This is a genomic window from Pseudomonas sp. B12(2026) (assembly GCF_057767015.1).
In genome coordinates this window covers 949,047-1,061,484 of record NZ_CM173430.1, presented here as the reverse complement: position 1 = coordinate 1,061,484, position 112,438 = coordinate 949,047, and the positions used below count along the sequence as shown (strand labels likewise).

General features: G+C 66.6%; 99 protein-coding genes and 4 tRNA genes (2 of these 103 only partly in view). 55 read left to right on the top strand and 48 right to left on the bottom strand.

The genetic code is table 11. From position 1 onward, the window contains the following. Positions 1-369 carry the beginning of an ATP-binding protein gene (locus tag AC3B6A_RS05010; RefSeq protein ID WP_488401199.1) on the bottom strand. 888 nt of this gene lie to the left of the window's left edge, so 369 of the gene's 1,257 nt are visible here — the first part of the coding sequence; the start codon lies at positions 367-369; its stop codon lies beyond the left edge, outside the window. Positions 370-589: 220 nt separating this feature from the next. On the opposite strand from AC3B6A_RS05010, the gene AC3B6A_RS05005 reads away from it, so the two are divergent. From AC3B6A_RS05005 to AC3B6A_RS04995, 3 genes are all read left to right on the top strand, one after another. Further along, a complete protein-coding gene (locus AC3B6A_RS05005) occupies positions 590-1,306 on the top strand; it encodes an SIMPL domain-containing protein (protein ID WP_488401198.1) in 717 nt (238 codons plus the stop codon). Positions 1,307-1,527: 221 nt separating this feature from the next. Beyond that, on the top strand, positions 1,528-3,132 hold the full coding sequence (locus AC3B6A_RS05000) for an ABC transporter substrate-binding protein (protein WP_488401197.1): 1,605 nt from the start codon (positions 1,528-1,530) through the stop codon (positions 3,130-3,132). A 48-nt stretch (positions 3,133-3,180) separates the two neighbouring features. After that, the gene (locus AC3B6A_RS04995) at positions 3,181-4,773 is read left to right on the top strand and encodes an ABC transporter substrate-binding protein (RefSeq protein WP_488401196.1); all 1,593 of its coding nucleotides are present in this window, start codon (positions 3,181-3,183) and stop codon (positions 4,771-4,773) included. Between the two features lie 72 nt (positions 4,774-4,845). On the opposite strand, the gene AC3B6A_RS04990 is transcribed toward AC3B6A_RS04995, so the two are convergent. Further along, entirely contained in the window at positions 4,846-6,084 is a 1,239-nt protein-coding gene (locus tag AC3B6A_RS04990) for a M24 family metallopeptidase (protein WP_488401195.1), read from the bottom strand. A 174-nt stretch (positions 6,085-6,258) separates the two neighbouring features. On the opposite strand from AC3B6A_RS04990, the gene AC3B6A_RS04985 reads away from it, so the two are divergent. The 9 genes from AC3B6A_RS04985 (at position 6,259) to AC3B6A_RS04945 (ending at position 14,018) form a co-directional block, all read left to right on the top strand. Next, positions 6,259-6,822 carry a helix-turn-helix domain-containing protein gene (locus tag AC3B6A_RS04985; RefSeq protein WP_488401194.1) on the top strand — a complete coding sequence of 188 codons (564 nt, stop codon included), beginning with the start codon at positions 6,259-6,261 and terminating at the stop codon, positions 6,820-6,822. 196 nt (positions 6,823-7,018) lie between these two features. Next, positions 7,019-8,626: an ABC transporter substrate-binding protein gene (locus AC3B6A_RS04980; RefSeq protein WP_488401193.1), complete on the top strand. Its 1,608-nt coding sequence runs from the start codon at positions 7,019-7,021 to the stop codon at positions 8,624-8,626. A gap of 91 nt (positions 8,627-8,717) precedes the next feature. After that, a complete protein-coding gene (locus AC3B6A_RS04975; RefSeq protein WP_488401192.1) occupies positions 8,718-9,044 on the top strand; it encodes a hypothetical protein in 327 nt (108 codons plus the stop codon). Positions 9,045-9,103: 59 nt separating this feature from the next. Further along, the gene (locus tag AC3B6A_RS04970; RefSeq protein WP_488401191.1) at positions 9,104-10,114 is read left to right on the top strand and encodes an ABC transporter permease subunit; all 1,011 of its coding nucleotides are present in this window, start codon (positions 9,104-9,106) and stop codon (positions 10,112-10,114) included. Positions 10,115-10,267: 153 nt separating this feature from the next. Beyond that, positions 10,268-11,179: an ABC transporter permease subunit gene (locus AC3B6A_RS04965; RefSeq protein WP_488401190.1), complete on the top strand. Its 912-nt coding sequence runs from the start codon at positions 10,268-10,270 to the stop codon at positions 11,177-11,179. A gap of 11 nt (positions 11,180-11,190) precedes the next feature. Next, complete coding sequence (locus AC3B6A_RS04960; protein ID WP_488401189.1) at positions 11,191-11,313, top strand: hypothetical protein; 123 nt, start codon at positions 11,191-11,193, stop codon at positions 11,311-11,313. Beyond that, entirely contained in the window at positions 11,310-12,287 is a 978-nt protein-coding gene (locus AC3B6A_RS04955) for an ABC transporter ATP-binding protein (RefSeq protein WP_488401188.1), read from the top strand. Before AC3B6A_RS04960 ends, AC3B6A_RS04955 begins: the two co-directional genes overlap by 4 nt. Further along, positions 12,284-13,255, top strand: coding sequence for a peptide ABC transporter ATP-binding protein (locus tag AC3B6A_RS04950; RefSeq protein ID WP_488401187.1), 972 nt, complete (start codon positions 12,284-12,286; stop codon positions 13,253-13,255). Before AC3B6A_RS04955 ends, AC3B6A_RS04950 begins: the two co-directional genes overlap by 4 nt. A gap of 112 nt (positions 13,256-13,367) precedes the next feature. Further along, positions 13,368-14,018, top strand: coding sequence for a hypothetical protein (locus AC3B6A_RS04945; protein ID WP_488401186.1), 651 nt, complete (start codon positions 13,368-13,370; stop codon positions 14,016-14,018). A gap of 178 nt (positions 14,019-14,196) precedes the next feature. On the opposite strand, the gene AC3B6A_RS04940 is transcribed toward AC3B6A_RS04945, so the two are convergent. After that, positions 14,197-14,823 (bottom strand): LysE family translocator, encoded by a 627-nt coding sequence (locus AC3B6A_RS04940; RefSeq protein ID WP_488401185.1) that lies wholly within the window; start codon positions 14,821-14,823, stop codon positions 14,197-14,199. 135 nt (positions 14,824-14,958) lie between these two features. Between AC3B6A_RS04940 and AC3B6A_RS04935 the strand changes: the two genes are divergently transcribed. After that, positions 14,959-15,441: an Lrp/AsnC family transcriptional regulator gene (locus AC3B6A_RS04935; RefSeq protein ID WP_488401184.1), complete on the top strand. Its 483-nt coding sequence runs from the start codon at positions 14,959-14,961 to the stop codon at positions 15,439-15,441. Here the strand turns inward: AC3B6A_RS04935 and AC3B6A_RS04930 are convergent. The 3 genes from AC3B6A_RS04930 to AC3B6A_RS04920 are packed head-to-tail and all read right to left on the bottom strand — an operon-like array spanning position 15,434 to position 17,777. After that, entirely contained in the window at positions 15,434-16,351 is a 918-nt protein-coding gene (locus AC3B6A_RS04930; RefSeq protein ID WP_488401183.1) for a 5-oxoprolinase subunit C family protein, read from the bottom strand. The two genes, AC3B6A_RS04935 and AC3B6A_RS04930, sit on opposite strands and share 8 nt — an antisense overlap. Beyond that, positions 16,348-17,025 (bottom strand): 5-oxoprolinase subunit PxpB, encoded by a 678-nt coding sequence (pxpB, locus tag AC3B6A_RS04925; RefSeq protein ID WP_488401182.1) that lies wholly within the window; start codon positions 17,023-17,025, stop codon positions 16,348-16,350. Before pxpB ends, AC3B6A_RS04930 begins: the two co-directional genes overlap by 4 nt. Beyond that, a complete protein-coding gene (locus AC3B6A_RS04920; RefSeq protein ID WP_488401181.1) occupies positions 17,022-17,777 on the bottom strand; it encodes a 5-oxoprolinase subunit PxpA in 756 nt (251 codons plus the stop codon). Before AC3B6A_RS04920 ends, pxpB begins: the two co-directional genes overlap by 4 nt. A gap of 125 nt (positions 17,778-17,902) precedes the next feature. Here AC3B6A_RS04920 and lpxO point away from each other — a divergent pair, with 125 nt between their 5' ends. Continuing rightward, on the top strand, positions 17,903-18,802 hold the full coding sequence (gene lpxO / locus AC3B6A_RS04915) for a lipid A hydroxylase LpxO (RefSeq protein WP_488403517.1): 900 nt from the start codon (positions 17,903-17,905) through the stop codon (positions 18,800-18,802). A 159-nt stretch (positions 18,803-18,961) separates the two neighbouring features. Here lpxO and AC3B6A_RS04910 read toward each other — a convergent pair whose 3' ends face one another. Together AC3B6A_RS04910 and AC3B6A_RS04905 are read right to left on the bottom strand one after the other, a co-directional pair. Further along, the gene (locus AC3B6A_RS04910; RefSeq protein ID WP_488403515.1) at positions 18,962-21,505 is read right to left on the bottom strand and encodes a PepSY domain-containing protein; all 2,544 of its coding nucleotides are present in this window, start codon (positions 21,503-21,505) and stop codon (positions 18,962-18,964) included. Between the two features lie 168 nt (positions 21,506-21,673). Further along, positions 21,674-23,920, bottom strand: coding sequence for a TonB-dependent receptor (locus AC3B6A_RS04905; protein WP_488401180.1), 2,247 nt, complete (start codon positions 23,918-23,920; stop codon positions 21,674-21,676). Positions 23,921-24,120: 200 nt separating this feature from the next. Between AC3B6A_RS04905 and AC3B6A_RS04900 the strand changes: the two genes are divergently transcribed. The 4 genes from AC3B6A_RS04900 (at position 24,121) to AC3B6A_RS04885 (ending at position 29,162) form a co-directional block, all read left to right on the top strand. Then, entirely contained in the window at positions 24,121-24,801 is a 681-nt protein-coding gene (locus AC3B6A_RS04900) for a Fe2+-dependent dioxygenase (protein WP_488401179.1), read from the top strand. A gap of 6 nt (positions 24,802-24,807) precedes the next feature. Continuing rightward, positions 24,808-25,602: a tetratricopeptide repeat protein gene (locus AC3B6A_RS04895; RefSeq protein WP_488401178.1), complete on the top strand. Its 795-nt coding sequence runs from the start codon at positions 24,808-24,810 to the stop codon at positions 25,600-25,602. Between the two features lie 88 nt (positions 25,603-25,690). Continuing rightward, positions 25,691-27,475 (top strand): phosphoethanolamine transferase CptA, encoded by a 1,785-nt coding sequence (locus AC3B6A_RS04890; RefSeq protein WP_488401177.1) that lies wholly within the window; start codon positions 25,691-25,693, stop codon positions 27,473-27,475. 358 nt (positions 27,476-27,833) lie between these two features. Further along, positions 27,834-29,162 carry an IS4 family transposase gene (locus tag AC3B6A_RS04885; RefSeq protein ID WP_488398960.1) on the top strand — a complete coding sequence of 443 codons (1,329 nt, stop codon included), beginning with the start codon at positions 27,834-27,836 and terminating at the stop codon, positions 29,160-29,162. 41 nt (positions 29,163-29,203) lie between these two features. On the opposite strand, the gene AC3B6A_RS04880 is transcribed toward AC3B6A_RS04885, so the two are convergent. Then, on the bottom strand, positions 29,204-30,367 hold the full coding sequence (locus tag AC3B6A_RS04880; RefSeq protein ID WP_488401176.1) for a type III PLP-dependent enzyme: 1,164 nt from the start codon (positions 30,365-30,367) through the stop codon (positions 29,204-29,206). A 588-nt stretch (positions 30,368-30,955) separates the two neighbouring features. Between AC3B6A_RS04880 and AC3B6A_RS04875 the strand changes: the two genes are divergently transcribed. Continuing rightward, complete coding sequence (locus AC3B6A_RS04875) at positions 30,956-32,539, top strand: peptide chain release factor 3 (RefSeq protein WP_488401175.1); 1,584 nt, start codon at positions 30,956-30,958, stop codon at positions 32,537-32,539. 141 nt (positions 32,540-32,680) lie between these two features. On the opposite strand, the gene AC3B6A_RS04870 is transcribed toward AC3B6A_RS04875, so the two are convergent. Further along, entirely contained in the window at positions 32,681-33,694 is a 1,014-nt protein-coding gene (locus tag AC3B6A_RS04870; RefSeq protein ID WP_488401174.1) for a M14 family metallopeptidase, read from the bottom strand. A 92-nt stretch (positions 33,695-33,786) separates the two neighbouring features. Between AC3B6A_RS04870 and AC3B6A_RS04865 the strand changes: the two genes are divergently transcribed. Next, entirely contained in the window at positions 33,787-34,410 is a 624-nt protein-coding gene (locus AC3B6A_RS04865) for a TetR/AcrR family transcriptional regulator (RefSeq protein WP_488401173.1), read from the top strand. A 138-nt stretch (positions 34,411-34,548) separates the two neighbouring features. Here the strand turns inward: AC3B6A_RS04865 and AC3B6A_RS04860 are convergent, their stop codons facing one another. The 4 genes from AC3B6A_RS04860 to AC3B6A_RS04845 all read right to left on the bottom strand — a co-directional run bounded on the left by AC3B6A_RS04860 (position 34,549) and on the right by AC3B6A_RS04845 (position 38,992). Continuing rightward, complete coding sequence (locus AC3B6A_RS04860; RefSeq protein ID WP_488401172.1) at positions 34,549-35,298, bottom strand: ABC transporter permease; 750 nt, start codon at positions 35,296-35,298, stop codon at positions 34,549-34,551. A gap of 13 nt (positions 35,299-35,311) precedes the next feature. Then, complete coding sequence (locus tag AC3B6A_RS04855; RefSeq protein WP_488401171.1) at positions 35,312-36,022, bottom strand: ABC transporter permease; 711 nt, start codon at positions 36,020-36,022, stop codon at positions 35,312-35,314. A gap of 57 nt (positions 36,023-36,079) precedes the next feature. Continuing rightward, entirely contained in the window at positions 36,080-36,865 is a 786-nt protein-coding gene (locus AC3B6A_RS04850) for a transporter substrate-binding domain-containing protein (protein WP_488401170.1), read from the bottom strand. Between the two features lie 69 nt (positions 36,866-36,934). After that, a complete protein-coding gene (locus AC3B6A_RS04845; protein WP_488401169.1) occupies positions 36,935-38,992 on the bottom strand; it encodes an aminotransferase class I/II-fold pyridoxal phosphate-dependent enzyme in 2,058 nt (685 codons plus the stop codon). 297 nt (positions 38,993-39,289) lie between these two features. Here AC3B6A_RS04845 and arnB point away from each other — a divergent pair, with 297 nt between their 5' ends. Genes arnB through AC3B6A_RS04805 form a run of 8 tightly spaced genes read left to right on the top strand, consistent with a single transcriptional unit; the run spans position 39,290 to position 48,195 of the window. Next, complete coding sequence (gene arnB, locus AC3B6A_RS04840) at positions 39,290-40,429, top strand: UDP-4-amino-4-deoxy-L-arabinose aminotransferase (RefSeq protein WP_488401168.1); 1,140 nt, start codon at positions 39,290-39,292, stop codon at positions 40,427-40,429. A 7-nt stretch (positions 40,430-40,436) separates the two neighbouring features. Next, positions 40,437-41,444 carry an undecaprenyl-phosphate 4-deoxy-4-formamido-L-arabinose transferase gene (gene arnC / locus AC3B6A_RS04835; RefSeq protein WP_488401167.1) on the top strand — a complete coding sequence of 336 codons (1,008 nt, stop codon included), beginning with the start codon at positions 40,437-40,439 and terminating at the stop codon, positions 41,442-41,444. Next, complete coding sequence (gene arnA / locus AC3B6A_RS04830; protein WP_488401166.1) at positions 41,441-43,465, top strand: bifunctional UDP-4-amino-4-deoxy-L-arabinose formyltransferase/UDP-glucuronic acid oxidase ArnA; 2,025 nt, start codon at positions 41,441-41,443, stop codon at positions 43,463-43,465. The genes arnC and arnA overlap by 4 nt, the downstream gene beginning before the upstream one ends. Further along, a complete protein-coding gene (gene arnD / locus AC3B6A_RS04825) occupies positions 43,462-44,349 on the top strand; it encodes a 4-deoxy-4-formamido-L-arabinose-phosphoundecaprenol deformylase (protein WP_488403514.1) in 888 nt (295 codons plus the stop codon). The genes arnA and arnD overlap by 4 nt, the downstream gene beginning before the upstream one ends. Further along, positions 44,346-45,992 (top strand): lipid IV(A) 4-amino-4-deoxy-L-arabinosyltransferase, encoded by a 1,647-nt coding sequence (gene arnT / locus AC3B6A_RS04820; protein WP_488401165.1) that lies wholly within the window; start codon positions 44,346-44,348, stop codon positions 45,990-45,992. Before arnD ends, arnT begins: the two co-directional genes overlap by 4 nt. After that, entirely contained in the window at positions 45,989-46,333 is a 345-nt protein-coding gene (arnE, locus tag AC3B6A_RS04815; RefSeq protein WP_488401164.1) for a 4-amino-4-deoxy-L-arabinose-phosphoundecaprenol flippase subunit ArnE, read from the top strand. The genes arnT and arnE overlap by 4 nt, the downstream gene beginning before the upstream one ends. Further along, on the top strand, positions 46,330-46,773 hold the full coding sequence (arnF, locus tag AC3B6A_RS04810) for a 4-amino-4-deoxy-L-arabinose-phosphoundecaprenol flippase subunit ArnF (RefSeq protein WP_488401163.1): 444 nt from the start codon (positions 46,330-46,332) through the stop codon (positions 46,771-46,773). The genes arnE and arnF overlap by 4 nt, the downstream gene beginning before the upstream one ends. Before the next feature lie 39 nt (positions 46,774-46,812). After that, complete coding sequence (locus tag AC3B6A_RS04805) at positions 46,813-48,195, top strand: UDP-glucose dehydrogenase family protein (protein ID WP_488401162.1); 1,383 nt, start codon at positions 46,813-46,815, stop codon at positions 48,193-48,195. A 351-nt stretch (positions 48,196-48,546) separates the two neighbouring features. Here AC3B6A_RS04805 and AC3B6A_RS04800 read toward each other — a convergent pair whose 3' ends face one another. The 3 genes from AC3B6A_RS04800 to ptsP are packed head-to-tail and all read right to left on the bottom strand — an operon-like array spanning position 48,547 to position 54,148. Next, entirely contained in the window at positions 48,547-50,292 is a 1,746-nt protein-coding gene (locus AC3B6A_RS04800; RefSeq protein WP_488401161.1) for a PTS fructose-like transporter subunit IIB, read from the bottom strand. Positions 50,293-50,327: 35 nt separating this feature from the next. Then, positions 50,328-51,263, bottom strand: a complete 936-nt coding sequence (gene pfkB, locus AC3B6A_RS04795) for a 1-phosphofructokinase (protein ID WP_488401160.1) — start codon at positions 51,261-51,263, stop codon at positions 50,328-50,330. Further along, positions 51,263-54,148 (bottom strand): phosphoenolpyruvate--protein phosphotransferase, encoded by a 2,886-nt coding sequence (ptsP, locus tag AC3B6A_RS04790; RefSeq protein ID WP_488401159.1) that lies wholly within the window; start codon positions 54,146-54,148, stop codon positions 51,263-51,265. Before ptsP ends, pfkB begins: the two co-directional genes overlap by 1 nt. A gap of 214 nt (positions 54,149-54,362) precedes the next feature. On the opposite strand from ptsP, the gene cra reads away from it, so the two are divergent. Together cra and AC3B6A_RS04780 are read left to right on the top strand one after the other, a co-directional pair. After that, on the top strand, positions 54,363-55,361 hold the full coding sequence (gene cra / locus AC3B6A_RS04785) for a catabolite repressor/activator (protein WP_488401158.1): 999 nt from the start codon (positions 54,363-54,365) through the stop codon (positions 55,359-55,361). 4 nt (positions 55,362-55,365) lie between these two features. After that, entirely contained in the window at positions 55,366-56,145 is a 780-nt protein-coding gene (locus AC3B6A_RS04780) for a TatD family hydrolase (protein ID WP_488401157.1), read from the top strand. 111 nt (positions 56,146-56,256) lie between these two features. On the opposite strand, the gene AC3B6A_RS04775 is transcribed toward AC3B6A_RS04780, so the two are convergent. From AC3B6A_RS04775 to AC3B6A_RS04760, 4 genes are all read right to left on the bottom strand, one after another. Then, a complete protein-coding gene (locus AC3B6A_RS04775; protein ID WP_488403512.1) occupies positions 56,257-56,961 on the bottom strand; it encodes a methyl-accepting chemotaxis protein in 705 nt (234 codons plus the stop codon). A 1,550-nt stretch (positions 56,962-58,511) separates the two neighbouring features. Continuing rightward, entirely contained in the window at positions 58,512-59,348 is an 837-nt protein-coding gene (gene ampE / locus AC3B6A_RS04770; RefSeq protein ID WP_488401156.1) for a regulatory signaling modulator protein AmpE, read from the bottom strand. Further along, positions 59,345-59,908 carry a 1,6-anhydro-N-acetylmuramyl-L-alanine amidase AmpD gene (gene ampD / locus AC3B6A_RS04765; RefSeq protein WP_488401155.1) on the bottom strand — a complete coding sequence of 188 codons (564 nt, stop codon included), beginning with the start codon at positions 59,906-59,908 and terminating at the stop codon, positions 59,345-59,347. The genes ampE and ampD overlap by 4 nt, the downstream gene beginning before the upstream one ends. Before the next feature lie 88 nt (positions 59,909-59,996). Continuing rightward, positions 59,997-62,288 (bottom strand): DUF1631 domain-containing protein, encoded by a 2,292-nt coding sequence (locus tag AC3B6A_RS04760; RefSeq protein ID WP_488401154.1) that lies wholly within the window; start codon positions 62,286-62,288, stop codon positions 59,997-59,999. A gap of 282 nt (positions 62,289-62,570) precedes the next feature. Between AC3B6A_RS04760 and nadC the strand changes: the two genes are divergently transcribed. Continuing rightward, the gene (gene nadC / locus AC3B6A_RS04755; RefSeq protein WP_488401153.1) at positions 62,571-63,419 is read left to right on the top strand and encodes a carboxylating nicotinate-nucleotide diphosphorylase; all 849 of its coding nucleotides are present in this window, start codon (positions 62,571-62,573) and stop codon (positions 63,417-63,419) included. A gap of 112 nt (positions 63,420-63,531) precedes the next feature. Further along, positions 63,532-64,554 carry a UDP-glucose 4-epimerase GalE gene (galE, locus tag AC3B6A_RS04750; protein ID WP_488401152.1) on the top strand — a complete coding sequence of 341 codons (1,023 nt, stop codon included), beginning with the start codon at positions 63,532-63,534 and terminating at the stop codon, positions 64,552-64,554. A 51-nt stretch (positions 64,555-64,605) separates the two neighbouring features. Here galE and AC3B6A_RS04745 read toward each other — a convergent pair. From AC3B6A_RS04745 to AC3B6A_RS04735, 3 genes are all read right to left on the bottom strand, one after another. Next, positions 64,606-64,681 (bottom strand) — tRNA-Thr (locus AC3B6A_RS04745). A gap of 93 nt (positions 64,682-64,774) precedes the next feature. Continuing rightward, positions 64,775-66,334: a PglL family O-oligosaccharyltransferase gene (locus AC3B6A_RS04740; RefSeq protein WP_488401151.1), complete on the bottom strand. Its 1,560-nt coding sequence runs from the start codon at positions 66,332-66,334 to the stop codon at positions 64,775-64,777. A gap of 311 nt (positions 66,335-66,645) precedes the next feature. After that, on the bottom strand, positions 66,646-67,068 hold the full coding sequence (locus AC3B6A_RS04735) for a pilin (protein ID WP_488401150.1): 423 nt from the start codon (positions 67,066-67,068) through the stop codon (positions 66,646-66,648). A 225-nt stretch (positions 67,069-67,293) separates the two neighbouring features. On the opposite strand from AC3B6A_RS04735, the gene pilB reads away from it, so the two are divergent. From pilB to yacG, 5 genes are all read left to right on the top strand, one after another. Continuing rightward, positions 67,294-68,997, top strand: coding sequence for a type IV-A pilus assembly ATPase PilB (pilB, locus tag AC3B6A_RS04730; RefSeq protein ID WP_488401149.1), 1,704 nt, complete (start codon positions 67,294-67,296; stop codon positions 68,995-68,997). A gap of 3 nt (positions 68,998-69,000) precedes the next feature. Further along, positions 69,001-70,218 carry a type II secretion system F family protein gene (locus AC3B6A_RS04725; protein WP_488401148.1) on the top strand — a complete coding sequence of 406 codons (1,218 nt, stop codon included), beginning with the start codon at positions 69,001-69,003 and terminating at the stop codon, positions 70,216-70,218. Between the two features lie 3 nt (positions 70,219-70,221). Further along, positions 70,222-71,094: a prepilin peptidase gene (locus tag AC3B6A_RS04720; RefSeq protein WP_488401147.1), complete on the top strand. Its 873-nt coding sequence runs from the start codon at positions 70,222-70,224 to the stop codon at positions 71,092-71,094. A gap of 65 nt (positions 71,095-71,159) precedes the next feature. Continuing rightward, a complete protein-coding gene (coaE, locus tag AC3B6A_RS04715) occupies positions 71,160-71,768 on the top strand; it encodes a dephospho-CoA kinase (RefSeq protein WP_488401146.1) in 609 nt (202 codons plus the stop codon). Beyond that, positions 71,765-71,971, top strand: coding sequence for a DNA gyrase inhibitor YacG (gene yacG / locus AC3B6A_RS04710; RefSeq protein WP_488401145.1), 207 nt, complete (start codon positions 71,765-71,767; stop codon positions 71,969-71,971). Before coaE ends, yacG begins: the two co-directional genes overlap by 4 nt. 39 nt (positions 71,972-72,010) lie before the next feature. Here the strand turns inward: yacG and AC3B6A_RS04705 are convergent, their stop codons facing one another. From AC3B6A_RS04705 to AC3B6A_RS04690, 4 genes are all read right to left on the bottom strand, one after another. After that, on the bottom strand, positions 72,011-72,226 hold the full coding sequence (locus tag AC3B6A_RS04705) for a hypothetical protein (protein WP_488401144.1): 216 nt from the start codon (positions 72,224-72,226) through the stop codon (positions 72,011-72,013). Positions 72,227-72,333: 107 nt separating this feature from the next. Then, the gene (locus AC3B6A_RS04700) at positions 72,334-73,023 is read right to left on the bottom strand and encodes an energy-coupling factor ABC transporter permease (protein WP_488401143.1); all 690 of its coding nucleotides are present in this window, start codon (positions 73,021-73,023) and stop codon (positions 72,334-72,336) included. Next, on the bottom strand, positions 73,020-73,487 hold the full coding sequence (locus AC3B6A_RS04695; RefSeq protein WP_488401142.1) for an FAD/FMN-containing dehydrogenase: 468 nt from the start codon (positions 73,485-73,487) through the stop codon (positions 73,020-73,022). Before AC3B6A_RS04695 ends, AC3B6A_RS04700 begins: the two co-directional genes overlap by 4 nt. A gap of 2 nt (positions 73,488-73,489) precedes the next feature. Then, positions 73,490-73,906, bottom strand: coding sequence for a GNAT family N-acetyltransferase (locus tag AC3B6A_RS04690; RefSeq protein ID WP_488401141.1), 417 nt, complete (start codon positions 73,904-73,906; stop codon positions 73,490-73,492). A 97-nt stretch (positions 73,907-74,003) separates the two neighbouring features. Between AC3B6A_RS04690 and AC3B6A_RS04685 the strand changes: the two genes are divergently transcribed. The 3 genes from AC3B6A_RS04685 (at position 74,004) to AC3B6A_RS04675 (ending at position 76,227) form a co-directional block, all read left to right on the top strand. After that, positions 74,004-74,633, top strand: a complete 630-nt coding sequence (locus AC3B6A_RS04685) for a DUF1780 domain-containing protein (protein ID WP_488401140.1) — start codon at positions 74,004-74,006, stop codon at positions 74,631-74,633. A 71-nt stretch (positions 74,634-74,704) separates the two neighbouring features. Beyond that, complete coding sequence (locus tag AC3B6A_RS04680) at positions 74,705-74,875, top strand: DUF3094 family protein (RefSeq protein ID WP_488401139.1); 171 nt, start codon at positions 74,705-74,707, stop codon at positions 74,873-74,875. 53 nt (positions 74,876-74,928) lie between these two features. Next, positions 74,929-76,227: an NAD(P)/FAD-dependent oxidoreductase gene (locus AC3B6A_RS04675; protein ID WP_488401138.1), complete on the top strand. Its 1,299-nt coding sequence runs from the start codon at positions 74,929-74,931 to the stop codon at positions 76,225-76,227. A gap of 259 nt (positions 76,228-76,486) precedes the next feature. Here AC3B6A_RS04675 and cyoE read toward each other — a convergent pair whose 3' ends face one another. Genes cyoE through cyoA form a run of 5 tightly spaced genes read right to left on the bottom strand, consistent with a single transcriptional unit; the run spans position 76,487 to position 81,332 of the window. Further along, positions 76,487-77,374 carry a heme o synthase gene (cyoE, locus tag AC3B6A_RS04670; protein WP_488401137.1) on the bottom strand — a complete coding sequence of 296 codons (888 nt, stop codon included), beginning with the start codon at positions 77,372-77,374 and terminating at the stop codon, positions 76,487-76,489. An 11-nt stretch (positions 77,375-77,385) separates the two neighbouring features. Further along, complete coding sequence (gene cyoD / locus AC3B6A_RS04665; RefSeq protein WP_488401136.1) at positions 77,386-77,748, bottom strand: cytochrome o ubiquinol oxidase subunit IV; 363 nt, start codon at positions 77,746-77,748, stop codon at positions 77,386-77,388. Further along, on the bottom strand, positions 77,748-78,377 hold the full coding sequence (gene cyoC, locus AC3B6A_RS04660) for a cytochrome o ubiquinol oxidase subunit III (protein ID WP_488401135.1): 630 nt from the start codon (positions 78,375-78,377) through the stop codon (positions 77,748-77,750). Before cyoC ends, cyoD begins: the two co-directional genes overlap by 1 nt. Positions 78,378-78,380: 3 nt before the next feature. Continuing rightward, positions 78,381-80,360 carry a cytochrome o ubiquinol oxidase subunit I gene (cyoB, locus tag AC3B6A_RS04655; protein ID WP_488401134.1) on the bottom strand — a complete coding sequence of 660 codons (1,980 nt, stop codon included), beginning with the start codon at positions 80,358-80,360 and terminating at the stop codon, positions 78,381-78,383. 6 nt (positions 80,361-80,366) lie between these two features. Next, a complete protein-coding gene (gene cyoA / locus AC3B6A_RS04650) occupies positions 80,367-81,332 on the bottom strand; it encodes a ubiquinol oxidase subunit II (protein WP_488401133.1) in 966 nt (321 codons plus the stop codon). A gap of 308 nt (positions 81,333-81,640) precedes the next feature. Between cyoA and AC3B6A_RS04645 the strand changes: the two genes are divergently transcribed. Continuing rightward, positions 81,641-82,114 (top strand): hypothetical protein, encoded by a 474-nt coding sequence (locus AC3B6A_RS04645; RefSeq protein WP_488401132.1) that lies wholly within the window; start codon positions 81,641-81,643, stop codon positions 82,112-82,114. Positions 82,115-82,628: 514 nt separating this feature from the next. Here the strand turns inward: AC3B6A_RS04645 and AC3B6A_RS04640 are convergent. The 3 genes from AC3B6A_RS04640 to AC3B6A_RS04630 form a co-directional block, all read right to left on the bottom strand. Next, positions 82,629-82,704: transfer RNA gene (locus tag AC3B6A_RS04640), tRNA-Lys, on the bottom strand. 5 nt (positions 82,705-82,709) lie between these two features. Then, positions 82,710-82,786, bottom strand: a tRNA-Pro gene (locus AC3B6A_RS04635). A 9-nt stretch (positions 82,787-82,795) separates the two neighbouring features. Then, positions 82,796-82,871 (bottom strand) — tRNA-Asn (locus AC3B6A_RS04630). A gap of 211 nt (positions 82,872-83,082) precedes the next feature. Here AC3B6A_RS04630 and AC3B6A_RS04625 point away from each other — a divergent pair. Then, positions 83,083-85,380 carry a DUF1631 domain-containing protein gene (locus tag AC3B6A_RS04625; RefSeq protein WP_488401131.1) on the top strand — a complete coding sequence of 766 codons (2,298 nt, stop codon included), beginning with the start codon at positions 83,083-83,085 and terminating at the stop codon, positions 85,378-85,380. 10 nt (positions 85,381-85,390) lie between these two features. Beyond that, positions 85,391-85,744 carry a PilZ domain-containing protein gene (locus AC3B6A_RS04620; protein WP_488401130.1) on the top strand — a complete coding sequence of 118 codons (354 nt, stop codon included), beginning with the start codon at positions 85,391-85,393 and terminating at the stop codon, positions 85,742-85,744. Positions 85,745-85,915: 171 nt separating this feature from the next. Here the strand turns inward: AC3B6A_RS04620 and clpB are convergent, their stop codons facing one another. The 3 genes from clpB to rluD form a co-directional block, all read right to left on the bottom strand. After that, complete coding sequence (gene clpB / locus AC3B6A_RS04615; protein ID WP_488401129.1) at positions 85,916-88,480, bottom strand: ATP-dependent chaperone ClpB; 2,565 nt, start codon at positions 88,478-88,480, stop codon at positions 85,916-85,918. A 221-nt stretch (positions 88,481-88,701) separates the two neighbouring features. Continuing rightward, a complete protein-coding gene (gene pgeF / locus AC3B6A_RS04610) occupies positions 88,702-89,427 on the bottom strand; it encodes a peptidoglycan editing factor PgeF (RefSeq protein WP_488401128.1) in 726 nt (241 codons plus the stop codon). Further along, complete coding sequence (gene rluD / locus AC3B6A_RS04605) at positions 89,424-90,383, bottom strand: 23S rRNA pseudouridine(1911/1915/1917) synthase RluD (protein ID WP_488401127.1); 960 nt, start codon at positions 90,381-90,383, stop codon at positions 89,424-89,426. Before rluD ends, pgeF begins: the two co-directional genes overlap by 4 nt. 148 nt (positions 90,384-90,531) lie before the next feature. Here rluD and AC3B6A_RS04600 point away from each other — a divergent pair, with 148 nt between their 5' ends. From AC3B6A_RS04600 to AC3B6A_RS04585, 4 genes are all read left to right on the top strand, one after another. Then, complete coding sequence (locus AC3B6A_RS04600; RefSeq protein ID WP_488401126.1) at positions 90,532-91,548, top strand: outer membrane protein assembly factor BamD; 1,017 nt, start codon at positions 90,532-90,534, stop codon at positions 91,546-91,548. Positions 91,549-91,692: 144 nt separating this feature from the next. Next, entirely contained in the window at positions 91,693-91,929 is a 237-nt protein-coding gene (locus AC3B6A_RS04595; RefSeq protein ID WP_488401125.1) for a PP0621 family protein, read from the top strand. Beyond that, positions 91,919-93,508, top strand: coding sequence for a sensor histidine kinase (locus tag AC3B6A_RS04590; RefSeq protein WP_488401124.1), 1,590 nt, complete (start codon positions 91,919-91,921; stop codon positions 93,506-93,508). Before AC3B6A_RS04595 ends, AC3B6A_RS04590 begins: the two co-directional genes overlap by 11 nt. Before the next feature lie 15 nt (positions 93,509-93,523). Continuing rightward, positions 93,524-94,864: a sigma-54-dependent transcriptional regulator gene (locus AC3B6A_RS04585; RefSeq protein WP_488401123.1), complete on the top strand. Its 1,341-nt coding sequence runs from the start codon at positions 93,524-93,526 to the stop codon at positions 94,862-94,864. A 12-nt stretch (positions 94,865-94,876) separates the two neighbouring features. On the opposite strand, the gene thiO is transcribed toward AC3B6A_RS04585, so the two are convergent. Continuing rightward, positions 94,877-95,986, bottom strand: a complete 1,110-nt coding sequence (gene thiO / locus AC3B6A_RS04580) for a glycine oxidase ThiO (RefSeq protein ID WP_488401122.1) — start codon at positions 95,984-95,986, stop codon at positions 94,877-94,879. Positions 95,987-96,187: 201 nt separating this feature from the next. On the opposite strand from thiO, the gene AC3B6A_RS04575 reads away from it, so the two are divergent. The 7 genes from AC3B6A_RS04575 (at position 96,188) to AC3B6A_RS04545 (ending at position 103,564) form a co-directional block, all read left to right on the top strand. Beyond that, entirely contained in the window at positions 96,188-96,700 is a 513-nt protein-coding gene (locus tag AC3B6A_RS04575) for a GspH/FimT family pseudopilin (protein ID WP_488401121.1), read from the top strand. A 150-nt stretch (positions 96,701-96,850) separates the two neighbouring features. Then, positions 96,851-97,336, top strand: coding sequence for a GspH/FimT family pseudopilin (locus AC3B6A_RS04570; RefSeq protein ID WP_488401120.1), 486 nt, complete (start codon positions 96,851-96,853; stop codon positions 97,334-97,336). A gap of 8 nt (positions 97,337-97,344) precedes the next feature. Beyond that, the gene (gene pilV / locus AC3B6A_RS04565) at positions 97,345-97,905 is read left to right on the top strand and encodes a type IV pilus modification protein PilV (protein WP_488401119.1); all 561 of its coding nucleotides are present in this window, start codon (positions 97,345-97,347) and stop codon (positions 97,903-97,905) included. After that, positions 97,902-98,750 carry a PilW family protein gene (locus AC3B6A_RS04560; RefSeq protein ID WP_488401118.1) on the top strand — a complete coding sequence of 283 codons (849 nt, stop codon included), beginning with the start codon at positions 97,902-97,904 and terminating at the stop codon, positions 98,748-98,750. Before pilV ends, AC3B6A_RS04560 begins: the two co-directional genes overlap by 4 nt. Beyond that, positions 98,747-99,373 carry a pilus assembly PilX family protein gene (locus AC3B6A_RS04555; protein ID WP_488401117.1) on the top strand — a complete coding sequence of 209 codons (627 nt, stop codon included), beginning with the start codon at positions 98,747-98,749 and terminating at the stop codon, positions 99,371-99,373. Before AC3B6A_RS04560 ends, AC3B6A_RS04555 begins: the two co-directional genes overlap by 4 nt. Positions 99,374-99,386: 13 nt before the next feature. Beyond that, entirely contained in the window at positions 99,387-103,115 is a 3,729-nt protein-coding gene (locus AC3B6A_RS04550; RefSeq protein ID WP_488401116.1) for a pilus assembly protein, read from the top strand. A 29-nt stretch (positions 103,116-103,144) separates the two neighbouring features. After that, on the top strand, positions 103,145-103,564 hold the full coding sequence (locus AC3B6A_RS04545; protein WP_488403511.1) for a type IV pilin protein: 420 nt from the start codon (positions 103,145-103,147) through the stop codon (positions 103,562-103,564). Between the two features lie 40 nt (positions 103,565-103,604). Here AC3B6A_RS04545 and ispH read toward each other — a convergent pair whose 3' ends face one another. The 6 genes from ispH to murJ all read right to left on the bottom strand — a co-directional run bounded on the left by ispH (position 103,605) and on the right by murJ (position 111,098). After that, entirely contained in the window at positions 103,605-104,549 is a 945-nt protein-coding gene (ispH, locus tag AC3B6A_RS04540) for a 4-hydroxy-3-methylbut-2-enyl diphosphate reductase (protein ID WP_488401115.1), read from the bottom strand. Positions 104,550-104,720: 171 nt separating this feature from the next. Continuing rightward, positions 104,721-105,173, bottom strand: a complete 453-nt coding sequence (gene fkpB, locus AC3B6A_RS04535) for an FKBP-type peptidyl-prolyl cis-trans isomerase (protein ID WP_488401114.1) — start codon at positions 105,171-105,173, stop codon at positions 104,721-104,723. After that, positions 105,166-105,669, bottom strand: a complete 504-nt coding sequence (lspA, locus tag AC3B6A_RS04530) for a signal peptidase II (RefSeq protein WP_488401113.1) — start codon at positions 105,667-105,669, stop codon at positions 105,166-105,168. The genes fkpB and lspA overlap by 8 nt, the downstream gene beginning before the upstream one ends. Further along, positions 105,662-108,496: an isoleucine--tRNA ligase gene (ileS, locus tag AC3B6A_RS04525; RefSeq protein ID WP_488401112.1), complete on the bottom strand. Its 2,835-nt coding sequence runs from the start codon at positions 108,494-108,496 to the stop codon at positions 105,662-105,664. Before ileS ends, lspA begins: the two co-directional genes overlap by 8 nt. A gap of 21 nt (positions 108,497-108,517) precedes the next feature. Then, positions 108,518-109,456, bottom strand: a complete 939-nt coding sequence (gene ribF / locus AC3B6A_RS04520) for a bifunctional riboflavin kinase/FAD synthetase (protein ID WP_488401111.1) — start codon at positions 109,454-109,456, stop codon at positions 108,518-108,520. Between the two features lie 103 nt (positions 109,457-109,559). After that, a complete protein-coding gene (gene murJ, locus AC3B6A_RS04515; protein WP_488401110.1) occupies positions 109,560-111,098 on the bottom strand; it encodes a murein biosynthesis integral membrane protein MurJ in 1,539 nt (512 codons plus the stop codon). A gap of 253 nt (positions 111,099-111,351) precedes the next feature. Between murJ and rpsT the strand changes: the two genes are divergently transcribed. After that, on the top strand, positions 111,352-111,621 hold the full coding sequence (rpsT, locus tag AC3B6A_RS04510) for a 30S ribosomal protein S20 (RefSeq protein WP_009617555.1): 270 nt from the start codon (positions 111,352-111,354) through the stop codon (positions 111,619-111,621). 139 nt (positions 111,622-111,760) lie between these two features. Here the strand turns inward: rpsT and AC3B6A_RS04505 are convergent, their stop codons facing one another. Further along, positions 111,761-112,216, bottom strand: coding sequence for a CreA family protein (locus AC3B6A_RS04505; RefSeq protein WP_488401109.1), 456 nt, complete (start codon positions 112,214-112,216; stop codon positions 111,761-111,763). A gap of 10 nt (positions 112,217-112,226) precedes the next feature. Then, positions 112,227-112,438 carry the end of a glutamate 5-kinase gene (proB, locus tag AC3B6A_RS04500; RefSeq protein ID WP_488401108.1) on the bottom strand. Its footprint extends 907 nt past the window's final position, so the window shows 212 of its 1,119 coding nt (coding positions 908-1,119); its start codon lies off the right edge, out of view; the stop codon is at positions 112,227-112,229.

The following is a 112,438-nucleotide window of genomic DNA, read 5'->3' as shown; positions in this document are numbered from 1 at the left end:
GGTGTGGAGCCAGGGCAGGGTCGCCGCGGCAATGGTCAGCGGCACCAGGTAATAGGAAACGAAGGGGTTGCTGGAGCCGCCGGAGAAATACAGCAGCACGCTATGGATGATCAGGTCGCAGCCCAGCTGGACGGCGTATTCCAGTTCGGTCACCGGCCACGGGCCGCGCAGGCGCAGGGCGGTGCCCAGGCAGAGCACGAGGGAGACGCCGAGGGTCACGCCCAGGGCCAGCCAGGGCAGCTGCAGCAGTTGGGCCTTGTAGGCAAGCCCGACCGCACCGGCCTGGGCTGCGAGAACGAGAACACGGATGAGCGTCAGATGCAGGAGGTTCTGACGACTGGCGGAAAGCTGGAAAACCGGTGTGCGCATGGTGAATTCCGGAATTTGCGCGAGTATAGCCAAGAGCCCCCTCCAACTTATGCGGCATAGCGCCACAGCATACCGCAGCGCAGGTGCAGGCGGCGGAAACAATTGGTGACACCCGCCGTTGACCCGTTCCGGAACGAATCCGCGTCAGAGGGTCTGACAGTCCTCGCCACTGCCTCCGCTACGCTGTGGCCGGGACATTTTCTGGAGCAAGGAGTCATCCATGTCCGTACTGAAGAAGCCTTTCACCGCCCTCGCCGCCACCCTCGCCCTGTGCGCCACCAGCCTCGGCGCGCTGGCTGACGAGCCGCGCTACAACCAGGTTTCGCTGCGCGCCGAGGTCAGCCAGGAAGTCGCCCACGACCTGATGCACGTCACCCTGTTCAGCGAAGGCCAGGCCGGCGACCCGGCCAAACTGGCCGCCGAGACCACCACCACGCTGAACGCCGCCCTGGAGCGGGCGCGCAAGGTCAAGGGCGTGACCGTCAGCCTGGGCAGCCGCAACAGCTACCCGGTCTACGACGACAAGGGCCAGAAGATCACCGCCTGGCGCGAACGCGCGGAAGTCCGCCTGGAGAGCACCGACTTCGCCGCCCTCTCCCAGCTCACCGCCGACCTGCTGGGCAAGCTGAAGATGGGCAGCATGAACTTCAGCATCGCCGACGCCACCCGGGTGAAGAACGAGGACGCCCTGATGAAAGGCGCGGTGGATGCCTTCAAGGCCCGCGCCCAGGTGCTCACCGACGCCCTCGGCGGCAAGGGCTACAGGCTGGTCAGCCTGAACCTGAACACCTCCGGCGCGCCGCGCCCGATGCCGGTGATGCGCATGGCCACCGCCAAGTTCAGTTCGATGGACGCCGCCCCGGCCCCGGAAATCGAGGCCGGGACCAGCCAGGTGGTGGTCAGCGCCGACGGCACCATCGAGGTGCAGATGCCGTAACACCCACCGCCTCTTCCAGCGCGGCGCCTGCCGGAACCGGGGCGCCGCCGCTCGACCGCACGGTTCCCATTGTCGAAATTGCGACATTCCCTTGCGCCTGTGTCACAACTTCTACACTCATCCGCGCTAGCAGCTTGCGCGCGGCATGTGCCGTGCATAGCTTCACGCAACGCAGTTTTTCAGACTGCCCCTCTACAGAATCAGAATAATCAGAGGTTCGTATGCGTAAGAACGCCGTCATCCGTTCCATGATCGCTGCTGGAATCATCGCCAGCGCACCGCTGTTCGCCCAGGCCGCCAACAACCTGGTCTACTGCTCCGAAGGCAGCCCGGCGGGCTTCGACCCCGGCCAGTACACCACCGGCACCGACTTCGATGCCTCGGCGGAAACCGTCTTCAACCGCCTGACCCAGTTCGAGCGCGGCGGCACCCAGGTCATCCCCGGCCTTGCGGAAAAGTGGGAAGTCTCCGATGACGGCAAGACCTACACCTTCCACCTGCGACCCGGCGTGAAGTTCCACACCACCGACTACTTCAAGCCGACCCGTGAGTTCAACGCCGACGACGTGCTGTTCACCTTCAACCGCATGCTCGACAAGAACCATCCGTTCCGGAAGGCGTACCAGACCGAATTCCCCTACTTCACCGACATGGGCATGGACGCGAACATCGCCAAGGTGGAGAAGGTCGACGACAAGACCGTCAGGTTCAGCCTCAACGAAGTCGACGCCGCGTTCATCCAGAACCTGGCGATGAGCTTCGCCTCGATCCAGTCCGCCGAATACGCCGACCAGTTGCTCAAGCAGGGCAAGGCCAGCGACATCAACCAGAAGCCGATCGGCACCGGCCCGTTCGTGTTCAATCGCTACCAGAAGGACGCGATGATCCGCTTCAAGGCCAACCCGGACTACTGGAACAAGGGCGAGGTGAAGATCGACAACCTGATCTTCGCCATCAACACCGACGCCTCGGTGCGCATGCAGAAGCTCAAGGCCAACGAGTGCCAGATCACCCTCTTCCCGCGCCCGGCCGACCTGGAAGCGCTGAAGAAGGACGCCAACCTGAACATGCCGTCGCAGCCGGGCTTCAACCTCGGCTACATCGCCTACAACGTCCTGCACAAGCCGTTCGACAAGCTGGAAGTGCGCGAGGCGCTGGACATGGCGGTGAACAAGAAGGCGATCATCGACGCCGTCTACCAGGGCGCCGGCCAGCTCGCCGTGAACGGCATGCCGCCGACCCAGTGGTCCTACGACGACACCATCAAGGACGCCGGCTACAACCCGGAAAAGGCCAAGGAGCTGCTGAAGAAGGCCGGCGTGCCCGAAGGCACCGAGATCACCCTGTGGGCCATGCCGGTGCAGCGCCCGTACAACCCCAACGCCAAGCTGATGGCCGAGATGCTCCAGGCCGACTGGGCCAAGGTCGGCATCAAGGCCAATATCGTCACCTACGAGTGGGGCGAGTACATCAAGCGTGCCAAGGGCGGCGAGCATGACGCCATGCTGATCGGCTGGAGCGGCGACAACGGTGACCCGGACAACTGGCTCGGCACCCTGTACGGCTGCGACGCGGTGGACGGCAACAACTTCTCCAAGTGGTGCGACGCGTCCTACGACAAGCTGATCAAGGAAGCCAAGCGCACCACCGACCAGGCCAAGCGCACCGAGCTGTACAAGCAGGCGCAGCACATCCTCAAGGACCAGGTGCCGATCACCCCGATCGCCCACTCCACCGTGTACCAGCCGATGCGCAAGACCGTTCAGGACTTCAAGATCAGTCCGTTCGCGCTGAACTCCTTCTACGGCGTCAGCGTCGGCAAGTAAGGCCAGTGGCCGCCGGATCCTCCGGCGGCCATTGCTCCGGCAGCCATCTTGCGCACCCCACTCGCCCGCATCCTCCTGCTCGGCCTGCTCGGCTGCGCGCCGGCGTTCGGCCAGTCCCTGGTGGTCTGCACCGAGGCCAGCCCGGAAGGTTTCGACATCACCCAGTACACCGCCGCCACCACCGCCGACGCCTCGGCCGAGACGGTGTTCGAGCGCCTGGTGCAGTTCGCCCCCGGCAGCAGCCGCGTGGTGCCGGGCCTGGCGCAAAGCTGGGACATCAGCCCCGACGGCCTGCAATACACCTTCACCCTGCGCCCGGGCGTGAAATTCCACAGCACCGACTATTTCAAGCCGACCCGCGAGTTCAACGCCGACGACGTGCTCTGGAGCTTCCAGCGCCAGCTCGACCCGCGGCATCCGTGGCACACGCTGGCCCCGCGCGGCTTCCCCTACGCCGAGTCGATGGGCCTGCCCGGGCTGATCGCCGCGGTGGAAAAGCTCGACGATCACCGGGTGCGCTTCACCTTGCGGCACCCCGAGGCGCCCTTCCTCGCCGACCTGGCGATGGGCTTCGCCTCCATCTATTCCGCCGAGTACGGCGACCTGCTGCTCGCCGCGCAGAAGACCGAGCAGTTGAACAACCTGCCCATCGGCACCGGCCCCTTCGTCTTCCAGCGCTACCAGAAGGACGCCCAGGTGCGCTTCAACGCCAACCCGGACTACTGGGGCGGCAAGCCGAAGATCGAGCGCCTGCTGCTGGCGATCACCCCGGACCCGAACGTGCGCATCCAGAAGGTCAAGGCCGGCGACTGCCAGATCGCCCTCTACCCCAAGCCCACGGACATTCCCGCGCTACGCCAGGAGCCAGGGCTGAAGGTGGAGGAACTGGATTCCCTGCTGGTCGCCTACGTCGGCATCAACACCCGGCACACGCCGCTGGACGACGTGCGCGTGCGCCAGGCGATCAACCTCGCCTTCGACCGCGACGCCTACCTGCGCGCGCAATTCGGCGAAGGCGCCGCCAGCCCGGCGGTCGCCCCCTATCCGCCGACGCTGTGGGGCTCCGACCCGCAGCTCAAGGGCTGGCCGCACGACCCGGCGCGGGCCAGGCAACTGCTCACCGAAGCCGGCATCCAGCCCGGCCTGAAACTGTCGATCTGGACCCGCCCCGGCGGCGGCCCGACCAACCCCAACCCCGGTATCGGCGCGCAGATGCTGCAGGACGACCTGGGCAAGATCGGCATCCAGGCCGACATCCGCGTGTACGAATGGGGCGAGCTGATCAAGCGCGCCAAGCAGGGCGAGCATGACCTGATCTTCATGGGCTGGGTCGGCGACAACGGCGACCCGGACAACTTCCTCACGCCGAACCTGTCCTGCGCCGCGGCGAAAAGCGGCGAGAACCAGGCCGGCTGGTGCAACGCCGGGTTCGACGAACTGCTGCGCCAGGCCCGCGCCAGCACCGACCAGGAAGTCCGCGCCGGCCTGTACCGCCAGGCGCTGGCGATCTACCAGCGCGAAGCGCCGTGGATCGCCCTGGCCTACCCGAAACAGTTCGCCGTGGTGCGCTCCGGCGTGACGGGCTTCACCCTCAGCCCGCTGGGCTCGAACAACTTTTCGCGGGTCGAGCTCACCCGCTGACGGCTCTTTGCGGGAGCGAGCTTGCTCGCGAACAAACCCCGCTGCGAGCGCTATTCGCGAGCAAGCCCGCTCCTACCCCAAAGCGGCTCGGGCCTGGACCTCCAGGCCGAAGGGATCGTCTACCGAATGGCTCGGCTGGGTAAACCAGCGCGGCCCCTCCGCCGTCATGTAGAAATGGTCTTCCAGACGGATGCCGAACTCACCCGGCACGCAGATCATCGGCTCGTTGCTGAAGCACATGCCAACCTCCAGCGGCGTGCTGTCGCCACGCACCAGATACGGGCCTTCGTGGATATCCAGGCCGATGCCGTGACCGGTGCGGTGCGGCAGGCCGGGCAGTGCGTAATCCGGGCCAAGGCCGCCGGCCTCCAGACAGCGCCGCGCGGCGGCATCCACCCGCTCGCAGGGCGAACCGAGCACCGCAGCCTCGAAGGCCGCCTGCTGCGCGGCCTTCTCCAGCGCCCACAGCGCGCGCTGGCGCGCGCTGGGCGTGCCGAACACAAAGCTGCGGGTGATATCCGAGTTGTAGCCGTACAGCTGGCAACCGGTGTCGATCAGCACCATGTCGCCCTCGCGCAACGGGCGCGGCTGGCGTACACCGTGGGGGAAAGCGCTGTCCTCGCCGAACAGCACGATGCAGAAGGTCGAGCCCGGCGCGCCGACCCGACGGTGCGCCGCCTCGATGAAGCGCACCACCTCGGTGGTGGTGATGCCTTCGCGCAGGATGCTGGCGGCGGCCTTGTGCACCTCCAGCGTCATGTCCTTGGCCCGCTGCATCAGTGCCAGCTCGGCCGGCGACTTGCAGCGCCGGCACTGCTCGATCAGCGCTCCCGCGTCGACCAGTTGCACTGTTCCGGCGACCTGGCGCAGCCGCTCGTACATGCCGAATGGCAGGCTGTGGGAAAGACCGACCCGCGCATCGGCACCGACGTCGATCTCCGCCAGCATCGCCTTCAGCAGCGCGAAGGGGCTTTCGTGTTCGGCCCAGACACCGATGCTGCCGGGCAGCACCTGCAGGTCGCGTACCGTGCCTTCCTCGAAGGCGGGAGCGATGTAACGCACGTCGCCACGCGCCGGCACCAGTGCGCCGACCAAGCGCTCACTGGGACTCCATTTCAATCCAGTGAAATAGAACAGCGAACTGCCGGCATCGACGAAGACCGCCGCCATCCCCTGGGCCTGCATTGACTGCTGCAGGCGCTCGATGCGCAGGCGATAGTCCTCCAGCGCAATCGGCTCGGCGCCAGCCGTCATCACCTGCAACTTCGCCAGCGCCTGCTCGGGGCTGCTGCCCCCTACACCCAGTGTCATGCGACTCTCCCTGAGGGAATGGAAAAGGCAGAAATTTAAGCAACACTTAAATTCAAGGTCAAAGACTTTTCGGTCACGACGCCTTTTCCGCCGATTTCCCGCCCCTTCGTGGCGTAGTGCTTCCAGCGAGCGGCGACGCTGATATGCTGCTGGCGTCCCACAAGAGCCTTGCCAATGTCCGCAGATCGAATCGGAGAACGCCTGCGCCGTTATCGGCGCGCGGCGAAGAAGACCCTGAACGAGGTAGCCGCCGAGTCGGGCCTTACCGCCAGCTTCCTGTCCCAGGCCGAGCGCAATCTCACCGGCGTCTCGCTGTCGTCCCTGGCGAACATCGCCAAGGCCCTGGACGTGCCGCTCAATGCGCTGTTCGACTCGCCGCCGCAGATACCGCCGGACTCGCACCAGGGCGAGCGCGTGCGCTACACCATCGAAGGCCAGCCGCTGAGCTACGAGCGGCTGTCCAGCAGCTTTCCCGGCAATCAGCTGAATGCGGTGAAAGTGACGGTTCCGGTGGGTTACGAATCGGAACTGATCACCCACGACGGCTCGGAATTCGCCTACGTCCTCAGCGGACGCCTCGCCTATGTGATCGACGGCCACACCTATCCGCTGGGTCCCGGCGACTCCGTGCATTTCGACTCCGGCAAGCGTCACTGCCTGCGCAACACCGGTGACAGCATCGCCGAAATGCTCTCGGTCACCACCCTGCCGCTGTTCGGCGAACATCCCGCAACCTGATTCACGGACTGGAAAACTTTCAGCCTCACCGAATTTTAAGTTGAACTTAATTTCAGCCTGACTTAACTTCTGCGCCTGCGTGGCCGGCACAGACCTGCCACGCCTGGACAGCGTCCACCCGGCCCTGTCCGAGCAAGCCGGCTCCGGACCCCATCGGTTCGCCGGCCCCTCAGAAGAACAACAATGAGGTCAGGCAATGCGCAAGATGCGACGTAATCCCCTGCACGCGATCACCCTGGGTGGGCTGTTGCTCGCCGGCTCCGCGGCCCATGCCGCTTCCAGCCTGGTGTATTGCTCCGAAGGCAGCCCGGCGGGCTTCGACCCCGGCCAATACACCACCGGCACCGATTACGACGCCACTTCCGAAACCCTGTTCAACCGCCTCGTGCAGTTCCAGCGCGGCAGCACCGAAGCCCAGCCGGCCCTGGCGCAAAGCTGGGAAACCTCCGCCGACGGCAAGACCTGGACCTTCCACCTGCGCCCGGGGGTGAAGTTCCACACTACCGACTACTTCAAGCCGACCCGCGAATTCAACGCCGACGACGTGCTGTTCACCTTCAACCGCATGCTCGACAAGGACCAGCCGTTCCGCAAGGCCTACCCCACCGAGTTCCCCTACTTCACCGACATGGGCCTGGACCGCAACATCGCCAAGGTGAGCAAGGTCGACGAGCACACCGTGACCTTCACCCTCAACGAAGTCGACGCGGCGTTCGTGCAGAACCTGGCGATGAACTTCGCCGCCATCCAGTCCGCCGAGTACGCCGACCAACTGCTCGGGCAGGGCAAGCCCGGCGAGATCAACCAGAAGCCCATCGGCACCGGCCCCTTCGTGTTCAGCCGCTACCAGAAGGACGCGATGATCCGCTTCAAGGGCAACAAGGACTACTGGAAGCCCGAGGACGTGAAGGTCGACAACCTGATCTTCGCCATCAACACCGACGCTTCGGTGCGCGTGCAGAAGCTCAAGGCCGGCGAGTGCCAGATCACCCTGAACCCGCGCCCGGCAGACCTGGAAGCGCTGAAGCAGGACGCCAACCTGAACATGCCGTCGCAGCCGGGCTTCAACCTCGGCTACCTGGCCTACAACGTCACCCACGCCCCGCTGGACAAGACCGACGTGCGCCGCGCACTGGACATGGCGCTGAACAAGCAGGCGATCATCGATGCGATCTACCAGGGCGCCGGCCAGCTGGCGGTGAACGCCATGCCGCCGACCCAGTGGTCCTACGACACCTCCATCAAGGGCCAGGCCTACGATCCGGAACAGGCCAAGGCGCTGCTGAAGAAAGCCGGCGTCGCCGAAGGCACCGAGATCACCCTGTGGGCCATGCCGGTGCAGCGCCCCTACAACCCCAACGCCAAGCTGATGGCCGAGATGATCCAGGCCGACTGGGCCAAGGTCGGCATCAAGGCGAAGATCGTCACCTACGAATGGGGCGAGTACATCAAGCGCGCCCACGCGGGTGAGCACGACGCCATGCTGTTCGGCTGGACCGGCGACAACGGCGACCCGGACAACTGGTTGGGCACGCTCTACGGCTGCGATTCGGTCAGCGGCAACAACGTCTCCAAATGGTGCGACGCGGACTACGACAAGCTGGTGCGCCAGGCCAAGGCCACCACCGACCACGACCAGCGTGTCGCCCTCTACCAGAAGGCCCAGCAGCTCCTCGCGCAGCAGCTGCCCATCAGCCCGATCGCCCACTCCACCGTCTACCAGCCCATGCGCAAGTCGGTGCAGGGCTTCCTGATCAGCCCGTTCGGGCGCAATTCCTTCTACGGCGTGGCCAACCAGCCCTGACCGCCGATCCGCCGCTGGCGGCCGTTACCGCCTGAATGCCAGCCCGGCGCAGACCGGGCGGCACAACCAGACTCGTCACTGCCCAAATTCCATGAGCGTCCGCAAGGCTGGCGACAACGGTGCCCCGGACAACCTCCTTTCGTCGAACCGTCCCTGTACGGCGGCGAAATCAGGGGAAAACCACGCGTTCTGGTGCGATCAGGCGTTCGAAACGCTGATTCAGGAAGCCCGTCAGGCGAATGACACGGAAAAACGAGCGAAACCTTATAGAAACGCGACATCCATCTTCCACGAACAATCGCCATGGATTCCCCTCGCGCATCCTAAGCTGTTCAATGTGCGACGCAGCAAGATCGAGGGCCGCACCATCAGCCCGCTAACCACCAACAACTTTGCCGATATCCAGGTGAAGCAATAAGAAACCGGCGCCATCAGCATCCCGATGAATAGCCGCTCGATGAGGAGTCCTCAACCACCATGCTGAGTTTCATCGCACGCCGCTTCGGCCTGCTGATCCCGACCTTCTTTGGCGTCACCCTCCTCACCTTCGCGCTGATCCGCCTGATCCCGGGCGACCCGGTGGAAGTGATGATGGGCGAACGCCGCGTCGATCCGCAGATGCACGCCGAGGCCATGCACCGCCTGGGCCTCGACAAGCCCCTCTACCAGCAGTACCTCGACTACATCGGCAACCTCGCGCAGGGCAACCTGGGCGAATCGCTGACCACCCGCGACAGCGTCTGGCACGAGTTCCTCACCCTCTTCCCCGCCACCCTCGAACTGTCGCTGGCGGCCCTGCTGTTCGCCGGCACCTTCGGCCTGCTCGCCGGGGTGATCGCCGCGCTCAAGCGTGGCTCGCTGTTCGACCACGGGGTGATGACGGTCTCCCTGGCCGGCTACTCGATGCCGATCTTCTGGTGGGGCCTGATCCTCATCATGCTGTTCTCCGTGAGCCTGAGCTGGACCCCGGTATCCGGGCGCCTGGACCTGCTCTACGACATCGAGCCGAAAACCGGCTTCATGCTCATCGACACCCTGCTCTCCGACGAGGAAGGCGCGTTCGTCGACGCAGTGCGCCACCTGATCCTGCCGGCCATCGTGCTGGGCACCATCCCGCTGGCGGTGATCGCCCGCATGACCCGCTCGGCGATGCTCGAAGTGCTGCGCGAGGACTACGTGCGCACCGCCCGCGCCAAGGGCCTGTCGCCGGCCCGCGTGGTGTTCATCCACGCCCTGCGCAACGCCATGATCCCGGTGCTCACCGTGTTCGGCCTGCAGGTCGGCACGCTGCTCGCCGGCGCCGTGCTCACCGAGACCATCTTCTCCTGGCCCGGCATCGGCAAATGGCTGATCGACGCCATCAGCCGCCGCGACTACCCGGTGGTGCAGAACGGCATCCTGCTGGTGGCGACCCTGGTGATCCTCGTCAACTTCATCGTGGACATCCTCTATGGCCTCGCCAACCCACGTATTCGCCACCAACGCTGAGAAACTGCCCATGGCCTGCTGCGCGTCGGCGATACAGCGTCAGACTCCGCCGATAAATGCTCATTTGCTTGATGCAAACTGCGCTTTCTCGGCGGACTCTTCCTCGTCTCGCTCTAGCTCGCCAGGCCCTGAGCAGCTTCTACGGAGCCCATCATGAATACCGCAAGCAACGCTCCCACCAGCGACCCGAGCCTGGTCTACCCGTCCCCGCTGAAAGAGTTCTGGCAAGCCTTCGCGCGCAACAAGGGCGCGGTCGGCGGCCTGCTGTTCATGCTGGTCATCGTGTTCTGCGCGCTGTTCGCGCCCTGGGTCGCGCCCCATGACCCCAGCGCGCAGTTCCGCGAATTCCTGCTCACCCCGCCGGTGTGGCTGGAAGGTGGCCAGGCGCGCTTCCTGCTCGGCACCGACGAACTGGGCCGCGACCTGCTTTCGCGCCTGATGCACGGCGCGCGGCTGTCGCTGAAGATCGGCCTGGCCTCGGTGGTGATCTCGATGATCCCCGGGATCATCCTCGGCCTGCTCGCCGGCTTCTCGCCCAACCGCCTGGGCCCGGTGATCATGCGCCTGATGGACATCATGCTGGCCCTGCCCTCGCTGCTGCTGGCGGTGGCCATCGTCGCCATCCTCGGCCCGGGCCTGATCAACACCGTGATCGCCATCGCCATCGTCTCGCTGCCGGCCTACGTGCGCCTGACCCGCGCCGCGGTGATGGGCGAGGTGAACCGCGACTACGTCACCGCCTCGCGCCTGGCCGGCGCCGGCACCCTGCGCCTGATGTTCGTCACCGTGCTGCCCAACTGCATGGCGCCGCTGATCGTGCAGGCCACCCTGAGCTTCTCCTCGGCCATCCTCGACGCCGCCGCCCTGGGCTTCCTCGGCCTCGGCGTGCAGCCGCCGACCCCCGAGTGGGGCACCATGCTGGCCTCGGCGCGCGACTACATCGAGCGCGCCTGGTGGGTGGTCTCGCTGCCCGGCCTGACCATCCTGCTCAGCGTGCTGGCGATCAACCTGATGGGCGACGGCCTGCGCGACGCGCTGGACCCGAAGCTGAAGAACGCGGCGTGAGGAGCATCCCGATGAAGACCTCCCTGCTCTTCGTAGGAGCGAGCTTGCTCGCGAACCTGCAATCCCCCGCGCTCCCCGTTCGCGAGCACGCTCGCTCCTACAACAAGAAACGCCTGATGGAGACCGCCGTATGAGCCTCCTCGACATCCGCAATCTCTCGGTGCGCTTCGGCGACCGCAATGCCGTCCCGGTGGTGGACGGCCTCGACCTCTCGGTGGACAAGGGCGAAGTCCTGGCCATCGTCGGCGAATCCGGCTCCGGCAAATCCGTGACCATGATGGCCCTGATGGGCCTGATCGACGCCCCCGGCATCATCACCGCCGACACCATGCGGTTCGACGGCACCGACATGCTGCGCCTGAAGGGCCGCGAGCGGCGGCGCATCGTCGGCAAGGACATCGCCATGGTCTTCCAGGACCCGATGACCGCACTCAACCCCAGCTTCACCGTCGGCTACCAGATCGAGGAAGTGCTCAAGCTGCACCTCGGCCTGCGCGGCAAGGCGCTGCACCAGCGCGCCCTGGAACTGCTCGAACGGGTGGAAATCCCCGGCGCCGCCCAGCGCCTGGACGCCTACCCGCACCAGCTTTCCGGCGGCATGAGCCAGCGCGTGGCGATCGCCATGGCGATTGCCGGCGAGCCCAAGCTGCTGATCGCCGACGAACCCACCACCGCGCTGGACGTGACCATCCAGGCGCAGATCATGGAACTGCTGCTGAACCTGCAGCGCGACCAGGGCATGGCGCTGATCCTGATCACCCACGACCTCGCCGTGGTCGCCGAGACCGCCCAGCGCGTCTGCGTGATGTACGCAGGGCAAGCGGTGGAGATCGGCCAGGTGCCGCAGTTGTTCGACGCCCCCACCCACCCCTACACCGAGGCGCTGCTCAAGGCGATTCCCGAGCACTGCGCCGGCGCCGAGCGCCTGGCAACCCTGCCCGGCATCGTCCCCGGCCGCTACGACCGGCCGCAGGGCTGCCTGCTGTCGCCGCGCTGCCCCTACGCGCAGGACAACTGCCGCGCCGTGCGCCCGGCCCTGGAACCCCACGGGCGCGGCGCGGTGCGCTGCTTCTACCCGCTCAACCTGGATACCGAGGTGGCCCGATGAACGCCGTCCTGACCGCCCGCGACCTCACCCGTCACTACGAAATCTCCCAGGGCCTGTTCAAGCCGCACGCGCTGGTGCGCGCGTTGAACGGGGTGTCCTTCGAACTGCAGGCCGGCAAGACCCTCGCCGTGGTCGGCGAATCCGGCTGCGGCAAGTCCACCCTCGCCCGCGCTCTGACCCTGATCGAGGAGCCCACCGCAGGCTCCCTGCAGATCGCCGGCCACGAGGTGAAAGGCGCCAGCCACGAGACGCGCAAGCAACTGCGCCGCGACGTGCAGATGGTCTTCCAGAACCCCTACGCCTCGCTCAACCCGCGGCAGAAGATCGGCGACCAGCTGGCCGAACCGCTGGTGATCAACACCAGCCTCTCCCGCGCCGAACGCCGCGAGCGCGTGCAGGCGATGATGAGGCAGGTCGGCCTGCGCCCCGAGCACTACCAGCGCTACCCGCACATGTTCTCCGGCGGCCAGCGCCAGCGCATCGCCCTGGCCCGCGCGATGATGCTGCGGCCCAAGGTGCTGGTGGCGGACGAACCGACCTCGGCGCTGGACGTATCGATCCAGGCCCAGGTGCTCAACCTGTTCATGGACCTGCAGCAGGAATACGGCACCGCCTACGTGTTCATCTCGCACAACCTCGCCGTGGTCCGCCACGTGGCCGACGACGTGCTGGTGATGTACCTCGGCCGCCCGGCGGAAATGGGCCCGGCGGACAAGCTCTACGAACGCCCGCTGCACCCCTACACCCAGGCCCTGCTGTCGGCGACCCCGGCCATCCACCCCGATCCGGACAAGCCCAAGATCAAGATCCAGGGCGAACTCCCCAACCCGCTCAACCCGCCCAGCGGCTGCGCCTTCCACAAGCGCTGCCCCTATGCGACCGAGCGCTGCCGGAGCGAAGTGCCGGAGCTGCGCCTGCTCGACGCGCGCCAGGTGGCCTGCCACCACGCGGAGCAATTCCTGAACTGAAACGCGGTGGGCCGGTCTTAAGCCGGCCCACCCTTTCCGGAAAGTCCCGCCAGGGTGGCGTCCCGCCACTGCCCGCAACGCCGTGGCCGTTATCCACAGGGCCACGATCCTCATGCTGCTGTTGTTCCTCCTGCTCATCCTCGTCACCGCCATCGTCGCCAACGTCCAGCTGCACAAGTGGAAGCGCCAGCAGCGGATGGACGTCCGCGCAGCGGTGAAATCCCGGAAGAAGCCGGCGCCGAGGAAGAAGGCCGAGGACGAAATCGATCTCGACCAGATCGACTGGGACGGCCTCGCCCAGGAAGAACCGGACCTCGCCCCGCCCCCACCGGCGCCCGTAGCGCCGCCACAGCCCGCTCCCGCCCAGGTGCCCGCGCAGCCCCCCACGCCCCAGCCGAACGCCGAGCCGGACGCCGGGTTTTCTCCCCTGGAGCGCGCACTGCCGCCGGGGCAACTGACGGCGGCGCAGCGCGACGACGCCATGGCGCAACTGCTCAAGGCCAGCCTGCACCTGCCCGCCCCGGAACCCGGCGAAAAACACCTGGTGCTGGACATGGACGACGGCAGCTTCGTCCCCGCCGCCACCCACCCGGCGGCGGCCGCCATCGCCCTCGGGCATCTCGCCGAGAACCTGCGGCAGCGCACAGGCGCGCAACTGCTGCGCGAACTGCGCGGCAAGGAACTGGGCTTGCTGGTCGTCGCCCGCAATCCGCAGAAACCGACGGTTGCGCGCCTGTGGAAAATCCGTCCGGAAGACCTCTGACACGGCACCCCAACCGCACGGAATCGACACGTTGGATGGCGTGGAGCGAAGCGATACCCATCGATGAACAGACCGGCCCCGCCGATGGGTATCGCAAGCTCCACCCATCCTACGAAAGGCCGTCACCCGCTCAGCCCCCGCAGCAGGGATCGTTCGCGAGCAAGCTCGCTCCTACAGGTCAAAGGTCACGGATCAGCGCCAGGCGCACGCCAAAGCCCAGCAGCACCCCGCCGAAGCCCCATTGCTGCAGCCGCTGCGCCAGCCGGTGCCGCGCCAGCCAGCGGCCCATGCGCTCGCCGCTGACCGCGTAGAAGCTGTCGAACGCCAGCCCGACCACCACCAGCACCGCGCCGAGCAGCGCGAACTGCGCCGCCAGCGGGCCGTTCTGCGGCTGGATGAACTGCGGCAGCAGCACCGAGCAGAACAGCAGCGCCTTGGGGTTCAGCAGATTGGTCAGCACCCCGCGGCGAAAGGCCCGCCGGTAGCCCGCCGGGTCCTGTGCGCCTTCGCCGCTGCCCGGGGCGAAACCGGCCGGCGCGCGCAGCAGTTGCAGGCCGATCCAGGCCAGGTACAAACCGCCGACGATGCGCACCGCATCGAAGGTCCAGGGCGCGCTGCGGAACAGCAGCGCCAGCCCGGTCGCCGCCAGCGCCACATGGCAGCCACGCGCCAGCGCCAGCCCAGCGGCGGTGGCCAGCGCCGCGCGCCGGCCTTCGCGGGCGCCGGTGTGCAGCAGGAGGATCATGTCCGGCCCCGGCAGCAGGTAGACCATCGCCAGGGCCAGCAGGAACACGCCGATATTCATGGGAAACGCTCCGCGGAAGTGATTGCGGATAAGGATTCTATGCCCGAAGGCCGAGGCAGGTGCTTGCGTATTCATCCATGATCGGCAGACTGATTGGCATATCCTGCCAATCGACATGCACAAGAGAGCCCACTCGTGCCAAATCCGAAACTGGACGCCTACGACCACCGCATCCTCGCCGCCCTGCAGCGCGACGGCCGCCTGACCAACGTGCAGCTGGCCGAGGAAATCGGCCTGTCGCCCTCCCCCTGCCTGCGCCGCGTGCGCCTGCTGGAAGAGGCCGGGATGATCCGCGGCTACCACGCCGAACTGGGCCGCGACGAAGTCGGGCTGGGCCTGACGGTGTTCGTCGGGGTGAAGGTCGAGCGCCACAGCGACGCCAGCGCCGCCGCCTTCCGCCAGGCGGTGATCGACCTGCCGGAAGTCATCTCGGTGCACCTGGTCAGCGGCGAGTCGGACTTCCTCCTGCAAGTCGTGCTGCCCGACCTGCGCGCCTACGAGCTGTTCCTCACCGGCACCCTGCTCAAGCTGCCGGGCATCAGTGACATCCGCAGCAATTTCGCGATCCAGACGGTGAAGGAGTCGGCGCCGCTGCCGCTGCGGCACCTGCCTAGGTAGCGAAGAACCGCAGGAACGCGCGCAGCTCCGCCTGCGCCTGCTCCACCGTCGTCTCGGCGAAGCGCACCTCGCTGTGCGCCGGGCATTGCGCCAGGCGGCCGAGGTCCAGCGGGTGCAGCACGCCGAGGATGGGGTAGCCGCCCATGGTCTGCCGGTCGGCCAGCAGGATGATCGGCTGGCCATCCGGCGGCACCTGGATGGCGCCGTCCACCACGCCCAGCGACCACTGCCGGCGCGGCGCGTCCAGCGCCTCGCCGCGCAGGCGCACGCCCATGCGGTCGGATTGCGGGCTGACCTGCCAGGGCTGGGCGAAGAAGGCTCCACGTTGTTCGTCGCTGAAGGCATCGGGGCCGGGCAGCACGCGCAGGAGCGGCGGCTCGCGGTAATCCGGCTGATACGGCCAGGGCACGCTGGCGGCACGGCGGAAACGCCCGGCGTCGACGGCGCAATCCAGCAGATCGCCGACTGCGAGCGGCTGGCCATTGCCGGCAAGGCCGCCGAGTCGCTCCCGTGTCTGGGTGGAGACACTGCCCAGCACCGGCGCGGCACGGAAACCGCCCGCCGCCGCGAGATAGGCCCGCTGCCCGGCGCGGGCGAAACCCAGCTTCAGGCACTGCCCGCCCCGCACGCGGAAGCGCGACCAGGCGGGCAGCGGCTCGCCGTCGAGTGTCGCCGGCAGCTCCGCGCCGGTCAGCGCCAGCCAGGTGTCGGCCTGCGCCTGCAGCTCCACGCCGCCCAGGGCGATTTCCAGCAACGGCGCGCCGCCGGGGTTGCCGAGCAGCCGATTGGCCCAGGCCGCCGCGTGTTTATCCACAGGGCCGCCGGGCGAGACGCCCAGCCCCTGCCAGCCGTGGCGTCCGCCGTCCTGCAGCAGGCACAGCGGGCCGCAGGCGATCACCTTCAGGCTCATGGCTCGCCACCGGCGGCGCGGTAGGTCGCTTCGTCGACGGGCACGAAGCGCACCCGGTCGCCCACCGCCAGCGGGCAGGGCGGCTGCCGTTGCGCATCGAACAGGCGCTGCGCGGTGCGGCCGAGCAGATGCCAGCCGCCGGGCGAGGCCTGTGGATAAACCGCCGTCTGCCGCTCGGCGATGGCCAGGCTGCCGGCCGGCACCCGGGTGCGCGGGGTGGCCCGGCGCGGCAGGGCGAGGCGTTCGTCGAGCTCGCCGAGGTAGGCGAAGCCGGGCGCGAAGCCGATGGCGCCGACGCGGTAGTCGCGGCCGGCGTGCAGGTCGATCACCTGCGCGGGTGTGAAGCCGCACCGGCGGGCGACTTCGGCGAGGTCTTCGCCGGCGTACCACACGGCGATTTCATGCAGGCGGCCCGCTTCGCTGGCGCCGGGCTCACCCGGCCAGTCGGCCAGCGCGGCCTGGACACGGCGCTGCAACTGCGGCAGGTCGATGCGCAGCAGGTCGTAGTGCAGCAGCAGAGTGGTCCAGCCGGGCACGCAGTCGCTCAGCGCCGCGCCCAGCTCGCCGCGCAGGCGCTCGGCCAGGCGGGCGATACGCAAGGGCAAGGCGTCGTCGGGCTGCTCGGCCAGGGTGATCAGCAGCGCCTGGGCGCCGAAGGGCTCGACGCGGATCATGCCTGGTCCAGCAGGCCACGCAGGCGCCGCAGCACCGCCAGGGATTCGGGGTTGTCGCCGTGCACGCAGAGGCTGTCGGCGCGCAGGCGCAGCGGGTTGCCGTCGATGTCCGGGAAGGGTTCGCCGCGGGCGATGGCCAGGGCCTGGTCGAGGATGCGCTGCGGCTCGTGGTGCACGGCGTCGGGCAGGCGGCGCGGGGCGAGCTGGCCGTCGGCCAGGTAGGCACGGTCGGCGAAGGCTTCGAACATCAGCGGCACGTCGGCGGCGTCGGCCAGCTGCAGTTCGCGGCGGTTGTCGGCCAGGGCCAGGACCATCAGCGGCAGGCCCTTGCGGTAGGCGGCGCAGGCGTCGAGCACGGCGCAGAGCAGCGCGTCGTCGCGCACCAGGTCGTTGTACAGCGCGCCGTGGGGCTTCACGTAGTCGACGCGGGTGCCGGCGGCGCGGCAGAAGGCGTCCAGCGCGCCGAGCTGGTAGAGCACCAGCGCCTGCACTTCCTCGGGCGAGCAGCTCAGGTGGCGGCGGCCGAAGCCGGCGAGGTCCGGGTAGGCCGGGTGCGCGCCGATGCTGACGCCATGCTGCACCGCCAGGCGCACGCTGCGCTGCATGGTCAGCGGGTCGCCGGCATGGTAGCCGCAGGCGAGGTTGGCCTGGTCGATCAGCGGCATGGCATGGGCATCGTTGCCCATGCGCCAGGCACCGAAGCTTTCGCCCATGTCGCAGTTGAGCAGGATTCGCGCGCTGCGCTCGCTCATCGGTCTCTCCATTCCTCGAAATTTCCTACAGGTTAAAAACCTTTGTCCTTCAGTGAATACTCCGCCATGAACGGGAGGAGTACCATCCGTGATGTCGATTCACAGATACATCGTCCCCCCGAATGATCAAAGCCGCCATCCTGGCCGCCTTCGGCCTGAGCATCGTCCATGTCCATCTGCGCGGTCGGGTACGCCACAAATTCTCGCGCCAACTGACCGACCACTCCAGCTTCCTGGCGCCGATCAACTGCCTCATGTATCTGTGCTCGCGGGTGCCGGGCCGGCCATACCTGAACGCCGACACCTTCCCCGAGCTGCGCCTGCTGAGCGAGAACTGGCAGGTCATCCGCAGCGAAGCGCTGCGCCTGCGCGACGCCGGCAGCATCAAGCGCTCCGAGCAGCTCGACGATGCGGGCTTCAATTCCTTCTTCAAGACCGGCTGGAAGCGCTTCTACCTGAAGTGGTACGACGACAGCCATCCCTCCGCCGAGGCGCTGTGCCCGCAGACCACCGAGCTGCTGCGGCGGATTCCCTCGGTCAAGGCGGCGATGTTCGCCGAGCTGCCGCCGGGCTCGCGCCTGGTGCGCCACCGCGATCCCTACGCCGGCTCGCTGCGCTACCACCTGGGGCTGATGACGCCGAACGATCCGGGCTGCTTCATCGAGGTGGACGGCGAGCGCTACCACTGGCGCGACGGCGAGGCGGTGGTGTTCGACGAGACCTACATCCACTACGCCGAGAACAGCACCGGGCATGACCGGGTGATCCTCTTCTGCGACATCGAGCGGCCGCTGAACTACCGCTGGGCCACGGCGCTCAACCGCTGGTTCAGCCGCCATGTGATGGCCGCGGCCGCCTCGCCCAACGACGCGGGCGACAGGACCGGCGGCATCAACCGCGCCTTCGCCTCGCTGTACAGGATCCGCCTGCACGGCAAGGCGCTGAAGAAGCGCAACCGCACGTTGTATTACCTGCAGAAGTGGGGATTCGTCGCGGCGCTGCTGGCGCTGTTTCTCTGGATCTGAGCGGCGCCCCGAGGCCTCCGCATTCGTGGGGGCCTTTGGGTTTAGGGCGTTCTGAAAGACTTCGCGGACAAGGTCCGCTCCTACGAAAAGCGCCCCGGCGTATGCGGCTGCTCTTGTAGGAGCGGACCTTGTCCGCGATGGGCGGCGAAAGCCGCCGCGTCAGTACACGTCGCGCCGGTAGCGCCCGCTCTCCAGCAGCGCTTCGACCTCGCCGTCGCCGAGCAGCTCGCGCAACGTGCGGTCGACGCCCTCGGCCATGCCCTGCAGGCTGCCGCAGACGTGGATCACCGCGCCGTCGTCCAGCCATTGGGCCAGCGTTTCGCCAGCCGCGCGCAGGCGGTCCTGCACGTAGACCTTCTCCGCCTGGTCGCGGGAGAAGGCGAGGTCCAGGCGCTGCAGCTCGCCGCGCGCCAGCATGCCTTCCAGCTCCTCGCGGCAGTAGAAGTCGTGGGCGCGGTGGCGCTCGCCGAACAGCAGCCAGTTGCGCCGGCGGCCCTCGGCGATGCTGGCGCGCAGCAGGCCGCGCAGGCCGGCGAGGCCGGTGCCGTTGCCGATCAGGATCAGCGGGCGGTCGTCTTCGCTGAGGTGGAAGCTGCGGTTGCGGCGCAGGCGCAGCAGCAGGCTGCCGTCCTCGGGCAAGTACTCGGTCAGCCAGCCGGAGCAGATGCCCAGCGAGCCGTCGGCGTGCTGTTCCTGGCGCACGATCAGTTCCAGCGCGCCGTCGCTGCGCAGCGAGGCGATGGAGTACTGGCGCACCGACAGCTTGATCAGCGCGTCGTGCACCGCCTGGCCGTGCAGGCCGACCAGGTGTTCGAGATTGGCCGGCAGCAGGCAGCCGGCCAGGGCGTCCCGCAGCGGCGTGGCGAGGCCGTCGACCTGGATGCGGGAGTCGCCGTCCAGCCCCAGCCGGCCGAGCCAGGCGCTGACCAGGAATTGCGGCTGGCGCGGCACGATTTCCACCAGGTCGCCGGCGCGCCAGTCGATCCGCGAATCCCCCGGCGCGGCCAGGCGCAGCAGCCAGGTGGATTCGCCCTGGCTGCCCGGGTTGAGGCATTCGCGGCCGGCCAGCGTCCAGACCTCGAAGGCCGCCGCGCTGAACGCGGCCGGCGAGGCGGCGCCGGAGACTTCGGCCAGGCGCCGCTGCCAGTCGTGCAGCGCGGCGGCGTCGCCGTTGTCCACCTCGACGCCGTCGAACAGCGTGCGCGCGCCCTGCCCTTGCAGCCAGCCCTGCAGGCGCCGGGCGAAGCCGCAGAAGTGTTGGTACTGGCGATCGCCCAGGGCGAGCACGGCGAAGCGCAGGCCGTCCAGCCCGAGGCTCTGGCCCAGCAGCTGGCGCTCGAAGCCGCGGGCGCTGTCCGGGGCCTCGCCGTCGCCGAAGGTGCTGACCACGAACAGCGCGTTGCGGGTTCGCTCCAGTTGCGCGCGGTCCAGCTTCGCCAGCGGCTCGACCCGCACCGGCAGGCCGGCGGCCTGCAACTGCCCGGCGCTCTGCCAGGCCAGTCGCTCGGCGAAGCCGCTCTGGCTGGCGTAGCCGACCAGCCAGGCATCGGCGCCGGTGGCGCTGTTGTCCAGCTCGCCACGGGCGGCCCGGGCCGCGCGCCGCTTGCGCCGGCGGTCGAGGTAGAGCAGCCAGCCGGTGATGAAGAACAGCGGCATCGACAGGCTCGCCAGCATCATCAGGATGCGCCCCGGCAGGCCGAAATAGCTGCCCACGTGCAGGGCGTAGACGCTGGTCAGCAGTTGCCGGCCGAACGCGCTGTCGTTGTAGCGCCTGTCGGCCAGCAGCCTGCCGCTGGCCGGGTCGATGGTCATCTCGTTGAGGGCGCGCTCGTGGGCGGCGTCATCGAGCAGGTAGAAGACGGTCGCCGGCTGGCCCTTCACCGGCGGCAGGCGCAGGTTGTAGGCGGTCATCGCGGCGCCGCCGGTCTGCTGCACGGTATTCCAGATGGCGCTGGCATCGACCACCGGCGGCGGGCCTTGCGGCGCCGGGCCGCGCTTGCCGCCGTGCAGCCCCTTGGACTGGCCGGCCGGGGTGTCGTCGAGCAGCCGGGTCAGGCCGCCGCGGAACCAGTCGTAGGACCAGTAGAGGCCGGTCAGCGTCAACAGCAGGTAGAACGCCAGGCACCAGGTACCGGCGACGGCGTGCAGGTTCCAGTTGAACGCGCGGCCCTTCCGGGCCCGGTCGAAGGTCAGCCAGGCGCGCCAGTCCAGGGCCTTGCGCGGCCAGCGCAGGTACAGGCCGGAGAGGCACAGGTAGAGCAGGATCAGGGTGCAGGCGCCGGTGACCTGTTTGCCCGCCTCGCCCGCGGCGAGGAAGCGGTGCAGCTGCATGACGAAGTTGAAGAAGCCTTCGCCCCGGGGCGCCGGCAGGAAGTCTCCGGTGTAGGGGTCGACGTAGCGCGACTCGCCACGGCGCTGGCCCGGCTTGGGTGTGTAGAAGAGGCGGCCGGCCTTGTCACCGTCGATGGTCACCCAGACGAAGGCGACCTTCTTGCCCGGCTCGGCGCTCTCCACCCGGCGGATCAGTTCGTCCATCGGCAGGGTGCCGCCGGCGCGTTTTTCCACGGTGAGGCTGGCGGGGTTCACGGCGCGCAGGATTTCGTCCTGGAACGACAGCATCGCCCCGGTCACGCCCATCAGCACCAGCACGAGCCCCGCGCTGATGCCGAACAGCCAGTGCAACTGGAACCAGACTTTCTTCAACACCGTGGCCTCACGTCATGCCGCCCTTCGCGCGGGGCGGGATTTTATTGAGAATTTATCGCAAATGCAGCTGATTTTTACGAAGCCGCCTTTGCGCAGGCAATGCGCAGGTAGACAAAAACCCCGGCCGAGGAGCGGCGGCCGGGGTGATTCGCCCGGAGGCGGACCTCAGAAGTGGAGGTTGACGCCCAGCAGCGCGGTGCGGCCCGGGGCGACGTGGGCCATGTGGGTGCTGTAGACCTGGTCGAAGTAGCGCTTGTCGGTCAGGTTCTGCACGTTCAGCTGCAGGTCAACGTTCTTGCTGATCACGTACTTGGCCATGGCGTCGTAGCGCCAGTAGGACGGGATCATCGTGGTGTTGGCGGTGTTGCCGTACTGCTCGTCGACATAGGTGGCGCCGCCGCCGACGGTGAAGCCGTGCAGGACGTCGTAGGTGCTCCACAGGGTGAAGTTGTTCTGCGCGGTCTGCGGCATGCGGTTGCCTTCGTCGCCGGCCACGCTGGACTTGCGGATTTCGCTGTCGAGGTAGGTGTAGCCGCCGAAGACTTTCCACTTGGGCGTCAGCGCGCCGTTGAAGCCCAGTTCCACGCCCTGCACGCGCTGCTCGCCGTCGAGCACCTGCACCGTGGAGTCATCCGGCGAGGCCACGCGGGCGTTGGTCTTGTCGGTGCGGAACACTGCCGCGTTGAGCGACAGCGCCTCGTCGAAGAAGGCCCACTTGGTGCCCAGTTCGAGGTTGCGGTTGCGTTCCGGATCGAGGTTGGTATTGGCCGCGGTGATCTCCTGGCCGCCCTCGCCGGCGGTCTCGCCGCTGGGGTTGCTGGAGGTGGACCAGGCCAGGTAGACGCTGCCGTTGCGCGCCGGCTTGAAGACCAGGCCGGTCTGGTAGTTCCAGAAGTGGGTGTCGTTCTCGCGCTTGAAGTTGCCGGCCGGGGCGCGGGTGGCGTAGCCGCTCTGCTCGACGCTGTAGTCGTCGTAGCGCAGGCCCAGGTTCAGGTCCCACTGGTCGTTCAGGGCCAGGGTGTCGAACACGTAGGCGGCGCTGGTCCTGGTGTCGGTATCGGTGAAGGCCTTGCCGTCGGCGATGCTGCCGGCCCAGTGGTCCTTCGGCGTCGGGTCGTTCAGGCTGGTGCAGTCGCCGCTGGCCAGCAGGGCCGCGTTGCAGGTGCTGCCGGACGCGCCCTGGGTGAAGGCGTAGGGGCGGTTGTGCACGTCCTCGTAGCTGAACTCCAGGCCCGTGACCAGGCTGTGCTTGATGAAGCCGGTGTGGAAGTCGGCCTTCAGGTCGGTCTGGTTGACCCAGCCCTTGGAGGTGGAGTTGCGGCTCTTCGGCGCGCGGTAGACGAAGCCGTTGGCGACGTTGCCCTTGCTGTCGTCCGGCGTGGTCACCACGTAGTCGAGGGTGGTGCGGACCATGCGGAAGCTGTTGGACAGCGTCAGGTCGTCGTTGATGTCGTGCTCGAGGCGGAAGGTGCCGCTGTCGGTGGTGCTCTTGCGGTAGTCGCGGTGGGTCAGGCCGTAGAAGTTGTCACGATCGACCGACACCGGCTTGCTCGGGTTCTGCTTGCTGCGCCCGGCGAGGGTCAGCGGCAGGCCGTAGTCGGGAATGTCGTCGGTATCCAGGTGGTAGTAGGAGAAGGTCGCGCGGGTCGGCGTGTCGAAGCCGAAGGTCACGGTCGGCGCCACGCCCCAGCGGCTGACGCTGACGCCGTCGCGGCCGGCGACGTTGGCCTCGTGCTTGAGCAGGTTGAGGCGGAAGGCCGCGTTGTCGCCCAGTGTGTGGTTGACGTCGAGGGTGGTGCGGCGGGTCTGGTCGGAGCCGTAGACGAAGCTGGCGTCGTTGAAGTCCTGCTGCTTGGCGGTCTTGCTGATCAGGTTCAGGCTGCCACCGGTGGAGCCGGCGCCGGTGTAGGCCGAGCCCGGGCCCTTGCTGACTTCGACCTGCTCGATGTTGAAGATTTCGCGGGTCTGCGAGGCGACGTCGCGCATGCCGTCGAGGAAGGTGTCGCTCTCGGCGTTAAAGCCGCGGATGAACGGCCGGTCGCCCGCCGGGTTGCCGCCCTCGCCCGCGCCGAAGGTGATGCCGGGCGTGGTGCGCAGGGCGTCCTGCAGGGTCAGCGCGCCGGTGTCCTTGATCACCTGCTGCGGAATCACAGTGACGGTCTTGGGCGTATCCAGCAGCGGCGCGGTGTACTTCTTCGAGGCGGAGGTCTCGACGTTATAGGTCGCCGGGTCCTGCTGGGTGCCGACGACGGTGTCGGCGTCCAGGGACAGCACGTCCTGTTCCGGCTTCTTTTCCGAGGATTCGGCGGCATGGGCCAGGTGGCCGCCGGACATCGCGGTGATGGCTACACCGACGGCGGAAGCCAGCAGACGCGGCGTGTTGCCGGCGAGATCGGACGATTGGCGCGACATTGCATATCCCTCCCCAGGGGTTCATGAAGGCCGCGAAATCTATTTCAATTGAGAATTTATATCAATTACTAGATATTCTCATACGAGGATGATTTACAAGATTTACATTTTCAGTCCGGTCCATCCGGGGGATGGCGGTTGTAGCTCGCCATTGCAAATCATTATCATCAGCGAATTCTCGGAAACCGACGGAGCCCTCCATGCTGCTGCACATCCCCGGCATCTTCACCCGTGCTGAAGTGGCGCGCATCCGCGCGGCCCTGGAACAGGCCGAATGGGGCGACGGCAAGGTCACCGCCGGTTACCAGTCGGCCCGCGCCAAGCACAACCTGCAACTGCCGCAGGAGCATCCGCTGGCCCGCGAGATCGGCGAGGCCATGCTGCAGCGCCTGTGGAGCAACCCGCTGTTCCAGTCCGCCGCGCTGCCGCACAAGGTGTTCCCGCCGCTGTTCAACTGCTACACCGCCGGCGGCGCCTTCGACTTCCACATCGACAACGCCGTGCGCGACGTCCAGGGCGGCCGCGAGCGGGTGCGCACCGACGTCTCCTCGACGCTGTTCTTCAGCGACCCCGAGGATTACGACGGTGGCGAACTGGTGATCCAGGACACCTACGGCACCCAGCAGGTGAAGCTGCCGGCCGGCGACCTGGTGCTCTACCCCGCCACCAGCCTGCACAAGGTCAACCCGGTGACCCGTGGCGCGCGCATCGCCTCGTTCTTCTGGACCCAGAGCCTGGTGCGCGAGGACAGCCAGCGCGCCCTGCTGTTCCAGATGGACCAGTCGATCCAGGCGCTGACCCGCGACGTGCCCGAGCATCCCGCGCTGGTCGAGCTCACCGGCACCTACCACAACCTGCTGCGCCGCTGGGTGGATGTCTGACCGCCCATGAGCTTCGTCCTGCGCCGCACCGAAGAAGTCACCGTTGACGACCTCGCCGACAACCCGCTCAAGGCCGCCCGGCTGATCCTCGCCGCCGCCCGCGACGGCGAGCTGGAAGCCCAGGCGCTGCTCGGCCAGATCCTCCTCGACGGCCACGGCATCGAGCGCGATCCGGTGCTGGCCATGACCTGGTTCGGCATCGCCGCCGGGCGCGGCCATGCCATGGCGCGCAACATGCTCGGCCGCTGCCTGGAGCACGGCTGGGGCTGCGCCGCCGATCCCGCCGCGGCCGCCGGCCACTACGCGCTCGCCGCCGGGGCGGACCTGGACTGGGCGATGTACAACCTGGCCAACCTGCTGGCCACCGGGCGCGGCGTGGCGCGTGACGAGGCGCACGCCCTGGCGCTGTACCGCCGGGCGGCGGAACGGGGGCACGCCAAGTCGATGAACCTGGTCGGCCGCTTCTTCGAGGAGGGCCTGGTGGTCCCCCGCGACGTCGAGGCCGCCCGCCGCTGGTATCGGCGCTCCGCCGAGGCCGGCGACTTCCGCGGCCAGTTCAGCCACGCCACGATGCTGGCCGAGGCCGGCGACCTGGCGGGCGCCCTGCCCTGGCTGCAGCGCGCGCTGCAGGGCGGCAACCTGAACTTCCTGCGGGTCGCCCGCGAGCAGCTGGCCCGCTCCCAGCAGCAAGCCCTGCGGCGGCTGGCCCACGCCTATGGCCAGCGCGCCGCCGAGCTGGGCGATGCGTCCGACCGGGAATACCTGGAAACACTCGCATCCCAGGGGAATGCTGCAACTTGACGTATTTTTCACGTCATTCCTGATAGCCTTCCCGCCTTTTTGTGGCTGCGGGAACTGCAGCCGTTTGTCCCGATCCGACGAGGCGTGCGTGTCTACCACTACTTCCCCCTCCGCCCGCAAGGGTGTCGACTGGGCCGGCCTGGGCTGGCTGCTGCTGTTCTTCTGGTATTTCTCCGGCGTCACCCAACTGCTGATCCTGCTCAGCGGCACCACCGGCTTCGCCGGCTTCCGCGACGCCTTCTTCCTCAGCAGCCTGTGGCTCGCCCCGGTGCTGCTGCTGCCGCGCTTCACCCGCGGGATCTCCGCCATCATCGGCCTGGTGCTGTGGGGCGCCTCGCTGGTCGGCCTGAGCTATTTCGGCATCTACCACCAGGAGTTCTCGCAGAGCGTCATCTTCGTCATGTTCGAGTCGAACACGGCCGAGGCCGGCGAGTATTTCAGCCAGTACTTCAGCCTCTGGCTGTGCCTGGCGCTGGTGCTCTACACCGCGGTCGCGGTGCTGCTGTGGCGGCGCATCCGCCCGGTCAGCCTGCCGCTGTACTCCCGCGTGCCGCTGGCGGTGCTGCTGGTGGGGCTGAACCTGGTCTACCCGTTCTACAAGCAGATGATCACCCAGCAGCGCAGCTTCGACGAGGCGCTGGAGAAGGTGCAGCAGCGCATGGAGCCCGCGGTGCCCTGGCAACTGGTGGTGGGCTACCGCCAGTACCGCCAGCAGCTGGACAACATGCAGAAGCTGCTGGAACGGAACGCCGCCCTGCCGCCGCTGCAGAACCTCAAGGACAGCAGCGGCGAAGCGCCGCGCACCCTGGTGCTGGTGCTGGGCGAGTCCACCACCCGCGAGCACATGCACCTGTACGGCTACCCGCGCGAGACCACCCCGAACCTCGACGCGCTGGCCGCCGAGGGCGGCAACCTGACGGTGTTCAAGGACGTGGTCTCGCCGCGCCCCTACACCATCGAGGTGATGCAGCAGATCCTCACCTTCGGTGACGAGCAGAACCCCGACAAGTTCCTCACCGATCCGTCGCTGATCAACCTGATGAAACAGGCGGGCTACAAGACCTTCTGGATCACCAACCAGCAGACGATGACCAAGCGCAACACCATGCTCACCACCTTCTCGCAGCAGACGGATGCGCAGTTCTACCTGAACAACCAGCGCAACCAGAACGCCAGCCAGTACGACGGCGTGGTGCTCGAACCGTTCGAGAAGGCCCTCCAGGACCCGGCGCAGAAGAAGTTCATCGTCGTCCACCTGCTGGGCACGCACATGGACTACCGCTACCGCTATCCGGACGACTACGCGCGCTTCAAGGATCGCCAGGGTGCGCCCTCGGCGCTGTCGGACGACCAGGTGGAGACCTACAACTTCTACGACAACGCCGTGCTGTACAACGACTTCGTAATCTCCAGCCTGATCAGGCGCTACGCCGCGACCGATCCGAACGGCTTCCTGCTGTACCTTTCCGACCACGGCGAAGACGTCTACAGCTCGGGCAACCATGACCGCCTGGGCCGCAACGAAGGCGCCCCGACCCGGCCGATGTACACCATCCCGTTCATGGTCTGGACCTCGCCCAGCTGGCAGGCCGCGCACCCGCGCGACCTGCAGGCGGCCGCCAGCCGCCCGTACAGCAGCTCGCACCTGATCCACACCCTGTCGGACCTCGCCGGCCTGAGCTACGACCACTTCGAGCCGGTCAAGAGCCTGGTCAGCCCGCAGTTCGCCGTGGCGCCGCGCTGGATCGGCGATCCCTACAAGAAGGACGGCCTGCGCGAGTTCGACAAGCTGCCGCCGGAGCAGGAGATCGCCAAGGACGCCAGGTCGCCGGCCACCGCCCAGGCGCCGGTTGCGCAGCCCCACGAGGGCTGAGTCGATCCCGCTCACGAAAACGCCCCGCACCGCGGGGCGTTTTCATTTCCAGGTGTGCTGCCCTTTTTCGTAGGAGCGGACTCCGTCCGCGATCCGGCCCCGCAGCGGGCTCATTCGCGGACAAGGTCCGCTCCTACAGGAGCCCTCATGCGCGCGCTTGTGTAGGAGCGGATCCTATCCGCGATCCGGCCGCCAGGCCGGCCCCGGGCCATCGCGGACGGAGTCCGCTCCTACGAAAGCCTCCCCGTTCCAAAAACGAAAAAGCCCCGCATCGCGGTAATGCTGTTCACTTAAGCATTTGAGCTGTTGCCCGGGCTCCCCGAGAATCCGATGCCAGGTCTCTGGCATCGGATTTTTTATGTCTTTCCAACAGCAATTGCTCGATCTGGGCGAGTTGTTCAACTTCTCGGATCTCAGCACCTTCACCCAGAACATCCCGATCGAGTGGGTGGCGTCGGCACTGGGTCTTTCCGCGCAGGCCACCATCCGACGGCGGCGCCTGCCCAGCGATCAGGTGCTCTGGCTGGTGCTCGGCATGGCCTTGTTCCGCGACGAGCCGGTCCATGAGGTGGCGCGGCGCCTGAACATCTGCGCCCAGGGACTGGCCTCTCACGACCTGCTGGCCCGCAGCGGGGTCACCGAGGCCCGCAAACGGCTAGGGGCCGATCCGGTGGAGTGGCTGTTTCGCCAGACCGGTCACCACTGGGGGCGCGAGCGCTATGACGGTGATACCTGGCAGGGCCTGCAGGTCTTGGCCGTGGACGGTGCGCTCCTGCGCACCCCGGATACCCCCGAGCTACGGGAGCATTTCGGCTCCGGTAATACCGCCACCGACCGCCAGACGCCGTTTCCCATGCTGCGCCTCGTAGCCCTGATGAACGTGCGCTCGCACCTGATTCTGGATGCCCAACTGAGCCCCTACCGGCGCAGTGAAATGCGCCTGGCTGATGCGTTTGTGCAGCAGATTCCCAGCCATTCGGTGACGCTGTTCGACAAGGGATTCTGGAGTGCCAACCTGTTGCTGGGCCTGGCCAGCGGCGACAACCGTCACTGGTTGATTCCGGCCCGCAAGGCGTTGGTCAGCGAGGAGATCGATCGCTACGGCAAAGGGGACCGCCTGCTGCGGATGCGGGTGTCAGCCCAGGCGAGGAAGCGCAATCCGAATCTGCCCTGCTACTGGGAGGTGCGGGAAGTCAGCTACGAGAGACAGGGCAAGGTCAAAACCGTACTGACCTCGCTGCCAGCCGATATCTACAGCGCCAAGGCCATTGCCAATCTGTATCAGGAACGCTGGGAGATCGAACTGGGCTTCCGCGATATCAAGAGCTCCCTGCAACAGAACGCAGTGACCCTGCGCAGTAAGAAAATCGAACTGATCTACCAGGAAGTCTGGGGACTGTTGCTGGCCTACAACATCATTCGCCGCGAGGCGAGCCAGGCCGCAGTGGCCTTTGGCCGTGCTCCCGGCGACATCCGCTTCAAGCCGGTGGCTCACTACATCGCCGTGCAACTGATCGTGATGGCGGCGGCCAACCCGGTTTCCGCGACAGGACGACGCTTATCGGAGTTGCGGGCGGGAATCGGCGGGTTGTTCCTGGATCACCGCCCAAGGCCTTCACGACCCCGGACGGTGAAGATGTCCAAGACCCGCTACCCGGTAGACCGCAAGGCCGCTCCGCTTAAGTGAACAGCATTACCGCATCGCGGGGCTCTTTCAGGGGGCACGCCTTACAGGTAGAAGGACTTCAGCGGCGGGAAGCCGTTGAACTCCACCGCGCTGTAGCTGGTGGTGTAGGCGCCGGTGGACAGCCAGTACAGGCGGTCGCCGGCGGCCAGGTTCAGCGGCAGGCCGTACTTGTAGTTCTCGTACATGATGTCGGCGCTGTCGCAGGTCGGGCCGGCGATCACCACTTCCTCCAGCTCGCCCTTCTTCTCCACCCAGATCGGGAACTTGATGGACTCGTCCATGGTTTCGATCAGGCCGGAGAACTTGCCCACGTCGGTGTAGACCCAGCGCTCCACGGCGGTACGCGACTTGCGCGCCACCAGCACCACTTCGCTGACCAGGATGCCGGCGTTGGCGATCAGCGAACGGCCCGGCTCGAGGATGATTTCCGGCAGCTCGTCGCCGAAGTCTTCCTTGAGGAAGCGGATGATTTCCTCGGCGTAGGTTTCCAGGCTGTTGGTCTTGGCGATGTAGTTGGCCGGGAAGCCGCCGCCCATGTTGATCATCTGGAGGACGATGCCGTCTTCTTCCTTCAGGCGCTCGAAGATCACCTTCACCTTGGCGATGGCGGCGTCCCAGACGTCGATGTCGCGCTGCTGGCTGCCCACGTGGAAGGACACGCCGTAGGGCACCAGGCCCAGTTGCTTGGCGAGGATCAGCAGGTCCAGGGCCATGTCCGGGTTGCAGCCGAACTTGCGCGACAGCGGCCAGTCGGCGGAGGCGGAGCCTTCGGTGAGGATGCGCACGTAGACCTTCGAGCCCGGCGCGGCCTTGGCGATGTTGCGCAGGTCGGCTTCGGAGTCGGTGGCGAACAGGCGCACGCCCTTCTCGTAGAAGTAGCGGATGTCACGGGCTTTCTTGATGGTGTTGCCGTAGCTGATGCGCTCCGCGCCCACACCGGTCTTCATCACCTTGTCCAGCTCGTAGATCGAGGCGATGTCGAAGTTCGAACCCTTGTCGCGCAGCAGCTCGGTGATCTCGGTCGCCGGGTTGGCCTTGACCGCGTAGTAGACCTTGGCGAAGGGGAAGCAGTCGGTCAGCTGGTCGTAAGCGTTGGCGATGGTCTGCTTGTCGATGACGACGAAGGGGGTTTCCTGCTTGTCGGCGAAGGCCTTCATGCGCTGGAAGGTTTCCGGGGCGAAGTAATCCTCGACCTTGATGGACATGGTTGGGACTCCAAATGGCAAAACACGCAATTGAAAAGAGGGACGGCTCTTGTCTTTCGAGCCACGAACGCCTGATCAGTTTCCCCACTTTGGTTCGCCTACTTCCCAAGGCATGTCGCCGAGTATTACCGGTTCCGAGTTCTCCAGGGCTCCCTGCCCCTGTCGGGGCGGCGGAGTCGCCGGGCCGGCAACCTCTCGTCGTCAGTACTTGAGCCGGATGGATCGTTTCCAGCATGAGCGTTCGGGCGCGAACTTTAGGACCAGCGGCAGCACAGATCAATCGAAAACTGCCGCTTTTTCATAACCCTTTGTCGCGATCCGGGCTTTTGTTTCAAATCCTCAACAAAACGCCATGGAATGCTGCACAGACGCGGGTTTCAGAGGAATGACAAGGGTAGTCCGGCGGGTCCGTTCGCGCCCCGGGATCGACCGCCGGAGCCCCCGCCCCGGGGAGGTCACTCCCGCCACCGGAAACCGGCATCGGCCATCGGGTGCCCGGTGGCGCTGATCGGCCGGTCATTTCCCGTTATAATCCCGCGCTTTTGGGCCGATCCGGGCCCATCATCGATTCCAGCCAGGCACGCATCCATGACCCTCCAGGCCGCCGAAGTCGCCAAACGCCGCACGTTCGCGATCATCTCCCACCCCGACGCCGGTAAGACCACCATTACCGAAAAGCTCCTGCTGATGGGCAAGGCGATCGCCGTCGCCGGTACCGTGAAGTCGCGCAAGTCCGACCGCCACGCCACCTCCGACTGGATGGAGATGGAAAAGCAGCGCGGCATCTCCATCACCACCTCGGTGATGCAGTTCCCCTACCGCGAGCACATGATCAACCTGCTCGACACCCCCGGCCACGAAGACTTCTCCGAAGACACCTACCGCACCCTGACCGCGGTGGACTCGGCGCTGATGGTCCTCGACGGCGGTAAAGGCGTGGAACCGCGCACCATCGCCCTGATGGAAGTCTGCCGCCTGCGCGACACGCCCATCGTCAGCTTCATCAACAAGCTCGACCGCGACATCCGCGACCCCATCGAACTGCTCGACGAGATCGAGGCGGTGCTGAAGATCAAGGCCGCGCCGATCACCTGGCCGATCGGCTGCTACAGGGACTTCAAGGGCGTCTACCACCTCGCCGAGGACAAGATCGTCGTCTACGTGCCGGGCCACGGCCACGAGCGCATCGAGACCAAAGTCATCGACAAGCTCGACTCGGACGAAGCCCGCGCGCACCTGGGCGACCTCTACGAGAACTTCCTCGAAGAACTGGAACTGGTGCAGGGCGCCTGCCACGAGTTCGACAAGGAAGCCTTCCTCAAGGGCGAGATGACCCCGGTGTTCTTCGGTACCGCGCTGGGCAACTTCGGCGTCGACCAGGTGCTGGACTGCATCGTCGACTGGGCCCCGCAACCGCTGGAACGCGGCGCCCACGAGCGCGTCGTGGCGCCGACCGAGGAGAAGTTCTCCGGCTTCGTGTTCAAGATCCAGGCGAACATGGACCCCAAGCACCGCGACCGCATCGCCTTCATGCGCATCTGCTCGGGCAAGTACGAGAAAGGCATGAAGATGCGCCACGTGCGCCTGGGCAAGGACGTGAAGATCGCCGACGCCCTGACCTTCTTCTCCAGCGAGCGTGAGCAGCTGGAAGAGGCCTTTGCCGGCGACATCATCGGCCTGCACAACCACGGCACCATCCAGATCGGCGACACCTTCACCGAAGGCGAGGCGCTGGGCTTCACCGGCATCCCGCACTTCGCCCCGGAACTGTTCCGCCGCGTGCGCCTGAAGGACCCGCTGAAGTCCAAGCAGCTGCGCCAGGGCCTGCAGGAACTGGCCGAGGAAGGCGCGACGCAGGTGTTCTTCCCCGAGCGCAACAACGACATCATCCTCGGCGCCGTCGGCGTGCTGCAGTTCGACGTGGTCGCCAGCCGCCTGAAGGAGGAATACAAGGTCGAGTGCGCCTACGAGGCGATCAACGTCTGGTCGGCGCGCTGGATCGAGTGCAAGGACGAGAAGAAGCTCAAGGAGTTCAAGGACAAGGCCATGGAGAACCTCTCCGTGGACGGCGGCGGCCACCTCACCTACCTGGCCCCGACCCGCGTCAACCTGAGCCTGATGGAAGAGCGCTGGCCGGACATCACCTTCCGCGCCACCCGCGAACACCACTGAGTTCGCCCTCGATGAAACGCCCGCCTCGCGCGGGCGTTTTCGTTTGCGCCGGATGGCTTTTCGTAGGAGCGGACCTTGTCCACGATGGACCCGCGCGGAAATTGTTCGCGGACAAGGTCCGCCCCTACGAAGAGCAGCACCTCACGGATCGAGCGCGCCGGAGCTCCAGGTGCTGGACGGTGCGCTGCCGGTGAGCTTGGCGGCGATGGCGCCGCGGGGGATCAGGCGGTCGCGGTAGCGGGTGGCGAGGATGCCGTCTTGCGGGGCGCGCAGGATGTGTTCGCTGCTGGCGTCGCCGGGGCGGGCGATGATCCGGGCGAAGCGTTCGCCGGCGGCGATGTGCTCGCCCAGCTCGCGCTCGAACACCAGCACGCCGGCGGCCGGGGCGAACAGGGTTTCCATGAAGCCCATCGGCGTGGCGATGCCCTCCCATTCCGGCAGCGGCCCGGCATCGCTCACCACGCCGCGCGCGCCGAGGAAGCGGTAGAGGCCGTCGGCATCCTGCCGCGCCAATGCATCGCTGACATCGCCCTGCCCGCGCAGCTCGACGGTCGCGACGAGTCGCCCGTCGAAGCGCTGCCCGGCCAGCCAGGGCGCGATCACCGCCTCCTCGAAAGCCCCATCGCTGTCGCCCTCCCAGATGATCGCCAGTTCCGCACGCAGCGCCGCCGCGAGGTCGCGGCCGGCGGGCCAGAAGCATTCGTGCAGGTAGATGTACGGCAGCGCCTCGTCGTCGGTGTGCAGATCGAGCACGATGTCCGCCGGCGCCGCCAGTTCGACCAGGCGTTTCTGCCACAGCGTGAGGTTGTCCAGGGTGCCGCTGGCCGCCGCCGAAGCGGGGAAGCCCCGGTTGAAATTGCGCGCCGTCGCATCGTGGTGACGACCGAGGATGCGCCCCTGGCGGAACTGCCCGATGCCGAGCGGATTGGCCTGCGGCACCACGGTCACGCTGCCGTTCAGCGTCCCGCGCTCGGCGGCCTCGCGCAGGCGCGGCAGCAGTGCGTGGAGCACCAGCATCCCGGCGATCTCATCGGCATGCACGCCGGCCTGCAGGTGCACCTTCGGCCCCGGCCTGCCGCCGTCGACGCGCCAGGCGTGCACGCGTAGCTCGCTGCCGGAATCCCCGGGTACGCCGAAGGAAACGTCCTCGATCATCTGCCATCTCCTCTATCCGAATAGCTCATGGAAATCTTCGCCAGCGCCTCCTAGTATCGGAGCCATTCGCCTGCCCAGAAGGACGCCGCCCCTTGGATATCCCCCGCCGAAAAGCCCAGCGCGCCACCTCGGAGGAGCGCCGCGACCACCTGGTGCGCGCCTGCCTCAGGTGCCTGGTCGCCGATGGCCACGCGGGCATCTCGGTGCGCCGCATCGCCCGGGAAGCCGGCGTCGCCGTGGGCCTGGTGAACCACCACTTCGGCAGCATCGACGCGCTGGTCGCCCAGGCCTACGAAACCCTCGCCGGCGAGGTCACCGAGGCGCTCTACCAGCAGGTCGACGCCGCCGGCGGCGACCCCGCCGCGCGCATGGAAGCCTTCCTCACCGGCTCCTTCTCGCCCCAGGTGCTGGACCCGGACCTGCTCAGCCCCTGGGTGGTGTTCTGGAGCCTGATCCGCCACTCGCCGCCGGTGAACAAGGCGCACGAGCGCGGCTATCACAGTTACCTCGCCATCCTGCAAACGCTCATCAGCGACCTCGCCAGCGCCGAGGGCTTCAGCGTGGCGCGCCCGCGGCTGGCCGCCATCGGCCTCTCCGCCATGCTCGACGGGCTGTGGCTGGAATGGTGCCTGAACCCCTCGACCTTCAGCGCCGACGACGGCCTGGAGCTCAGCCGCCGCTGGGTGGAAGGGCTGCGTCGCGGCGCCTACGCCTGACGTTCGGCAACGATCTGCTGCGCGTCGGCTGGAGGGCGTTGGACGCTGCTCTCAGATGCTTATTTACCCTCCGCTCTTCGAGCAGCGTCCGCCTACTCCAGCTCTAGCTCGCAAGATCGTAATGCGAGCCATGAAGTCTCAAACTGCCGTTCTCGCACGACGCTTGCCCAGCCAGGAGCGCTGCGCCGGTTTCTGCGCCTCGCGGCGAACCGGCGTGGTGCGTTCCAGCACGGCGAACAGCGCCTCGATGATGAAGGTCAGGCAGATGTAGATCGCCGCCACCAGCAGCAGCGGCTCGTACACCTGGAAGGTCTGCGCGCGCACCACGTTGGCGGCGCCGAGCAGGTCGACCACGGCGATGGTTGAAGCCAGCGCGGTGGACTTGAGCAGCATCACGCTCTCCCCCGCCAGGGTCGGCAGCAGCAGGCGGATCGCCCGCGGCAGCCACACGCGGTAGAGCACCAGCTGGCGGTTCATGCCGAACGCCGAAGCCGCCTCCAGCTCGCCACGCGGCACCGCCTTGAGGCCGCCGCGCACCACCTCGCCGACATAGGCGCCGACCGAGAGGATCAGCGCGATGACGATGTACCAGAAGCCATCGCGCAGGTACGGCCAGAGGAAGCTGCCGCGGATCAGCGGGAACTGCGCGAACAGGCTGCCCAGGCCGTAGTAGAAGATGTAGATCTGCACCAGCAGCGGCGTGCCGCGGATCACGCTGGTGTACGCCAGCGCCAGGCGCGAGACCAGGAAGTTGCGCGACATCCGCGCCAGCGCCACGCCCAGCGCCAGCACGAAGCCGAGCGTGGCGGAGATCAGCAGCATCACCAGGGTGGTGCCCAGGCCCTTCAGCAGCAGGGCACCGTAGACGAATAGCCAGTGTTCGTTCATCGCCGCGCCTCGCTCAGACCGCCGGAATCCAGCGGCGGAAGCGCCGCTCCAGGTAACCCGCGAACAGGTTGGAAAGCACGGTGAGCACGTAGTACAGCGCCGCCGCGGTGAGGTAGAAGGTCAGGTAGTGACGGGTCGAGCCGGCGGCCTGCTTGGCGGTGTAGAGCAGCTCGTTGGTGCCCACCACGCTGATCAGCGCGCTGTCCTTGATCAGGTTGACCCACAGGTTGGCCATGCCGGCCAGCGCGTTGGGCGCCATGATCGGCAGGGTCACCCGGCGGAACAGGCCGAAGCCGTGCATGCCGTAGGCCCGCGCCGCCTCGATCTGCCCGTAGGGGATCGCCTGGATCGCCCCGCGGAAGATTTCCGAGGCATAGGCGCCCTGCACCAGGCCGAGCACGACGATGGCCACCATCATGCCGTTGAGCTTCACCTCGGCGTAGCCGAGCCAGGCGAAGAACTGGTTCAGGCCCATGGAGCCGACGTAGAACAGCAGCAGGATCAGCAGCAGCTCCGGCACCGCCCGGCACAGCGTGGTGTAGCCGCGCGCGAGCAGCGCCAGCGGCCGGGGTCCGCCGATCTTGGCGCTGGCCGCGGCCAGGCCGATCAGCAGGCCGACCAGGAAGGCGCCGACGGAAATCTGCAGGGTGACCAGCAGCCCCTTGAGCAACGCCGGGCCCCAGCCCGTGGCGCCGAAGCCGATCAGGTCGAAGATGCTTTGCATGGCACTGAACCTCGCTCTCAGGCCCGCGCCCCGAGCGGGCGCGGGCGTGCACCGGAGTTACTGCTTGGGCGCGACGCTCATGCCGAAGTACTTGTCCGACAGCGCCTTGTAGTCGTCGCTGGCCAGCAGCTTGCCGATGGCCTCGTCCATCTTCGCCTTCAGCGCGGCGTCGTCCTTGCGCATGCCGGCGCCGACGCCACGGCCGAAGACCGGGTCGTACTTCACCTCGCCCTTGTTGACGATGCCGGCGGCCTGGGCGTCCGGCGACTTGATGAAGGAGGCCACGGCGATGCCGTCGGCCATCATCAGGTCGATGCGCCCGGCCACCAGGTCGGCGTTCACCGAGTCCTGGGTGTCGTAGTAGCGCACGTCGGCGACCTTCTCGTAGTACTTCTTCAGGTAGTTGGAGCTGACGGTGGAGAGCTGCACGCCGATGGTCTTGCCCTTCAGGCCCTCCGGGCTGATCTGCAGGTCCACGGCCTGGGGCGCGGCCACCGCCACCGGGGTGTCGTAGTAGGGGCGGCTGAAGGCGATCTGCTTCTCGCGCTCATCGGTGATCGACATGGAGTTGAAGATCACGTCGATCTTCTTCGCCAGCAGCGCCGGGATGATGCCGTCCCAGGCCACCTCGTCGATCTCGCACTGCGCCTTCATTTCCGCGCAGAGCTTGTGGATCAGGTCCGGTTCGAAGCCGGTCCAGCTGCCGTCGGGCTGCTTCTGCGAGAACGGTGGATAGGGTTCGGCGGCCAGGGCGAAGCGGATCGTCTCGGCCTGCGCGCTCACCGCGCCGGCCATCAGCATCGCCGCACCCACCACCCAGTTGCACAGACCTTTCTTGTTCATCGTGATCCCCTGCGTTGTTTTCGATTGTTATGGGTCACGCTCATCGATGCGCCGACTGCGCGGCATCGGTCAGCGATTCTGGTGCGCATTGACGAACTGCCGGCAGCGCTCGCTGCGCGGCCGCGAAAAGACCTCTTCGGCGGTGCCTTCCTCCTCGATCAGCCCCTTGTGGAGGAACGCCACGTGGCTGGACACATCGCGGGCGAAGGCCATCTCGTGGGTGACCAGGATCATGGTCCGCCCCTCCTCCGCCAGCGAGCGGATCACCCGCAGCACTTCGCCCACCAGCTCCGGGTCCAGCGCCGAGGTCGGCTCGTCGAACAGCATCACCTTCGGCCGCACGGCGAGCGCGCGGGCGATGGCCACGCGCTGCTGCTGGCCGCCGGAGAGGAAGGCCGGGTATTCGTGGCGCTTCTCCGCCAGCCCGACCCGCTCCAGCAGCGCCTCGGCGCGTTCGCGAGCCTCGGCCTTGCCCTCGTGGAGGACGAAGGTCGGCGCCTCGATCAGGTTTTCCAGCACGGTGCGGTGCGGCCACAGGTTGAAGCTCTGGAACACCATGCCCAGCTGCGAGCGGATGCGGGTCAGCTGCTTCTGGTCGGCCACCATCGGCTCGCCGTGGCGGTTCCGGGTCAGGCCGATGGTCTCGCCGCTGACGGTCACCGAGCCCTGGTTGGGAATCTCCAGCATGTTGATGCAGCGCAGCAGGGTGCTCTTGCCCGAGCCGCTGGCGCCGATCAGCGAGATCACCTCGCCCTCGCGGGCCGACAGCGAAACGCCCTTGAGCACCTCGAACTCGCCGAAGCGCTTGTGGATATCGCGCACTTCGATCACCGGCCTGGTTTGCGGCTGCGGCTGCGGCCGCTCTTGTAGGAGCGAGCTTGCTCGCGAACGCTCTTGATGGCTCCGGTGCGGGGGAGGGTTCGCGAGCAAGCTCGCTCCTACGGGTTTGGCATTCGCCGGCAGGGATTCGACGAAGCGGATGATCCGCGCGCAGGCCTCGGCCATGCTCTCGTCGCTCAGCCCGAAGGACAGCCGCACGAAACCGTCCGCCTGCGGGCCGAAGGCCGCCGCGTCGAGCACCGAGACGCCGGTGGCGTGGAACAGCTGCCAGGAAAAATCCAGGGAGCTCAGCCCGGTGTCGCGCACGTCGACCAGCACGAACATGCCGGCCTCGGGCTTCAGTACGTTCACCCGGGGGCAATCGCTCAACGCGGCGACCACCAGGTCGCGGCGGCGGCGATACACCTCGCGCATCGACGACACCACCTCGTCGTGCCGCTCCACCGCCACCCGCGCGGCTTCCTGGACGAAGCCCGGCAGGCCGTAGAGCATGTTCAGCGCGAGGTTCTCCAGGTGCCCGACCAGCGTCGGGTTGGCGATGATCCAGCCGGCGCGCCAGCCGGTCATCGCGTGGGATTTCGACAGGCTGCCGATGCTCAGGGTGCGCTCGGCCATGCCCGGCAGCGCGGCGAAGCCCTGGTGCTCGCGCTCGAAGGTCAGCCCCTCGTAGACCTCGTCGACCACCACCCACAGGTCATGGGCGCGGGCCAGCTCGGCGATGGCCAGCAGCTCCTCGCGGTTGAGCACGACGCCCGTGGGGTTGTTCGGGTTGGCGAAGAAGATCGCCCGGGTGCGCGGGGTGATGGCGGCGGCCAGGTCGCCGGCCTCGGGGCGGAAGCCGTTGCCTGCGCGGGTCGGCACCGGCACCAGGGTCGCGCCGGTGGCCTTCAGGGTGGCTTCGTAGGTGACGTAGACCGGATCGAAGACGATCACCTCGTCGCCCGGCTCCAGCAGGCACATGGCGGCGGCGAACAGGCCGTTCTGCGCCCCGGCGACGACGATCACGTTCTCCGCCGCCACCGGCTGTCCGCAGCGCCGTTCGTGCAGCGCGGCGATCGCCTGGCGCAGCTCCGGGCGCCCGGCCACGTCGCTGTAATGGGTATCGCCGGCGCGCAGCGAGGCGACGGCGGCTTCGGTGATGAAATCCGGGGTGGCGAAGTCCGGATCGCCGACGCTCAGGACGATCACGTCGCGGCCTTCGCGCTGGGCGGCGATGGCCGCGTAGTGAATGTCCCAGGCGGCAACACCGGGTCCGACCATCCTGTCCACAAGCGACGAATAACGCATGCAAGAAGGGCCTCATCCGAATGACGGAATGCCCGGCGGGTATTGGAATTCTTGTCCGCCGGAACCTGGAGCCACCATAGCCAAGGATGAACGAGTGTTCAACAGCGATTGCCGACACCCGTGCGTCGTTTTCAGAACACCCCGACGTCCGGTCCCTCCCTCCCCGACCTGCGAAACAGACCCGTCATAAACCGGCTATAACAGTTTCAACACAGCCACTTAACGGGTTCTTAACGAATGTTCCGATAGCTTCCTCACACTCAAAACAGCGTGGCCGACGCCCTCAGGACTCATCACATGGACACGAACTTCCTCCCCTTCTCCCGCCCCAGCATCGGCGACGAGGAGGTCCGGGCAGTCAACGAGGTGCTGCGCTCCGGCTGGATCACCACCGGCCCGAGGAACCAGGAACTGGAACAGCGCTTCGCCCAGGCCATCGGCTGCAGGCACGCCGTGGCGCTGGCCTCGGCCACCGGCGGCATGCACCTGGCGCTGCTGGCGCTGGGCATCGGCCCGGGCGACGAGGTGATCACCCCGTCGCAGACCTGGGTCTCCACCGCCAACATGATCTGCCTGCTCGGCGCCATCCCGGTGTTCGTCGACGTCGACCGCGACACCCTGATGACCGACGCCGCGCGCATCGAGGCGGCGATCACCCCGCGCACCCGCGCCATCATCCCGGTGCACTACGCCGGCGCCGCCGCCGACATGGACCCGATCAACGCGCTGGCGCAGCGCCACGGCATCGCCGTGATCGAGGACGCCGCCCACGCCGCCGGCACCCGCTACCGCGGCCGCCCCGTCGGCCAGACCGGCACGGCGATCTTCTCCTTCCACGCGATCAAGAACATGACCTGCGCCGAAGGCGGCATGTTCGTCACCGACGACGACGCCCTCGCCGATCGCGTGCGCATGCTCAAGTTCCACGGCCTGGGCGTGGACGCCTACGACCGCCTGACCCACGGCCGCAAGCCGCAGGCCCAGGTGATCGAGCCCGGCTTCAAGTACAACCTCACCGACATCAACGCGGCCATCGCCCTGGTCCAGCTCGACCGCCTGGAAGCGATCAACGCGCGCCGCGCCGAACTGGCGGCGGCCTACCGCGAGCGCCTGGCCGGCCTGCCGGTGCAGCCGCTGGCGCTGCCGGACTACCCGCAGCACCACGCCTGGCACCTGTTCATCCTGCGCATCGACGCCGAGCGCTGCGGCATCGACCGCGACGGCTTCATGCAGGCCCTGCAGCAGCGCGGCATCGGCAGCGGCATCCACTTCATCGGCAGCCACCTGCACAGCTACTACCGCCAGCGCTTCCCCGACGTCAGCCTGCCCGACACCGAGTGGAACTCGGCGCGCCTGTGCTCCATCCCGCTGTTCCCCGACATGACCACCGGCGACCTCGACCGCGTGGTGGAAGCCATCGAAACCATCACCCGGTGACGCCATCGTGAAACCCTATCCGATCAACCGCGTGTCCATCGTCATCCCGGTGTACAACGAAGAGGCCAGCCTGCCCGAGCTGCTGCGCCGCACCACCGCCGCCTGCGACAGCCTGGGCCGCGAGTACGAGATCATCCTGATCGACGACGGCAGCCGCGACGGCTCCGCCGACCTGCTCCTGGAAGCCGCCGAAGCCCCCGGCAGCCACGTCGTCGCGGTGATCCTCAACCGCAACTACGGCCAGCACGCGGCGATCATGGCCGGCTTCGAGGAATGCCGGGGCGACCTGGTGATCACCCTCGACGCCGACCTGCAGAACCCGCCGGAGGAAATCCCGCGCCTGGTCGCCGAGGCCGCGCAGGGCTACGACGTGGTCGGCAGCGTGCGCCAGCAGCGCCAGGACTCGGCCCTGCGCCGCTGGCCGTCGAAGCTGATCAACCTCGCCGTGCAGCGCTCCACCGGCGTCGCCATGAGCGACTACGGCTGCATGCTGCGCGCCTACCGCGCGAGCATCGTCAAGGCGATGCTGGCCTGCCGCGAGCGCAGCACCTTCATCCCGATCCTGGCCAACAGCTTCGCCCGCCACACCAGCGAAATCCTCGTGGCCCACGCCGAGCGGGAACACGGCGAGTCGAAGTACGACTTCATGCGCCTGATCAACCTGATGTTCGACCTGGTCACCTGCATGACCACCACCCCGCTGCGCCTGCTCTCGCTGGTCGGCGGCGCGATGGCGGTGGCCGGCTTCTGCTTCGCCCTGCTGCTGCTCGCCCTGCGCGTGATCTTCGGCGCCGCCTGGGCCGGCCACGGCGTCTTCGTGCTGTTCGCCGTGCTGTTCACCTTCACCGGCGTGCAACTGGTCGGCATGGGCCTGCTCGGCGAGTACCTGGGGCGCATGTACAACGACGTGCGCGCCCGCCCGCGCTTCTTCATCGAACGCATCGTCCGCCCACGGGTCGCGCTCGAAAACCGCACAACCACCCCGTCTTCCTCTCTCGAGTCTCTCCAGCCATGACCCAGCAGACCATCGTCTTCGCCTACCACGACATCGGCTGCGCCGGCATCGAAGCCCTGCTCGCCGCCGGCTACCGGATCGACGCCGTGTTCACCCACGCCGACGATCCGCAGGAAAACCGCTTCTATGGCTCCGTCGCCCAGCTCTGCGCGCGCCACGGCATCCCGGTGCACGCCCCGGAAGACGTCAATCACCCGCTGTGGGTCGCGCGCATCCGCGAACTGCAGCCGCGCTTCATCTTCTCCTTCTATTACCGCCACCTGCTCGGCGAGGAGCTGCTGGCCTGCGCCGCCGACGGCGCCTTCAACCTCCACGGCTCGCTGCTGCCGCGCTACCGTGGCCGCGCCCCGGCCAACTGGGTGCTGGTCAACGGCGAGAGCGAGACCGGCGTCACCCTGCACCGCATGGTCAAGCGCCCCGACGCCGGCGCCATCCTCGCCCAGCAACGCGTGGCAATTGCCGAGGACGACACCGCGCTGATCCTCCACGGCAAGCTGCGCGAAGCCTCCCGCGAGCTGCTCCGCGACGCGCTGCCGAAGCTGGCCCGCGGCGAGCTGGTCGAAACCGCGCAGGACGAATCCCGCGCCAGCTACTTCGGCCGCCGCACCCCCGCCGACGGCGCCATCGACTGGCAGCGCCCGGCGCGCGAGCTGCACAACCTGGTCCGCGCGGTGACCCAGCCCTACCCCGGCGCCTTCGCGCCCGTGGGCGACCGCAAGCTGATCGTCTGGAGCGCCCGCGTGGTCAACGGCAACGACGGCCAGGCGCCCGGCTCGGTGCTCGCCGTCGACCCGCTGCGCATCGCCTGCGGCGAAGACTCCCTGGAAATCCTCTCCGGCCAGCAGGGCGACGCCGGCCTGTTCCTCGCCGGCCCGCAGCTGGCCCGCGAGATGGGCCTGGTCGAAGGCTCGCGCCTGCACGGCGCGGCGCGCAAGGCCAGGCGCAAGACCCGCGTGCTGATCCTCGGGGTCAACGGCTTCATCGGCAACCACCTCTCCGAACGCCTGCTGCAGGGCGGCAACTACGAGGTCTACGGCCTGGACATCGGCTCCGACGCCATCGAGCGCCTGCGCAGCAACCCGGACTTCCACTTCGTCGAAGGCGACATCAGCATCCACACCGAGTGGATCGAGTACCACATCAAGAAGTGCGACGTGGTGCTGCCGCTGGTGGCCATCGCCACGCCCATCGAATACACCCGCAACCCGCTGCGCGTGTTCGAGCTGGACTTCGAGGAAAACCTCAAGCTGGTGCGCTACTGCGTGAAGTACGACAAGCGGGTGATCTTCCCCTCCACCTCCGAGGTGTACGGCATGTGCACCGACGAGCGCTTCGACGAGGACCGCTCCAACCTGATCGTCGGCCCGATCAACAAGCAGCGCTGGATCTACTCGGTGTCCAAGCAGCTGCTCGACCGGGTCATCTGGGCCTACGGCCAGAAGGGCCTGAAGTTCACCCTGTTCCGTCCGTTCAACTGGATGGGCCCGCGCCTGGACCGCCTGGACTCCGCGCGCATCGGCAGCTCGCGCGCCATCACCCAGCTGATCCTGCACCTGGTCGAAGGCACGCCGATCCGCCTGGTGGACGGCGGCGCGCAGAAGCGCTGCTTCACCGACGTCGCCGACGGCATCGAGGCGCTGGCGCGGATCATCGACAACGAGGGCGGCCGCTGCGACGGACAGATCGTCAACATCGGCAACCCGGACAACGAGGCCAGCATCCGCCAGCTCGGCGAGGAGCTGCTGCGGCAGTTCGAGGCCCATCCGCTGCGCGACCAGTTCCCGCCCTTCGCCGGCTTCCGCGAAGTCGAAAGCCGCAGCTTCTACGGCGACGGCTACCAGGACGTGTCGCACCGCAAGCCGAGCATCGAGAACGCCCGCCGCCTGCTGGACTGGCAGCCCAGCGTGGAACTGGCCGAGACCATCGGCAAGACGCTGGACTTCTTCCTGCGCGAAGCGATCGCCGAACGCGCGGGCGGCGCGGCGCACGCCGTACCGCTGAAAAGCAAAAGCATCGCCTGATGCGCGCAGGACTGCGTATCGACGTCGACACCTACCGCGGCACCCGTGACGGGGTGCCGCGGCTGCTGGACCTGCTCGACGAAGCCGGCATCAAGGCGACCTTCTTCTTCAGCGTCGGCCCGGACAACATGGGCCGTCACCTGTGGCGCCTGGTGCGCCCGCAGTTCCTCTGGAAGATGCTGCGCTCCAACGCCGCCGGACTGTACGGCTGGGACATCCTCCTGGCCGGCACCGCCTGGCCGGGCAAGCCCATCGGCCGCGACCTCGGCCACCTGATGCGGCGCGCCAGCGACGCCGGCCACGAGATCGGCCTGCACGCCTGGGACCACCACGGCTGGCAGGCCAACGCCGGGCGCTGGAGTCCGCAGCAGCTGGCGGAGCAGGTTCGCCAGGGCGTCGACAGCCTCGCCGACATCCTCGGCCGGCCGGTGGAGTGTTCCGCCGCCGCCGGCTGGCGGGCCGACGAGCGCGTGGTCGAGGCCAAGGAGCGCTTCGGCCTGCGCTACAACAGCGACTGCCGCGGCACGACGCTGTTCCGCCCGCGCCTCGCCGACGGCCGCGCCGGCACCCCGCAGATTCCGGTGGACCTGCCGACCTTCGACGAAGTGGTCGGTCCGCAGGTGTCCGCCAGCGACTTCAACGACTTCATCCTCCGGCGCTTCCGCAACGACGGGCTGAACGTCTACACCATCCATGCCGAAGTGGAAGGCATTCTCATGGCAGAGACTTTCCGTCAGTTGCTCGCTCGCGCCCGGCTGGCCGGCATCCAGTTCCAGCCCCTGGGCCGGCTACTGCCGGACGACCCCGCCAGCCTCCCCGTCGCCCGCCTGGTGCGCGGCGAGCTGGCCGGCCGCGAAGGCTGGCTGGGGGTTCAACAGGCATGAAGCGCCTCGCCTATCCGACGCTGCTGGCCGCGTTCGCCCTCTGCCTCCTGCTGCCGCTGGGCTTCCACGGCCTGTGGATTCCCGATGAAACCCGCAACGCGCAGATCGCCCAGGCCATGCTGCACAGCGGCGACTGGCTGTCGCCGCACCTCTTGGGCCTGCGCTATTTCGAGAAGCCCTCCGCCGGCTACTGGCTGATCGCCGCGAGCCAGGCGGTGTTCGGCGAGAACCTGTTCGGCGTGCGCTTCGCCTCGGCGCTGGTCACCGCCTTGAGCACCCTGCTGGTGCTGCTGGTGGCCCACCAGCTGTGGAAGGACCCGCGCCGCACCTGGGCCGCGGGCCTGCTGTTCGCCAGCTTCGGGCTGATCGCCGGACAGGCCGGCTACGCCAACCTCGACCCGCAGTTCAGCCTCTGGGTGAACCTCAGCCTCGCCGCCCTCTGGTTCGCCTTCGACGCCGACACCCCGCGGGCGCGCTTCGCCGCCTGGAGCCTGGTCGGCGCGGCCTGCGCCATGGGCTTCATGACCAAGGGCTTCCTCGCCTTCCTGCTGCCGGTGCTCGTCGGCGTGCCCTATGCGCTGCTGCACCGGCGCTTCGCCGAACTGCTGCGCTACGGCCCGCTGGCGGTGCTGGTGGCGGCCCTGGTGAGCCTGCCCTGGGCGCTGCTGATGCATGCCCGCGAGCCGGACTTCTGGAACTTCTTCTTCTGGCACGAGCACATCCGCCGCTTCGCCGGCGGCGACGCCCAGCACAGCCGGCCGTTCTGGTTCTTCGTGCCGCTGCTGTTCGCCGGCGCCCTGCCCTGGGCCGTGCTGGTGGTCCCCGCGCTGCGCAAGGGCTTCAGCCGCCTGCGCGACCCGCGGCTGGGCTACCTGCTGCTGTGGCTGGTCATGCCGTTCCTGTTCTTCAGCCTGGCCAAGGGCAAGCTGCCCACCTACATCATGCCGTGCTTCGCGCCGCTGGCCCTGCTGATGGCCGACAGCCTGGCGCACGCCCTGCAACAGGATCGCCTGCGCGCGCTGCGCCTCAACGGCGCGCTCAACCTGCTGCTCGGCGTGGTCGTGCTGATCGCGCTGCTGGTCCTGCAGCTGCGCCATCCGCTGTTCAAGGACGAAACGCCCAGCGTCGTGATGGTGGCCATCGTCTGCATCGCCTGGGCGCTCTGCGGCGCGCTGCAGCTGATGCGCCCGGCGCAGCTCTGGGCCGCGCCGGCGTTCGCCCTGTGGATACTGGTGGCGCTGACGCCCACGGCCATCCCCAACAGCCTGGTCAACAGCAAGATGCCCGACCAGTTCGTCCTCGAACACCTGGACGAACTGCGCGGCGCCGACACCCTGCTGAGCAACGACCTGGGCGCCGCCACCGCGCTGGCCTGGCGCACCGGGCGCACCGACGTCAGCCTGCTCAACACCGTCGGCGAGCTGAAGTACGGCCTCGGCTACCCCGAGGGCGCCGGACGCGGCGTCACCCTGGAGGAAGCCCCGGCGTGGATCGCCCGGGCCCGCGCCGCCGGCTCCGTCGGCGTGGTCCTGCGGGTCAACGGCGCCAGCGACGAGCACGACCTCGCGCTGATGCCCAAGGACGCCGTCAGCTACCGGCAGAACCACCTCGTGGTGCTGCTGATCCCGATGGCCGCGCCATGATCGCCCTGCTACTGGCCGGCGTGTGCCTGCTGACCTGCCTGGGGCAGATCGCGCAGAAGCTCGCGGTGGAGAGCTGGCGCGGCCGCGAGCTCGACTGGCCGGCCCGGCTGTTCACGCCCTGGCTGCTGCTGGCCGTCGCCAGCCTGGGCGGCGGCCTGCTGCTCTGGCTGCTGCTGCTGCAACGCCTGGACGTGGGGCTGGCCTACCCGATGCTCAGCCTGAACTTCGTGCTGGTGACCCTCGCCGCGCGCGCGCTGTTCCGCGAGCACATCGACGCGCGCCACTGGTGCGGCGTCGCACTGATCGTCGCCGGCGTGGCCCTGCTGGGGCTGCAGTCATGAGCGCCTGGCGCGGCGTCGGCCTCGCCCTGGGCAGCGTGCTGCTGGTCAGCGGCGCGCAACTGGGCATGCGCTGGAGCATGACCCGCCTGCCGCCGCCGGCGCAGTGGCTCGACGCCCTCGCCAGCCTCGACCCGGCCGCCCTGGCGGTGCTCGCCGGCGCGGTGCTGGCCTACGCGCTGTCGATGCTCTGCTGGCTGATCGCCCTCAACCACCTGCCGCTGAGCCGCGCCTATTCGCTGCTCAGCCTCAGCTACGCCCTGGTCTACCTCGGCGCCGCCTGGCTGCCGGGCCTGGGCGAGCCGCTGAGCCTGTCGCGCACGCTGGGCGTCGGCCTGGTGATCGCCGGCGTCATCGCGATCAACGCGCCGCGCCGCCGCAACGGCACAACCGTCATGAAATCCGGCGACCCTCGCCGCCACAAAATCACACAGTTCGAATGACCCCATACTGGTCATGAGCCCTCAGCGGGAGAGCACAGCATGAAAATCAGCGTATTCGGTATCGGTTATGTGGGGCTCGTGCAGGCCGCCGTGATGGCGGAAGTCGGTCATGACGTCCTGTGCATGGACATCGACGAGGACAAGATCGCCAAGCTCAAGCGCGGGCACATCAGCATCTTCGAGCCGGGCCTGGCCGAGCTGGTGAAGGACAACCTGGAAGCCGGCCGCCTGCACTTCACCAGCGACGTCGCCGAAGCCGCCGCCCACGGCCGGGTGCAGTTCATCGCCGTGGGCACGCCGCCGCTGCCCGATGGCTCGGCCGACCTGCGCGCCGTGCTGGCCGTGGCCGAGGGCATCGCCCGCCACCGCACCCAGCCGGTGATCATCGTGGAGAAATCCACCGTGCCGGTGGGCACCGGCGACCGCGTCAGGGCGCAGGTGCAGCAGGTGCTCGCCGAGGCCGGCCGGACGCTGGAATTCGAGATCGTCTCCAACCCGGAATTCCTCAAGGAAGGCTCCGCCCTGGCCGACTGCCGCAAGCCCGACCGCATCGTCATCGGCTGCGAAAGCCCCGAGGTGATGGACGTGATGCGCGAGATCTACGAGCCGTTCAACCGCAACCACGACCGCATCATCAGCATGAACCTGCGCAGCGCCGAACTGACCAAGTACGCCGCCAACTGCATGCTGGCGACCAAGATCAGCTTCATCAACCAGATCGCCGAACTGGCCGAACACCTGGGCGCCGACATCGAAGCGGTGCGCCAGGGCATGGGCGCCGACCCGCGCATCGGCTACCACTTCATCTACCCCGGCTGCGGCTACGGCGGCTCCTGCTTCCCCAAGGACGTCCAGGCCCTGATCCAGAGCGCCGAGCAAGCGCACTGCTCCAGCGACCTGCTGCGCGCGGTGGAGTCGGTGAACCAGCGGCAGAAGAACAAGCTGTTCGAGCGCATCAGCGGCTACTACGGCGGCAATCTCAAGGGCCGCACCTTCGCCCTCTGGGGCCTGTCGTTCAAGCCCAACACCGACGACATGCGCGACGCCCCCAGCCGCACCCTGATGGAAGCGCTGTGGGCCGCCGGCGCCAAGGTGCGCGCCTTCGACCCCGAGGCCATGCCCGAAGCCCAGCGCCTGTACGGCCACGACGAACGCCTGACCCTGATGGGCACCCCCGAAGCCACCCTCGGCGGCGCCGACGCCCTGGTGATCTGCACCGAATGGCGGCAGTTCAAGGCGCCGGACTTCGAGCTGCTGGCCGGCCGTCTGAAGGCCCCGGTGATCTTCGACGGACGCAACCTGTTCGACCCCGAGCGCATGGCCCGCCATGGCTTCGAATACTTCGCCATGGGCCGCGGCGACTCGCACCGCCTGCCGGTGCCCGCACCGGCGCTGGAGCCGGCGCAGCAGCGCCACGCCTGAGGCGCGGCCAGCCGGTGCCTACGGGTTGGGCCCCGCGCAAGGTCTCAACCCGCCCGCCGGAGCCGCTCCTACAGGTTGGGCCCTGCGCAAGGCCTCGACCCTCCCGCCAGAGCCGCTTTTCGTAGGAGCGAGCTTGCTCGCGAACCGCCCAACACAGGTGCGACCGGGGGCTCTGTTCGCGAGCAAGCTCGCTCCTACAGGTTGGGCTCTGCGCAAGGTCTCAACCCTCCCGCCAGAGCCGCTTTTCGTAGGAGCGAGCTTGCTCGCGAACCGCCCGACACAGGTGCGACCGGGGGCTCTGTTCGCGAGCAAGCTCGCTCCTACAGGTCGGCCGCGCGCAATGCCTCGGCCCTACCCGCGCCCCTGCGCCGGCTCGTCCAGCACCATCACCGGCGCCGCCTCGGCGCGCCTGAGCACGGCGTAGATCACCCCGGTCGCCACGCTGCCCACGGCAATCGCCAGCAGGTACAGCAGCGCGTGGTTCATCGCGTTGGGAATCAGCAGCACGAACAACCCGCCGTGGGGCGCCAGCAGCCTGCAGCCGAACAGCATCGACAAGGCACCGGCCAGCGCACCGCCGACGATGCTCGCCGGGATCACCCGCAGCGGGTCCTTGGCCGCAAAGGGAATCGCGCCCTCGGAAATGAAGCACAGCCCCAGCACCAGCGCCGCCTTGCCGGCCTCGCGCTCGCCCTGGGCGAACTTGCGCCGCGCCAGCAGGGTGGCGATGCCCATGCCGATCGGCGGGACCATGCCGCCGGCCATCACCGCCGCCATCGGCGCGTAGCTCTGCGACGCCAGCAGGCCGACGGAGAAGGCATAGGCGGCCTTGTTGATCGGCCCGCCGAGGTCCACGCACATCATCCCGCCCAGCAGCAGCCCGAGCAGGATGGCGTTGGTGGTGCCCATGCCGGCGAGGAAATCGGTCAGCGAATGCATCATCGCCGCCACCGGCGAACCCACCACGTAGATCATCACCAGCCCGGTGAACAGGCTGGCCAGCAGCGGAATGATCAGGATCGGCTTGAGCGCCGCGACCGCGTCCGGCAGCGCGAGCCACTGCGCGATGGCCCGCGCCGAGTAGCCGGCCAGCAGCCCGGCGACGATGCCGCCGAGGAAGCCCGCGCCCAGCGTGCTCGCCAGCAGGCCGCCGATCATCCCTGGCGCCAGGCCCGGACGGTCGGCGATGGACCAGGCGATGTAGCCGGCGAGCATCGGCACCATCAGCTTGAACGCCGCGTCGCCGCCGATCTGCATCAGCGCGGCGGCCAGCGTGCCCGGCTGCTTGAAGGCCTCGATGCCGAAGACGAAGGACAGCGCGATCAGCAGGCCGCCGGCCACCACCATCGGCAGCATGAAGGACACGCCGGTGAGCAGGTGCTTGTAGACGCCGCGCGCTTCATTTCCGGCCGGCGCCGCACCGCCGCCGGCGGACGCGGCGGACTCCGCCTTCGCCTCCCGCAGCGCGCGTTCGAGGATCGCCCGCGGCTGCTTCAGCGCCACGCCGGTGCCGCAGCGGAAGATGCGTTTGCTGGCGAAGCGCTCGGCGTTCACCTCGATGTCCGTCGCCAGCAGCACCACGTCGGCGGCGGCGATGTCCTCGGCGGCGAGCGGATTGCGCGCGCCGACCGAGCCCTGGGTTTCCACCTTCAGCTCGACGCCCATCTGCCGGGCCGCCTGCTGCAATGCCTCGGCGGCCATGAAGGTGTGCGCCACGCCGGTCGGGCAGGCGGTGACCGCCACCAGCCGCGCGGCACGATCGGTGGCGGCGGGCTGCTCGTCGCCCGCCCAGACTTCCGCCTCCTGCGCGGCGCGCTGGAGGAAAGCGGCGGGATCGGCCAGCGCCTCGGCCGGGCGCGCCTGCAGCAGGCGCTTGCCGACGAAGCGCGAGAGGTCCAGCGGCTGCGCGCTGACCACCAGCACCCAGTCGGCCGCCGCGATCTGCGCCGCGGACAGCTGGCGTTCGGGATGTTGCGGGTCGCGCTGCTCGACGCACACTGACCAGCCCAGGCGCTCGGCCGCCACGCGCAGCAGGCGCGCGCTGAGCACACTGGTGATCTGGCCGTTCGGGCAGGCCGTGATGAGGGCAAGGTTCATCGTCATACCTCTTGTTGTTCTGGGAACGGCGCGCGTCAGGCCAGGGCCTGGACCTGCACACCGTCTTCTATCCGGGCCAGCCGCCGCGCATCGCCGATGCCGAAGTCGAACTGGGTGACCGCCAGCGCCGCCACCGCCGTGGCGTGGCGCAGCACGCGCTCGGCGGGCCAGCCGGCGAGCAGGCCGTGGAGCATGCCGGCGAGCAGCGAATCCCCCGCCCCCACCGTGCTCGCCACCTCGACCGTTGGCGGGGTCGCCCGCCAGTTGCCCTGCGGGCCGAACCAGAGCACGCCGTCCGCCCCCCGCGACAGCACCACCTGCTCGATGCCCCGCGCGCGCAGCGCGCCGGCCTGCGCGCTCAGCGCCGCCGGCGTGTCGAGCGCTTGTCCACAGGCTTCGGCCAGCTCGGCCTCGTTGGGCTTGACCAGCCAGGGCGCCGCTTCGAGCCCGGCGCGCAGGGCCGCGCCGCTGCTGTCGAAGGCCACCTTCAGGCCGCGCCGCGCGAGCCGCCGCAGCAACTCGCGCAACCAGCCGGGCTCGACGCCGCGCGGCAGGCTGCCGGCGACCACGATCAGCTCATGCTCGCCGGCGATGCGGTCGAGGCGGTCGAGCAGGGCGTCCTGCTCGCGGGCGCCCACCTCCGGGCCGGGGCCGTTGATGTCGGTGATGCGTCCGCCGTCCTCGGCCAGCTTGATGTTGCGGCGGGTTTCCCCCGGCACGCGGACGAAGGCATCGACGAAGCCACGGCGGCGGAACAGCGCGTCGAAGGGCGGTGCGTTGTCCGCCCCGAGGAAGCCGCTCACGCTCAGCGCATGGCCGAGATCGGCCAGCACCTGGGCGACGTTCAGCCCCTTGCCGGCCGCCTGGCTGAGCATCGACTCGCTGCGGTTGACCGCGCCGAGGTCGAGCCCGGGCAGGCGCACCGTCAGGTCCAGCGCGGGATTCAGGGTCACGCTGAGGATGCGCGCCATCAGTCCGCCTCCGGCAGCGCCAGGGCGACGCGTTCGCGCACCTCGGCGGCGGAACCGAGGCCCAGCGCGGCCCGGGCCAGCTCGCGGGCCAGCGGCAGGTCGAGCTCGCGCACCCGCGCCTTGACCTGGGCGACGCTGCGCGCCGACACGCTCAGCTCGTCCACCCCCAGCCCCACCAGCAGCGGCACCGCCTGCGCGTCCGCCGCCAGCTCGCCGCAGACGCCCACCCACTTGCCGTGGGCATGGGCGGCGCGCACGGTCATGTCGATCAGTTGCAGCACCGCCGGGTGCAGGCCGTCGGCCTGCGCCGAGAGGGTCGGATGGCCACGGTCGATGGCCAGGGTGTACTGGGTCAGGTCGTTGGTGCCGACGCTGAAGAAATCCACCTCGCGGGCCAGCACCGGCGCCAGCAGCGCCGCCGACGGCACCTCGACCATGATGCCCAGTTGCAGGTCGTGCGCGCCGCCCAGCTCCGCGCAGAGCTGCCGGGTCAGGTCGCGGGCCTGCCGCCACTCCTCCACCTGCCCGACCATCGGGAACATGATGCGCAGCGGCCGGCCGGCGGCGGCCTGCAGCAGGGCGCGCAGCTGGGTCTGGAAGATCTGCGGGCGCTGCAGGGTCAGGCGCACGCCGCGCACGCCGAGATAGGGGTTTTCCTCCGCGGGGATCGGCCAGTACGGCAGCGGCTTGTCGCCGCCGACGTCGAGCGTGCGCGCCACCAGCGGCCGTCCGTCGAGGGCGTCGAGCACGCGCCGGTACTCGGCCTCCTGGGCCGCCTGGTCCGGCGCCTGGGGGTTGTCCATGAAGACGAATTCGGTGCGCAGCAGGCCGACGCCCTCCGCGCCCTGTTCCACCGCCGCCGCCGCGCCGGCGGTGTCGCCGAGGTTGGCGCAGACCGTCAGCGCATGGCCGTCGCGGGTGAGCGCCGGTTCGTGCCGGCGCGCCTCGGCCCGCTCGGCGCGGCGCTGGCGCCGGTCACGCTGGCGTTCGGCCTCGGCCAGGGCTTCGGCACCGGGCGCCACCCGCAGCTCGCCGTGGTCGCCATCGAGCAGGAGGAGGGTCCCGGGCTCCAGCGCCAGCACCGCCGCACCGGCGCCCACCAGCGCGGGGATGCCCAGCGCGCGGGCGATGATCGCGCTGTGCGAGGTCGCCCCGCCGCGCGCGGTGAGGATGCCGGCCACCCGCTCGCGGTCCAGCCGCGCCACGTCGGAGGGGCCGACCTCGTCCATCACCAGGATGTAGGGCCGCTCCGGCGCGGCGGCAACCGGCACGCCGCACAGGTGCGCCAGCACCCGCCGGCCGAGGTCGCGCAGGTCGGCCGCGCGTTCGGCCAGCAGGGCGTCGCGCAAGGCTTCCTGGGCACTGGCGACGCGCTCGATCACCTGGCTCCAGGCGGCCTCCGCGCTGGCGCCCTCGGCCAGGCGCGACTGCACCTCGTCGGCCAGCTCCGGGTCCTCCAGCAGCGCCTGATGGGTGACGAAGATGTCGCGGATCGCCTTCACCCCGGTGCGCGTCACCAGCGCCTCGATCTCGGCGGAAATCGCCGCGCACGCTTCATCCAGACGCTGGCGCTCCAGCTCGACGGACTCGCCCTGCTCGGCGAAGCGGAAACGCTGCTCGACCTGTGGATAAGCGGGGCCGCTGGCGATCCCGGGGGACGCGGCGATGGCCTGCAGGCGGCTGCCCGCCGCCGGCGCTTCGGGCGCGGGCGCCTCGGCGGCCTCGGCGACGTCGGCAAGGGGCTCCGGGGTTTCCGGCAGCGGCTCGACCTCCTCGCCGAGCCCCTGCTCCACCGCCAGGCGCACGGCCGCCAGGGCGAGCCCGGCGATCTCCGGCTCGGCGAAGAATTCCAGTACCTGCCCGCGCCGCGCGCCGAGGCCGAGCAGCTTGCTCAGGCTGCGGATCGACACCGGCGCGCTGTCGGCCCCGGCGATGCGCACGCGGATCTCGCCGGCAAAGTCCCGCGCCAGCAGCATCAGCACCTGCGACGGGCGCGCATGCAGGCCGTGCGGGTTGGCCAGCGGCACCCGCACGCTCGGCCAGTCCACCGGCAGCTCGCCGCCCAGCGCTTCCAGCACGTGGCGGCTGGAGCCGGCGCGCGCCAGCTCGGCGGCGCGGCCGTCCACCAGCAGGTCGCAGAGGCGCTCGAACACCGTGCGGTGCGCGTCGCCCCGGCTGGCCAGGCAGAACAGCCCGCGCACCGGCTGGCCGGCATGGTTCAGCTCGCGCTGCGGCGTGACGAAGGCCAGCCCCGGCCGCGAGACCAGTTCGCCGCTGTGCAGCCACCAGAGCCCGCCGCCCAGCGGCAGCGCCTCGGCGCCGTGCAGCTCGGCGGCGAAGCCGGGCTCGACGCAGCCGGCCTTCTTCAGCCGCCGCGCGCCGAGCACGGTGAGTTCGTCGAAGTCCTCGGCGATGACGCCCAGGCCGACCAGTTGGGTATCCAGCAGCAGCGCCTGCGGTGCGCCGCGCAGCAGTTGCAGCAGCGCCTCGGGGGTCTCGACCCGGCGCAGCGCCTCGCCCATCTCGCCGTCGCCCAGCGTGCGGGTGAGCAGTTGCAGCAGGTGCAGGTGTTCGTCGGACTTGGCCGCGATGGCGATGGCCAGGTGCACCACCTGGCCATCGCCCCACGCGACGCCCTCGGGGAAATGCAGCAGGCGCACGCCGGTGCGCTGCACCAGGTGGCGGGTTTCCGGGGTGCCGTGGGGAATCGCGATGCCCTGCGCCAGGTAGGTGGAGCCTTGCGCCTCGCGGGCCTGGAGACCGGCGAGGTAGCCGGCGGCGACCAGTCCGTCGTCCTCCAGGGCCGCGCCGAGCAGCGCCAGGGCGGCCTGCTTGTCGGCGGCGCGCTGGTCCATGCGGACCTGCTGCGCGTTCAGTTCGAGCATCGATATCTCCTCGCCGGCGCGGGGACGCGGCGGCGTCGTGGGGCGGTTTTCCGCTTGTACGGTGAACAGCTTAGAGCCTGTGGCTTTCCCGACCGCCACGGCGTCTTCCTGGCAAGGTCCGGAAGAAGCGCTGAATCGTTTCACCTTTTGAGACTGGCACGTTACGCGATAATGCGTGATCCTTGAAGCCCCCAATCATCGGCAGCATCCCCCGTTGAAACTCAGTGATATCGCCCGCCTGGCCGGTGTTTCGGTCACCACCGCCAGCTATGTGATCAACGGCAAGGCCGTGCAGCGGCGCATCAGCGCCGCCACGGTGGAGCGCGTGCGCGCGGTGATCGAAGAACACGGCTACCACCCGGACCAGCAGGCCGCCAGCCTGCGCCGCGGCCAGACCCGCACCCTCGGCTTCGTCCTGCCGGACCTGGAGAACCCCAGCTACGCCAAGCTGGCCAAGCTGCTCGAACAGGGCGCCCGGGCCCGTGGCTACCAGTTGCTGATCGCCAGTTCCGACGACGAGCCCGACACCGAGCGCCAGGTGCTCAACCTGTTCCGCGCGCGGCGCTGCGATGCATTGATCGTCGCCAGTTGCCTGCCGGACAGCGACGACAGCCACGCCCGCCTGCTGGCCGCCGGCGTGCCGGTGATCGGCGTGGACCGCCAGCTCGATCCGCAGCGCTTCTGCTCGGTGGTCAGCGACGACCGCGACGCCTGCCAGCGCCTCACCGCCAGCCTGCTGCAACCGCCGCCGCGGAGCATCGCCCTGCTCGGCGCGCGCGCCGAGCTGATCATCAGCCAGGAGCGCGCCGCGGGCTTCCGCAGCGCGCTGCGCGACTTCCAGGGACAGGTGCTGGTCGAGCACGGCGAGGCCTTCAGCCGCGAATGCGGCCGGCGGCTGATGGACGCCTTGCTGGCGCGCCAGGGGCAGTTGCCCGAAGCGCTGATCACCACGTCCTACGTCCTGCTCAAGGGCGTGTTCGACGTGCTCCAGGCGCTGCCCGGCGGCTGGCCGGCGGAGCTGCGCATCGCCACCTTCGGCGACACCCAGTTGCTCGACTTCGTCCCGCTGAAGGTCAACGCGATCTCCCAGCAGCATGCGCTGATCGCCGAACGCGCCCTGGACCTGGCGCTGAGCGCGATCGAGCAGAACAGCTACACCCCCGGCGTCCACCCCGTGGCGCGCACGCTGATGCTGCGCGCCGACGCGGAGTGAGGCCATGCAGCTGATCGACACCCACAACCACCTCGACTGCCCGGACTTCGCCGGCGACCGTCAGGCGGTGCTGCGGCGCAGCCGCGAGCGCGGGGTGATCCGTCAGGTGCTGCTCGGGGTGTTCCGCGAGAACTGGGAGGACGTCTGGGCGCTGGCCATGCAGGAGCCCGACCTGTACGCCGCCCTCGGCCTGCACCCGATCTACCTGGCGCGCCACCGCCCCGAGCACCTGGCGGCGCTGCGCGAGTGGCTGGAGCGCCTGGCCGGCCAGCCGAAGCTCTGCGCGGTGGGCGAGATCGGCCTGGACTACTACCTGGAAGACCTCGACCGCGACGGCCAGCAGGCGGTCTTCGAGGACCAGCTGCGCGCCGCCATCGACTTCGAATTGCCGGTGCTGCTGCACGTGCGCCGCTCCCATGCGGCGGTGATCGCCACGCTCAAGCGCTTCCGGCCGAAGCGCCAGGGCATCGTCCACGCCTTCGCCGGCAGCCGCGAGGAGGCCCGCGAATACCTCAGGCTGGGCTTCCGCCTGGGCCTGGGCGGCGCGCCGACCTGGCCGCAGGCCAACCGCCTGCGCAAGGTGGTGCCGGAGATTCCGCTGGAATCCATCGTGCTGGAAACCGATTCGCCGGACATGGCGCCGGCCATGTACCCCGGCCAGCGCAACAGCCCCGAGCACCTGCCGGAAATCTGCGCGGCGCTGGCGCAGCTGAAGGGCATCAGCCCGGAGGAACTGGCCAGCGCCAGCACGCGCAATGCGATGGAGCTGTTCGGCTGGACGTGAGCCGTAGCAGGTCACCGCGGCGATTTGAATCACCGACAACCCGGTATCCGCGAGATGGGGATGCGTCCATGCGTTCGCGCGGATACCGGGCTGCTGGTGAAAACCCTTGCCTCAGACCCGGAACGCGCCGATCAGGCGCTTGAGCTCGACCACCTGGCCGCTGAGCTCGCGGCTGGCGCGCTCGGTCTCGCTGGCGCCCTCGGCGGTGCGTTCGCCGGCCTGGTTGATCTGCACGATGTTCTGGTCGATGTCGTGGGCGACCGCCGTCTGCTGCTCGGCGGCGGCGGCGATCTGCTGGTTCTGGTCGACGATGGCGCCCACCGCCTGGAGGATGTTCTCCAGCGCCAGCTGCACCTGCGCCGACTGGCTGACGGTGCCGTCGGCGGTCTGGTGGCTGCTGCCCATCGCCTTCACCGCCGCGCCGACGCCGCTCTGCAGGCGGGCGATCATCTGTTCGATTTCCTCGGTGGACTGCTGGGTGCGCTTGGCCAGCGTGCGCACCTCATCGGCCACCACGGCGAAGCCCCTGCCCTGCTCGCCGGCCCGCGCCGCCTCGATGGCGGCGTTGAGCGCGAGCAGGTTGGTCTGCTCGGCGATGCCCTTGATCACGTCCAGCACGCGGCTGATGGAGGCGCTGTCGGCGGCCAGCTGGTTGATCACGCTCACCGACTCGTCGATCTCGCCGGCCAGGCGCTGGATGCTGCCGACCTGCGACTCGACCAGGGCGCGGCCGCTGGCGGTTTCCTGGTTGACGTTGTGCGCGCTGCCCACCGCCACGGCGGCGCTGCGCGCCACCTCCTGGGCGGTGGCGGACATCTGGTTCATCGCCGTGGCGACCTGTTCGATCTGGCTGCGCTGGCCGCTCACCGCCTGGTTGCTCTCGGCGGACACCGACTCGACGCGCACGGTCTGCCGCTCGACTTCGGCGACGGTACGGCCGACCCGCTCGATGAGGTCGTGGATCTTCGCCACCGTCTGGTTGAACGCCTGGCCGAGCTCGCCGAGTTCGTCCCGGCTCTGCGCGTGGAAGGTGACGGTCATGTCGCCGGAAGCGACGCGCTCCATCATCTGCCCCAGGCTCTTGAGGGTGGTGCGGGTGGACACGTAGAAGCCGCCGTAGAGATAGAAGATGGCGAGGAACACCACCAGCAGCGCCACCACCAGCAGCAGCATCTGCCGCTGCTTGCTGGCCAGGCGCTCCTGCAGGGCGCCATCGACGAAGGCCAGCACCTGGTCGTCGAGGCGGTAGGTCTGGTCCATCGCCCGGCTGACCTGCTCGTAGAACTCGGTCCAGGGCATGTCGAGGGTATCGGCCATCACCACCTTTTCCTCGAACAGCTTGCCCAGGCTCTTGAGGGTTTCCCGGCTGGCCTCGGCCTCGGCGGACAGCGCGGCCTGCGCGGCGGCGCTGCCGCCCAGGGCGTCCTGCAGCTTGAGGCCGTATTCGGCGTGGAGCTTTTCCAGCTCCTGCAGCAGGTCGTCGAAGCGGGCGCTGGAGGAGGAATTGAGGAAGCCCTGGCCCAGCGCGCTGGAGCCGATGGTGCGGCCCTGGCTGAGGGTCTGGGTGATCTGCGGGGTGACGGCGGTGATCAGTTCGGCGAGCTGGCGCACGTCGCGGGCGTCGTCCTGGCTCAGCCCGCCCTGGGACAGCAGCAGCTTGTTGAATACCTGCACCTGGCTGAGCAGACGCGCCGCCACGGCCGCCTTGCTCTGCAGCGAGCCTTCGCTCTCGACGCCCTTGAGGGAGCTGAGCAGCTCATCGCGGCGGGTATTGAATTCGGCGACCTGCTCGGCGTCCTGGGTGACCGGCTGCAACGCGCCGATCTGCGCCTGCAGGTCCTTGTGCAACTGGGCGATGCGCCCGTCGAGGCCGGCGCCCTTGCCGGACTGGCCGAGCACGCCGTTGATCTGCAACAGGTCGTTGTAGGCTTCGACGTTGCGACGGACCTGCTGGCCATCGCCGATCAGCTGCAGGCTTTGCAGTTCGGCGCGGGTGTTGACGAACTGGCGGTAGGAATCGCGCACCAGGTAGAAGTTGGTGATCAGCATCGGCAGGAAGAACAGCACGCTGATCAGGCTGAACTTCATGCCGAAGCTCAGGCGGTTCATCAGCGCGATGGCCGGATAGAGCGCAGTCCTCACAAAGACGTCTCCTGTTCCCGTTATTGTTATGTCGCTTGTCGGGGATGGCAGGCGCGCCCCTGGACTGGCGCACGCCGCGCGCGCCCGGCCGGGGTTCGTGACGCGTATCACGGACCGCGGCGGCGGGCACAGGCTTCTGTGTACCTGATATCGGCGGGGAGTTCTGTAACTTAAGGTTAAAATGCCATCATCGGACCAACGGTGGAGAGGCCGATATCAGGCTCTTACAGCAGCAGGGTCCAGATGGCGAAGACGGCATACCAGAGCACCGCCGAGCGCACCAGCAGTTGCCAGAGCGCATCCAGGCTGGCGACGCCCTTGGCGCCCAGCCCGCCCTCGTTGAAGTCCTCGGCGACGTAGCCGGCCCGGGCCAGCAGGCGGGCGGCGGGAACGTCCCAGGCCAGCAGGTCGTGCAGCAGGCTGCGGCTGACGGCGACGAAGTTGCCCACCAGGGCGAAACTCAGCACCAGCGCCCGCGCCGGCAGCCAGTCGAAGGCATGCCGCAGCTGGACCGCGCGCTCGCGCAGCTCCGCCTGCCGGCACTGCTCCGCCGCGAGGGCCAGCAGGCGGTAGGCCAGCGCGGCCACCGGGCCGAGCAGCGCGTACCAGAAGATCACCGCGAAGAATGCCTGGTAGGCCTGCCACACCAGCGTGCCCTGCACCTGCGCCAGCAACTCGTCGTCGTTGTCGGCCTGCACGCCGAGGTCGCGCTCGGCGACGTGATAGGCGCCCTGGGCGTCCTCGCGGCGCCAGGCATCGCGGAACGGGCCGATGGCCCGCAGGATGTCGCCGCGCCCCAGGCTCCAGATCACCACCAGCAGGTGCACCGGCAGCGCCAGCAGGCCGTAGGCGACGGGCTCCAGCAGGGTCAGCAGCAGCGCGAGCAGGAGCAGCGGCGGCAGTATCGCCACCAGCAACCCGAGCCAGGGCCGCGCCATGAGCGACGGTACGCCGCCCACGCTGTCCAGCCAGCCGAACCAGAGGCTGTCGCGCTGCACGCGCGCGCGCCAGGAGGAGAGCTTCTCGACCACCAGGACCAGCAACAACAGCAGGAAACTCATAGTGACTCCTTCACTCCGATGGCGGCGAAATAGCGCGCCCAGTCGAATGCCTCGCCCGGGTCGGTCTTGCGTTCGGGGGCGATGTCGCAATGCCCCTGGATACGCGCCGGGGTGATGGCCGGGTAGCTCGCCATCAGCTGCCGGGTCAGCGCCGCCAGGACCTCGTACTGGCGGTCGCTGTAGGGATCGCAGTCGGTCCCTTCCAGTTCGATGCCGATGGAAAAATCGTTGCAGTTCTCCCGCCCGTCGAAACGCGACACGCCGGCATGCCAGGCGCGCTGGTTGCAGGACACGAACTGGAACAGCGAACCGTCGCGCTCGATGAGGAAGTGCGCGGAAACCGTCATGGCGGCGATGCTGGCGAAATAGGGATGCTCGTCGGCGTCGAGGCGGTTCTGGAAGAATTCCTGAACCTTGCAGGTGCCGAACTGGCCCGGCGGCAGGCTGATGTTGTGGATCACCAGCAACGACACCACCTCGCCGTCCGGGCGGGCATTGAAGTTCGGCGAGGGGCAATGCTGGGCGCCTTGGCACCAGCCGGTAAGGGGGTCGAGCTGCATGGGGGCTCCTTGGAAGAACCCCACTCTAAAGCAGCCGCACGGGGAAATGAACTCGCAGGGTCGCCGCACCGCTCTGGGTGCGGCGCGGTCAGGCGTTCTTCAGGCGGCGCAGGTTGCCGATCACCGACTCCAGGGCGCGGTCGAACAGCAGGGCGTCGTCCAGCAGGCGCACGGCGTTGCGGCTGAACTCCAGGGCCAGGCCCATGCGGGTCTTCTCCAGCACCTTCATGCCGGTGCGGTTGACGAAGATGTAACGGCAGCTCGGGCGGATCACCGCCGCCAGCTTGCAGCGCAGCTTGTGTTCTTCGTCTTCCTGGATCTCCACCCAGCTGCCGACGCGCAGGTCGTCGACCCGGCGCAGCGACTCGTCGTCATCGGCGAACACGGTTTCCTGCTCCACCGCGGGAGTTCCTTCGGGGCTGGCGAGGACGATTTCCGCCACCACCGCCACCATCGCCGCTTGCGGCGCGGCCGCGGCGGGCGCGTCCAGCGGCTCGTCGAGCAGCGGCAGGTCGTCGTCCAGACCGGCTGCCTCGCGTTCCTCGGCCTGCTTGTAGCGCTGGAAGGCCTGCACGTGCAGCCCTTCCAGGCGGCTGAAGAATTCACCGGTGGAGAACGGATCGAAGGCGGCGGCGGCCAGACCTTCACGCAGCGACTTGAGCAGCTGCGGGACCATCTCCAGCAGGCGCAGGCGCGAATCCGGGTCCTCGTGGGGCTCCACGCTCCAGACCAGGTCGTCCATGGTCGCCAGCGCGGCGTCCCACTCGCTGGAGGTGGTGCCGTGCTTGAGGCAGGTGAGCAGCAGCACCTTGCTCCAGGCTTCCTGCAGCAGGCGCACCACCACTTCCGGCAGCGTGCGGCCGAGCAGGCGCTCGTTGAGCACGCGCTCCACGTCCTGGCGCGCCAGCTCGGCGCGGGCGCGGCCTTCCTCGGCGTCGCGGGTGCGCTGTTCGAGCAGTTCGCTGCGGCGGCGCTCGTCGCCGGTGAAGGCGATGAACTCGTCGAGCAGCTCGGAGAAGATCGCCGGGTCGTCGACGAAATCGTTCAGCAGGCGCATCACCACCTGCTCGATCTTCTGGTACAGGTAGTCGCGCTGGCCGTCGGTCTGCTCGCCCCAGCCCAGGGCCGCCGAGGCGATCTCGTTGAGCAGGCGGCGCGCCGGGTGGCTGCCGCGGCTGAAGAAGGTCTTGTCGAGCACCGCGACCTTGAGCATCGGAATCTGCATGCGGCCGATCAGGGCCTTCAGCGAGTCCGGCAGGGTGCGGTCGTCGAGGATGAATTCGAAGAGCATGGAGACGAGGTTGATGACGTCCTCGTCGACCTGGCCGACCACGCGGGAACGGCCGCTCTTGGAGCTGACGCGGGTCAGCAGGTGGTCCAGGTGCTGGCGTACGTCGACCTCATCGATGGTCTGCGCCGGCAGGTGCGACTGCAGGTGGGAGAGCAGGCGCATCAGGTCGTTGCTGGTGATCGGCACGGCGTCGGCGGGCACCGCGCGCGCCGGCGCGACCGCACTGCCGCGCACCTGCGAAAGCAGTTCCTGCAGGGCGGAAAATGCCGCCTGGGATTCGCTGTCCAGGTAGTGCATGCCGGCCTGCTCCGCCGTAGCGGGCGCCGGTGCCGCCGACGCGCCGCCACCCTGGCTGGGCGCGGTGCGCTGCGGCGGACGGCGCAGCGGCACGTTCTTGAGTTCCGGCAGCACGCCGAGGTCGACCAGCGTCTGGTTGGCCCCGGCATACAGGTGCTCGGCCTCGGCCAGCACATATTTGTCGAACAGCTTGAGGATGATCAGCTTGACCTTGATCTCCACGCCCAGGCCCTGGCACGCCTCCAGGAACGCCTCGCAGAGCAGGCGCGGGCCCAGCGGGTTGGTCTTGTCTTCGACCTTCTTGCTGACCAGCTTGTTGATGCGGGCCGTGAGGTGCCCGAGGGCGACGCCGTCACGGTTCATCACCTTGGCGACCATGGCATCCAGCGCCACGGCCTCTTCCAGCTCGTCGTTCTGGACCAGGGTGAGGTTGTCGTAGGAAACGGTCTCCAGCGGCGACTTGCCGATGTCGTACTGGCCGAGGCTGGCGAAGTTCTCGAAGACTTTCTGCAGGAAGCCGCGTTCGATGCTCTTGCGCTTGAGGCGCAGGTCGCGCATGGCCTCGAAGTAGGCGCTCTGCTCGGTGTTGTTGGCGGCGCGGTCGGCCATCTCGAACAGGGTGTCGTCGGCGTTGTCGAACAGCGCCTGCATCGCCTGGCGCAACTGGACGGCGACCTTGTCGCGCACGCTGACCAGCGCCGCCGGCAAACGCGCGGCGAACGAATTCGGCGACTGCTCGGGAGCAGCCGACTTGTTCAGCGGCACTACATTCGCATTCGCGTCGTTCTTCATCGCACGTCTCCTGCCGTCAGCCCCTGGCCGGGCTGGCTGGCGGCATCAACAACCATTGAGGCTGCCATCCGCGTCAAATTAATGACGTCAAAAAGTAGGACTATTGAGCGTCATTATAGGGAAGCTTTCTTAACAACCAAGAGTCATTTCTCGCATTCTTGAAGAAATTTCCTACAACTCGATTGCCGTCCGTCCGGCAGCCGCTCAACCTGCGCCCCGCCGGTCGATACCCGCGACAGCGTGCCGCCCGTATAATCCCGGCACCGCGAACAGGAGCCTTCCATGCCGAACCTCACCCTTGCCGAGCTTTCCGGGGAAATCCAAGCCAACGTGCGCGCCGCCCTGGCCGAAGACGTGGGCAGCGGCGACATCACCGCCCAGCTGATCCCCGCCGAACGCAACGCCAGCGCGCGCATCATCACCCGCGAGAACGCCACGCTGGCCGGCAGCGCCTGGGTCGACGAGGTCTTCCGCCAGGTCGACCCGCGCGTCCAGGTGACCTGGCAGGTTCGCGATGGCGAGCGGGTCAGCGCCGACCAGACCCTGTTCACCCTCGAAGGCCCGGCCCGCGCCCTGCTCACCGGCGAGCGCAGCGCCCTGAACTTCCTCCAGCTGCTTTCCGGCAGCGCCACCCGCGCCCGCCATTACGCCGACCTGGTCGACGGCACCGGCGTGAAGCTGCTCGACACCCGCAAGACCCTGCCCGGCCTGCGCCTGGCGCAGAAGTACGCGATCACCTGCGGCGGCTGCCACAACCACCGCATCGGCCTGTACGACGCCTTCCTGATCAAGGAAAACCACATCGCCGCCTGCGGCGGCATCGCCCAGGCCGTCGCCGCCGCCCGGCGCATCGCACCGGGCAAGCCGGTGGAGGTCGAGGTGGAAGACCTCGCCGAACTGCGCCAGGCCCTGGACGCCGGCGCCGACATCATCATGCTCGACGAACTGAGCCTGGACGACATGCGCACCGCCGTCGCTCTCACCGCCGGCCGCGCCAAGCTGGAAGCCTCCGGCGGCATCACCGAGGCGACCCTGCGCAGCGTCGCCGAAACGGGCGTGGACTACATCTCCATCGGCACCCTGACCAAGGACGTCAAGGCGCTGGATCTGTCGATGCGGTTGAGCCTGTAGCACCGCGCCAAACTGCCAAATCGATCACGCCGCGCTGCATAGGGCCGCCTCGCCTGCCTCTGAGAGAATCCGGAGACGGGCGAAACGGCGCAGGGAAAGCACGGGCGAGATCATGGCGAGCAAGATTCTGTTGACCGGGGGCTGTGGCTACATCGGCTCCCACATCTGTATTGAACTGATCGAGCAGGGCTTCACTCCGGTCATCCTGGACAACCTGAGCAACAGCTCCACCACCCCGCTGCGGCGAATCGAGCAACTCACCGGCCAGGCCATTCCCTTCGTCGAAGGCGACGTGCGCAACGAAGCCGCCCTGGAACGGCTCTTCAGCGAACACGCGATCGAAGCGACCATCCACCTCGCCGGCCTGAAGTCCGTTGCCGAATCGGTCGCCAACCCGATCACCTACTACCAGAACAACTTCGCCGGCACCCTGCCCCTCTGCGAGGTGATGCAGCGTCACGGCGTGAAGCGCTTCATCTACAGTTCCTCCGCAACGGTTTACGGGCTCGCCGCCGAAAGCCCGATCCGCGAGGACGCCCCCACCGCCCCGGCCAGCCCGTATGGCCGCTCGAAGCTCATGGCGGAGATCGCCCTGCGCGACATCGCCCACGCCGACCCGCAATGGAAAATCGCCATCCTGCGCTACTTCAACCCGGTCGGAGCCCACGCCAGCGGGCGGATTGGCGAGGATCCCAACGGCATTCCCAACAACCTGATGCCCTATGTCTCGCAAGTGGCGACCGGCCAGCAGCCGTTCATCCGGGTATTCGGCAGCGACTACCCGACGCCCGACGGCACCGGCGTGCGCGACTACCTGCACGTCTGCGACCTCGCCGACGCCCACCTCTGCGCGCTGCGCTGGCTGGACGGCGCCGAAGGCGCGAAGACCTTCAACCTCGGCACCGGGCGCGGCTACAGCGTGCTGGAAATCATCGAGGCCTATGAAAAGGCTTGCGGCCACAGCCTCCCCCGCCAGTTCCTCGACCGCCGCCCCGGCGACGTGGCGAGCTACCATGCCGATCCCGACCTGGCTGGCCAGGAACTGCTCTGGCACGCCGCCCGAAGCCTCGAGGACATGTGCCGCGACGCCTGGAACTGGCAACGCCGCAACCCCGGCGGCTACGTCGACGGCTGAAGCGCAGACAAACAAAAAGCCCCGCTCGAAAGCGGGGCTTTTTGTTGAAGATGGTGCCGGTAAGAGGAATCGAACCCCCGACCTTCTCATTACGAATGAGCTGCTCTACCGACTGAGCTACACCGGCGGCGGGCGTAAGCTACCATCCCGGTCCCTGCGAATCAATCCATCCAGGCGATTTGATATACGCCGAAGTGATTAGGCGGTGCAGGTGCGAAACTCACTCCACTCTTGGCAAAACAACGGAACTCATTTCAGGATTACCCGACGACGCCACGACCGCCCAATCATTAATCGCCGATCTGCAATCCCGCTTTGGCTTGAGGTCACAGATGAGCTGCAACGCCCAGGCCGCCTCTCCTGTTCTATTGTTCAACGCGGCTGATTGCGCATACCGAAAAAGCCCACCAGTTGTCGGGTAGCGCAAGACTGCAAGACGCTCTCCTTCGAGAGCCGCAGCCGACATGTTTCGCCTTGGCTCCGTGTCCAGGCGCTCAAGTGCACTCTGCAGCGACTTGAGGAGAATCACGTATGGAGAGGCTGGGATTACTGCGCCCGATATTCGCGCAGCCACCAATTTACGCGCAGCCAGGCTCTCCTCTATCAATCTGTAGTCGCGAAATACAATTACAAGAACCACAGCCATCACCGCACCAATCACGATTATCGAGAAGCGTGGCAACGTAGCGACGGTCTTCATGGGCAAGAACGAACTTGCCATACCAACCAGCAAGCCGACTGGCACCAGGAAAATCAAGTAAAGATGAGGCAACTCAAGCATCGAGTGAATAAGGAAGACACCAATGGCGGCCAGAATGATGCCATGCCGCTCCGTCCTCACCTTCAGAACCTGCCCGACTCCCCAGCAGACAATAGCAGCCACCAACACCGTGCCAATTACGACCCCATTCCAGAGCAGCAGGTCAAGGAAGAGGTTATGCGCATGCCCCATAACTGAACTTAGGCCCGGATACTTCTCGGCAAACTCCACATGAACCGATACAACCTGGTTCCAGCCATACCCAAGCAACGGCCGTTCTGCAATGCCCTCAAGCGCCATGGACCAAAAAATCGGACGCAGGCCGGCACTTAACATCTCCCGACCTGTTGCACCAAAGAGAAAATCACCCAGCGATGGAATAAGCAATAGCAAAGAAACAAACCAACTTGCCAGCAATAGCACCGCGACCAGTCTTTTCCTTACATCGCGAGGCCACCACAACATGAGAGCAACCACAGCAAGGAAAGCGACCTGAAGACAGCCAGTACGCGAGCCCGTCAGGACCACCCCCAGCAAGAAGAAGGCGACCGCCAAGACAGCACAGCCACCACCGATAAAACGTCTGCCATAGGCCCACCAGACTCCGATACACCCCCAAACCAGAAGTGTCGCAAGATTGTTGGCTTGCCCGACAAGCGCAACAACCCTCACTCCGCCTGTCGCGGGGGAAGGCACCAGAATCCCCAACCCATCAAGCGCGAACCATTGATACAGGGCCAGTCCAGTAGAAAGTATCGAAACAAGGAAAAAAATTGCGAACAAACCATCTGCAATTCGATAGGAATCTACCAATTGCCTCTGCTGCCCCAAGGACAAGGCAATTGCAAAGACCAGAATGAAACCCGCAATTAGAAAAGACTCTTCAGGAATGAGAAGCAGCCCTGCCATCGCCTGAAAGACAGGAATGATAGACAGACTGAAAATAAAGAATGCCCCACGAGTTACAGTCCAACCCCGCGGCGAAGAGAAGAACAACAGAACGACCAACGGAAGCAACATAGCTGCCGCCATGGAGTCATTGTAGAAGGTAGTCCAGGGATCCGTGTGCGTAGGCAGCAACCAAGGGAACGAAGCGACAACTACCCAAAGAACTCTCACAAGCGTCGAACATTCCGCCCTATCCTCATTTCCTCCACTCACTCGATACAACCTCGCCCCCTCCCCAAGCCAATGCAGCCGGCCCTGAACTCCGGACACACACTTCCCACAGTCCACTTCATAAAGCCCCAGCGCACCGACAATCCAAACCTGACCGCAAAAAAGAAGCGACCCGAAGGTCGCCTCTTTAAGCCACAAGAATCACAGTGCTATCAAGGACGGCACTCTTGAGGAACGAACTTGGGATCGATAGTGGTGGTGCATTTCCAGGTCAGCTGACCACTACCATTAGTATTTTCAGTAGGCGTAAGAACAATATCACCTTCAGCATTCGGAACGATCGAAGTTGCGGTTACAATACCGTCTCCGTCATTAATGGTGATACCAGAAACGTATTTAGTCGCACCCGGGAAGGTATAACCGGAGTTCGAAGCAGTCAGCGATGCCAGACCGCCGAGAGAAGAACTGGTTTCAGCCACAGCCAGCTTGGCCGGAGCAGCCATTACGATAACTTCGCTGATCTTGGCGCGAGTGGTGTAATCCTGATAAGCCGGCAGAGCGATGGCGGCCAGGATGCCGATGATCGCAACCACGATCATCAGTTCGATCAGGGTAAAGCCTTTTTGAGCTTTCATAGTTCTCTCCAGTTTTTTAGGTACGGTCCTAGGACCTGCTTCGGAGAAAGCAGCTTCCGTGCCAAGATTCCTACGCCATAAAACACGACACCTGTAGGTAATTTCAGATAATCAGAAGCGAAATTACGCAGGAAGTGACAATTTTCGACAGCAGCACTCTGCTGAATTTGGCACCTCCCCCTAACTGCGTTATAAGGCTTAAATCTCTTCATCCGGCTATTCCCCATGAACGATCAAGTCGTCCTGTCCGGCCTTGCCCGGCAGCTGGTGCTGTCTCAACTGCTCGATGAGAACAGCGCGCGGCAGGCTCAACTGCAGGCCCAGCGCAACAAGCTGTCGCTGGTGACCTACCTGGTACAGAACAAGCTGGTGAAAAGCCGCCCCCTGACGGAGCTGGCCGCCGAACAGTTCGGCATCGCCTTCTGCGACCTGAGCAGCCTGGACCGCGAGAGCTTTCCCAAGGACCTGGTCAGCGAGAAGCTGGTGCGCCAGCACCGCGTCCTCCCCTTGTGGCGCAGGGGCAACAAGCTCTTCGTCGGCCTGTCGGACCCGACCAATCACCAGGCGATCACCGACGTCCAGTTCAGCACCGGCCTGACCACCGAAGCCATCCTGGTCGAGGACGACAGGCTCGGCGACGCCATCGAGAAGTTCTTCGAGAGCGCAACCGGTGGGCTGGACGAGTTGAGCGATGTCGACCTGGAAGCGCTGGACATCGAGGCCGGGGGCTCCGAAAACAAGGAAGAAGCCATCGGCGGCGACGCCGATGACGCGCCGGTGGTGCGCTTCGTCAACAAGATGCTGCTGGATGCCATCAAGGGCGGCTCGTCGGACCTGCACTTCGAGCCCTACGAGAAGATCTACCGAGTTCGCTTCCGCACCGACGGCATGCTCCACGAAACGGCCAAGCCGCCAATCCAATTGGCCAGCCGCATCTCCGCCCGCCTCAAGGTAATGGCCGGCCTGGATATCTCCGAACGCCGCAAGCCCCAGGACGGTCGCATCAAGATGCGCGTGTCCAAGACCAAGTCCATCGATTTCCGCGTCAACACCCTGCCCACGCTCTGGGGCGAAAAGATCGTGATGCGGATCCTCGATTCGGCCAGCGCACAGATGGGCATCGACGCCCTCGGCTACGAAGATGGGCAGAAGCAGCTGTATCTGGATGCGTTGAAGAAGCCGCAGGGCATGATCCTGGTGACTGGCCCTACCGGTTCGGGCAAGACGGTATCGCTGTATACCGGCCTGAATATCCTCAACACGCCGGACATCAATATCTCGACCGCGGAAGACCCGGTGGAGATCAACCTGGAAGGCATCAACCAGGTCAACGTCAACCCGAAGCAGGGCATGGACTTCGCCCAGGCGCTGCGCGCCTTCCTGCGCCAGGACCCGGACGTGATCATGGTGGGCGAGATCCGTGACCTGGAAACCGCGGAAATCGCCATCAAGGCGGCCCAGACCGGCCACATGGTGATGTCCACCCTGCACACCAACAGCGCCGCCGAAACCCTGACCCGCCTGCTGAACATGGGCGTCGCCTCCTTCAACCTCGCCACTTCCACCAACCTGATCATCGCCCAGCGCCTGGCGCGCAAGCTCTGTCCGGTCTGCAAGAAGGAGCATGACGTCCCCCGCGAAGCGCTGCTCCACGAAGGTTTCCCGGAAGACAAGATCGGCTCGTTCAAGCTCTATTCCCCGGTCGGCTGTGAAAACTGCAAGCACGGTTACAAGGGGCGTGTGGGTATTTATGAAGTGGTTAAAATCACGCCGGCGCTACAGCGGATTATCATGGAAGAAGGCAATTCCATTCAGATCGCCGAACAAGCCCGCAAAGAAGGCTTCAACGATCTGCGCACCTCGGGCCTGCTGAAGGCCATGCAGGGCATTACCAGCCTCGAGGAAATCAACCGCGTGACCAAGGATTAATCCATGGCGGAAAAAGCATTGAAGACCAGTGTCTTTACCTGGGAAGGCACTGATCGCAAGGGCGGGAAGGTAAAAGGGGAGCTTTCCGGGATCAGTACGGCACTGGTCAAGGCCCAACTGCGCAAGCAGGGCATCAACCCGACCAAGGTCCGCAAGAAAGGCATCTCGCTGCTGGGCAAGGGCAAGTCGATCAAGCCGATGGACATTGCCCTGTTCACCCGGCAGATGGCGACCATGATGGGCTCGGGCGTTCCGCTGTTGCAGTCCTTCGACATCATCGGCGAAGGCTTCGACAACCCGAACATGCGCACGCTGGTCGACGAGGTGAAGCAGGAAGTCGCCTCCGGCAACAGCCTGGCCAACTCCCTGCGCAAGAAGCCGCAGTACTTCGACGACCTCTATTGCAACTTGGTGGATGCCGGCGAACAGTCCGGCGCCCTGGAGACCCTGCTCGACCGCGTGGCGACCTACAAGGAAAAGACCGAGTCGCTCAAGGCCAAGATCAAGAAGGCCATGACCTACCCCATCGCGGTCGTCATCGTCGCCCTCATCGTTTCGGCCATTCTGCTGATCAAGGTCGTGCCGCAGTTCCAGACGGTCTTCGCCAACTTCGGTGCGGAGCTCCCGGCGTTTACCCAGATGGTCATCAACCTTTCCGAACTATTGCAGAAATGGTGGTTCATCTTCCTGATCGCCCTATTCGTCGCAGCGTTCGCCCTCAGGGAACTCCACAGACGTTCCGAAAAGTTCAGGGACTCCATGGACCGCGGCGTGCTGAAACTTCCCATTGTCGGCGACATCCTCTACAAGTCCGCCGTAGCCCGTTATTCCCGCACCCTCTCTACCACGTTCGCCGCTGGCGTCCCCCTGGTGGAGGCACTGGACTCGGTATCCGGCGCAACCGGTAACGTGGTCTTCCGTAATGCAGTGAACAAGATCAAGCAGGACGTGTCCTCCGGTACCCAGTTGAACTTCTCCATGCGCACCACGGGAGTATTCCCGAGCATGGCCATCCAGATGGCCGCGATCGGTGAAGAGTCCGGCTCGCTGGACGCCATGCTGGACAAGGTCGCCAGCTACTACGAGGAAGAGGTCGACAACGCCGTCGATAACCTGACCACGCTGATGGAGCCGATGATCATGGCCGTTCTCGGTGTACTGGTCGGTGGCCTGATCATCGCCATGTACCTGCCGATCTTCCAACTGGGTGCCGTCGTATAAACCATGCCTGTCCTCGACTTCCTGGCCAGCACTCCGCTGGCCTTTGTTTTGTGCGCCCTCCTGCTCGGCCTGCTGGTCGGCAGTTTCCTCAACGTGGTCATCCACCGCCTGCCGCGGATGATGCAGCGCGACTGGCAGCGTGAGGCGCGCGCGGCGCTGGATCTGCCGGAAGGCGAGCCGCAGCCCACCTACAACCTGATCCTGCCGAACTCCCAATGCCCGCACTGCGGCCACGAGATCAGGGCCTGGGAAAACATTCCCGTGCTGAGCTACCTGGCGCTGCGCGGCAAGTGCTCCTCGTGCAAAGCGCCCATCAGCAGCCGTTATCCGCTGATCGAACTGGCCTGCGGTTTGTTGTCAGCCTTCATCGCCTGGCACTACGGCTTCGGCTGGCAGGCCGGCGCCATGCTGCTGCTCGGCTGGGGCCTGCTGGCGATGAGCATGATCGACGTCGATCACCAGTTGCTGCCCGATGCGCTGGTGCTGCCGCTGCTCTGGCTCGGCCTGATCGCCAACTACTTCGGGCTGTTCACCAGCCTCGGCGACGCCCTCTGGGGCGCCGTGTTCGGCTACCTGAGCCTGTGGTCGGTATACTGGCTGTTCAAGCTGATCACCGGCAAGGAAGGCATGGGCTACGGCGACTTCAAGCTGCTGGCGATGATCGGCGCCTGGGGTGGCTGGCAGGTGTTGCCGCTGACCATCCTGCTGTCGTCGCTGGTGGGCGCGGTGCTGGGCCTCATCATCCTTCGCCTGCGTAACGCCGAAACCAGCACGCCGATCCCCTTCGGCCCCTATCTGGCCATCGCCGGCTGGATTGCGCTGCTCTGGGGTGATCAAATAACCGCGACCTACCTGCAGTTCGCCGGTTTCCGCTAGCCTTCTCCCGCGCCGAGTCCATCCGGCGCGCTCTGACGGTCGCCGGACCGGCAAGAAGGAGAACCATGAAACCCTGGATCCTCGGCCTGACCGGCGGCATCGGCAGCGGCAAGAGCGCCGCCGCCCAGCACTTTGCCGCGCTGGGCGTGCACATGGTGGATGCCGATCACGCCGCGCGCTGGGTGGTCGAACCCGGCCGCTCCGCCCTCGCCAAGATCGTCGACCGCTTCGGTGACGCGGTGCTGCAGCCGGACGGCCAGCTCAACCGCGCCGCCCTGCGCGAGCGCATCTTCACCTCGGAAGAAGAGCGGCGCTGGCTGGAGCAACTGCTGCACCCGCTGATCGGCGAAGAGATCGCCGCCAACCTGGCGCAGGCCAAATCGCCCTACGCCATCCTCGTCTCGCCGCTGCTGGTGGAGTCCGGGCAGCGCCGGATGACCCAGCGCCTGCTGGTGGTGGACACCCCGGAACACCTGCAACTGGAACGCACCATGCGTCGGGACAAGGTGTCCGAAGAACAGGTCCGCGCGATTCTCAAGGCTCAGGCCGTGCGCGAAGACCGACTCAAGCACGCGGATGACGTGCTGCTAAACGACGGCGACCTCGCCCACCTGCAGCAGCAGGTCGAGCGCCTGCATCAGTTCTATCTCGGCCTGCGTGGAGGACAACCATGAGCCAACCCCTGACCGTGGAATGCCCCACCTGCGGCGCCCCCGTGGAGTGGAGCGCGAAAAGCGAATTCCGCCCCTTCTGCTCGCACCGCTGCAAGCTGATCGACCTCGGTGCCTGGGCCGCGGAGGAGCACGCCATCCCCGGCGACAACCAGGAGGACGAGCTGTTCTCCGGCGACCTGGAAAAGCCGCCGCGCGGGCACTGAGCCCGAATGAAAAGGCCCGCATCGGCGGGCCTTTTCCGTTCAGGGGCGCATGAAGGCGTAGTCGCGCTCGTCGTCCAGGTTGTCGGCGAGGAAGTGCAGCTCATGGCCCAGGTCCTCCTCGCTGCGCACCTGCGCGTTGGCCCGCACCACCGCGCTGAGCAGCGCGCGCACCACCAGTTGCGGGTCCTGCCCCGCCGCTTCCGCCTCGATCAGCAGCTCCTGAAGGCGCTGCTCTGCCCAGCTGTGAATGCTCATCGGCAATCTCCTTGCGAATGGGAGAGCAAGCTTCCCCGATCGCGGGACGTTTCCGGGCTGACCTGGGTCAAGCGACGGGGACGATGCGGGCGCGCGATGGCCGGGTATCAGCGCGACCCATCGTCATCCTTCCACGGCGCCTGCAGGTAGCGCGTGCGGTTGAAGGTCTCCAGCCAGTCCGGGTAGAACACCACCAGCCCGGTGACGATGGTGCCGTTGATAAAGGCCTCGGGGAACATGATCAGCCACAGGTAGCCGATGAAGTCCTCGATCCACGGCGGCATGGCGAACAGGCCGTCCATCCACAGCAACCCGAGCCCCAGCATCATGCTGCACAGCGCCGCCAGCGCGGCGGGGAAGAAGCCCGAGCAGAAGATGTAGACGAACAGGTTCCGCGGCTGCCGGCGTTCGACGAAGATCGCCGCCAATTCCGTAATCAGCACCGGGATCAACACCAGCAGGATGCCGTTGATGCCGATGGCCACCCAGTCCTGCCGGCCGATCACGCATAGGCCGATCTGCGCCACCAGCCCGACGATGATCGCCAGCGGCCAGTCCAGCAGCAGCGTCACCGCGGTCATGCCGATGAAGTGGAAGGACAGGCCCGAGGCGAAATCCCGCCGCACCAGCCAGAGCAGGAACAACCCGAGCATGGTGCCGAACACCAGGTGCTGGCGGCGGAAGTCGCTGATCAGCTCCAACCAGGGCGCGCGCCAGGCGGCCCAGGCCAGGATGGGCAGGTAGATCGCCCAGCCCAGCTCCAGGGTTTCCTCGGACAGCAGCTGCGCGGCAATCACGGCGTGCCGCGCTCCAGTGCCTGGCGCAGCGCCTCGGCGTTATCGAAGCGGCGGGTGTCGACCACCCTGCCCTGCTCCAGCTGCAGCCAGGTCACGACCTCCGGCTGGGCGCCGAGGCGGCTGGCGATGCGCGCGTCGCGGTCGAGCAGGACGCGGTAGGTGTAATCGCGCATGGCCGGCACGGCGAACATCGTCGCGATCGCCCCCGGCATGCGGCTGATGTCCGCGACGAACACCGCATGCCGCGCTTCGAGGTAACCGGCGGGCCGGCCTTCCAGCGCCGACTTGAGCAGCCGCGAGCCGGTCATGTCACGGGCGACCAGCACCACCCGCAGCTCGGGACTCGCCGTGTAGGGCTTGTCGAACTGGTCCAGCAGGGTCCAGCCACTCGCCGTTGCCGCCTCCTGCGCCAGCACGGAACCCGCCAGCAGCAGGCACAACAGTCCGCTCAGCAATCGTTTCACGCTCAACCTCCAACGGAAAAAACCTCTAGATCCCCGCGCCGCCCCCAGCCAGCCTGGGCTTCCCAGAAGGCCAGGGCCTCGGGCGCATCCCTGAGCACGAAGACGTGGGACTTGCCGATCCCCTCGCGCGCCAGGCGGGCCAGCGCCTCGTCGAGCAGCGCCCGCGCCAGCCCCCGGCCACGGAAGGCCTCGTCGACCACCAGGTGCTGGAGGTAACCCCGCCGTCCGTCATGGCCGGCCAGCAGGCTGCCGACCACCCGGCCGTCCTCCTCCAGCACCAGGCTCAGGCCGGGATTGCGGCGCAGGTAGGCGGCAAAGGGTTCGTAGTCATCGTCGCGGCGCAACTGGATGCCCGCAGTGCGCTGCCACAGGGCGCGCAGGGCGGCGTGATCGTCGGGAACGGCGGAGCGCAGCAGCATCGCGACCTCGGTGTCATGGCTGGCGACAGTCTACACCGGGCGTCCATCCCGTCGCCGCCCCCTTCGCCCTCCGAGGCGCAGCAACTATGCTGAAGGCATGAATGAATCCGACTACCTGCGCCTGCTGACCCGTCAGGCGGAACAAGCCAACGACTTTCTCTCCAACGCCCGCAAGTGGGAACGGGAGTGCTGGGCCTGCCAGCGCCTGCTGCTGGCCCTGAAGGTCCGCCACCGCCCGGAAGACTTCATCGCGCCGACACAGCAGCCGCCGGACGTGCTGTTCCGCGATGCCAGCTTCGAGGTGTTCTTCGTGCTGGACCAGGGCCGCCGGCTCAACGAGGAATGGCGCGAGGAGCTGCTGCGCCGGCGCATGGCGCAGAGCATCAACCAGCTGATCCGCCGCGAGCAGCGCCCGCGGCGGATTCCCTGCGCGGAGCTGCAGGCGCGCCTGGCGCCGACGCTGCGCAAGAAGGCGCACAACTACAGCGAACGCGGCATCGACCCAGGCGAGCTGGACCTGCTCGCCTTCGTCAGCCTCAAGCGCGAGGCGGCGGACTTCAACACCCCTTTTCCGCCCCCCACGGAATACCTGCGCCAGGGCTGGCGCTCGCTGTCGATCGTCGGCCCCACCTTCGCCCGCGTGCTGTTCGCCCACACCGATGCGCCGGACTTCCTGCGCGGCCACCTCGGCCGCACGGTGCTGTTCGACATGGGCGTGGGCCTCTGAACGCCCCCTTGCGCATTGAGGGGCCGGCCAAGCCCTACTAGAATCCCCGGCATTACAAACGGAGGCCGCCCATGTCCAGTCGCCTGAGCCCCGAAGACCAGCAGAAGGTCGATCAGTACCTCAGCTCCCCCGTCCACCAGGTCCAGCGTGCGCCGTTCAAGCCCTGGCTGATGATGGGTGGATTGCTCGCGGTGGTCGTCGCCCTGGGTTTGCTGAGCCGCCTCCTGGCCTACCTTGCGTGAGCGCCGTGCCGCCACGGGCCGATACAGGATTCCTTAAGCTATGAGAATGCAACATGTCCCATCGTATCGTGATCGTCGGCGGCGGCGCCGGCGGGCTGGAGCTCGCGACCCGTCTCGGCCGCACCCTGGGTAGGAAAGGCACGGCGCGCATCACCCTGGTCGACGCCAACCTCACCCACATCTGGAAACCCCTGCTGCACGAAGTCGCCGCCGGCTCGCTCAACTCCTCCGAGGATGAGCTGAACTACGTCGCCCAGGCGAAATGGAACCACTTCGAATTCCAGCTCGGCCGCCTCTCCGGCCTGGACCGCGCCAGCCGGCGCATCCAGCTTGCCGCGACGCTCGACGAGCAGGGCGAGGAGCTGGTCCCGGCGCGCAGCCTGGACTACGACACCCTGGTCCTGGCCATCGGCAGCACCACCAACGACTTCGGCACGGCGGGCGCCGCGGAGCACTGCATCTTCCTCGACACCCGCGAGCAGGCCGAGCGCTTCCACAAGCTGCTGCTCACCCACTACCTGCGCGCCCACGCCGGGCCGGACAAGGACGACCAGATCAGCGTCGCCATCGTCGGCGCCGGTGCCACGGGCGTCGAGCTGTCCGCCGAGCTGCACCACGCCGCGCAGGAACTGGCGGCCTACGGGCTGACCGGCATCCAGCCGCAGAACATGCGCATCACCCTGATCGAAGCCGGCCCGCGCGTGCTGCCGGCGCTGCCCGAGCGCATCAGCCGCCCGGTGCACCAGGCGCTGGAGAAGCTCGGCGTGCGCGTGCTCACCGGCTCGGCGGTGCAGGAAGTCAGCGCCGACGGCCTGCGCACCGCCGCCGGCGAGTCCATCCCGGCGAGCCTGAAGGTCTGGGCGGCGGGCATCCGCGCGCCGGGTCTGCTCAAGGAGATCGACGGACTGGAGAGCAACCGCATCAACCAACTGGTGGTGCGCCCGACCCTGCAGACCACCCGCGACGACAATATCTTCGCCTTCGGCGACTGCGCCGCCTGCCCGCTCGGCGATGGCAGCGAACGCAACGTCCCGCCGCGCGCCCAGGCTGCGCACCAGCAGGCTTCGCTGCTGGCCAGGTCCCTCGTCGCGCGCCTGGAAGGCACGCCGCTGCCGGAGTACCGCTACACCGACTACGGCTCGCTGATCTCGCTGTCGCGCTTCAGCGCGGTGGGCAACCTGATGGGAAACCTGATGGGCAGCGTGAAGCTGGAAGGCTGGCTGGCGCGGATGTTCTACGTGTCGCTGTATCGCATGCACCAGATGGCGCTGTACGGAGCATTCCGCACCGGGTTGCTGATGATCTCCGACCGTATCGGGCGCAGTACCGAGCCGCGGTTGAAGCTGCACTGACCTGAGGGTGTGAATGAGGGGCGGACGACCGAGAGGTGTCCGCCCTTTTTCATTGGGCCGTTTACACGGCCATCGCGGACAAGGTCCGCTCCTACAAGGGCGGGAGTCACCTGTAGGAGCGAGCTTGCTCGCGAACCGCCCAGACGCCGGAGACGCCGGGAAACACCGTTCGCGAGCAAGCTCGCTCCTACGAAAAGCCCGCCCGCGCGCATGAAAAAGCCGCCCCGAAGGGCGGCTTTTTCATTGCAGCCGAACAGCCCTACAGCGCCGCCAGCATCGACTGCGCCGGGATGGCCTGGAAGTCGATCGACATCATCAGGCTCAGCACGCTGATCGCGATGATGGAGAAGGCGAACAGCTGTCGCGCCCAGCGGCGGTCGTCTTCGGCGCTGAAGCCCTTCACCGCGATGAACAGCCACCAGGCGCTGACCGCCAGCGCCACCGCCAGGTAACCGTAGCCGGCGAAGCCGGTCACGGTCAGCAGCAGGGTCGCCAGGCCGAAGGCCAGCACGTAGTAGAGGATCTGCTTCTTGGTCGCGTCGATGCCCCGCTCCACCGGCAGCACGGGGATGCCGGCGGCGCGGTAGTCGTTCAGGCGGAAGATCGCGATGGCGTAGCTGTGCGGCATCTGCCAGAGGCAGAAGATCAGCAGCAGCACCGCCGCGCCCATGTCGAACCGGCCGCTGGCGGCGCAGTAGCCCACCACCGGCGGCATGGCCCCGGAGAGGCTGCCCACCAGCGTGCCGTAGACCGAGCTGCGCTTGAGCCAGAGGCTGTAGAGCACGACGTAGACGAAGAAGCCGAACGCCGCCAGCAGGGTCGCCTGGACGTTGGTCTTCCACGCCAGCAGGCCGAAGCCGGCCAGGCCGAGGACCACGCCGTGGGCCAGGGCGGCCTTCAGCGAGATCTGCCCGGTCACGGTGACGCGGCTGCGGGTACGCTCCATGAAGCGATCGATGTCGCGGTCGATGCAGTTGTTGAACACGCAACCGCTGGCGACGACCAGGGACAGGCCGATCACGGTGGCCAGCAGCAGCATCGGGTCGACGCTGCCGCGGGCGGCGAGGAAGTATCCCCCCGCCACCGCGATCAGGTTGCCGAAGATGATGCCCGGCTTGGCCACCAGGAGATAGCGCTTGAGTTTCACGGCAGCGGCCCTCAGGGCATCGGCATCATCAGCGCGTCGGCGGTGTAGATGATCCACAGCGACAGGCCGACCACCAGCAGGATGATGATGGCGGTGAAGATGAACGCCATGACGTTCCAGCGGCCTTCCGAGGAGAAGTTCATGTGCAGGAAGCACACGAGGTGCACCACCACCTGAACCAGCCCCAGGATGACCATGGTGAGGAGCGTGGCGTGGCGGGAGAAGCCGCCATCCATGACCATGTAGAACGGAATCGCGGTCAGGATCACCGAGAGCACGAAGCCGATGGCGTAGGACTTCAGGCTGCCATGGCTGGCGCCGTGGCTGTCGTGGCCGGCGCCATGGCCGCCGTGATGATGTGCAGCAGCGGTCATTACAGGGCCCCCATCAGGTAGACGACGGTGAAGACGCAGATCCAGACGATGTCCAGGAAGTGCCAGAACAGGCTCAGGCACATCATGCGGGTGTTGTTTTGCGCGGTCAGGCCACGGGTGGCGATCTGCGCCATCAGCACCAACATCCACAGCAGGCCGGCGGAAACGTGCAGGCCGTGCATGCCGACCAGGGTGAAGAAGGACGACAGGAAGGCGCTGCGGCTCGGGCCGAAGCCTTCGGCGATCAGGTGGTGGAACTCGTTGAGCTCCATGGCGATGAACGCCGCGCCGCAGAGGAAGGTCACGCCCAGCCAGGCGATGGCCTTGCCCCTGGCGCCCCGGTTCGCGGCCAGCATGGCCAGGCCGTAGGTGCAGGAGGAGATCAGCAGGATCGCGGTTTCGACGGCCACGTAGGGCAGTTCGAAGATGTCCCGGCCGCTGGGGCCGCCGGCCGTATGGCCGACGAGCACAGCGTAGGTGGCGAAGACACTGGCGAACAGGATGCAGTCGGTCATCAGGTACAGCCAGAAGCCGAAGACCGTGTTGCCGCCGCTATCGTGGGCGTGATCGTGGTCGTGTGCGGCCTCGTGGGCATCGACCAGGTGTTTGTTCAGTACTGCCGTCGACATGGCTCAGACCTGCTGATTGGCGAGTTTCTGGAAGTAAGCGTTTTCGACGCGCTCGATCTCATCGGGCTGGACGTAGTAGTCCAGGTCGGTGACATAGCTGCGCACGATGACCGAGGCGATCATGCCGACGAAGCCGACGCCCACCAGCCACCAGATGTGCCAGATGGCGGCGAAGCCGAAGAGGAAGGCGAACACGGCGATGGAGAAGCCCGCAGCGGTGTTCTTCGGCATGTGGATCGGGTTGTAGGCCGGCAGCTTGCGGTACGCGGTACCGGTCTGCTTCATGTCGTGGAACGCGTCGATGTCGTTGACGTGCGGCAGCTCGGCGAAGTTGTAGGCCGGCGGCGGCGAGGACGTGGACCACTCCAGGGTACGGCCGCCCCACGGGTCGCCGCTCACGTCGGCCAGTTGCTTGCGGTTCTTGATCGACACCAGCAGCTGGATGACCGTGCAGGCGATGCCCAGGAAGATCAGCACGGCACCGAAGAAGGCCACCACCAGGTACGGCGTCCACATCGGGTTGTCGTAGTGGTTCAGGCGACGGGTCATGCCCATGAAGCCGAGGATGTACAGCGGCATGAAGGCCACGTAGAAGCCGACCAGCCAGAACCAGAAGGAGCGCTTGCCCCACTTCTCGTCCAGCGTGAAGCCGAAGGCTTTCGGGAACCAGAAGGCGAAGCCGGCCAGGTAGCCGAACACCGCGCCGCCGATGATGGTGTTATGGAAGTGGGCGATCAGGAACAGGCTGTTGTGCAGCAGGTAGTCAGCGCCCGGGATGGCCAGCAGGACACCGGTCATGCCGCCGATGCTGAAGGTCACCATGAAGCCCAGGGTCCACAGGATCGGGGTGCTGAAGCGCAGGCGGCCGCGGTAGATGGTGAACAGCCAGTTGAACAGCTTCACCCCGGTCGGGATGGAGATCAGCATGGTCGCAACGCCGAAGAAGCCGTTGACGTCGCCGCCCGAACCCATGGTGAAGAAGTGGTGCAGCCACACGGTGAAGCCGAGGAAGGTGATCGCCGCGCTCGCCCACACCATCGAGGTGTAGCCGAACATGCGCTTGCCGGCGAAGGTGGCGGTGACTTCCGAGAAGATACCGAACGCCGGCAGGACCAGGATGTACACCTCAGGATGGCCCCAGGCCCAGAAGAGGTTGATGTACATCATGGCGTTGCCGCCCAGCTCGTTGGTGAAGAAGTGCATGTCGAAATAGCGGTCCAGCGACAGCAGGCCCAGGGCCGCGGTCAGGATCGGGAACGACGCAACGATCAGGATGTTGGCGAAGGTGCAGGTCCAGGTGAAGATCGGCATGTGCATCAGCTTCATGCCCGGGGTACGCATCTTGAACACGGTGACCAGGAAGTTGATGCCCGTGAGCAAGGTGCCCATGCCCGATATCTGCAGCGCCCAGATGTAGTAGTCCACACCCACGCCAGGGCTGTAGGCCAGCTCCGACAGCGGCGGGTAGGCGACCCAGCCGGTGCGGGCGAACTCGCCCAGGCCCAGCGAGACGTTCACCAGCATCGCGCTGACGACCAGCAGCCAGAAGCTCAGCGAGTTCAGGAAGGGGAACGCCACGTCACGCGCGCCGACCTGCAGCGGCACGACCAGGTTCATCAGGCCGGTCATGAACGGCATGGCCATGAAGATGATCATGATCACGCCGTGGGCGGTGAAGATCTGGTCGTAGTGTTCCGGCGGCAGGTAGCCGTGGTTGGCGCCTTCGGCCAGGGCGAGCTGGCCGCGCATCATGATGGCGTCGGCGAAGCCGCGCAGGAGCATGACCAGGGCGACGATGATGTACATCACGCCGATCTTCTTGTGGTCGATGGAGGTCAGCCACTCGGTCCACAGGTAGGTCCACTTGCGGTAGTAGGTGACCGCGCCGACCACGCCGAGGCCCAGCAGGGCGACGACGGCCAGCGTGATGACGATGATCGGCTCGTGATACGGCACGGCCGACAGTGTCAGTTTCCCGAACATCTGTGGTTACTCCTGGCTCGGATTCATTTGCATGCCCTGCATGCCTTGCATGTCGTGCATGTCGTGGCCCGCCATGGCGGCCTCTTCATGCGCACCCTCGGCGTGCCCAGCCTTGGCCATCTCGTGGCCGGCGTGCTCGTACTTGGTGAGGACGTGCTGGAACAGCTCGGGGCTGACGGTGGAGAAGTAGGTCGCCGGAACGTTCTCGCTCGGCTTCACCAGCGCGGGGTACTGGTCCAGTTGCAGGGTCTGCGGCGAGGCCTTGACCTTCGCGACCCAGTCCTGGAAGCCCTGCTCGGAGGTGGCGATGGCCTTGAACTTCATGCCCGAGAAGCCGCCGCCGCTGTAGTTCGCGGAGATGCCGTCGAACACGCCTTCTTCGTTGGCGATCAGGTGCAGCTTGGTGAGCATCCCGGCCATGGAGTAGATCTGGCTACCCAGCTGCGGGATGAAGAAGGAGTTCATCACCGAATCCGAAGTGACCTGGAAATTCACCGGGGTGTCCTTCGGGAAGGCGATTTCGTTGACGGTGGCGATGCCCTGTTCCGGATAGATGAACAGCCACTTCCAGTCCAGCGAGATGGCCTGGATGGTCACCGGCTTGACCTCGGAGTCCAGCGGACGGTACGGGTCGAGCTTGTGGGTGCTTTCCCAGGTGATCCAGCCGAGCACGGCGATGATCAGGCAGGGGATCAGCCAGACGACCAGTTCGATCCTGGTCGAGTGGGACCAGTCCGGCGTGTAGGTGGCCTTGGTGTTCGAAGCCCGGTATTTCCAGGCGAAACCGAGGGTCATGAGGATGACCGGAACCACCACGATCAGCATCAGCACCGTAGCCGTGATGATCAGGGACTTCTCGTCGGCGCCGACCTGCCCTTTCGGATCGAACAGCGCCATGTTGCAACCGCCGAGCATCAGCATCGGCAACCACGCAAGTCTCTTCAAAATTCCTGTGTACTGCTGTTTTTTCATCTTGCGGCCTTAGTGGATGAAAATCGCTTCACCGCCCACGAGCCTTCGCCACGCCTAACCGGGCGAACGGCTCCCCGCGACATCCGACGTCGCCTGCCAGGGCTGCCATGGGTTCACGAACGCGGCCGCCAGGAATCCGGGCAAAGGAAATCCGCCCGGTCTTCGCGATGCGAAACCGATTTCGTCAGCTGATTCGTTCCGTGTTGTTCAGCGTGTGGTGTCTGGACTGGCGGCTCGTCAGAGCACGCGCGTCGCACACCGGATGCACGAGGGGATTGCCCGCCTCGTCGTATGACAGGAGCCCACCGATGGCAGTCCCCCTGTTGTTATGCCGCTGCACCAGATGGCGAGTACCGACAATGATCTGCGTCAGTACGACTCAGCGATTTGGGGGTAGGAAATGGACGGCGGGTATTACAAAGCATTTCAGAAATGCCTTTCAAGGCCCCGATCTTTCATTTTTAACAAGATATTTTCTCATTCCGAGAAACAGTTCGGACCGAAATTGCTCAGAAAACGAACAATTCACTGACAATACACAAGGGCATTTCCCCTATACCAGGGGCCTGCCCGTGCCTGCCATGAATGTGTGTCAAAACCATGAACAGCGGGGCTTCCAGCATCACTGCAAGGGACCGGAAGAGAGCTGTGATGCACTTGGCAAAGACCTTGCCATGATCGCGATCAAGAACTTCTGCGAAAGCCGCCGAAACGCCCTGCGCACCCTGCGACACATCGACGCAGCAGGCTCTTTGCAAGCGAAAAAGTGGTTCAAGGTGTGACATCCGATACAGGCGACGAAGACGCTCCTGGGCGCACCGCCCCTCATCAGGAACGAGCCACGACGACACCGTCACATCCCTGCCAGCCAGCCCGGCTTTCACTTCCTGCCGCCTCGACGACACGCTATCGCCTGCGAAAGAGGACTCTATGACTTATGACAGGCAGATGAGGGCTGCGTGCCCTCCGCCCGCCTATCAAGAGCGAGAGATCCGGACCTCTTGGGAATACTGACGCATCGCTGCCACTCGAAATTCGGCACCAGGCCTCTGGCTGCGCGCACATCTATCACGTATCACGCAGCCCTCGCCCTGCAGCTTCGCCTCACCAGGGAGGATGACCTACGCCCGAATAGCTGATTTCACTGGCCCGCAAATGAAAAAAGCCCGCCTTTGAAGGCGGGCTTTTTCATATTGACATCACGATGGAGCGGGCTTGAAGTTCGCTCCAAGCAGCTGCGACGCTGGAAATCCGGCTTGAAAGCCTCTTCCTGATACCGCGCAACTGCTGTGAATATGGTGGGTCGTGTAGGATTCGAACCTACGACCAATTGGTTAAAAGCCAACTGCTCTACCGACTGAGCTAACGACCCATATTTGGTCGGGGTAGAGAGATTCGAACTCCCGACATCCTGCTCCCAAAGCAGGCGCGCTACCGGACTGCGCTATACCCCGCTTGGAAGTTGGCTCCGCGACCTGGACTCGAACCAGGGACCCAGTGATTAACAGTCACTTGCTCTACCGACTGAGCTATCGCGGAACGACGAGCCTTCCAATCCCTTCTACGCTTCCGGCTTCACCGGATTCCCGTATCAGAGGCGCGCCATTTTACGGATCCGGAATCACCTGTCAACCCTCTGATCCAAAAAGTTTTTCTCGGCTTTGCAGGGGAGCAGGCGGATTGCTATATCTGCATGCAGGACATGAGTGATCACCCAGGGCGCAACGGACCGATTAGCGACAGGAAGGCCATGAGCAGCAAGGACACCCCTCCGCCCTCGTCGATCGCCAGTCGGATGATCCAGCCGCGCTTCGGCGAGCTGGTGCAAGCCTGCCGGCAGCTGGTGATGAACCAGTTGGCCGAGTTGCTCGGCAATGTCTTTTCCCAGGTCGACGACACCCTGTTCGAAGGCGCGGAAAAGGCCGAGAACAATCAGGTCCAGGCTCTGTTCTTCGAGGCCATGCGGGAAATCCGCCGGCAGCGGCCGGCACTGGAGCGCTTCTATCACCAGCGCATCGCCCAGGGCCTGAGCGACTTCCTCGAAGGCAAGCTGCCGACCGGCGATCCCTACGATGAGCTGGACGCGGATCAGCTGACGCTGATCGATCACGACGAATATGAAGAGACCCTGCTCATCATCAATATGGTGAACCAGGTAAAGGCACAGTGCGCCCAGCCGCTGTTCGCCCTCGGCCAGCGTCTGGCGCTGCTCAACAACGGCAGCAAGATCAGCGAGGAGCACAACCCCTTCGGTCCCCAGGCGATTGTCCGGGCCTATCGCGAGACCCTGGCGCAGAGCGCTTTCCCGCTGCGCATCAAGACCATCCTTTATGTGCTGTTCGACCAGCAGGTGATGCGGCATCTGGCGCCGCTCTATGAACAGCTCAACCAGCGCCTGGCCGACGCGGGAATCCTGCCGAATCTGAAATACCGCCCGCAGGGCAGTCGCCCCACCCCGCCAGCGCGGCCTGCGGCGCCCGTGGAAGGCGTCCCGCCAGCCGCCAGCGCGACGCCCTTGCAGCCGCACTACAGCGTTGGCGACCTGCCGGACGTCCCGCCGGCCGATCGCCAGGCCCTGTTCGGCGGGCTCGCGGTCCTGCTGGCCGAACACCGCCGGCGCGGCGACAAGGCCACGCTGTTCGGCAACAGCCAGAGCATCGTCAGCTTCGGCCCCTCGTCCGGTGCTGCGACCAGCACCTACAGCGCCAGCGAACTGCTCGAAGCATTGAACCGCCTGCAGCGCGAGTCGGCCCGGGAACTGGCACAGCGCCTGCGCCAGCCACAGAGGGTGGATGCGCTGAAGGCCGACCTGCAGCGCCAGCTGGAAGCCGGCACCGCGCAGCCGGGCAATACCCGCCTGACCGACAGCGAGGCCGACGTCATCGACCTGGTGGGCATGGTCTTCGACTTCATCCTCGACGACGAGAACCTGCCCGACAGCTGCAAGACCACCCTCTCCCACCTGCACACGCCCTATCTGCGGGTCGCCCTGCAGGACAAGCAGCTCTTCACCCAGCACCATCATCCGGCGCGCAAGCTGCTCAACGCCATGGCCCAGGCCTGCGTGCTGTACGGCGGCGAAAGCGAGGAGCGCAATCTGCAGGCGAAGATGCACTGGGTGGTCGAGCAGGTGGTCCAGGGCTTCGTCGGCGACCTCAGCCTGTTCGACACGCTGCTGGCCGAGTTCAACGAGCACGTCGCCGACCTGCGGCAGAAGACGGAACTGCGCGAACGCCGCGCCATGGAAGCGGCGCGCGGCCGCGACCGCCTGCTGGCCGCCCGCGAGCAGGCGCTGGACGCCATTGCCGGGATGACCGGGAACCGCGACCTGCCGCCGCTGGTACGCCACTTTCTCGAACGCAGCTGGTGCGATGCGCTGACCTTCATCGCGCTGCGCAGCGGCGAGCACAGCGATGAGTGGACGCGCGCCTGCGAAGTCGGCGAGCAGTTGGCCTGGAGCGTCACCCCGCTGGATGCGGCGGGGCGCGAGCACCTGCAGGCGCTGCGCCTGGGCCTGCTGGACGAGCTGCGCCGGGGGCTGGAGGTACTCGGCGGCTATCACGAGGACGGCATTCGCCGCCTGCTGCAGGATCTGGTCGCCTGCCAGCAGGCGATCCAGGCCCAGCAGCCGCAGGTCGCCGCCCAGCTCCGGCGGGAGCTGCCGGAAAGCCCGCTGGGCGCCATGCTCGGCGCCGAAGGCCTCGGCCATGAGCGCAGCGGCGGGGAGGCAATCTCCGAGCGCGTGCGCGCGTGGATCTGGGAGCTGGAGCAGGTGGAATTCGGCACCTGGTTCGAGTTCAACGACGTAACGCCGGCCCGCCGGCTCAAGCTGTCGTGGTTCAGCCCGACCACTCGCAACTATATGTTCGTCGACCGCAGCGGCCAGCGCGTGGCCGTCAAACCCTTGGTGCAGTTGGCGCGGGAAATGGAGGCGGGCAGCATTCGCCTGGTCGCCACGGAGCACGCCGCCCCGCTGATGGACCGCGCGTTGAATACGATCTACCGGATCCTGAAACGCTTCACCGGGCGCGCCCCGGCAGAGAACTGAGGAGCACTCGATGGGAGAACGTCGCCAGCATGACCGGCAACTGACCGGGCTGACCGTGGAGGTCTTCGACCGCCACTCAGGGCGCAGTCTCGGACGCCTCGCCGACCTGTCCAGCGAGGGCTTCATGCTCTGCGGCGTGGACGTGCCGGACGTCGATTCGGTCTGGGACTGCCGGCTGGTCCCGCTGCCGCCGCTCGACGAGGTCGGGGAGATCCACCTGGGCGCCGACTGCCTCTGGAGCCGCAGCGGCGCCGACGACCAGCTGGGCTGGGCGGGCTTCCACATCATCGACCTCGCCGAGGATCAGGCCGGGGCGCTGGAGTGCCTGCTCGCCCGTCTCGAAGAGGCCCGCGCCAACCGTTGAGCGGGCATGGCCGGCCGGGACGTGCCTGCTCACGAACCGGCTCGATACAGGCGTTGCAGGATTCGCGAGCAAGCTCGCGCCTACGGAAAAGCCGATCGTCTCACTGAAGTTCAGCCCCGAGCCGGACATGAAAAAGCCCCGCAGTGCGGGGCTTTTTCATCGGCCTGTGGATCAGGAGAAGACGATCTCGTCGCCCTCCACCCTGGCATGGATTTTCGCGCCCGGGAGGAACTTGCCGGCAAGGATCAGTTGCGCCAGCGGGTTCTCGATCCAGCGCTGGATCGCACGCTTGAGCGGACGCGCACCGTAGACCGGGTCGAAACCGACGGCGATCAGCTTGTCCATCGCCTCCTCGCTCAGCTCCAGGCTCAGCTCGCGCTCGGCCAGGCGCTTGCGCAGGCGGCCCATCTGGATCTGGGCGATACCGGCGATCTGCTCGCGGGCCAGCGGCTCGAAGACCACCACTTCGTCGATCCGGTTGATGAACTCCGGACGGAAGTGCGCATTCACCGCATCCATCACCGCCGCGCGCTGGGCCTCGCGGTCGCCGATCAGTTCCTGGATCTGCGCCGAGCCCAGGTTGGAGGTCATCACCACCACCGTGTTGCGGAAGTCCACGGTACGCCCGTGGCTGTCGGTCAGGCGGCCGTCTTCGAGCACCTGCAACAGGACGTTGAAGACATCCGGGTGGGCCTTTTCCACTTCGTCCATCAGCACCACGGAGTACGGCTTGCGGCGCACGGCTTCGGTCAGGTAGCCGCCCTCTTCATAGCCGACGTAGCCCGGAGGCGCGCCGATCAGGCGAGCCACGGAGTGTTTCTCCATGAACTCGGACATGTCGATGCGCACCAGCGCTTCCTCGGTGTCGAAGAGGAACTCGGCCAGGGCCTTGCACAGCTCGGTCTTGCCCACCCCGGTCGGGCCGAGGAAGAGGAAGGAGCCGCTCGGGCGGTTCGGGTCGGCCAAGCCGGCGCGGGAACGGCGCACGGCGTTGGCCACGGCCACCACGGCCTCGTTCTGGCCGATGACGCGCTTGTGCAGCTCGTCTTCCATGCGCAGCAGCTTCTCGCGCTCGCCTTCGAGCATCTTCGATACCGGGATGCCGGTCCACTTGGACACGACCTCGGCGATTTCCTCGTCGGTCACCTTGTTGCGCAGCAGCTGGTTCTCGGTCTTGCCGTGCTGGTCGACCATTTGCAGGCTGCGTTCCAGGTCCGGGATGGTCTGGTACTGGATGCGCGCCATGGTTTCCAGGTCGCCCTTGCGCCGGGCCGCTTCCATTTCCTGCTTGGCCTGCTCGATCTTCTGCTGGATCTGCGCGGAACCCTGGACCTCGGCTTTCTCCGATTTCCAGATTTCATCCAGATCGGCGTACTCGCGCTCGAGCTTGGCGATGTCTTCTTCGAGCTTGGCGAGGCGCTTCTTGGTGGCCTCGTCGTCTTCCTTCTTCAGCGCCTCGCGCTCGATCTTCAGCTGGATCAGGCGGCGGTCCAGGCGGTCCAGCTCCTCGGGCTTGGAGTCGATCTCCATGCGGATGCGGCTGGCGGCCTCGTCGATCAGGTCGATGGCCTTGTCCGGCAGCTGGCGGTCGGTGATGTAGCGGTGGCTGAGCTTGGCCGCGGCGATGATCGCGCCGTCGGTGATGGTCACGCCGTGGTGTACCTCGTAGCGCTCCTTCAGGCCACGCAGGATGGCGATGGTGTCTTCCTCGCTCGGCTCGTCGACCAGCACTTTCTGGAAGCGGCGCTCCAGGGCGGCGTCCTTCTCGATGTACTGGCGGTATTCGTCCAGGGTGGTGGCGCCGACGCAGTGCAGTTCGCCGCGGGCCAGGGCCGGCTTGAGCATGTTGCCGGCGTCCATGGCGCCCTCGGCCTTGCCGGCGCCGACCATGGTGTGCAGTTCGTCGATGAACAGGATGATCCGCCCTTCCTGCTTGGACAGCTCGTTGAGCACCGCCTTCAGGCGCTCCTCGAACTCGCCGCGGAACTTGGCGCCGGCGATCAGCGCGCCCATGTCCAGCGCCAGCAGGCGCTTGTCCTTCAGGCCGTCGGGAACTTCGCCGTTGACGATGCGCTGGGCCAGGCCCTCGACGATGGCGGTCTTGCCGACGCCGGGCTCGCCGATCAGCACCGGGTTGTTCTTGGTGCGGCGCTGCAGGACCTGGATGGTCCGGCGGATTTCGTCGTCACGGCCAATCACCGGGTCGAGCTTGCCGTCCTCGGCGCGCTTGGTCATGTCGACGGTGTACTTGTCCAGCGCCTGGCGCGACTCCTCGGCGTTCGGGTCGTTGACCGCCTCGCCGCCGCGCAGGTTGGCCACGGCGTTTTCCAGGGCCTTCCTGGACACGCCCTGGCTGCCCAGCAGCTTGCCGAGCTTGGTGCTGTCGTCCATCGCGGCCAGCAGCACCAGCTCGCTGGAGATGAACTGGTCGCCCTTCTGCTGGGCCAGGCGGTCGGCCTGGTTGAGCAGCCGCGCCAGGTCCTGCGACAGGTTCACGTCGCCGGTGGGGTTCTGGATCTTCGGCAGCGTATCCAGCTCTTTATTGAGCGCGACGCGCAGCGCCGGGATATCGAAGCCGACCTGCATCAGCAGGGGCTTGATCGAGCCGCCCTGCTGCTCCAGCAGGGCGGAAATCAGGTGCACGGGCTCGATGGCGGGGTGGTCATGTCCCACGGCCATGGACTGGGCATCGGAGAGCGCAAGCTGCAGCTTGCTGGTCAAACGGTCGATTCGCATGAGGGTCGTCCTTCCTTATCTATGGCGGGCCGGGGCGATGGATGCCCCCGGTCACGACAAAGCCCGCCGGGATGCCAGATAGATAAGGACGATTTTGGGCGGTTCAAGCCATTTGGCCATGACGCCCGTCAGTTCGCGCTGCCGGGAACACCGTCCGCGATGCGCTCGCTCCTACCCCAAAAGAGGGCCGGCGCGGTCCGGTGGGTCCAGGAGCGGAGAGGTCAGGCCAGCCAGATCAGGCTGGCGAGGCGGCCGGTGCGGGCGTTGCGGCGGTAGGAATAGAAGCGCTCGGCATCGGTGAAGGTGCACAGGCCGCCGCCATGGACCGCCGTCACGCCTTTCGCGGCGAGGCGGATGCGCGCCAGCGCATAGATGTCGGCCATGAAGCGCCCGGCATTGGCGCTGGGGACGAAGGCCCGCGCGGCCTCGGCGTGGTCCGCGAGGAAGGCTTCGCGCACCTCAGGGCCGACCTCGAAGGCCTGCGGGCCGATGGACGGGCCAAGCCAGACCAGCAGTTCCTCTGGTGCAACGCCCAGGGCATCGACCGTGGCCTCCAGCACCCCGCCGGCCAGCCCGCGCCAGCCGGCATGGGCGGCCGCGACGCGGGTGCCGGCGCGGTCGCAGAACAACGCCGGCAGGCAGTCGGCGGTCATGATGGTGCAGGCGATGCCGGGCTTCTGGCTCCAGCTGGCGTCGGCGGTGGCGACCACGGACGGATCGGCCTCGACCACGTCGATGCCATGCACCTGGCTCAGCCAGGCCGGCCGGCAGCCCAGTTCGGCGGTCAGGCGGCGGCGGTTCTCGGCGACGGCCGCCGGGTCGTCGCCGACATGGTCGCCGAGGTTGAAGCTGTCGAAGGGTGCGGCGCTGACGCCGCCGGCCCGGGTGGTCACGCAGGCGCGGACATTCGCCGGGGCCGGCCAGTCGGGCGTCAGCCAGGGGTTCATACGAAGGACTCGTTGTCCTGCCGCAGCAGGCTCAGCAGCCAGGTGAAGTCGTCCGGCAGCGGCGATTCCCACTTCATGCGCACACCGGTGGCCGGGTGGTCCAGCTCGAGGAAGCGCGCGTGCAGGGCCTGGCGGGGGAAGTCGCGCAGGGATTCGATCAGGGTCGGGCTGGCGCCCGGCGGAATGCGGAAACGCCCGCCGTAGGTGGGATCGCCCACCAGCGGATGGCCGATGTGCGTCATATGGACGCGAATCTGGTGGGTACGGCCGGTCTCCAGTTTCACCCGCACATGGGTGTGGGCACGGAAACGGTCGAGCACGCGGTAATGGCTGATGGCGACCTTGCCGGCCTCGACCACCGCCATCTTCTGCCGCTGCACACCGTGACGGCCGATCGGCGCGTCGACGGTGCCACCGGAGACGATCACGCCGGTGACGATAGCCTCGTACACCCGGCTGACGCTGCGCGCCTGCAGCTGCGCGACCAGGTTGGTGTGGGCCTCGAGGGTCTTGGCCACCACCATCAGGCCGGTGGTGTCCTTGTCCAGGCGGTGCACGATGCCGGCGCGCGGCACGTTGGCCAGGTGCGGCACGTGGTGCAGCAGCGCGTTGAGCAGGGTGCCGTCCTGGTGGCCGGCGGCGGGGTGAACCACCAGGCCGGTCGGCTTGTCGATGACCAGGATGTGGTCATCTTCGTAGACGATGTCCAGCTCGATGTCCTGGGCCTTCCACTCGCCCTGGGCCTCCAGCTCCACCGCCAGTTCCAGGCGGGAGCCGGCGTGCACGATGTCGCGCGGGCGCAGCACGACGCCATCGACCTTCAGGCGGCCGTCCTTGATCCAGCTGGCCAGGCGCGAGCGGGAATGATCGGAGAAGAGCTGGGCGGCGACCTGGTCGAGACGCTGACCACCGAGGTCGAACGGCACTTCTGCCGCGAGTTGGATGATATCGGACATGGCGGGACACGAAGGGCGCGCGGCCTTTTGGTTCGGCTGCACGCTGTGGTTAAATACGGGGCCTTTGTCCCAGGGGTATCCCCTGGGGCGCCAATCATAACAGACGGTTGCGGCCGCGACAGCCGACCGTCCAGGGACGCAAGCCGCCATGCAAGTGAAACACCTGCTGCTGATCGCCATCCTCGCCTTCGTCACCGCCTGCTCCTCCAAGGGCGAGAAGGTGGATGAGAACCTGAGCGAAAGCCAGCTGTACCAGCAGGCACAGACCGATCTGAACAACAAGAGCTACACCAACGCCGTGGCCAAGCTGAAGGCGCTGGAGTCCCGCTATCCGTTCGGTCGCTATGCGGAACAGGCGCAGTTGGAACTGATCTACGCCAACTACAAGAACATGGAGCCCGAGGCCGCGCGTTCCGCCGCCGAGCGCTTCATCCGCCTGCACCCGCAGCACCCGAACGTCGACTACGCCTATTACCTGAAGGGCCTGGCCTCCTTCGACCAGGACCGCGGCCTGCTGGCGCGCTTCCTGCCGCTGGACATGACCAAGCGCGACCCGGGCGCCGCCCGCGACTCCTTCAACGAGTTCGCGCAACTGGTCAGCCGCTTCCCGAACAGCCGCTACGCGCCGGACGCCAAGGCGCGCATGATCTACCTGCGCAACCTGCTGGCCGCCTATGAAGTGCACGTCGGCCACTACTACCTCAAGCGCCAGGCCTACGTCGCCGCCGTCAACCGTGGCCGCTATGTAGTGGAAAACTTCCAGGAGACCCCGGCCGTCGGCGACGGCCTGGCGATCATGGTCGAAGGCTACCAGCGCCTGGGCCTGAACGACCTGGCCGATACCAGCCTGCAGACCCTGAAGCTGAACTACCCGGACCACCCGAGCCTGCAGGACGGCCAGTTCGTCCCGAGTGAAGACGAGGCCGACAACCGCTCCTGGATGGCCAAGGCGACCCTGGGCCTGATCGAGTCCAACGATGCCCCGCCGCACATGGAAACCCAGGCGGCCAAGGACGTGATCAGGCAGTACGAAGACGCCGAACAGCAGATTCCGGCGGAGCTCAAGCCCGAGAACCAGCCCGACGCGCAGGAACAAGCGGACGACGCCGAAGGCAACGGCGGCCGCTCCTGGTTCAGCTACCTGACCTTCGGCATCTTCGACTGATCGCCAGATAGAGTTGCAGCACCGATCAAGGGAGGCCTCGGCCTCCCTTTTTCGTGGACGATCGTCCACCGGCGCGGACCACGTCTCTGTGCGCGAACGCACACCTTGGATACACTTCGGCTCTCGATGGAATAAGGGAACGCCATGACCCGCCTGCTGTTCTGGATCCTCCTGTTCGCCCTGGCCTGGTGGCTGTGGCGCAAGGCCACCCGCCCCGCCCGCCCCAGTGCGAAGGCGCCCCGCGAGGAGCAGACCGTGCCCATGGTCCGCTGCGCCCAGTGCGGGATACACGTTCCGCGCAGCAATGCCCTGCAGGACGAGAGCAACTGGTACTGCAGCCGCGCTCATCTCGAGCAGGACCATTCCGACCGTGATCGCTGACGGCATCTCGCTCACCGGGCAGGGCGTGCGCGTCCTGCGCCTGTATCACCTGTATCGCCTGACCATCGGCCTGGTGCTGGTACTGCTGATTTCCAGCAACCTCGACGACGACGTCCTCAAGCTCCCCCATTACCAACTGTTCCACGTGGGTTGCTGGACCTATCTGGTGGTCAACATCCTGATCGCCGTACTGATGCCGGCGCCGCGGAAACTGACGCCGCTGTTCCTGCTGGCGGCGCTCGACGTGCTGATGCTCAGCACGCTGTTCTACGCCGCCGGCGGCGTGCCCAGCGGTATCGGCAACCTGATGGTGGTCGCCGTCGCCATCGCCAACATCCTGCTGCGCGGCCGGATAGGCCTGCTGATCGCCGCGTTGGCGTCCATCGGCCTGATCTACCTGACCTTCTACCTCAGCCTCAGCCAGCCCACCGCCCTCAACCACTATGTGCAGGCCGGCGGGCTGGGCACCCTGAGCTTCGCCGCGGCGCTGATGATCCAGGCCCTGGCGCGCCGCCAGCAGGTCATCGAGAACATCGCGGAACAGCGGGCCACCAAGGTGGCCAGCCTCGAAGAGCTCAACGCCCTGATTCTCCAGCGCATGCGCACCGGCATCCTGGTCCTGGACGACCAGTTGCGCGTGCTGCTGGCCAACCAGAGCGCCACCACCCTGCTGGGCGCAAAGGAGCTGAGCGGGCACGCGCTGGGCGAGCGCAGCCCGGCGCTGCTGGCCAGCCTGCAGCAGTGGCAGCAGAACCCCGCCCTGCGGCCGCCGAGCCTGCAGCCCCACGACACCGCGCCGAGCGTGCAGCCCGCCTTCATTCCCCTGCGCCACGGCAATGAGCAGCACATCCTGATGTTCCTCGAGGACATCTCGCAGATCGCCCAGCAGGCGCAACAGCTCAAGCTGGCCGCCCTGGGCCGCCTGACCGCCGGCATCGCCCACGAGATCCGCAACCCCCTGGGCGCCATCAGTCATGCCGCGCAACTGCTGCTGGAGTCCGAAGAGCTCGACCCGCCGGACCGGCGGCTGACGCAGATCATCCAGGACCAGTCGCGGCGGATGAACCTGGTGATCGAGAACGTCCTGCAACTGTCCCGCCGGCGCCAGGCCGAGCCGCAACTGCTCGACCTGAAGTACTGGCTGCACCGCTTCTGCGCCGAACTGCGCGAAGGACTGCGGGACGGCCAGCAACTCCACGTCGAAACGGGAGCGGGCACAGTGCAGACGCGCATGGACCCGCACCAGTTGACGCAGGTGCTGACCAACCTGGTCCAGAATGGGTTACGGTACAGCGCGAAGAAGAACGGTACCGGCCAGGTGTGGCTGCGCCTGTTCCGCGACAGCGAGACCGACCTGCCGGTCCTGGAAGTGCTGGACGATGGCCAGGGGATCGCGGCGGAACAGCGGGGCAAGCTGTTCGAGCCGTTCTTCACCACCGAAAGCAAGGGCACCGGCCTGGGGCTGTACATCTCCCGGGAGCTGTGTGAAAGCAACCAGGCGCGCCTGGACTACAAAACGCGTGACGAGGGTGGCAGTTGCTTCCGCATCACCTTCGCCCACCCACGCAAACAAAGCTAAGAACCCGCAAAGAGCATGAGTCGTCAAAAAGCCCTGATCGTCGATGACGAACCCGATATCCGCGAGCTGCTGGAAATCACCCTCGGCCGCATGAAGCTGGATACCCGCAGCGCCCGCAACGTCAAGGAAGCGCGCGAGTTCCTGGCCCGCGAGCCGTTCGACTTCTGCCTCACCGACATGCGCCTGCCCGACGGCACCGGCCTGGACCTGGTGCAGTACATCCAGCAGCGCCATCCGCAGACGCCGGTGGCGATGATCACCGCCTTCGGCAGCCTGGACACCGCCGTCCAGGCGCTCAAGGCCGGCGCGTTCGACTTCCTCACCAAGCCGGTCGACCTGGCCCGCCTGCGCGAACTGGTCGCCGCGGCGCTGCGCCTGCGCTTCCCCGATGCGCAGGAGGCCCCGGTGGACAACCGCCTGCTGGGCGACTCGCCGCCCATGCGGCAGATGCGCAACCAGATCGCCAAGCTGGCGCGCAGCCAGGCGCCGGTCTACATCAGCGGCGAGTCCGGCAGCGGCAAGGAACTGGTGGCCCGGCTGATCCATGAACAGGGGCCGCGGGCGAACATCGCCTTCGTCCCGGTGAACTGCGGGGCGATTCCGTCGGAGCTGATGGAAAGCGAATTCTTCGGCCACCGCAAAGGCAGCTTCACCGGCGCCGTGGAGGACAAGCAGGGGCTGTTCCAGGCCGCCAACGGCGGCACCCTCTTCCTCGACGAGGTCGCCGACCTGCCGCTGCCCATGCAGGTCAAGCTGCTGCGGGCGATCCAGGAGAAGGCCGTGCGCGCCGTCGGCGGCCAGCAGGAGAACGCCGTGGACGTGCGCATCCTCTGCGCGACCCACAAGGACCTCGCGGCGGAAGTGGCGGCCGGCCGCTTCCGCCAGGACCTCTACTACCGCCTGAACGTCATCGAACTGCGCGTGCCGCCGCTGCGCGAGCGCCGCGAAGACATTCCGCTGCTCACCGACCGCGTGCTCAAGCGCCTGGCCGGCGATGCCGGACTGCCCGTGGCGACGGTCAGCGCCGACGCCGTGGAGAAGCTGAAGAACTACCGCTTCCCGGGCAACGTGCGCGAGCTGGAGAACATGCTCGAACGCGCCTACACGCTGTGCGAGGACGACGTGATCCAGCCCCACGACCTGCGCCTGGCCGAGACCGGCGGCAATGGCGACAACGGCGGACAGGCCAGCCTCGCGCAGATCGACAACCTCGAGGACTACCTGGAGGACATCGAGCGCAAGCTGATCATGCAGGCCCTCGAGGAAACCCGTTGGAACCGCACGGCGGCTGCGCAGCGCCTGGGCCTGACCTTCCGCTCGATGCGCTACCGCCTGAAGAAGCTGGGGATCGACTGATCCCCAGGCGGCTCAGTCGATGGGCGCCGCCACCAGGCGCCCTTCCGGCGCATAGGGCGCCGCCTCGATGATCGGCTGGCGCCGCTGCATCAGATCCGCCAGCAACTGGCAGGACGCCGGCGCCAGCACCAGGCCGTTGCGGTAATGCCCGGTATTCAGCCACAGGCCGCGATGACCGGGCACCTCGCCGATGAACGGAATGCCCTGCGGCGACCCCGGACGCAGCCCCGCCCAGTGCTTGACCGGTTCTTGGTCCGCCAGCGCGGGAAGCAGCTCCTGCGCCGACTCGCGCAGGCTCGCCAGCGCCTCGGCGGACGGCGTCTTGTCGAAGCCGGCGAACTCCAGGGTGCTGCCCACCAGGATATGACCATCGCGCCGGGGAATCGCATAACGCCCCTTCGCCAGCACCATGCTGGTAAGGAAGTCGGGGGCGCAGCGGTAGAGGATCATCTGCCCCTTCACCGGCTCGACCGGTAGTTCAAGCCCCAGTTTCGCCAGCAGCTGGCCACTCCAGGCGCCCGCCGCCAGCACCACCGAATCCGCGGTGAAATCGCCCTGCGCGGTGCGCACGCCCTGGATCCGATCGTCCGCCTGCAGGAAGCCGGTCACCTCGACCTGCTCGCGCACGGAAACGTTCGGCAGGCGCACCAGCGCCTCGCGCAGCGACCTGGCCAGGCGCGGATTGCGCACATTGGCCACGCCGGCCATGTACACCGCCCGGCTGAAGCCCTGGCCCAGCACGGGCACGGCGTCGTACACGGTGGAAATATCCACTTCCGACAGCGGGCGCCGATGGGTGCGGGCCCAGGCCAGCGCTTCGTCCTGGTCGTCGAGGTCCAGCCAGTACAGGCCGGTCACATGCACTTCCGGGTCGACGCCGGTGTCCGCCAGCAGGCGCTCGCCAAGGACGGGATAGAAATCCTGCGACCAGTGCGCCAGGTTGGCCACGGCCTGGCTGTAACGCCAGGGATAGAGCGGCGAGACGATCCCGCCTCCGGCCCAGGAGGCCTCACGTCCGGTCTCGCCACGCTCCAGCAGGACCACCTCGGCCCCGGCCTGTCCCAGGGTCCAGGCCGACAGCAGCCCCACGACCCCACCGCCCACCACGATCACATCCGGCATACCACGCCCCCACATTACTTACGGAAAAACCAACGGGAAATTGCCAGTCGCCCACTATACCGGGCGCCGGAATGAACGGGGTGACGGAGGACAATGACAACCAGCCGGGAAACGCCCTACAGCGACCTCGGCTGCGACGACAGATGCTCTCCCACCAACACGGGATACTCCCTGGCGGGAACCACGAACCAGGGACGGAGCATGGACAGGCGCAACGGTTTCACTCTCATCGAACTGCTGGTAACCCTGGCCGTCCTGGCGATCACGCTCGCCATCGCGGCGCCAGGCTTCGGCCGGCTCGTCGACGAGCACCGCTTGCAGGTCGCGACGCAGGAGCTGCACGGTGCCCTGGGTCAGGCCCGCGCGACAGCCGCGCTGACCGGCCAGCCGATCAGCATCGCCGCGCTCGACGGCGACTGGGCCCAGGGTTGGACAATCTTCGTCGACAGCAACAACAACGGCACTCGCGAGCCCACCGAAGCGCTGCTACGGAGCCACGCGGCCCTCAGGAATATCACCGTGGTGGCGGACAGCACCTCCCGCCGCTATGTCCACTACACCCCCGGCGGCTACAGCATCCAGCCCAACGGCGCCTTCCATTCCGGGAGTTTCGTGCTCTGCGCCCGCATCCCATCAGCCGCCCGGATCGTGATCAACAAGGCCGGAAGAATCCGCCGGGAGTCCGGCGAGGCGACCTTGCTGTGCCGTCACTGACCCGCTTCACACTCGGGCCGCGACAGGATTCACATATGCACCAATCGCATGACCGAACATCGCGCTATAGCGAACGGTCATCCGCCCGCGTAGGACTTTTCCTGTCGCAGAAGGCAGGATTGCCGCGACCTGAAAAGCGAGGAATGCGCCATGTCGCGCCCCAAGGGATTGGCCGGTTTTACGCTGATCGAACTGATGATCGTGGTGACCCTGCTGGCGGTTTTCGCCACACTGGCCGTCCCGAGCTTCACCTCGGCGATCGAACGCAACCGCCTGCAAACCCAGGCAGATGAGCTGAAGTCCCTCCTGCTCTATGCCCGCGGCGAAGCCGTAAGCCAGAAAGTCACCATCACCGTAGCCGTCGACAGCGACGACCTCTGGAGCGTCACGCACGGCGACGCCGATGCGCTCCGCCAACTCAAGTCCAACCCCGACCTCGCACAAATCCGCGCCAGTGCCGACGAAATCAAGTTCAGGAGCAACGGTACGGCGACGGCCGCCAACTTCACGGTCTGCCACGACGACGACAACACCATGGGCCTTTATCTGGAGGTCCAGGCGAGCGGCACCATCAAGCTGTTCCGTCAAGGGACGAAGGACTCCGACGAAACGCCCCTTGGCAGTTGCACCCTGTGAGGAACGCCATGACGACCAACAAAGGCTTCAGCCTGATCGAAGTGCTGGTGGCGCTCCTGCTGACTACCGTCGGCGTGCTCGGCATGGTGGCGTTGCAGGGACGCAGCATCCAGTACACCCAGGACTCCGTACAGCGCAACGCCGCCGTCGAACTGGCAAATGACCTGATCGAGATCGTCAGGGCCAATCCGCAGGAACTGTTCAGCAGCACTCCGCCGAAGTCCCCCATGAACAGCGCAATGAAGTCGAGCTCCTCGTTCTACAAGAGCGCAGGCCAGGACTTTTCCAACCGCCAGGGCTGTGTTGCCAGCCCGACCCGTATCGCGAAAACGGCACAGGAACAGCGCGACTGCTGGGCCGACAGGGTCGAGGCTGTGCTGCCCGGCGGCGCCGATCTGTTCAACAGTGACATGTACGTCTGCCGCAGCCCCTCCCCTGGCGAGTGCAATGCGGATGCCGGCTCGATGATCGAAATCCGCCTGGCCTGGCAGGTCCGCGAAGGCGCATGCCTGGACGCGTCCGACTCCGACGCCAGCATTTGCACCTACACCGTTCGAGTAGAGCCATGAACAACATGAAGCGCCAGGCTGGCCTGTCGATGATCGAGCTGCTGATCGCGCTCGCGATCAGCAGCTTCCTGATCCTTGGCATCACCCAGGTATACGTCGACAACAAGCGCAACTACGCCTTCCAGCAGAACCAGTCCGGCAATCTGGAAAACGGCCGTTTCGCCGCGTTGACGATCGACAACTACCTGGGCAAGGCGGGCTATCGTCGCAATCCGTCCACATTGCTGGAAACGGTATTCCCCAGCCGCGCTGCCTCGGGTGGATGCCAGGCCTTCGACGCAGGGCATGCCATCACCGGACTCGATCCGGAGGAAGGCACCGGCTTCTGTATTCGCTATCAGCCACAGGCCAGCGAGGAGCTGGATTGCCAGGGCGCGGCCAGTTCCGTCGAGTACGACAAAGCCTTTCCTTCGACGCCCCCCGCCGCAAGCGAGCTGACCGTACTGGCGTTGAAGTACGAACCGGGCGAGGGCGAACTGCAGCAGGGCCGTCTTCTGTGCAAGAGCCTGAACGCCGCCACCCCGCAGTACGCCGAACTGCTCACCGGTATCGCTGACCTGCGCCTGGACTTCGGGGTCGGCAGCGCCGATGTGCTGGAGAAGGAGGTGTCTTCGTACATCCCACAAGCGGACTGGGCACCGGCCAGCGGCGCAATTCGCAGCGTACGTTACGCCCTGCTGCTCGCCAGCCGCGAGGGCCAGCGCGACAGCGACGATTCGAAAGTGCTCAGCGATTGGCTGGCCACCGCATCGACCGCCACCAAGAGCCGCCTGCAGAACGCGGACAAGAAAAGCATCTACCTGGTTGCCGGCAGCACCCAGACCATCAGGAACCTCATGCCATGACAGCCCCTTCCCGCAACTCCCAGAGCGGCGCGGTACTGTTCGTCGCCCTCGTCATGCTGCTGGTGATCACGCTGCTGGCCATCGGCAGCATGCGCGGCGTAACCCTTGAGACGCGCATCACCGCCAACCGCGCCCACGACACGAAACTGCAGAATGTCGCCGATGCCGCCCTGCGCGAGGCCGAGTTCCGCTTCTACGGCCCGGGATACCTCGCCGACAAGCTCGAAGCCAAGGCCGTCAACTGCAACACATCCAACACACTGAAGACCAACGGCCTGAACAAGCCCTGTCTCCTGGCGATCAATGACACCCAGTTGCTCACCTTCGTCGACCAGCCCGGGGAGGCCACTGACGACTTCCTCAAGAGCGAATCACAGGGCGGCCTGCTGTGGATGCCCTATCGCGGCACGGACCCGACGACCACGACCGAAGCCAGCGGCCAGAACACGGCGTCCTGGAACAGCATCCTGGCAGTCGAATCCGGCAACACGGCGGTCAACGCGGAATACGGCATGGCCGCGGAAGGCCAGGGCACCTACTTCTATCTCAACAACGGCAAGGCCGGCGACGCGCTCTACCTCCAGTCGACAAACGCCAACATCTACCTTGGCCTGAACAACTAAGAGCCGACATCTCATGCACCGTTCCCGTCTTAACACCTGCATCAAGACGCTCTCGTGCGCACTCTTCGGCGTAGCCCTGTTCAGCGCCGCAGATGCCTTTGCGAGTGTCTCCCAGAGCCCCCTGAGCCTGACCGTGGGCGTACCGCCGAACATGCTGCTGACCCTCGACGACTCGGGCAGTATGCGCTGGTCCTTCGCCCCGGACAGTATCCGTGGCACCTATGCAGCACGCAGAAGTAAATCGAGTACGTTCAACCCGATCTATTACAATCCCCGCGCTACTTATAGCGCGCCGATCGTGTTTGATACCGAAGGTAATGAGCAGCCATTATCCACAAGTTTCAGCAAAGCCTGGAACAATGGATTCAATACCGGCGCGAGCTCTGTCAATCTCACCGGAGCAAACTATCGAGTTGCCTGGGACGTCGAATTAACCGAGGCCCCTTCTAGTTACGGCTACGGCGACACTACAAACTACGCAGCACCTACCGGCACCATCTATAGACTGGCGCGAAACCCTTCCAGCGACTTCTCTGCCTCCGTCGTGCTCACCTCCAATGGAACAGCTCCAACGGTAACGACCCCGGGCGGAATACAGTACAGCATCACGCGCACATCAAGAGGCTGCAGCGCCGATGTAACATTCCCTGGCGGACAGACTCTCAGCAACATCAGCTGTACAGGTTCAAAGAGCAACTACAGCGTTGACCTCACTCAACGCAGTGTTCCGCCTTATTACTATGTCTATGACTCGACTCTATCCAGCAACTGCAACACCAGTAACGACGATTGTTACTCCCTGCGTTTTGTAAGCAGCAGCGAACAGCAGAACTTTGCCAATTGGTATTCTTTCTATCGAAACCGCGCACTGGCGACAATTTCTGCCGCGGCATTGGCTTTCTACGACTTGTCGCCTTCCGTGCGACTGAGCTGGCAGAGTCTGGGCAACTGCACAACCTTTGACGGCAGGGATACTACAGACTGCAAGAACAATGCGTTCAAAGCCTACTCGCCCGAGCATAAAGGGCAGCTCTATGCATGGCTGCAAAGCATTAAGTTCGACCAGGGCACTCCCCTGCCGGCAGCCATGAAACGTGCTGGCGCCTTCTTCGCGACCGCGACGCCATGGCAGAAGAACCCCAACGGCACCGGCAATACCAGCCAGAACACCTACGCCTGCCGTGCCAGCTACCACATCATGATGACCGACGGTCAGTGGAACGACACCACCACCAACCCCAGCAGCTTCCGTCATGATGCCGCCGACTTCACACTGCCGGATGGGCGTACATACAACGGCAAGTCACCTTATTACGACAGCCAGAGCAACACTCTCGCCGACTTGGCCATGCACTACTGGGCCACGGACCTGAACCCGAACCTTGCCAACCAGTTGCCGGCCTACACGCCCTTCAAGAGTAGCGACACCACTACCGACTACTGGGATCCCCGCAACGATCCGGCCACCTGGCAGCACATGTCCAACTTCATCATGGGTCTGGGCCTGACCGAGGCTCTGAATCGCTCGGACATTCCCTGGGCGGGCGCCACCCATGAAGGAGCGGGTTACCAGGCCCTGGTCGCGGGCACCGTGAGATGGCCACCCGCCGCCGCCAGCAGTGATAACAACGTGTACGACCTGTGGCACGCCGCAATCAACTCGCGCGGCGAGTTCTTCAGTGTCGACAGCCCGGAGAGCATGGTCCAGGCCTTCGATGACATCCTCTCGCGCATTGCCGACCGCAAGTCCACCGCCGCCAGACCGGCCATCAACTCCGGCCAGGTCAGCACGGACGAGAACAACAATGGCACGGTCAAGACCGTTTCCTACCAGACCTCCTACGCCAGTGACGACAACTGGTCGGGAGACGTGAAACGTTTCGAGAAAACCTGGAACGCCCAGAACAATGCCTTCGAAACCACTCAGATCTGGAGCGCCAAGGCCGGGGTGCCGGCCTGGCAGAACCGGGTCATCAAGATAGCCGGCAACACCAACAGCGGGCTGGTCGACTTTTCCTGGGCAAACGCCGGTTCGACCGGCACGACCGGCAGCCTGGCCAACCTGCTCAGCCGCGACCCGGCGAACGCCAACGTCGTCGACAACCTGGGCGAGCAGCGCCTGGAATACCTGCGTGGCAACCGCACCAGCGAAGGCACCACCTTCCGTCAACGCAGCGGTGTACTGGGCGATTTCTATTCCTCCAGCCCCGCCGTCGTCAGCGGCCCCCGCTATCTGGTCAACTTCAGCAACCGTCTGGAAGGCAACACCGCCTACTCCACCTTCGCCACCGGCATCGCCGACCGCTCGCCCCGGGTCTACGTGGGCGGCAACGACGGCATGCTGCATGGTTTCAATGCCCTGACCGGCGCCGAGGAGTTCGCCTTCATCCCCAGCGCCGTGTTCAACAAGCTGAACAAGCTGACCAGCGCCAATTACAGCCACGAGTTCTATGTGGAAGGCACACCCACCGTCGCCGATGTGTTCGACGGCAGCGAATGGCGCACCATCCTGGTCGGCACCCTGAAGGGCGGCGGCAAGGCCGTATTCGCCCTGGACATCACCACCCCCGGAAGCGAGAAACTGCTGTGGGAGTTCAACGACAGCAGCCTTCCCAATGATGCAGCGGTGAAAATGGGCTACAGCTTCTCCCAGCCGACCATCGCGCGGCTGCATACGGGCAAATGGGCCGTGGTCTTCGGCAACGGCTACGAAAGCGCCGGCAATACCAATGGCAAGGCCGCCCTGTTCATCGTCGATGCAATGCAAGGCACCCTGCTCAAGAGCCTGGAAGTCGAGGGCACCAGCGGTGTCGTCAACGGCCTGTCCACGCCCAAGCTGGGCGACTACAACGCCGACGGTGTGGCCGACTATGCCTACGCCGGCGACCTGCAAGGCAACGTCTGGCGCTTCGATCTGCTACGCGACGGCCGCAGCGACACAACTCCATTCACCACAGCGGACGACAGCGAGAGTGCCATCGCGGCCTTCGAGGTCGCCTATGGCGGCAGTCCGCTGTTCAGCGCGAAGGCGGACACCGACAGTCGGCAACCCATCACCTCGGCTCCCAGCCTGGTGCGCCACCCCACCGGGGTTGGTTACCTGGTGATCTTCGGCACCGGCAAGTTCTTCGACACCGATGACAAGGAAGGCGACAAGAGCATGGCCCAGACCGTCTACGGCATCTGGGACAAGCAGACCCTGGGCGAGGAAGCCAGCGACCCCGGCATCGCCCGCAGTAGCCTGCAAGAACAGACCATCGAAACACAAACAACGGTTTCCGCCGATGGAACGAGCCGACAGGGCCGCGTTATCAGCGATAACGATGTGCACTGGCAGGCTTCCGGCACTCAGTCCGCACAGAACGGCTGGTACCTGAATCTCGAGCAGAGCGACGGCGAAATGGTGGTGGAGAACATGTCGCAGCTGGGAAGAACGATCTTCTTCCAGTCGCTGGTGCCGAACGATGATCCTTGCGGCGACGGCGCCACCAACTGGACCTACGCGCTCAACCCCTTCACCGGCGGCAGGACTCCCCAGCACGCCTTCGACTACCAGCCCACCGACGACGTCGGCACGACCAACATCTCCGCGATCCGCCAGGACGGAGAAGGCGGCGGGACCATTTCGCAGAACTCGGACAGCTCGTACCAGTACTGCACCGGCCAGGAGTGCGTAAACATCTACCCGGACCCGGCCAGTCTGGGTCGGCAGAGCTGGCGCAGAATCGAGGAACAGGAATGAACCGCTACCCAGCCTCCATGGAACAATCGATGAAACGTGTTCAGACCGGCTTTACCCTGCTCGAAATGATGATCGTGGTGGTCATCATCGGCATCCTGGCTGCCATCGCCTATCCGAGCTATGACGAGTACGTCAAGCGCGGAAACCGGGCGGAAGGCCAGGCCGCGTTGAACGATGCCGCGGCGCGCCAGGAACGCTACTTCGCCCAGAACAATGCCTACGTGACCAGCGCCGACGATATCGGCAAGCTGGGCATGCGCAGCAGCGGCGACAATGTAGTCTCCGAGACGGGCAAATACAGGCTACAGGTGGCGGGGGGCGGTGGAGGCTACACGCTGACCGCCGTGCAACAGTTCGGCGATACCAAGTGTGGCAACCTGACCCTGAACGCCCAGGGCCAGAGGGGAAGAACCGGCAGCGGCAAGACCACCGAGGAATGCTGGCGCTGACCCGAACGAAAAGCCCGCCAAATGGCGGGCTTTTTTTATTTCACAGGGCCTTCACCCGCAGCTCCTTGGGCATCGAGAAGGTGATGTTCTCCTCCCGCCCGTCCAGCTCGACCTCGGGCTCAGCACCCCACTCGCGCAGTTGCTGGATCACGCCGCGCACCAGCACTTCCGGCGCCGAGGCGCCGGCGGTGATGCCGATGCGCCGCACGCCGTCGAACCACTCCTTCCTCAGGTCCTCGGCGCCGTCGATCAGGTAGCCCGGGGTGCCCATGCGCTCGGCCAGCTCGCGCAGGCGGTTGGAGTTGGAGCTGTTCGGGCTGCCGACCACCAGCACCAGGTCGCACTGGTCGGCCAGCTCCTTCACCGCGTCCTGGCGGTTCTGGGTGGCGTAGCAGATGTCGTTCTTGCGCGGGCCCTGGATGTGCGGGAACTTGGCGCGCAGGGCATCGATCACCTTGGAGGTGTCGTCCATCGACAGGGTGGTCTGGGTGACGAAGTGCAGCGCTTCGGGATTGCGGACCGCCAGCGCGGCCACGTCCGCCTCGTCTTCCACCAGGTAGATGGCGCCGCCATTGGAGGCATCGTACTGGCCCATGGTGCCCTCCACTTCCGGGTGGCCTGCGTGGCCGATCAGGATGCACTCCTGGCCGTCGCGGCTGTAGCGCACCACTTCCATGTGTACCTTGGTCACCAGCGGGCAGGTGGCATCGAAGACCTTCAGGCCGCGGTTCTCGGCCTCCTTGCGCACGGCCTGGGAAACGCCGTGGGCGCTGAAGATGACGATGGTGTCGTCCGGCACCTGGTCGAGCTCCTCGACGAACACGGCGCCGCGGTTGCGCAGGTTCTCCACCACGAACTTGTTGTGCACCACTTCATGGCGCACGTAGATCGGCGGGCCGAACACGTCGAGGGCGCGGTTGACGATCTCGATCGCCCGGTCGACGCCGGCGCAGAAGCCGCGGGGATTGGCGAGTTTGATTTGCATGGTGGCCTCGGGTGGACGTGGGCGTCCCGGAAGCTTGATCGGGAATCCTGGCCGCGCGAGCTAGAGCCAGACTAGGCGGAGAGACTCGGGAAATGCGGAGTTTGCTCCAGCAAATGAGCAATTTCCCGAGTTTCTCCAACGACGTATGGCCGACGCGCAGCCGGTCAGAGGTCAGGCTGGTTGAACGTCGATAATATCGACTTCGAACGCCAGGGTTTTGCCGGCCAGCGGATGGTTGAAGTCGATGGTGACGGTCTGCTCGTCGAAGGCTTTGACGACGCCCGGCAGTTCGGTCTTGGCGGCGTCGTTGAAGATCACCAGCAGGCCCTCGGCCAGCTCCATGTCCTCGAATTGATCGCGCGGCATCACCTGCACGTTGGCCGGGTTCGGCTGGCCGAAGCCCTGCTCCGGCTCGATGCCCAGGGTGCGCTTGTCGCCCGCCTTGAGGCCGTAGAGCGCCTGCTCGAAGCCCGGCAGCAGGTTGCCGTCGCCGACCTTGAAGGTCGCCGGCTGCTTGTCGAAGGTGCTGTCGACGACGTTGCCGTCTTCCAGCTTGAGGGCGAAATGCAGGGTGACCTGGGTGTCCGCGCCAATGCGCTGAATGGTTTCAGAAGTCTCAGCCATGGGCGGCCTCTCCGGATTTCTTCGATTTGAACATGTCCAGCGCCAGCATGATGGCGCCGATGGTAATGGCGCTGTCGGCCAGGTTGAACGCCGGGAAATACCAGCGGTTCTGCCAGTGCACCAGGATGAAGTCGATCACGTGGCCGAGCACGATGCGGTCGTACAGGTTGCCCAGCGCGCCGCCCAGCACCAGGGCCAGGGCGATGGCCAGCCAGGTCTCGCCGCGCTTCAGGCGCTTGAGCCAGACCAGCAGCACGATGCTGACCACGATGGCGATCAGGGCGAACAGCCAGCGCTGCCAGCCCGAGCTGTCGGCCAGGAAGCTGAACGCCGCGCCGGTGTTGTAGGCCAGGGTCCAGCTGAACAGGTCGGGGATCACCACGATCTGCTGGTACATGGTCAGCTCGGCCTGGAAGAAGGCCTTGCTGGCCTGGTCCAGCACCAGCACCAGCACGGTGATCCACAGCCAGCCAAGACGGCCGAAACGATCAGGCATAGTGACGGACCTCGCCGGCGCCCTCGATGTTCTCGACGCAGCGGCCGCACAGTTCCGGGTGCTCGGCGTGGCTGCCAACGTCGGCACGGAAGTGCCAGCAGCGGCCGCACTTGGCGTGGGCGGACTTGGCCACCTTCAGCTTCAGGCCCGGCAGCTCGCTGTCCACCGCGTCGGCCGGTGCGTCGGCCAGCGGCGCGACGGTGGCGGCGGAGGTGATCAGCACGAAGCGCAGCTCGTTGCCCAGCTTCTCCAGGCGCTTGGCCAGGGAGTCCTCGGCGTAGAGGGTGATCTCGGCCTGCAGGTTGCCGCCGATGGTCTTGGCGCTGCGCTGGTTCTCCAGTTCCTTGTTCACCGCAGCCTTGGCCGCCATGACTTCGTCCCAGTAGGCGCGGTCCAGCTCGGCGTCGGCCGGCAGTTCGGAGAGGCCTTCGTACCAGGTGGTCAGCATCACCGACTCGGCGCGCTCGCCCGGCAGGAAGCTCCAGATTTCCTCGGCGGTGAACGCCAGGATCGGCGCGATCCAGCGCACCAGCGCCTCGGCGATGTGGAACAGCGCGGTCTGGCAGGAACGGCGGGCGACGCTGTTTTCCTGGGTGGTGTACTGGCGGTCCTTGATGATGTCCAGGTAGAAGCCGCCCAGCTCCTGCACGCAGAAGTTGTGCACCTTGGAGTAGACGTTCCAGAAGCGGTAGTCGCGGTAGGCCTCTTCCAGCTCGCGCTGCAGCAGCAGGGCGCGGTCGATGGCCCAGCGATCCAGGGCCAGCAGCTGGTCGTTGGGCAGCAGGTCCTTGGCCGGGTCGAAGCCGGACAGGTTGGAAAGCAGGAAGCGCGCGGTGTTGCGGATGCGGCGATAGGCATCGGCGCTGCGCTGCAGGATGGTCTGGGAAACCGCCATCTCGCCCGAGTAGTCGGTGGCGGAAACCCACAGGCGCAGGATGTCGGCGCCCAGGCTGTCGGTGACCTGCTGCGGGGCGATCACGTTGCCCAGGGACTTGGACATCTTGCGGCCCGACTCGTCCACGGTGAAGCCGTGGGTCAGCAGCTGGCGGTACGGCGCGTGGCCGTCGATGGCGCAGCCGGTCAGCAAGGAGGAGTGGAACCAGCCGCGGTGCTGGTCGGAGCCTTCCAGGTAGAGGTCGGCGGCCGGACCGCTGGCGTGGCCCAGTTCGGCGTGGGAGCCGCGCAGCACGTGCCAGTGGGTGGTACCGGAGTCGAACCAGACGTCCAGGGTGTCGTTGATCTTGTCGTACTGCGCGGCTTCATCGCCCAGCAGTTCGGCGGCGTCGAGCTTGAACCAGGCCTCGATGCCTGACTGCTCGACGCGCTGGGCGACGGCTTCCATCAGCTCGACGGTGCGCGGGTGCAGCTCGCCGGTGGCCTTGTGCAGGAAGAACGGGATCGGCACGCCCCAGTTGCGCTGGCGCGAGATGCACCAGTCCGGACGGCCGGCGATCATGCCGTGCAGGCGCGCCTGGCCCCAGTTGGGCACGAATTCGGTCCGGGTGATGGCCTGCAGCGCGCGCTCGCGCAGGGTGGCGCCGGCTTCCGGCTGCTTGTCCATGCCGACGAACCATTGCGCGGTGGCGCGGTAGATCAGCGGGGTCTTGTGCCGCCAGCAGTGCATGTAGCTGTGGCTGATGCTGGCGTGCTTGAGCAGCGCGCCGACTTCATCGAGCTTGGCGACGATGGCCGGGTTGGCCTTCCAGATGAACTGGCCGCCGAAGAACGGCAGGTCAGACACATAGACGCCATTGCTCTGCACCGGGCTGAGAATGTCGTCGTTGCTCATGCCGTACTGCTTGCAGGTACGGAAGTCGTCCTCGCCGTAGGCCGGGGCGGAGTGCACCACGCCGGTGCCGGCGCCCAGCTCGACGTACTCGGCCAGGTAGACCGGCGAGAAGCGCTCGTAGAACGGGTGGCGGAAGCGGATCAGGTCCAGCGCTTCACCTTGCGCGGTGGCGATGACCTGGCCTTCCAGGCCGTAGCGTTGCAGACAGGACTCGACCAGCTCCTCGGCCAGCACCAGCAGGCGCGAACCGGTGTCGACCAGCGCGTAGGTGAATTCGGGGTGGACGTTCAGCGCCTGGTTGGCCGGGATGGTCCAGGGGGTGGTGGTCCAGATGACGATGGCGGTCGGCTTGGCCAGGCTGGCCAGGCCGAAGGCGGCGGCCAGCTTGTCGGCATCTTCCACCGGGAAGGCGACGTCGATGGCGTCGGACTTCTTGTCGGCGTATTCGACTTCCGCCTCGGCCAGGGCCGAACCGCAGTCGAAGCACCAGTTCACCGGCTTCAGGCCCTTGAACACGAAGCCCTGCTTGACCATCTCGGCGAGGGCGCGGATTTCGCCGGCCTCGTTGGAGAAGTTCATGGTCTTGTAGGGGTTGTCCCACTCGCCCAGCACGCCCAGGCGGATGAAGTCGGCCTTCTGCCCTTCGATCTGCTCGGCGGCGTATTCGCGGCACAGCTCGCGGGTCTTGTCCGCCGGCAGGTTCTTGCCGTGGGTGGTCTCGACCTTGTGCTCGATCGGCAGGCCGTGGCAGTCCCAGCCCGGCACGTAGGGGGCGTCGTAGCCGGCCAGGGTCTTGGAACGAACGATGATGTCCTTGAGGATCTTGTTGACCGCGTGACCGATGTGGATGCTGCCGTTGGCGTAGGGCGGGCCATCGTGCAGGATGAATTTCGGGCGACCTTCGCCAATCTTCCGCAGCTTCTGGTACAGGCCAATGTCGTTCCAGAGCTTCAGGGTCTGCGGCTCGCGCTGCGGCAGGCCGGCTTTCATCGGGAAGTCGGTTTCGGGAAGGTTCAGAGTGGCTTTGTAATCGGTCATCTCAGGGCCTGTTCAGGATCTTCAATCAAGCGGTTGGCCCAGCCAGTAGGCCCGGGCGGCGGCGATGTCGGCGAGGATGGCCGCCTTGAGTGCCTCGAGCGAGGCAAAACGCTGCTCATCACGCAGCTTCTGGTGGAACGTGATATCCAGGTGCTGGCCGTACAGGTCGCCGGAGAAATCCAGCAGATGCACTTCCAGGTGGGGCCGGCCATCGCCATTCACCGAAGGCCGGGTGCCGATGTTGGCGACCCCGTTGCAGCGCTGGCCAGCCACCATAGTGCTGACCAGGTAAACCCCATTGAGCGGCGCCTTGCGGCGCTTGAGCTGGATGTTCGCGGTGGGCGAACCCAGGGTGCGGCCCAGCTTCTGCCCGTGCAGCACGCGGCCGCTCAGGCGGTACGGACGGCCCAGCAGGCGCCCGACCGTGTGCAGGTCGCCGTCGGCCAGGTCCTGGCGGATGCGCGAGCTGCTCACCCGCGCACCATCGACTTCCACGGTGGTGGCGGCCTCGACGGTGAAGCCCTGCTCCGCGCTGGCGTTGACCAGGAAGGCGAAGTCGCCGGAGCGGTCGCAGCCGAAGCGGAAGTCGTCGCCCACTTCCAGGTGGCGGACCCGCAGGCCTTCCACCAGCACCTGGCGGACGAACTCGGCGGCCGACAGCTCGCGCAGGCGGCGGTTGAAGGTCAGGCAGAGGACGAAGTCCACGCCCTGCCCGCGCAGCAGCTCGAGCTTCTCGCGCAGGCGGGTCAGGCGCACCGGCGCGGCGTCCGGGGCGAAGTACTCGCGCGGCTGCGGCTCGAAGATCACCACGCAGCTGGGCACGCCCAGCTCCAGCGAACGCTCGCGCAGACGCCCCAGGATCGCCTGGTGGCCGAGATGGACGCCGTCGAAGTTACCGATGGTGGCGACACAGCCCCCGGACAGGGGCCGCAGGTTGTGAAGGCCTCGAAGCAGCTGCATAGCGCGCGTATTGCTCAGAAAGTGGTCGATTATACCCGCACCCGCCGCCGTGCGACAGGCAAAATGCCGTCGCCGGAAGCGGATGCAACCCTTTACCGCGGACTCAGGACACCGACCGCCGGGAAAAGTCCCGCAGACGGAAGCCGAGAAGCGCCAGCATACCGAAGTAGGCGACGATGCCGGCCGCCACCAGCGCGCCCAGGCGCACCAGGCGAATCGGCATGGCGCCCTGGTCCCAGGCCGGCATGACGTACATCATGCCGATCAGCACGGCAGACATCACCAGTACAGATACCACCAATTTGGCGATGAACCTGCCCCAGCCCGGCTGCGGGTCGAACAGCCGGTGCTTGCGCAGTTGCCAGTAAAGAAGACCGGCGTTCAGGCAGGCCGCCAGGCTGATCGCCAGGGCCAGCCCGGCATGCTTGAGCGGGCCGATGAACACCAGGTTCATCAGCTGGGTGGAGACCAGGGTGAACAGTGCGATCTTCACCGGCGTCTTGATGTTCTGCCGCGCGTAGAAGCCCGGCGCCAGCACCTTCACCAGGATGATGCCGAGCAGGCCGACGGCGTAGGCGATCAGCGCGCGCTGTGTCATCAGCGCGTCGTGGGCGCTGAACTTGCCGTACTGGAACAGCGCGACGGTCAGCGGTTCGGCGATCACCGCCAGGGCCAGGGAGCACGGCAGCGCCAGCAGGAAGCACAGGCGCAGGCCCCAGTCCATCAGCCGCGAATACTCGTGGCGGTCATCGCTGGCGTAGGTCTTGGCCAGCGACGGCAGCAGGATGGTGCCCAGCGCCACGCCGAGCACCCCGGACGGCAGCTCCATCAGGCGGTCCGCGTAGTACATCCAGGACACGGAGCCGGCGACCAGGAAGGAGGCGAAGATGGTGTTGATGATCAGCGAGATCTGGCTGACCGAGACGCCGAGGATCGCCGGCCCCATCTGTTTCAGCACGCGCCAGACGCCCGAGTCGCGCAGGTTGATGCGCGGCAGCACCAGCATGCCGATCTTCCTCAGGTGCGGCAGCTGGTAGAGCAGCTGCGCCAGGCCACCGGCCAGCACCGCCCAGCCCAGCGCCATGATCGGCGGGTCGAAGTACGGCGTGAGGAACAGCGAGAACAGGATCATGCTGACGTTCAGCAGCGTCGGCACGAAGGCCGGCACCGAGAAGCGGTTCCAGGTGTTGAGGATCGCCCCCGCCAGGGAGGCCAGCGAGATCAGCAGAATATAAGGAAAGGTCACCCGCAGCAGGGCACTGGTGAGTTCGAACTTCTCCGGCGTATCGACGAAGCCGGGCGCCGTCACCCAGATCACCCAGGGCGCGGCAAGGATGCCCAGCGCGGTGACCAGCGCCAGGATCAGGGTCAGCAGGCCGGACACATAAGCGACGAAGGTGCGGGTCGCCTCCTCGCCCTGCTGGGTCTTGTACTCGGCCAGGATCGGCACAAAGGCCTGGGAGAAGGCGCCCTCGGCGAAGATGCGGCGCAGCAGGTTGGGCAGCTTGAAGGCGACGAAGAAGGCGTCGGTGGCCATGCCGGCGCCGAACATGCGCGCGACGATGGTGTCGCGCACGAAGCCGAGCACCCGCGAGATCATGGTCATCGAGCTGACCGCGGCCAGCGACTTGAGTAGGTTCATAGCGTCCAAAACGGGTAGAATCGCCGCCCCGGCCGGGCGCGGCGCTGGCACCGAGCGATTGCTCGCCCGCCAGGCGAAGCGCAGCAGTGTAGGGCCGCGGGCCGAATAAATCACCCCGTCCGCCGCTCGGTGCGCGCCCGTCGCGCCACTCGTCGGAGGCTCTCCATACCCTTGACAAGCCTCTGATGCGACGGCATCATTCGCGGCCTTAATTTATTCGCAACATCCCAAGTTTTTCTCGAGGAGCTCGACGGTGGCCAACACACCTTCCGCCAAAAAACGCGCCAAACAGGCTGAGAAGCGTCGCAGCCACAACGCCAGCCTGCGTTCCATGGTTCGTACCTACATCAAGAACGTAGTCAAAGCAGTCGACGCCAAGGACCTGCCGAAGGCCCAGGCCGCTCTGGTTGCCGCCGTACCGGTCATCGACCGCATGGCCGACAAAGGCATCATCCACAAGAACAAGGCCGCTCGTCACAAGAGCCGCCTGAACGCCCACGTGAAGGCCCTGGCCACCGCGTAAGCGTTCCGTTCTTGAAAAACCGGCCCCAGGGCCGGTTTTTTATTGCCTGCAATTCATCCAAGCGAAGATATCCACAGGCAGCGCTTTCCGCGGACAAAAAGAAAGGGCGGTCACCCGCCCTTCTCGCTGTTCTTCCCGGTTATTTCGCCGGCCACGGCATGATCGGAATCGCCGTCACCGCGTTCTGCGGACTGCCCTCGATCACCCGGTCGCTGTAGACCAGATAGACCAGCGTATTGCGCTTCTCGTCGAAGAAGCGCACCACCTGCATGGTCTTGAACACCAGCGAGGTGCGCTGCTTGAACACTTCCTCGCCATCCTTGAGCTCGCCGACGAAGCGGATCGGCCCGACCTGGCGGCAGGAGATCGACGCCTCGGCGCGATCCTCCGCCAACCCCAGCCCGCCCTTCACTCCGCCGGTCTTGGCGCGGGACAAGTAGCAGCTGACGCCCTCGACCTTGGGATCGTCGAACGCCTCGACCACGATCTTGTCGTTGGGCCCGACCCACTTGAAGACCGTGGACACTTCACCGATCTCATCGGCACCCGCCAGCAGCGGCAGCAGCATCAGCGCCGCCATCAATCCCTTGCGCATGGACACCTCCTCAGACGAGCACCAGGTTGTCGCGATGCACCAGCTCCGGCCCGTCGACATAGCCGAGCAGGCCCTCGATGGCGTCGGTCGGCTGGCCGATGATCTTCTGCGCCTCGAGGGCGCTGTAGTTGGCCAGGCCACGGGCGATTTCGCGCCCCCGCTGATCCACGCAAACCACCATCTCGCCGCGGCGGAAGCTGCCCTGCACGGCCCTCACCCCCA

What these genes read in the sequence shown, in the direction of transcription:
- AC3B6A_RS05005 (WP_488401198.1), top strand. Translation starts at nt 590, where the DNA reads ATGTCCGTACTGAAGAAGCCTTTCACCGCCCTCGCCGCCACCCTCGCC.
- AC3B6A_RS05000 (WP_488401197.1), top strand. Translation starts at nt 1,528, where the DNA reads ATGCGTAAGAACGCCGTCATCCGTTCCATGATCGCTGCTGGAATCATC.
- AC3B6A_RS04990 (WP_488401195.1), bottom strand. Translation starts at nt 6,084, where the DNA reads ATGACACTGGGTGTAGGGGGCAGCAGCCCCGAGCAGGCGCTGGCGAAG.
- AC3B6A_RS04985 (WP_488401194.1), top strand. Translation starts at nt 6,259, where the DNA reads ATGTCCGCAGATCGAATCGGAGAACGCCTGCGCCGTTATCGGCGCGCG.
- AC3B6A_RS04980 (WP_488401193.1), top strand. Translation starts at nt 7,019, where the DNA reads ATGCGCAAGATGCGACGTAATCCCCTGCACGCGATCACCCTGGGTGGG.
- AC3B6A_RS04975 (WP_488401192.1), top strand. Translation starts at nt 8,718, where the DNA reads ATGAGCGTCCGCAAGGCTGGCGACAACGGTGCCCCGGACAACCTCCTT.
- AC3B6A_RS04970 (WP_488401191.1), top strand. Translation starts at nt 9,104, where the DNA reads ATGCTGAGTTTCATCGCACGCCGCTTCGGCCTGCTGATCCCGACCTTC.
- AC3B6A_RS04965 (WP_488401190.1), top strand. Translation starts at nt 10,268, where the DNA reads ATGAATACCGCAAGCAACGCTCCCACCAGCGACCCGAGCCTGGTCTAC.
- AC3B6A_RS04960 (WP_488401189.1), top strand. Translation starts at nt 11,191, where the DNA reads ATGAAGACCTCCCTGCTCTTCGTAGGAGCGAGCTTGCTCGCGAACCTG.
- AC3B6A_RS04955 (WP_488401188.1), top strand. Translation starts at nt 11,310, where the DNA reads ATGAGCCTCCTCGACATCCGCAATCTCTCGGTGCGCTTCGGCGACCGC.
- AC3B6A_RS04950 (WP_488401187.1), top strand. Translation starts at nt 12,284, where the DNA reads ATGAACGCCGTCCTGACCGCCCGCGACCTCACCCGTCACTACGAAATC.
- AC3B6A_RS04945 (WP_488401186.1), top strand. Translation starts at nt 13,368, where the DNA reads ATGCTGCTGTTGTTCCTCCTGCTCATCCTCGTCACCGCCATCGTCGCC.
- AC3B6A_RS04940 (WP_488401185.1), bottom strand. Translation starts at nt 14,823, where the DNA reads ATGAATATCGGCGTGTTCCTGCTGGCCCTGGCGATGGTCTACCTGCTG.
- AC3B6A_RS04930 (WP_488401183.1), bottom strand. Translation starts at nt 16,351, where the DNA reads ATGAGCCTGAAGGTGATCGCCTGCGGCCCGCTGTGCCTGCTGCAGGAC.
- pxpB (WP_488401182.1), bottom strand. Translation starts at nt 17,025, where the DNA reads ATGATCCGCGTCGAGCCCTTCGGCGCCCAGGCGCTGCTGATCACCCTG.
- AC3B6A_RS04920 (WP_488401181.1), bottom strand. Translation starts at nt 17,777, where the DNA reads ATGAGCGAGCGCAGCGCGCGAATCCTGCTCAACTGCGACATGGGCGAA.
- AC3B6A_RS04905 (WP_488401180.1), bottom strand. Translation starts at nt 23,920, where the DNA reads ATGTCGCGCCAATCGTCCGATCTCGCCGGCAACACGCCGCGTCTGCTG.
- AC3B6A_RS04900 (WP_488401179.1), top strand. Translation starts at nt 24,121, where the DNA reads ATGCTGCTGCACATCCCCGGCATCTTCACCCGTGCTGAAGTGGCGCGC.
- AC3B6A_RS04895 (WP_488401178.1), top strand. Translation starts at nt 24,808, where the DNA reads ATGAGCTTCGTCCTGCGCCGCACCGAAGAAGTCACCGTTGACGACCTC.
- AC3B6A_RS04885 (WP_488398960.1), top strand. Translation starts at nt 27,834, where the DNA reads ATGTCTTTCCAACAGCAATTGCTCGATCTGGGCGAGTTGTTCAACTTC.
- AC3B6A_RS04880 (WP_488401176.1), bottom strand. Translation starts at nt 30,367, where the DNA reads ATGTCCATCAAGGTCGAGGATTACTTCGCCCCGGAAACCTTCCAGCGC.
- AC3B6A_RS04875 (WP_488401175.1), top strand. Translation starts at nt 30,956, where the DNA reads ATGACCCTCCAGGCCGCCGAAGTCGCCAAACGCCGCACGTTCGCGATC.
- AC3B6A_RS04870 (WP_488401174.1), bottom strand. Translation starts at nt 33,694, where the DNA reads ATGATCGAGGACGTTTCCTTCGGCGTACCCGGGGATTCCGGCAGCGAG.
- AC3B6A_RS04860 (WP_488401172.1), bottom strand. Translation starts at nt 35,298, where the DNA reads ATGAACGAACACTGGCTATTCGTCTACGGTGCCCTGCTGCTGAAGGGC.
- AC3B6A_RS04855 (WP_488401171.1), bottom strand. Translation starts at nt 36,022, where the DNA reads ATGCAAAGCATCTTCGACCTGATCGGCTTCGGCGCCACGGGCTGGGGC.
- AC3B6A_RS04850 (WP_488401170.1), bottom strand. Translation starts at nt 36,865, where the DNA reads ATGAACAAGAAAGGTCTGTGCAACTGGGTGGTGGGTGCGGCGATGCTG.
- AC3B6A_RS04845 (WP_488401169.1), bottom strand. Translation starts at nt 38,992, where the DNA reads ATGCGTTATTCGTCGCTTGTGGACAGGATGGTCGGACCCGGTGTTGCC.
- arnB (WP_488401168.1), top strand. Translation starts at nt 39,290, where the DNA reads ATGGACACGAACTTCCTCCCCTTCTCCCGCCCCAGCATCGGCGACGAG.
- arnA (WP_488401166.1), top strand. Translation starts at nt 41,441, where the DNA reads ATGACCCAGCAGACCATCGTCTTCGCCTACCACGACATCGGCTGCGCC.
- arnT (WP_488401165.1), top strand. Translation starts at nt 44,346, where the DNA reads ATGAAGCGCCTCGCCTATCCGACGCTGCTGGCCGCGTTCGCCCTCTGC.
- arnE (WP_488401164.1), top strand. Translation starts at nt 45,989, where the DNA reads ATGATCGCCCTGCTACTGGCCGGCGTGTGCCTGCTGACCTGCCTGGGG.
- arnF (WP_488401163.1), top strand. Translation starts at nt 46,330, where the DNA reads ATGAGCGCCTGGCGCGGCGTCGGCCTCGCCCTGGGCAGCGTGCTGCTG.
- AC3B6A_RS04805 (WP_488401162.1), top strand. Translation starts at nt 46,813, where the DNA reads ATGAAAATCAGCGTATTCGGTATCGGTTATGTGGGGCTCGTGCAGGCC.
- AC3B6A_RS04800 (WP_488401161.1), bottom strand. Translation starts at nt 50,292, where the DNA reads ATGAACCTTGCCCTCATCACGGCCTGCCCGAACGGCCAGATCACCAGT.
- pfkB (WP_488401160.1), bottom strand. Translation starts at nt 51,263, where the DNA reads ATGGCGCGCATCCTCAGCGTGACCCTGAATCCCGCGCTGGACCTGACG.
- ptsP (WP_488401159.1), bottom strand. Translation starts at nt 54,148, where the DNA reads ATGCTCGAACTGAACGCGCAGCAGGTCCGCATGGACCAGCGCGCCGCC.
- AC3B6A_RS04780 (WP_488401157.1), top strand. Translation starts at nt 55,366, where the DNA reads ATGCAGCTGATCGACACCCACAACCACCTCGACTGCCCGGACTTCGCC.
- AC3B6A_RS04775 (WP_488403512.1), bottom strand. Translation starts at nt 56,961, where the DNA reads ATGTCCGCCACCGCCCAGGAGGTGGCGCGCAGCGCCGCCGTGGCGGTG.
- ampE (WP_488401156.1), bottom strand. Translation starts at nt 59,348, where the DNA reads ATGAGTTTCCTGCTGTTGTTGCTGGTCCTGGTGGTCGAGAAGCTCTCC.
- ampD (WP_488401155.1), bottom strand. Translation starts at nt 59,908, where the DNA reads ATGCAGCTCGACCCCCTTACCGGCTGGTGCCAAGGCGCCCAGCATTGC.
- AC3B6A_RS04760 (WP_488401154.1), bottom strand. Translation starts at nt 62,288, where the DNA reads ATGAAGAACGACGCGAATGCGAATGTAGTGCCGCTGAACAAGTCGGCT.
- nadC (WP_488401153.1), top strand. Translation starts at nt 62,571, where the DNA reads ATGCCGAACCTCACCCTTGCCGAGCTTTCCGGGGAAATCCAAGCCAAC.
- galE (WP_488401152.1), top strand. Translation starts at nt 63,532, where the DNA reads ATGGCGAGCAAGATTCTGTTGACCGGGGGCTGTGGCTACATCGGCTCC.
- AC3B6A_RS04740 (WP_488401151.1), bottom strand. Translation starts at nt 66,334, where the DNA reads ATGTTGCTTCCGTTGGTCGTTCTGTTGTTCTTCTCTTCGCCGCGGGGT.
- AC3B6A_RS04735 (WP_488401150.1), bottom strand. Translation starts at nt 67,068, where the DNA reads ATGAAAGCTCAAAAAGGCTTTACCCTGATCGAACTGATGATCGTGGTT.
- pilB (WP_488401149.1), top strand. Translation starts at nt 67,294, where the DNA reads ATGAACGATCAAGTCGTCCTGTCCGGCCTTGCCCGGCAGCTGGTGCTG.
- AC3B6A_RS04725 (WP_488401148.1), top strand. Translation starts at nt 69,001, where the DNA reads ATGGCGGAAAAAGCATTGAAGACCAGTGTCTTTACCTGGGAAGGCACT.
- AC3B6A_RS04720 (WP_488401147.1), top strand. Translation starts at nt 70,222, where the DNA reads ATGCCTGTCCTCGACTTCCTGGCCAGCACTCCGCTGGCCTTTGTTTTG.
- coaE (WP_488401146.1), top strand. Translation starts at nt 71,160, where the DNA reads ATGAAACCCTGGATCCTCGGCCTGACCGGCGGCATCGGCAGCGGCAAG.
- yacG (WP_488401145.1), top strand. Translation starts at nt 71,765, where the DNA reads ATGAGCCAACCCCTGACCGTGGAATGCCCCACCTGCGGCGCCCCCGTG.
- AC3B6A_RS04705 (WP_488401144.1), bottom strand. Translation starts at nt 72,226, where the DNA reads ATGAGCATTCACAGCTGGGCAGAGCAGCGCCTTCAGGAGCTGCTGATC.
- AC3B6A_RS04690 (WP_488401141.1), bottom strand. Translation starts at nt 73,906, where the DNA reads ATGCTGCTGCGCTCCGCCGTTCCCGACGATCACGCCGCCCTGCGCGCC.
- AC3B6A_RS04685 (WP_488401140.1), top strand. Translation starts at nt 74,004, where the DNA reads ATGAATGAATCCGACTACCTGCGCCTGCTGACCCGTCAGGCGGAACAA.
- AC3B6A_RS04680 (WP_488401139.1), top strand. Translation starts at nt 74,705, where the DNA reads ATGTCCAGTCGCCTGAGCCCCGAAGACCAGCAGAAGGTCGATCAGTAC.
- AC3B6A_RS04675 (WP_488401138.1), top strand. Translation starts at nt 74,929, where the DNA reads ATGTCCCATCGTATCGTGATCGTCGGCGGCGGCGCCGGCGGGCTGGAG.
- cyoD (WP_488401136.1), bottom strand. Translation starts at nt 77,748, where the DNA reads ATGACCGCTGCTGCACATCATCACGGCGGCCATGGCGCCGGCCACGAC.
- cyoC (WP_488401135.1), bottom strand. Translation starts at nt 78,377, where the DNA reads ATGTCGACGGCAGTACTGAACAAACACCTGGTCGATGCCCACGAGGCC.
- cyoB (WP_488401134.1), bottom strand. Translation starts at nt 80,360, where the DNA reads ATGTTCGGGAAACTGACACTGTCGGCCGTGCCGTATCACGAGCCGATC.
- cyoA (WP_488401133.1), bottom strand. Translation starts at nt 81,332, where the DNA reads ATGAAAAAACAGCAGTACACAGGAATTTTGAAGAGACTTGCGTGGTTG.
- AC3B6A_RS04645 (WP_488401132.1), top strand. Translation starts at nt 81,641, where the DNA reads ATGGCAGTCCCCCTGTTGTTATGCCGCTGCACCAGATGGCGAGTACCG.
- AC3B6A_RS04625 (WP_488401131.1), top strand. Translation starts at nt 83,083, where the DNA reads ATGAGCAGCAAGGACACCCCTCCGCCCTCGTCGATCGCCAGTCGGATG.
- AC3B6A_RS04620 (WP_488401130.1), top strand. Translation starts at nt 85,391, where the DNA reads ATGGGAGAACGTCGCCAGCATGACCGGCAACTGACCGGGCTGACCGTG.
- clpB (WP_488401129.1), bottom strand. Translation starts at nt 88,480, where the DNA reads ATGCGAATCGACCGTTTGACCAGCAAGCTGCAGCTTGCGCTCTCCGAT.
- pgeF (WP_488401128.1), bottom strand. Translation starts at nt 89,427, where the DNA reads ATGAACCCCTGGCTGACGCCCGACTGGCCGGCCCCGGCGAATGTCCGC.
- rluD (WP_488401127.1), bottom strand. Translation starts at nt 90,383, where the DNA reads ATGTCCGATATCATCCAACTCGCGGCAGAAGTGCCGTTCGACCTCGGT.
- AC3B6A_RS04600 (WP_488401126.1), top strand. Translation starts at nt 90,532, where the DNA reads ATGCAAGTGAAACACCTGCTGCTGATCGCCATCCTCGCCTTCGTCACC.
- AC3B6A_RS04595 (WP_488401125.1), top strand. Translation starts at nt 91,693, where the DNA reads ATGACCCGCCTGCTGTTCTGGATCCTCCTGTTCGCCCTGGCCTGGTGG.
- AC3B6A_RS04585 (WP_488401123.1), top strand. Translation starts at nt 93,524, where the DNA reads ATGAGTCGTCAAAAAGCCCTGATCGTCGATGACGAACCCGATATCCGC.
- thiO (WP_488401122.1), bottom strand. Translation starts at nt 95,986, where the DNA reads ATGCCGGATGTGATCGTGGTGGGCGGTGGGGTCGTGGGGCTGCTGTCG.
- AC3B6A_RS04575 (WP_488401121.1), top strand. Translation starts at nt 96,188, where the DNA reads ATGGACAGGCGCAACGGTTTCACTCTCATCGAACTGCTGGTAACCCTG.
- AC3B6A_RS04570 (WP_488401120.1), top strand. Translation starts at nt 96,851, where the DNA reads ATGTCGCGCCCCAAGGGATTGGCCGGTTTTACGCTGATCGAACTGATG.
- pilV (WP_488401119.1), top strand. Translation starts at nt 97,345, where the DNA reads ATGACGACCAACAAAGGCTTCAGCCTGATCGAAGTGCTGGTGGCGCTC.
- AC3B6A_RS04560 (WP_488401118.1), top strand. Translation starts at nt 97,902, where the DNA reads ATGAACAACATGAAGCGCCAGGCTGGCCTGTCGATGATCGAGCTGCTG.
- AC3B6A_RS04555 (WP_488401117.1), top strand. Translation starts at nt 98,747, where the DNA reads ATGACAGCCCCTTCCCGCAACTCCCAGAGCGGCGCGGTACTGTTCGTC.
- AC3B6A_RS04550 (WP_488401116.1), top strand. Translation starts at nt 99,387, where the DNA reads ATGCACCGTTCCCGTCTTAACACCTGCATCAAGACGCTCTCGTGCGCA.
- AC3B6A_RS04545 (WP_488403511.1), top strand. Translation starts at nt 103,145, where the DNA reads ATGAAACGTGTTCAGACCGGCTTTACCCTGCTCGAAATGATGATCGTG.
- ispH (WP_488401115.1), bottom strand. Translation starts at nt 104,549, where the DNA reads ATGCAAATCAAACTCGCCAATCCCCGCGGCTTCTGCGCCGGCGTCGAC.
- fkpB (WP_488401114.1), bottom strand. Translation starts at nt 105,173, where the DNA reads ATGGCTGAGACTTCTGAAACCATTCAGCGCATTGGCGCGGACACCCAG.
- lspA (WP_488401113.1), bottom strand. Translation starts at nt 105,669, where the DNA reads ATGCCTGATCGTTTCGGCCGTCTTGGCTGGCTGTGGATCACCGTGCTG.
- ileS (WP_488401112.1), bottom strand. Translation starts at nt 108,496, where the DNA reads ATGACCGATTACAAAGCCACTCTGAACCTTCCCGAAACCGACTTCCCG.
- ribF (WP_488401111.1), bottom strand. Translation starts at nt 109,456, where the DNA reads ATGCAGCTGCTTCGAGGCCTTCACAACCTGCGGCCCCTGTCCGGGGGC.
- murJ (WP_488401110.1), bottom strand. Translation starts at nt 111,098, where the DNA reads ATGAACCTACTCAAGTCGCTGGCCGCGGTCAGCTCGATGACCATGATC.
- AC3B6A_RS04505 (WP_488401109.1), bottom strand. Translation starts at nt 112,216, where the DNA reads ATGCGCAAGGGATTGATGGCGGCGCTGATGCTGCTGCCGCTGCTGGCG.